This window comes from Burkholderia sp. YHN3-13, from assembly GCF_055810675.1.
This window is the reverse complement of sequence record NZ_JBVVNQ010000016.1, coordinates 56,610-168,545: the sequence shown is the minus strand read 5'-3', so window position 1 is coordinate 168,545 and position 111,936 is coordinate 56,610. Positions and strand designations below refer to the sequence as shown.

General features: G+C 68.4%; 103 protein-coding genes (1 of these 103 cut by a window edge). 52 read left to right on the top strand and 51 right to left on the bottom strand.

Annotated elements, in window-relative coordinates:
* Nucleotides 1-70: 70 nt before the first annotated feature.
* From AC0KUR_RS28955 to purN, 3 genes are read right to left on the bottom strand one after another with little or no spacing between them, the layout of a single operon-like run.
* Nucleotides 71-1,453: a mechanosensitive ion channel family protein gene (locus AC0KUR_RS28955; protein WP_473376732.1), complete on the bottom strand. Its 1,383-nt coding sequence runs from the start codon at nt 1,451-1,453 to the stop codon at nt 71-73.
* Between the two features lie 18 nt (nt 1,454-1,471).
* A complete protein-coding gene (locus tag AC0KUR_RS28950) occupies nt 1,472-2,737 on the bottom strand; it encodes an RsmB/NOP family class I SAM-dependent RNA methyltransferase (protein ID WP_034186314.1) in 1,266 nt (421 codons plus the stop codon).
* Nucleotides 2,734-3,396 (bottom strand): phosphoribosylglycinamide formyltransferase, encoded by a 663-nt coding sequence (purN, locus tag AC0KUR_RS28945; RefSeq protein ID WP_034186315.1) that lies wholly within the window; start codon nt 3,394-3,396, stop codon nt 2,734-2,736. The genes AC0KUR_RS28950 and purN overlap by 4 nt, the downstream gene beginning before the upstream one ends.
* Before the next feature lie 123 nt (nt 3,397-3,519).
* Here purN and AC0KUR_RS28940 point away from each other — a divergent pair, with 123 nt between their 5' ends.
* The 5 genes from AC0KUR_RS28940 (at nt 3,520) to dut (ending at nt 9,736) form a co-directional block, all read left to right on the top strand.
* The gene (locus AC0KUR_RS28940; RefSeq protein ID WP_034186316.1) at nt 3,520-4,512 is read left to right on the top strand and encodes a bifunctional riboflavin kinase/FAD synthetase; all 993 of its coding nucleotides are present in this window, start codon (nt 3,520-3,522) and stop codon (nt 4,510-4,512) included.
* A gap of 102 nt (nt 4,513-4,614) precedes the next feature.
* Nucleotides 4,615-7,452, top strand: coding sequence for an isoleucine--tRNA ligase (gene ileS / locus AC0KUR_RS28935; protein WP_124609502.1), 2,838 nt, complete (start codon nt 4,615-4,617; stop codon nt 7,450-7,452).
* 2 nt (nt 7,453-7,454) lie between these two features.
* Nucleotides 7,455-7,955 (top strand): signal peptidase II, encoded by a 501-nt coding sequence (gene lspA / locus AC0KUR_RS28930; RefSeq protein ID WP_034186318.1) that lies wholly within the window; start codon nt 7,455-7,457, stop codon nt 7,953-7,955.
* Between the two features lie 67 nt (nt 7,956-8,022).
* On the top strand, nt 8,023-9,234 hold the full coding sequence (gene coaBC, locus AC0KUR_RS28925; RefSeq protein WP_473376731.1) for a bifunctional phosphopantothenoylcysteine decarboxylase/phosphopantothenate--cysteine ligase CoaBC: 1,212 nt from the start codon (nt 8,023-8,025) through the stop codon (nt 9,232-9,234).
* A 55-nt stretch (nt 9,235-9,289) separates the two neighbouring features.
* The gene (dut, locus tag AC0KUR_RS28920) at nt 9,290-9,736 is read left to right on the top strand and encodes a dUTP diphosphatase (RefSeq protein WP_034186320.1); all 447 of its coding nucleotides are present in this window, start codon (nt 9,290-9,292) and stop codon (nt 9,734-9,736) included.
* A gap of 54 nt (nt 9,737-9,790) precedes the next feature.
* Here dut and AC0KUR_RS28915 read toward each other — a convergent pair whose 3' ends face one another.
* The 4 genes from AC0KUR_RS28915 to clpS form a co-directional block, all read right to left on the bottom strand.
* Nucleotides 9,791-10,561, bottom strand: a complete 771-nt coding sequence (locus AC0KUR_RS28915) for a COG4705 family protein (RefSeq protein WP_059560311.1) — start codon at nt 10,559-10,561, stop codon at nt 9,791-9,793.
* Between the two features lie 132 nt (nt 10,562-10,693).
* On the bottom strand, nt 10,694-12,073 hold the full coding sequence (locus AC0KUR_RS28910) for an amino acid permease (RefSeq protein ID WP_034186341.1): 1,380 nt from the start codon (nt 12,071-12,073) through the stop codon (nt 10,694-10,696).
* A gap of 103 nt (nt 12,074-12,176) precedes the next feature.
* Nucleotides 12,177-14,477, bottom strand: a complete 2,301-nt coding sequence (clpA, locus tag AC0KUR_RS28905) for an ATP-dependent Clp protease ATP-binding subunit ClpA (RefSeq protein WP_034186321.1) — start codon at nt 14,475-14,477, stop codon at nt 12,177-12,179.
* Nucleotides 14,474-14,788, bottom strand: coding sequence for an ATP-dependent Clp protease adapter ClpS (gene clpS / locus AC0KUR_RS28900; RefSeq protein ID WP_006398529.1), 315 nt, complete (start codon nt 14,786-14,788; stop codon nt 14,474-14,476). The genes clpA and clpS overlap by 4 nt, the downstream gene beginning before the upstream one ends.
* A gap of 290 nt (nt 14,789-15,078) precedes the next feature.
* Here clpS and AC0KUR_RS28895 point away from each other — a divergent pair, with 290 nt between their 5' ends.
* A complete protein-coding gene (locus AC0KUR_RS28895; RefSeq protein WP_154233702.1) occupies nt 15,079-15,246 on the top strand; it encodes a hypothetical protein in 168 nt (55 codons plus the stop codon).
* Between the two features lie 88 nt (nt 15,247-15,334).
* Complete coding sequence (locus tag AC0KUR_RS28890) at nt 15,335-15,538, top strand: cold-shock protein (RefSeq protein ID WP_006488945.1); 204 nt, start codon at nt 15,335-15,337, stop codon at nt 15,536-15,538.
* A 181-nt stretch (nt 15,539-15,719) separates the two neighbouring features.
* Here AC0KUR_RS28890 and AC0KUR_RS28885 read toward each other — a convergent pair whose 3' ends face one another.
* Entirely contained in the window at nt 15,720-17,318 is a 1,599-nt protein-coding gene (locus AC0KUR_RS28885) for a multicopper oxidase family protein (RefSeq protein ID WP_175028257.1), read from the bottom strand.
* Nucleotides 17,319-17,937: 619 nt separating this feature from the next.
* Between AC0KUR_RS28885 and AC0KUR_RS28880 the strand changes: the two genes are divergently transcribed.
* Entirely contained in the window at nt 17,938-18,162 is a 225-nt protein-coding gene (locus AC0KUR_RS28880; protein WP_034186323.1) for a hypothetical protein, read from the top strand.
* 123 nt (nt 18,163-18,285) lie between these two features.
* On the opposite strand, the gene AC0KUR_RS28875 is transcribed toward AC0KUR_RS28880, so the two are convergent.
* Both AC0KUR_RS28875 and icd read right to left on the bottom strand, forming a co-directional pair.
* A complete protein-coding gene (locus AC0KUR_RS28875) occupies nt 18,286-20,514 on the bottom strand; it encodes an NADP-dependent isocitrate dehydrogenase (protein ID WP_473376730.1) in 2,229 nt (742 codons plus the stop codon).
* A 277-nt stretch (nt 20,515-20,791) separates the two neighbouring features.
* Complete coding sequence (gene icd / locus AC0KUR_RS28870) at nt 20,792-22,048, bottom strand: NADP-dependent isocitrate dehydrogenase (protein WP_006478026.1); 1,257 nt, start codon at nt 22,046-22,048, stop codon at nt 20,792-20,794.
* A gap of 278 nt (nt 22,049-22,326) precedes the next feature.
* Between icd and AC0KUR_RS28865 the strand changes: the two genes are divergently transcribed.
* The 6 genes from AC0KUR_RS28865 to AC0KUR_RS28840 all read left to right on the top strand — a co-directional run bounded on the left by AC0KUR_RS28865 (nt 22,327) and on the right by AC0KUR_RS28840 (nt 29,385).
* The gene (locus AC0KUR_RS28865; RefSeq protein WP_034186325.1) at nt 22,327-22,905 is read left to right on the top strand and encodes a pseudouridine synthase; all 579 of its coding nucleotides are present in this window, start codon (nt 22,327-22,329) and stop codon (nt 22,903-22,905) included.
* A gap of 281 nt (nt 22,906-23,186) precedes the next feature.
* Entirely contained in the window at nt 23,187-23,402 is a 216-nt protein-coding gene (locus AC0KUR_RS28860; RefSeq protein ID WP_011352970.1) for a hypothetical protein, read from the top strand.
* Between the two features lie 160 nt (nt 23,403-23,562).
* A complete protein-coding gene (locus tag AC0KUR_RS28855; protein ID WP_034186326.1) occupies nt 23,563-24,063 on the top strand; it encodes a DUF192 domain-containing protein in 501 nt (166 codons plus the stop codon).
* 219 nt (nt 24,064-24,282) lie between these two features.
* Nucleotides 24,283-26,394 carry an elongation factor G gene (fusA, locus tag AC0KUR_RS28850; protein WP_034186327.1) on the top strand — a complete coding sequence of 704 codons (2,112 nt, stop codon included), beginning with the start codon at nt 24,283-24,285 and terminating at the stop codon, nt 26,392-26,394.
* Nucleotides 26,395-26,559: 165 nt separating this feature from the next.
* The gene (locus tag AC0KUR_RS28845; RefSeq protein WP_034186328.1) at nt 26,560-27,570 is read left to right on the top strand and encodes a HoxN/HupN/NixA family nickel/cobalt transporter; all 1,011 of its coding nucleotides are present in this window, start codon (nt 26,560-26,562) and stop codon (nt 27,568-27,570) included.
* 297 nt (nt 27,571-27,867) lie between these two features.
* The gene (locus AC0KUR_RS28840) at nt 27,868-29,385 is read left to right on the top strand and encodes a hypothetical protein (RefSeq protein ID WP_473376729.1); all 1,518 of its coding nucleotides are present in this window, start codon (nt 27,868-27,870) and stop codon (nt 29,383-29,385) included.
* Between the two features lie 27 nt (nt 29,386-29,412).
* Here the strand turns inward: AC0KUR_RS28840 and AC0KUR_RS28835 are convergent, their stop codons facing one another.
* Complete coding sequence (locus AC0KUR_RS28835; RefSeq protein ID WP_473376728.1) at nt 29,413-30,258, bottom strand: aldo/keto reductase; 846 nt, start codon at nt 30,256-30,258, stop codon at nt 29,413-29,415.
* 166 nt (nt 30,259-30,424) lie between these two features.
* On the opposite strand from AC0KUR_RS28835, the gene AC0KUR_RS28830 reads away from it, so the two are divergent.
* Nucleotides 30,425-31,171: a GntR family transcriptional regulator gene (locus tag AC0KUR_RS28830; RefSeq protein ID WP_034191129.1), complete on the top strand. Its 747-nt coding sequence runs from the start codon at nt 30,425-30,427 to the stop codon at nt 31,169-31,171.
* A 21-nt stretch (nt 31,172-31,192) separates the two neighbouring features.
* Here AC0KUR_RS28830 and AC0KUR_RS28825 read toward each other — a convergent pair whose 3' ends face one another.
* Together AC0KUR_RS28825 and AC0KUR_RS28820 are read right to left on the bottom strand one after the other, a co-directional pair.
* Nucleotides 31,193-32,584, bottom strand: a complete 1,392-nt coding sequence (locus AC0KUR_RS28825; protein WP_034191130.1) for a CoA transferase — start codon at nt 32,582-32,584, stop codon at nt 31,193-31,195.
* Between the two features lie 185 nt (nt 32,585-32,769).
* On the bottom strand, nt 32,770-33,093 hold the full coding sequence (locus tag AC0KUR_RS28820; protein ID WP_034191131.1) for a DUF2917 domain-containing protein: 324 nt from the start codon (nt 33,091-33,093) through the stop codon (nt 32,770-32,772).
* A 218-nt stretch (nt 33,094-33,311) separates the two neighbouring features.
* On the opposite strand from AC0KUR_RS28820, the gene mdtD reads away from it, so the two are divergent.
* Nucleotides 33,312-34,748 carry a multidrug transporter subunit MdtD gene (gene mdtD, locus AC0KUR_RS28815; RefSeq protein WP_473376727.1) on the top strand — a complete coding sequence of 479 codons (1,437 nt, stop codon included), beginning with the start codon at nt 33,312-33,314 and terminating at the stop codon, nt 34,746-34,748.
* Nucleotides 34,749-34,941: 193 nt separating this feature from the next.
* Nucleotides 34,942-36,216: an EAL domain-containing protein gene (locus AC0KUR_RS28810; protein WP_034191133.1), complete on the top strand. Its 1,275-nt coding sequence runs from the start codon at nt 34,942-34,944 to the stop codon at nt 36,214-36,216.
* A 19-nt stretch (nt 36,217-36,235) separates the two neighbouring features.
* Here AC0KUR_RS28810 and AC0KUR_RS28805 read toward each other — a convergent pair whose 3' ends face one another.
* From AC0KUR_RS28805 to AC0KUR_RS28795, 3 genes are all read right to left on the bottom strand, one after another.
* Nucleotides 36,236-36,841, bottom strand: coding sequence for a class I SAM-dependent methyltransferase (locus tag AC0KUR_RS28805; RefSeq protein ID WP_059560288.1), 606 nt, complete (start codon nt 36,839-36,841; stop codon nt 36,236-36,238).
* Between the two features lie 84 nt (nt 36,842-36,925).
* The gene (locus AC0KUR_RS28800) at nt 36,926-37,972 is read right to left on the bottom strand and encodes a 2-dehydropantoate 2-reductase (RefSeq protein ID WP_124670940.1); all 1,047 of its coding nucleotides are present in this window, start codon (nt 37,970-37,972) and stop codon (nt 36,926-36,928) included.
* Nucleotides 37,965-38,489 (bottom strand): Mpo1 family 2-hydroxy fatty acid dioxygenase, encoded by a 525-nt coding sequence (locus tag AC0KUR_RS28795; protein WP_124670941.1) that lies wholly within the window; start codon nt 38,487-38,489, stop codon nt 37,965-37,967. The genes AC0KUR_RS28800 and AC0KUR_RS28795 overlap by 8 nt, the downstream gene beginning before the upstream one ends.
* An 81-nt stretch (nt 38,490-38,570) precedes the next feature.
* Here AC0KUR_RS28795 and AC0KUR_RS28790 point away from each other — a divergent pair, with 81 nt between their 5' ends.
* Both AC0KUR_RS28790 and chrA read left to right on the top strand, forming a co-directional pair.
* Nucleotides 38,571-39,278 carry a Crp/Fnr family transcriptional regulator gene (locus tag AC0KUR_RS28790; protein WP_175028262.1) on the top strand — a complete coding sequence of 236 codons (708 nt, stop codon included), beginning with the start codon at nt 38,571-38,573 and terminating at the stop codon, nt 39,276-39,278.
* A gap of 87 nt (nt 39,279-39,365) precedes the next feature.
* Complete coding sequence (chrA, locus tag AC0KUR_RS28785; protein WP_473376726.1) at nt 39,366-40,577, top strand: chromate efflux transporter; 1,212 nt, start codon at nt 39,366-39,368, stop codon at nt 40,575-40,577.
* Between the two features lie 104 nt (nt 40,578-40,681).
* Here chrA and sodB read toward each other — a convergent pair whose 3' ends face one another.
* Nucleotides 40,682-41,260, bottom strand: a complete 579-nt coding sequence (gene sodB, locus AC0KUR_RS28780; protein WP_011352986.1) for a superoxide dismutase [Fe] — start codon at nt 41,258-41,260, stop codon at nt 40,682-40,684.
* A gap of 227 nt (nt 41,261-41,487) precedes the next feature.
* Nucleotides 41,488-42,870 carry an exodeoxyribonuclease VII large subunit gene (xseA, locus tag AC0KUR_RS28775; protein ID WP_473376725.1) on the bottom strand — a complete coding sequence of 461 codons (1,383 nt, stop codon included), beginning with the start codon at nt 42,868-42,870 and terminating at the stop codon, nt 41,488-41,490.
* A gap of 450 nt (nt 42,871-43,320) precedes the next feature.
* On the opposite strand from xseA, the gene lpxK reads away from it, so the two are divergent.
* The 5 genes from lpxK (at nt 43,321) to AC0KUR_RS28750 (ending at nt 47,281) form a co-directional block, all read left to right on the top strand.
* Nucleotides 43,321-44,349 carry a tetraacyldisaccharide 4'-kinase gene (gene lpxK / locus AC0KUR_RS28770; RefSeq protein WP_124609890.1) on the top strand — a complete coding sequence of 343 codons (1,029 nt, stop codon included), beginning with the start codon at nt 43,321-43,323 and terminating at the stop codon, nt 44,347-44,349.
* Entirely contained in the window at nt 44,330-44,524 is a 195-nt protein-coding gene (locus tag AC0KUR_RS28765; protein WP_006482216.1) for a Trm112 family protein, read from the top strand. The genes lpxK and AC0KUR_RS28765 overlap by 20 nt, the downstream gene beginning before the upstream one ends.
* A gap of 93 nt (nt 44,525-44,617) precedes the next feature.
* On the top strand, nt 44,618-45,409 hold the full coding sequence (gene kdsB, locus AC0KUR_RS28760; protein WP_034191140.1) for a 3-deoxy-manno-octulosonate cytidylyltransferase: 792 nt from the start codon (nt 44,618-44,620) through the stop codon (nt 45,407-45,409).
* A gap of 208 nt (nt 45,410-45,617) precedes the next feature.
* Nucleotides 45,618-46,280, top strand: coding sequence for an adenylate kinase (gene adk / locus AC0KUR_RS28755; protein WP_034191141.1), 663 nt, complete (start codon nt 45,618-45,620; stop codon nt 46,278-46,280).
* A gap of 242 nt (nt 46,281-46,522) precedes the next feature.
* On the top strand, nt 46,523-47,281 hold the full coding sequence (locus AC0KUR_RS28750; protein ID WP_059560268.1) for an SDR family NAD(P)-dependent oxidoreductase: 759 nt from the start codon (nt 46,523-46,525) through the stop codon (nt 47,279-47,281).
* A 65-nt stretch (nt 47,282-47,346) separates the two neighbouring features.
* Here the strand turns inward: AC0KUR_RS28750 and AC0KUR_RS28745 are convergent, their stop codons facing one another.
* Nucleotides 47,347-48,189, bottom strand: coding sequence for a SirB1 family protein (locus tag AC0KUR_RS28745; RefSeq protein WP_034190561.1), 843 nt, complete (start codon nt 48,187-48,189; stop codon nt 47,347-47,349).
* An 8-nt stretch (nt 48,190-48,197) separates the two neighbouring features.
* Nucleotides 48,198-49,814: a murein biosynthesis integral membrane protein MurJ gene (gene murJ / locus AC0KUR_RS28740; protein WP_473376734.1), complete on the bottom strand. Its 1,617-nt coding sequence runs from the start codon at nt 49,812-49,814 to the stop codon at nt 48,198-48,200.
* A 238-nt stretch (nt 49,815-50,052) separates the two neighbouring features.
* Here murJ and rpsT point away from each other — a divergent pair, with 238 nt between their 5' ends.
* The gene (gene rpsT, locus AC0KUR_RS28735; protein ID WP_006482211.1) at nt 50,053-50,325 is read left to right on the top strand and encodes a 30S ribosomal protein S20; all 273 of its coding nucleotides are present in this window, start codon (nt 50,053-50,055) and stop codon (nt 50,323-50,325) included.
* A 152-nt stretch (nt 50,326-50,477) separates the two neighbouring features.
* On the opposite strand, the gene AC0KUR_RS28730 is transcribed toward rpsT, so the two are convergent.
* Nucleotides 50,478-50,798, bottom strand: coding sequence for a DUF3579 domain-containing protein (locus AC0KUR_RS28730; protein ID WP_011546046.1), 321 nt, complete (start codon nt 50,796-50,798; stop codon nt 50,478-50,480).
* Between the two features lie 413 nt (nt 50,799-51,211).
* Here AC0KUR_RS28730 and argF point away from each other — a divergent pair, with 413 nt between their 5' ends.
* Nucleotides 51,212-52,141 (top strand): ornithine carbamoyltransferase, encoded by a 930-nt coding sequence (gene argF / locus AC0KUR_RS28725; RefSeq protein ID WP_034190558.1) that lies wholly within the window; start codon nt 51,212-51,214, stop codon nt 52,139-52,141.
* A gap of 93 nt (nt 52,142-52,234) precedes the next feature.
* Here the strand turns inward: argF and murB are convergent, their stop codons facing one another.
* Entirely contained in the window at nt 52,235-53,284 is a 1,050-nt protein-coding gene (gene murB / locus AC0KUR_RS28720; protein ID WP_473376724.1) for a UDP-N-acetylmuramate dehydrogenase, read from the bottom strand.
* A gap of 137 nt (nt 53,285-53,421) precedes the next feature.
* Here murB and AC0KUR_RS28715 point away from each other — a divergent pair, with 137 nt between their 5' ends.
* Nucleotides 53,422-53,907 carry a YajQ family cyclic di-GMP-binding protein gene (locus AC0KUR_RS28715; RefSeq protein ID WP_011885818.1) on the top strand — a complete coding sequence of 162 codons (486 nt, stop codon included), beginning with the start codon at nt 53,422-53,424 and terminating at the stop codon, nt 53,905-53,907.
* Between the two features lie 79 nt (nt 53,908-53,986).
* Here the strand turns inward: AC0KUR_RS28715 and plsY are convergent, their stop codons facing one another.
* Nucleotides 53,987-54,625: a glycerol-3-phosphate 1-O-acyltransferase PlsY gene (plsY, locus tag AC0KUR_RS28710; protein ID WP_034190556.1), complete on the bottom strand. Its 639-nt coding sequence runs from the start codon at nt 54,623-54,625 to the stop codon at nt 53,987-53,989.
* Nucleotides 54,626-54,741: 116 nt separating this feature from the next.
* Nucleotides 54,742-55,233 (bottom strand): Cys-tRNA(Pro) deacylase, encoded by a 492-nt coding sequence (gene ybaK, locus AC0KUR_RS28705; protein ID WP_034190555.1) that lies wholly within the window; start codon nt 55,231-55,233, stop codon nt 54,742-54,744.
* Nucleotides 55,234-55,470: 237 nt separating this feature from the next.
* On the opposite strand from ybaK, the gene AC0KUR_RS28700 reads away from it, so the two are divergent.
* Nucleotides 55,471-57,033: a class I adenylate-forming enzyme family protein gene (locus AC0KUR_RS28700; RefSeq protein WP_473376723.1), complete on the top strand. Its 1,563-nt coding sequence runs from the start codon at nt 55,471-55,473 to the stop codon at nt 57,031-57,033.
* Nucleotides 57,034-57,068: 35 nt separating this feature from the next.
* Here the strand turns inward: AC0KUR_RS28700 and xerD are convergent, their stop codons facing one another.
* The 3 genes from xerD to queG all read right to left on the bottom strand — a co-directional run bounded on the left by xerD (nt 57,069) and on the right by queG (nt 59,786).
* Nucleotides 57,069-58,019 (bottom strand): site-specific tyrosine recombinase XerD, encoded by a 951-nt coding sequence (gene xerD / locus AC0KUR_RS28695; protein ID WP_473376722.1) that lies wholly within the window; start codon nt 58,017-58,019, stop codon nt 57,069-57,071.
* A complete protein-coding gene (locus tag AC0KUR_RS28690) occupies nt 58,019-58,486 on the bottom strand; it encodes a methylated-DNA--[protein]-cysteine S-methyltransferase (RefSeq protein ID WP_034190552.1) in 468 nt (155 codons plus the stop codon). The genes xerD and AC0KUR_RS28690 overlap by 1 nt, the downstream gene beginning before the upstream one ends.
* A gap of 64 nt (nt 58,487-58,550) precedes the next feature.
* Nucleotides 58,551-59,786, bottom strand: coding sequence for a tRNA epoxyqueuosine(34) reductase QueG (queG, locus tag AC0KUR_RS28685; protein WP_034190551.1), 1,236 nt, complete (start codon nt 59,784-59,786; stop codon nt 58,551-58,553).
* Nucleotides 59,787-59,803: 17 nt separating this feature from the next.
* Between queG and tsaE the strand changes: the two genes are divergently transcribed.
* Together tsaE and AC0KUR_RS28675 are read left to right on the top strand one after the other, a co-directional pair.
* Nucleotides 59,804-60,355 (top strand): tRNA (adenosine(37)-N6)-threonylcarbamoyltransferase complex ATPase subunit type 1 TsaE, encoded by a 552-nt coding sequence (gene tsaE / locus AC0KUR_RS28680; protein WP_034190550.1) that lies wholly within the window; start codon nt 59,804-59,806, stop codon nt 60,353-60,355.
* Nucleotides 60,337-61,860 carry an N-acetylmuramoyl-L-alanine amidase gene (locus AC0KUR_RS28675; protein ID WP_034190549.1) on the top strand — a complete coding sequence of 508 codons (1,524 nt, stop codon included), beginning with the start codon at nt 60,337-60,339 and terminating at the stop codon, nt 61,858-61,860. The genes tsaE and AC0KUR_RS28675 overlap by 19 nt, the downstream gene beginning before the upstream one ends.
* A 45-nt stretch (nt 61,861-61,905) precedes the next feature.
* On the opposite strand, the gene AC0KUR_RS28670 is transcribed toward AC0KUR_RS28675, so the two are convergent.
* Complete coding sequence (locus tag AC0KUR_RS28670) at nt 61,906-62,784, bottom strand: EamA family transporter (RefSeq protein ID WP_175028951.1); 879 nt, start codon at nt 62,782-62,784, stop codon at nt 61,906-61,908.
* A gap of 227 nt (nt 62,785-63,011) precedes the next feature.
* Between AC0KUR_RS28670 and AC0KUR_RS28665 the strand changes: the two genes are divergently transcribed.
* Nucleotides 63,012-63,893: a pirin family protein gene (locus tag AC0KUR_RS28665; RefSeq protein ID WP_200089432.1), complete on the top strand. Its 882-nt coding sequence runs from the start codon at nt 63,012-63,014 to the stop codon at nt 63,891-63,893.
* Nucleotides 63,894-63,945: 52 nt separating this feature from the next.
* Nucleotides 63,946-64,794 (top strand): thioredoxin, encoded by an 849-nt coding sequence (trxA, locus tag AC0KUR_RS28660; protein WP_200089434.1) that lies wholly within the window; start codon nt 63,946-63,948, stop codon nt 64,792-64,794.
* Between the two features lie 109 nt (nt 64,795-64,903).
* On the opposite strand, the gene AC0KUR_RS28655 is transcribed toward trxA, so the two are convergent.
* Complete coding sequence (locus tag AC0KUR_RS28655; RefSeq protein ID WP_034190545.1) at nt 64,904-65,761, bottom strand: tRNA threonylcarbamoyladenosine dehydratase; 858 nt, start codon at nt 65,759-65,761, stop codon at nt 64,904-64,906.
* 128 nt (nt 65,762-65,889) lie between these two features.
* Here AC0KUR_RS28655 and pdxH point away from each other — a divergent pair, with 128 nt between their 5' ends.
* The 3 genes from pdxH (at nt 65,890) to AC0KUR_RS28640 (ending at nt 69,201) form a co-directional block, all read left to right on the top strand.
* A complete protein-coding gene (pdxH, locus tag AC0KUR_RS28650) occupies nt 65,890-66,534 on the top strand; it encodes a pyridoxamine 5'-phosphate oxidase (protein ID WP_034190544.1) in 645 nt (214 codons plus the stop codon).
* A gap of 121 nt (nt 66,535-66,655) precedes the next feature.
* Nucleotides 66,656-67,876, top strand: a complete 1,221-nt coding sequence (locus AC0KUR_RS28645; RefSeq protein ID WP_473376721.1) for a class I SAM-dependent methyltransferase — start codon at nt 66,656-66,658, stop codon at nt 67,874-67,876.
* Between the two features lie 23 nt (nt 67,877-67,899).
* Nucleotides 67,900-69,201 carry a DUF72 domain-containing protein gene (locus tag AC0KUR_RS28640; protein ID WP_473376720.1) on the top strand — a complete coding sequence of 434 codons (1,302 nt, stop codon included), beginning with the start codon at nt 67,900-67,902 and terminating at the stop codon, nt 69,199-69,201.
* 38 nt (nt 69,202-69,239) lie between these two features.
* Here AC0KUR_RS28640 and msrA read toward each other — a convergent pair whose 3' ends face one another.
* Nucleotides 69,240-69,800 (bottom strand): peptide-methionine (S)-S-oxide reductase MsrA, encoded by a 561-nt coding sequence (gene msrA, locus AC0KUR_RS28635; protein ID WP_034190541.1) that lies wholly within the window; start codon nt 69,798-69,800, stop codon nt 69,240-69,242.
* A gap of 589 nt (nt 69,801-70,389) precedes the next feature.
* Between msrA and AC0KUR_RS28630 the strand changes: the two genes are divergently transcribed.
* From AC0KUR_RS28630 to AC0KUR_RS28620, 3 genes are all read left to right on the top strand, one after another.
* Nucleotides 70,390-71,796: a selenium-binding protein SBP56-related protein gene (locus AC0KUR_RS28630; protein WP_034190540.1), complete on the top strand. Its 1,407-nt coding sequence runs from the start codon at nt 70,390-70,392 to the stop codon at nt 71,794-71,796.
* Nucleotides 71,793-72,458 (top strand): hypothetical protein, encoded by a 666-nt coding sequence (locus AC0KUR_RS28625; protein ID WP_059560248.1) that lies wholly within the window; start codon nt 71,793-71,795, stop codon nt 72,456-72,458. The genes AC0KUR_RS28630 and AC0KUR_RS28625 overlap by 4 nt, the downstream gene beginning before the upstream one ends.
* Nucleotides 72,459-72,739: 281 nt before the next feature.
* Nucleotides 72,740-73,249, top strand: coding sequence for a flavin reductase family protein (locus AC0KUR_RS28620; protein WP_034190538.1), 510 nt, complete (start codon nt 72,740-72,742; stop codon nt 73,247-73,249).
* Here the strand turns inward: AC0KUR_RS28620 and AC0KUR_RS28615 are convergent.
* Nucleotides 73,236-73,736, bottom strand: a complete 501-nt coding sequence (locus AC0KUR_RS28615; RefSeq protein ID WP_006477992.1) for an Lrp/AsnC family transcriptional regulator — start codon at nt 73,734-73,736, stop codon at nt 73,236-73,238. The two genes, AC0KUR_RS28620 and AC0KUR_RS28615, sit on opposite strands and share 14 nt — an antisense overlap.
* A gap of 130 nt (nt 73,737-73,866) precedes the next feature.
* Between AC0KUR_RS28615 and kynB the strand changes: the two genes are divergently transcribed.
* The 6 genes from kynB (at nt 73,867) to AC0KUR_RS28585 (ending at nt 81,056) form a co-directional block, all read left to right on the top strand.
* Nucleotides 73,867-74,508 (top strand): arylformamidase, encoded by a 642-nt coding sequence (gene kynB / locus AC0KUR_RS28610; protein ID WP_034190537.1) that lies wholly within the window; start codon nt 73,867-73,869, stop codon nt 74,506-74,508.
* Nucleotides 74,509-74,533: 25 nt separating this feature from the next.
* A complete protein-coding gene (kynU, locus tag AC0KUR_RS28605) occupies nt 74,534-75,787 on the top strand; it encodes a kynureninase (protein ID WP_034190536.1) in 1,254 nt (417 codons plus the stop codon).
* A gap of 68 nt (nt 75,788-75,855) precedes the next feature.
* Complete coding sequence (gene kynA / locus AC0KUR_RS28600; RefSeq protein ID WP_034190535.1) at nt 75,856-76,779, top strand: tryptophan 2,3-dioxygenase; 924 nt, start codon at nt 75,856-75,858, stop codon at nt 76,777-76,779.
* Between the two features lie 256 nt (nt 76,780-77,035).
* A complete protein-coding gene (gene dalD / locus AC0KUR_RS28595) occupies nt 77,036-78,430 on the top strand; it encodes a D-arabinitol 4-dehydrogenase (RefSeq protein ID WP_226228143.1) in 1,395 nt (464 codons plus the stop codon).
* Between the two features lie 83 nt (nt 78,431-78,513).
* A complete protein-coding gene (gene xylB / locus AC0KUR_RS28590; protein ID WP_034190533.1) occupies nt 78,514-79,995 on the top strand; it encodes a xylulokinase in 1,482 nt (493 codons plus the stop codon).
* Nucleotides 79,996-80,042: 47 nt separating this feature from the next.
* Nucleotides 80,043-81,056, top strand: coding sequence for a sugar-binding transcriptional regulator (locus AC0KUR_RS28585; protein ID WP_080287921.1), 1,014 nt, complete (start codon nt 80,043-80,045; stop codon nt 81,054-81,056).
* Nucleotides 81,057-81,075: 19 nt separating this feature from the next.
* Here AC0KUR_RS28585 and AC0KUR_RS28580 read toward each other — a convergent pair whose 3' ends face one another.
* Complete coding sequence (locus AC0KUR_RS28580) at nt 81,076-82,287, bottom strand: MFS transporter (protein ID WP_124609880.1); 1,212 nt, start codon at nt 82,285-82,287, stop codon at nt 81,076-81,078.
* Nucleotides 82,288-82,450: 163 nt separating this feature from the next.
* Between AC0KUR_RS28580 and AC0KUR_RS28575 the strand changes: the two genes are divergently transcribed.
* Nucleotides 82,451-83,335, top strand: coding sequence for a LysR family transcriptional regulator (locus AC0KUR_RS28575; protein WP_226228146.1), 885 nt, complete (start codon nt 82,451-82,453; stop codon nt 83,333-83,335).
* A 19-nt stretch (nt 83,336-83,354) separates the two neighbouring features.
* Here AC0KUR_RS28575 and AC0KUR_RS28570 read toward each other — a convergent pair whose 3' ends face one another.
* The 8 genes from AC0KUR_RS28570 to AC0KUR_RS28535 form a co-directional block, all read right to left on the bottom strand.
* Entirely contained in the window at nt 83,355-84,464 is a 1,110-nt protein-coding gene (locus AC0KUR_RS28570) for an ABC transporter ATP-binding protein (RefSeq protein ID WP_034190529.1), read from the bottom strand.
* Nucleotides 84,465-84,519: 55 nt separating this feature from the next.
* Nucleotides 84,520-85,233 carry an HAD family hydrolase gene (locus AC0KUR_RS28565; protein ID WP_226228150.1) on the bottom strand — a complete coding sequence of 238 codons (714 nt, stop codon included), beginning with the start codon at nt 85,231-85,233 and terminating at the stop codon, nt 84,520-84,522.
* Nucleotides 85,230-86,081, bottom strand: coding sequence for a carbohydrate ABC transporter permease (locus AC0KUR_RS28560; protein ID WP_226228153.1), 852 nt, complete (start codon nt 86,079-86,081; stop codon nt 85,230-85,232). The genes AC0KUR_RS28565 and AC0KUR_RS28560 overlap by 4 nt, the downstream gene beginning before the upstream one ends.
* Entirely contained in the window at nt 86,078-87,031 is a 954-nt protein-coding gene (locus AC0KUR_RS28555; RefSeq protein WP_006496497.1) for a carbohydrate ABC transporter permease, read from the bottom strand. Before AC0KUR_RS28555 ends, AC0KUR_RS28560 begins: the two co-directional genes overlap by 4 nt.
* Before the next feature lie 112 nt (nt 87,032-87,143).
* Nucleotides 87,144-88,469, bottom strand: a complete 1,326-nt coding sequence (locus AC0KUR_RS28550) for an ABC transporter substrate-binding protein (protein ID WP_034190525.1) — start codon at nt 88,467-88,469, stop codon at nt 87,144-87,146.
* A gap of 68 nt (nt 88,470-88,537) precedes the next feature.
* Nucleotides 88,538-89,899, bottom strand: coding sequence for a D-tagatose-bisphosphate aldolase, class II, non-catalytic subunit (locus AC0KUR_RS28545; protein WP_175029258.1), 1,362 nt, complete (start codon nt 89,897-89,899; stop codon nt 88,538-88,540).
* Nucleotides 89,887-90,843: a sugar kinase gene (locus tag AC0KUR_RS28540; RefSeq protein WP_226228158.1), complete on the bottom strand. Its 957-nt coding sequence runs from the start codon at nt 90,841-90,843 to the stop codon at nt 89,887-89,889. The genes AC0KUR_RS28545 and AC0KUR_RS28540 overlap by 13 nt, the downstream gene beginning before the upstream one ends.
* 78 nt (nt 90,844-90,921) lie before the next feature.
* The gene (locus AC0KUR_RS28535) at nt 90,922-91,698 is read right to left on the bottom strand and encodes an L-iditol 2-dehydrogenase (RefSeq protein ID WP_034190522.1); all 777 of its coding nucleotides are present in this window, start codon (nt 91,696-91,698) and stop codon (nt 90,922-90,924) included.
* Nucleotides 91,699-92,028: 330 nt separating this feature from the next.
* On the opposite strand from AC0KUR_RS28535, the gene AC0KUR_RS28530 reads away from it, so the two are divergent.
* Genes AC0KUR_RS28530 through AC0KUR_RS28515 form a run of 4 tightly spaced genes read left to right on the top strand, consistent with a single transcriptional unit; the run spans nt 92,029 to nt 95,137 of the window.
* Nucleotides 92,029-92,490 carry a Fur family transcriptional regulator gene (locus AC0KUR_RS28530; RefSeq protein ID WP_473376719.1) on the top strand — a complete coding sequence of 154 codons (462 nt, stop codon included), beginning with the start codon at nt 92,029-92,031 and terminating at the stop codon, nt 92,488-92,490.
* A 46-nt stretch (nt 92,491-92,536) separates the two neighbouring features.
* Nucleotides 92,537-93,463: a metal ABC transporter solute-binding protein gene (locus AC0KUR_RS28525; RefSeq protein WP_473376718.1), complete on the top strand. Its 927-nt coding sequence runs from the start codon at nt 92,537-92,539 to the stop codon at nt 93,461-93,463.
* Nucleotides 93,464-93,477: 14 nt separating this feature from the next.
* Nucleotides 93,478-94,362, top strand: coding sequence for an ABC transporter ATP-binding protein (locus AC0KUR_RS28520; RefSeq protein WP_049033512.1), 885 nt, complete (start codon nt 93,478-93,480; stop codon nt 94,360-94,362).
* Complete coding sequence (locus AC0KUR_RS28515) at nt 94,355-95,137, top strand: metal ABC transporter permease (protein WP_034190519.1); 783 nt, start codon at nt 94,355-94,357, stop codon at nt 95,135-95,137. Before AC0KUR_RS28520 ends, AC0KUR_RS28515 begins: the two co-directional genes overlap by 8 nt.
* A gap of 113 nt (nt 95,138-95,250) precedes the next feature.
* Here AC0KUR_RS28515 and fghA read toward each other — a convergent pair whose 3' ends face one another.
* From fghA to AC0KUR_RS28500, 3 genes are all read right to left on the bottom strand, one after another.
* Nucleotides 95,251-96,099, bottom strand: a complete 849-nt coding sequence (gene fghA / locus AC0KUR_RS28510; protein ID WP_034190518.1) for an S-formylglutathione hydrolase — start codon at nt 96,097-96,099, stop codon at nt 95,251-95,253.
* 16 nt (nt 96,100-96,115) lie between these two features.
* Nucleotides 96,116-97,222: an S-(hydroxymethyl)glutathione dehydrogenase/class III alcohol dehydrogenase gene (locus tag AC0KUR_RS28505; protein WP_473376717.1), complete on the bottom strand. Its 1,107-nt coding sequence runs from the start codon at nt 97,220-97,222 to the stop codon at nt 96,116-96,118.
* Between the two features lie 225 nt (nt 97,223-97,447).
* The gene (locus tag AC0KUR_RS28500) at nt 97,448-98,884 is read right to left on the bottom strand and encodes a xylulokinase (protein ID WP_226228168.1); all 1,437 of its coding nucleotides are present in this window, start codon (nt 98,882-98,884) and stop codon (nt 97,448-97,450) included.
* Between the two features lie 439 nt (nt 98,885-99,323).
* On the opposite strand from AC0KUR_RS28500, the gene AC0KUR_RS28495 reads away from it, so the two are divergent.
* A complete protein-coding gene (locus tag AC0KUR_RS28495; RefSeq protein ID WP_473376716.1) occupies nt 99,324-100,700 on the top strand; it encodes a nucleobase:cation symporter-2 family protein in 1,377 nt (458 codons plus the stop codon).
* Nucleotides 100,701-100,839: 139 nt separating this feature from the next.
* Here AC0KUR_RS28495 and AC0KUR_RS28490 read toward each other — a convergent pair whose 3' ends face one another.
* From AC0KUR_RS28490 to AC0KUR_RS28475, 4 genes are all read right to left on the bottom strand, one after another.
* Nucleotides 100,840-101,403: a chloramphenicol phosphotransferase CPT family protein gene (locus AC0KUR_RS28490; protein WP_226228171.1), complete on the bottom strand. Its 564-nt coding sequence runs from the start codon at nt 101,401-101,403 to the stop codon at nt 100,840-100,842.
* A 187-nt stretch (nt 101,404-101,590) separates the two neighbouring features.
* A complete protein-coding gene (locus AC0KUR_RS28485) occupies nt 101,591-103,114 on the bottom strand; it encodes an efflux transporter outer membrane subunit (RefSeq protein WP_069245695.1) in 1,524 nt (507 codons plus the stop codon).
* Entirely contained in the window at nt 103,114-106,314 is a 3,201-nt protein-coding gene (gene bpeB / locus AC0KUR_RS28480; RefSeq protein WP_034191218.1) for an efflux RND transporter permease BpeB, read from the bottom strand. The genes AC0KUR_RS28485 and bpeB overlap by 1 nt, the downstream gene beginning before the upstream one ends.
* Nucleotides 106,315-106,329: 15 nt before the next feature.
* The gene (locus AC0KUR_RS28475) at nt 106,330-107,604 is read right to left on the bottom strand and encodes an efflux RND transporter periplasmic adaptor subunit (protein WP_069245697.1); all 1,275 of its coding nucleotides are present in this window, start codon (nt 107,602-107,604) and stop codon (nt 106,330-106,332) included.
* Between the two features lie 399 nt (nt 107,605-108,003).
* Here AC0KUR_RS28475 and AC0KUR_RS28470 point away from each other — a divergent pair, with 399 nt between their 5' ends.
* Nucleotides 108,004-108,645, top strand: a complete 642-nt coding sequence (locus AC0KUR_RS28470; RefSeq protein WP_034189098.1) for a TetR family transcriptional regulator — start codon at nt 108,004-108,006, stop codon at nt 108,643-108,645.
* A gap of 37 nt (nt 108,646-108,682) precedes the next feature.
* Here the strand turns inward: AC0KUR_RS28470 and AC0KUR_RS28465 are convergent, their stop codons facing one another.
* Nucleotides 108,683-109,354, bottom strand: a complete 672-nt coding sequence (locus tag AC0KUR_RS28465; protein ID WP_473376715.1) for a cysteine hydrolase family protein — start codon at nt 109,352-109,354, stop codon at nt 108,683-108,685.
* 151 nt (nt 109,355-109,505) lie between these two features.
* Here AC0KUR_RS28465 and AC0KUR_RS28460 point away from each other — a divergent pair, with 151 nt between their 5' ends.
* Nucleotides 109,506-110,495 carry a helix-turn-helix domain-containing protein gene (locus AC0KUR_RS28460; protein ID WP_226228181.1) on the top strand — a complete coding sequence of 330 codons (990 nt, stop codon included), beginning with the start codon at nt 109,506-109,508 and terminating at the stop codon, nt 110,493-110,495.
* A 27-nt stretch (nt 110,496-110,522) separates the two neighbouring features.
* Here the strand turns inward: AC0KUR_RS28460 and AC0KUR_RS28455 are convergent, their stop codons facing one another.
* The 3 genes from AC0KUR_RS28455 to AC0KUR_RS28445 form a co-directional block, all read right to left on the bottom strand.
* Nucleotides 110,523-111,230, bottom strand: a complete 708-nt coding sequence (locus AC0KUR_RS28455; RefSeq protein WP_034189095.1) for a CoxG family protein — start codon at nt 111,228-111,230, stop codon at nt 110,523-110,525.
* A gap of 28 nt (nt 111,231-111,258) precedes the next feature.
* Nucleotides 111,259-111,618, bottom strand: a complete 360-nt coding sequence (locus AC0KUR_RS28450; protein WP_034189094.1) for a DUF427 domain-containing protein — start codon at nt 111,616-111,618, stop codon at nt 111,259-111,261.
* A gap of 136 nt (nt 111,619-111,754) precedes the next feature.
* On the bottom strand, nt 111,755-111,936 hold the 3' end of the coding sequence (locus AC0KUR_RS28445; protein ID WP_034189093.1) for a carboxypeptidase-like regulatory domain-containing protein. It continues 256 nt past the right edge of the window; only the last 182 of its 438 coding nucleotides appear in the window; the start codon falls outside the window, past its right edge; the stop codon is at nt 111,755-111,757.

Sequence of the window (111,936 nt, the reverse complement as noted above, 5' to 3'; positions counted from 1 at the left end):
CGGGCGGACTTGGACGGGCGTGCGATCCGGTTCCGGCCGCGGGGTCAAAGCATTTGACGGCCGGCGCGCGCTATGCAGCCGGTGCGCGCCCGTTCGCCGCGCCGTTCGCGGCCGCCGGATCGGGCCCGGCCGTCGTACCGGCGGCGGGAAAACCGTCCGGCAATCCGACCACGCGCACCTCGCGCTGCGGAAACGGAATCGAGATCCCGTGCTCGCTGAACAACCGCCAGATGTTGCGGTTCACGCTCGAACGCACGCCCGACGTGCCTTTCGCGGAATCCTCGATCCAGAAACCAAGCTCCAGGTCGATCCCGTCCGCACCGAAACTCACCAGATACGGCGTCGGCGCGGGCTCCGCCAGCACGCGCGGCACGTCCTTCGCCGCGTCGGCGAGCAGCGCGAGCGCGTGCTCGACGTCGCTCGTGTACGCGACCTGCACCGCGACCTTCGCATAACCGCGCGTCAGGTAAGACGACTGGTTCTGCACGACGTCGGTGATCAGCTTCTCGTTCGGGATCAGTGTCTCGTTACCGTCGAGGCCGCGCACGACCGTGTAGCGCGTGCGGATCTGCGTGACGACGCCCTGCAGCCCGCCGACGCTGATCGCGTCGACGAGCCGCAGCGAGCGGTCGAGCAGGATGATGAAGCCCGACACGTAGTTGCTCGCGATCTTCTGCAGCCCGAAGCCGAGACCGACGCCCACCGCGCCGCCGAACACGCCGAGCACGGTCACGTCGATGCCGACCAGCGACAGCCCGATCAGGATCGCCGCGAACACGAGCAGCGCGCGGCCGACCCGCGACAGCACGACCTTCAGGTTCGCGTCGAGCGTGCTCGCGCGCGTGAGGCGATCCTCGAGCACCGAGCCGAGCCACATCGCGACCATCAGCGTCACGCACACCCACAGCGCGCCCGAGATCACCGACAGCAGCGTGAGATGCGCATTGGCGACGCGGAACTGCACGCTGTCGAGCCAGCCGAGCACGTCGCGCTGGATCCCGAGCACGGTCAGCACCATCGCGGCCCACACGACGGTCGACACCACCTTCTCGACGATCGACAGCCACGCATGCGTGTGGCCGTCGCGCGCGAACACGCGCCGCGCGAAGAAGAACAGCACGTAGATCAACCCGATGCCGAACAGCGGCACGAGCGCGAGCTGCAGCAGCGACGTCGACATGAACGGGTCGAACGCGAGTTGCGCGGCGCCGACGAAGACGCTGCCGAACAACGGGAACAACGCGCGCTTCAGGCTTTGCGCGCCCGCGCCGGGCGCACGTCCGGCCGCCCGGCGGCGCGCATCGATGCGGCCGTGCACGAAGCGCGCGGTCACCCACGCGAAGCACAACGCGCCGACGAGAATCGCCGCCTGCCAGATCATCACCGGCTGGTGGAAGTCACGAATGACCGATTCCAGCCGGTGCGACAGCAGGCGGCTCTGCAGATTTTCCATCGTCCGTCCGGGCAGTCGTTACTGCGCGGCGCGCCGTTCGAGCACCGCGGCGAAGAAGCCGTCGGTCGCGTGACGATGCGGCCACAGCGACAGGTAGTCGCCCGTCTCCAGCTCGATGCGCTGGTCGGCCAGCACCTTCTGCGCCGGCACCAGCACGAACTCGGGATGATCGGCCAGGAACTGTTCGACGATGCGCTCGTTCTCGGCGTCGAGCACGCTGCAGGTCGCATAGACGAGCCGCCCGCCCTTCTTCACGAGACGCGCGGCGCTCGCGAGGATCGACGCCTGCTTCGGTGTCAGCTCGTCGATCGCCGTGCGCGACTGGCGCCACTTCAGGTCCGGATTGCGGCGCAGCGTGCCGAGGCCGCTGCACGGCGCGTCGACCAGCACGCGGTCGATCTTGCCGGCGAGCCGCTTGATCTTCGCGTCGTGCTCGCTGTCGATCAGCACCGGGTTCACGTTCGACAGCCCGCTGCGCGCGAGGCGCGGCTTCAGCTTCGCGAGGCGCTTCTCCGACACGTCGAACGCATAGAGCCGCCCGGTCGAGCGCATCATCGCGCCCAGCGCGAGCGTCTTGCCGCCAGCACCGGCGCAGAAGTCGACGACCATTTCGCCGCGGCGCGGCGCGACCAGCGAGCACAGCAGCTGGCTGCCTTCGTCCTGCACCTCGATCGCGCCTTCCTCGAACAGCTTCAGGCGCGTCAGCGCCGGCTTGCCGACCACCCGCACGCCGAACGGCGCGAACGGCGTCGCGCCCGCCTCGATGCCGCTCACGCGCAGCGCTTCGATCACCTGGTCGCGCGTCGCCTTCTGCGCGTTGGCACGCAGGTCGAGCGGCGCCGGGTAGTTCAGCGCGGCGGCAAGCTGCGCGAGCTCCTCGCCATCGAAACGGGCCGACAGCGCCTGATGGATCCAGTCGGGCAGGTTCGAGCGAATGCGCACCGGCAGGCTCGCCGGATCGATCTTCGACACGTGCTCGAGCCAGGCGGACTCGGTGTCGGACAGGAACGGCTTCAGCGCATTGCGGCCGACCGTCTGCATCAGGCCGAGCAGCGTCAGGCGCCGCGCCGGCGTACCCGTGCCGCTTTCGGCGAGGTGCGAAAACTCCATTTTCCGGCGCAGCACCGCGAACACGGCCTCGGCGATCACGCCGCGCTCGGCGTGCCCGAGCTTCGGGTGCGCGCGGAAGAACCGGCTCGTCGTCGCATCGGCGGGGCCGGCGAATTTCAGCACCTCGGCCAGCAAAGTCTCGGTCTGGCCAATCAGGAATCCGTGCAGCTTCATACGCCCTCGCTCGTTTCGGTATGCGGTTGATCCGCGAAAATCCAGCGCGCCTCTTCCGGCGCGACCACTGCACGGCCGTTCTCGAGGCGCAGACGCCCCTCGACGAACCAGCGCACCGCGCGCGGATACAGCACATGCTCGACGCTCAGCACGCGCCGCGCGAGCGCGGCCGCGTCGTCGCCGGCGCGCACGGGCACCGCGCCCTGCGCGACGATCGCGCCGCTGTCGAGCTCGGGAATGACGAAATGCACGCTCGCGCCATGCAGCGCGACGCCCGCGTCGAGCGCCTGCTGATGCGTATGGATACCCTTGAAGCTCGGCAGCAGCGACGGATGGATGTTCAGCAGCCGGCCTTCGTATCGTCTGACGAATGCGGGCGTGAGGATGCGCATGAAGCCGGCGAGAACGACGAGATCGGGGGCGAAACGGTCGATCTCGGCGGCGAGCGCCGCGTCGAAGCTGTCGCGGCCGTCGAACGACCGGTGGTCGACCACCGCCGTCGCCACCCCGTGCGACGCGGCAAAAGCCAGGCCGGCCGCATCGGGCCGGTTGGCGATCACGGCGGCAATCTCGGCCGGCCAGCGTTCCTGCGCGCACGCGCGGACGATGGCCTCCATGTTGCTGCCGCGACCGGAAATCAGGATCACGAGTTTTTTCATCCGCGAATTTTACCATTCGCCCCCGCGTTTCCCGCCTTCTCGGCCGCCGGCCCGTCCGAACGTTTATAATCTTCTGCTTTGCGGCATCCCACCGCCCATTCCCCGACCGCTGCATCCGCTATCGTGAAAGTCTTCCGCGGCCTGCCCAACGCCGAGAGCCGTGCCCCGTGCGCGCTGACGATCGGCAACTTCGACGGTGTCCATCGCGGCCACCAGGCCCTGCTCGCGCGCGTGCGCGCGGCAGCGGACGCGCGCGGCCTGCCCGTGTGCGTGATGACGTTCGAGCCGCACCCGCGCGAATTCTTCAATCCGGCCGGCGCGCCGCCGCGCATCGCGATGCTGCGCGACAAGCTCGAGGCGCTGCGCGATCACGGTGTCGACCGCGTCGTCGTCGAGCACTTCAACCATACCTTCGCGAGCCAGTCGCCGCAGGCGTTCGTCGAACGCACGCTGGTGAACGGGCTGCACACGCGCTGGATGATGGTCGGCGACGATTTCTGCTACGGCGCGAAACGCGCGGGCACCTTCGACACGCTGAAGGCGGCCGGCGAGCAGTACGGCTTCGAGGTCGAGCAGATGGGCACGGTGGCCGGCAGCGACGGCACGCGCATTTCCAGCTCGGGCGTGCGCGCCGCGCTCGCGGCCGGCGATCTCGACGCGGCCGCGCAGGCGCTCGGCCACGGCTACGCGATCAGCGGCCACGTCGCGCACGGGCTGAAGCTCGGCCGCGACCTCGGTTTCCCGACGCTGAACCTGCCGATCGCGCACAAGCGGCCGGCGCTCGCGGGCATCTTCGTCGTGCAGGTGCACGGCCTCGGCCCCGACCCGCTGCCGGGCGTCGCGAGCCTGGGCCTGCGCCCGACCGTCGACGATTCCGGCCGCGTGCTGCTCGAAGTGCACCTGCTCGACTGGCATGGCGACGCGTACGGCAAGCTCATCCGCGTCGAATTCCTGAAGAAGCTGCGCGACGAGGCGAAATTCGACGACCTCGAGGCGCTGTCGCGCGCGATCGCCCTGGACGTCGCGAACGCGCGCGCGTACTTCATCGAACGCGACCGGGCGCCGGGCAGCCGCGCCACGGGCTTCTCGACGTCGGCAACCGACCGAATTAGCTGATCCGGACGGCGGCCCCCGGCGCCGCACCCTCGCGCCGCCCACTCGCGCGCATCCCCGATTCACGACGCCCGAGCGTCTCCCGATTTAGATAGCGATCCCATCATGAGCAACAAGAAAGCCGATTCGAAACCGCAGGCCAAGTATCCGGTCAACCTGCTCGACACGCCGTTCCCGATGCGCGGCGACCTGCCCAAGCGCGAGCCGCAGTGGGTCAAGGAATGGGAGGAGCGCGGCCTCTACGAGAAGATCCGCGCGGCCAGCAAGGGCCGCCCGAAGTTCATCCTGCACGACGGCCCGCCGTATGCGAACGGCGACATCCACCTCGGCCACGCGGTCAACAAGATCCTGAAGGACATCGTCGTCAAGTCGCGCAACATGGCCGGCTTCGACGCGCCGTACGTGCCGGGCTGGGATTGCCACGGCATGCCGATCGAAATCCAGATCGAGAAGCAGTTCGGCAAGTCGCTGCCGGCAGCCGAAGTGATGAGCAAGGCGCGTGCGTACGCGACCGAGCAGATCGAGAAGCAGAAGGTCGGCTTCAAGCGCCTCGGCGTGCTCGGCGACTGGGCGAACCCGTACAAGACGATGAACTTCGTGAACGAGGCGGAAGAGATCCGCGCGCTCGGCAAGATCATCGAGAAAGGCTACGTGTACCGCGGGCTGAAGCCGGTGAACTGGTGCTTCGACTGCGGCTCGGCGCTCGCCGAGGCGGAAGTCGAGTACAAGGACCGCACCGATCCGACGATCGACGTGATGTTCGCGTTCGCGGAACCGGAAAAGACCGCGCAGGCGTTCGGCCTGCCGGCACTGCCGCGCGCCGAGGGCGGCATCGTGATCTGGACCACCACGCCGTGGACGATCCCCGCCAACCAGGCGCTGAACCTCCACCCGGAAATCGTCTACGCGCTGGTCGACACCGAGCGCGGGCTGCTGATCATCGCGCAGGAGCGCGTCGAAGCCTGCATGGCCGACTTCAAGCTGACGGGCCGCGTCGTCGCGACCGCGCCGGGCGTGAAGCTCGCCAACCTGCGCTTCCACCACCCGCTCGCATCGGCCCACCCCGGCTACAAGCGTACGGCCCCCGTCTACCTCGGCGACTACGTGACGACCGACACGGGTACCGGCGTCGTGCACTCGTCGCCCGCGTACGGCATCGAGGACTTCATGTCGTGCAAGGCGCACGGGATGACCGATTCGGACTTCATCAACCCGGTGATGGGCGACGGCCGCTACATCGAATCGCTGCCGCTGTTCGGCGGCCTGTCGATCTGGGACGCGAACCCGAAGATCGTCGACGCGCTGAACGCGGCCGGCTCGCTGCTGCGCAGCGAGAAGTACACGCACAGCTACATGCACTGCTGGCGCCACAAGACGCCGATCATCTACCGCGCCACGTCGCAGTGGTTCGCCGGCATGGACGTCACCCCGCGCGACGGCGGCAAGACGCTGCGTGAAACGGCGCTCGAAGGCGTCGACGCAACCGCGTTCTACCCGTCGTGGGGCAAGCAGCGCCTGTTCAGCATGATCGCGAACCGTCCCGACTGGACGCTGTCGCGCCAGCGCCAGTGGGGCGTGCCGATGGCGTTCTTCGTGCACAAGGAAACCGGCGAGCTGCATCCGCGCACGCTGGAGCTGCTCGAGGAAGTCGCGAAGCGCGTCGAGCAGTCGGGCATCGAGGCGTGGCAGTCGCTCGACCCGCGCGAGCTGATCGGCGACGACGCGAACCTGTACGAAAAGAACCGCGACACGCTCGACGTGTGGTTCGACTCGGGCACGACGCACTGGCACGTGCTGCGCGGCTCGCACAAGGATCAGCTGCAATTCCCGGCCGACCTGTACCTCGAAGGCTCGGACCAGCATCGCGGCTGGTTCCACTCGTCGCTGCTGACCGCGTCGATGATCGACGGCCGCGCGCCGTACAAGGGCCTGCTCACGCACGGTTTCACGGTCGACGGCGAAGGCCGCAAGATGAGCAAGTCGCTCGGCAACGGGATCGACCCGCATGAAGTCGCGAACCGCCTCGGCGCGGAAATCATCCGTCTGTGGATCGCGTCGACCGACTACTCGGGCGAACTCGCGATCTCCGAGGAAATCCTGAAGCGCGTGACCGAAGGTTATCGCCGCATCCGCAACACGCTGCGCTTCCTGCTCGCGAACCTGTCGGACTTCGACTTCGCGCAGCACGCGGTGCCGGTCGACGAATGGCTCGAGATCGACCGCTATGCGGTCGCGTTCTCGCAGCAGTTGCAGACGGAGCTGCTCGGCCACTACGAGAAGTACGAATTCCACCCGGTCGTCGCCAAGCTGCAGACGTACTGCTCGGAAGATCTCGGCGGCTTCTACCTCGACGTGCTGAAGGACCGCCTGTACACGAGCGCGGCCGACTCGCGCGCGCGCCGCTCGGCACAAACGGCGCTGTACCACCTGACGCACGGCCTGCTGCGCGTGCTCGCGCCGTTCCTGTCGTTCACGGCGGAAGAAGCGTGGAAGGTGTTCCAGCCGGCCAGCGACACGATCTTCACGGAAACCTACTATGCGTATCCGGACGTCGCCGGCTCGGCCGCGCTGATCGAGAAGTGGGCGCTGCTGCGCGAGGTGCGCGGCAACGTGACGAAGGCACTCGAGGAAGCGCGCACCGCGAACCGCATCGGCTCGTCGCTGCAGGCCGAAGTCGCCGTGCACGCGAGCGGCGCGCGTTACGACGCGCTCACGAGCCTCGGCGACGACCTGAAGTTCGTGCTGATCACGTCGGCCGCGACGGTCGTCAAGGTCGACGACGAAGCGCAGGAAAGCGTCGACGTGGCCGCCTCGAAGTACCAGAAGTGCGAACGCTGCTGGCACTACCGCGAAGATGTCGGCGCGCACGCCGATCATCCGACGCTGTGCGGCCGCTGCTTCTCCAACCTGTTCGAAAACGGCGAAATCCGGAGCGCTGCTTGAATATGGCGAAAACCCTGTCGAAACCGGCCAGCGGCGCGCTTGCGCCCTGGCTCGGCATTTCGCTGATCGTGATCCTGTTCGACCAGCTGTCGAAGATCGCGATCCTGAAAACGTTCGCGTACGGCGCGCAGCACGCGCTGACGTCGTTCTTCAACCTCGTGCTGGTGTACAACCGCGGCGCCGCGTTCGGCTTCCTGTCGACCGCCGGCGGCTGGCAGCGCTGGGCGTTCACCGCGCTCGGCATCGGCGCGACGCTCGTGATCTGCTTCCTGCTGAAGCGCCACGGCCAGCAGCGGCTGTTCAGCCTGTCGCTCGCGCTGATCCTCGGCGGCGCGCTCGGCAACGTGATCGACCGGCTCGTCTACGGCCACGTGATCGACTTCCTCGATTTCCACCTCGGCGCCTGGCACTTCCCGGCGTTCAACCTCGCCGATTCCGCGATCACGGTCGGCGCGGTGCTGCTGATCTACGACGAGCTGCGTCGCGTGCGCGGCTCGCGCTAAACGCGCATACTCGGCGTCGACGGCCGGCTTCGCGCCGGCCGTTCCGTTTGACCCTTGGAGGCCTGAGTTGGCACACGCAGAACTCGCAGGAAAACACCTCGTTCTCGGCCTGACGGGCGGCATCGCCTGCTACAAGATCGCCGAGCTCACGCGGCTGCTCGTGAAGGCCGGCGCGACCGTGCAGGTCGCGATGACCGAAGCGGCCACCCAGTTCATCACGCCCGTCACGATGCAGGCGCTGTCGGGCCGGCCCGTCTACACGAGCCAGTGGGATGCGCGCGTCGACAACAACATGGCGCACATCGACCTGTCGCGCGAGGCCGACGCGATCGTGATCGCGCCAGCATCGACGGACTTCCTCGCGAAGCTCGCGCACGGGTTTGCCGATGACCTCCTGTCGACGCTGTGCGTCGCACGCGACTGTCCGCTGCTCGTCGTGCCCGCGATGAACCGCCAGATGTGGCAGAACCCGGCCACGCAGCGCAACGCCGCGCAACTGCGCGCGGACGGCGTGTCGGTGCTCGGCCCGGATTCGGGTGCGCAGGCATGCGGGGAAGTCGGCGACGGCCGCATGCTCGAGCCCGAGGCGATCTATGAAGCCATCGTCGCGCACTTCGCGCCGAAGGTGCTCGCGCACCGGCGCGTGCTGATCACGGCCGGGCCGACGTTCGAACCGCTCGATCCCGTGCGTGGCCTGACGAACCGCTCGAGCGGCAAGATGGGCTTCGCGCTCGCACGCGCCGCGCAGCAGGCCGGCGCCGACGTGCATCTCGTCGCGGGGCCGGTCGCGCTCGACACGCCGTGGGGCGTGTACCGCCAGGACGTGCAGACCGCGCAGCAGATGTACGACGCGGTGATGCATGCGGTCGCCGATGCCGACATCTTCATCGCGGTGGCCGCGGTGGCCGACTGGCGCGTCGATCAGCCGGCCGAGCACAAGATGAAGAAGACGGCCGACCGCAAGATGCCGGCGCTCGCGTTCGTCGAGAACCCCGACATCCTCGCGTCGGTCGCGGCGCTGCCCGATCCACCGTTCTGCGTCGGTTTCGCGGCCGAAAGCGGCGACCTCGACGTGCACGGCGACGCAAAGCGCAAACGCAAGAACGTGCCGCTGCTCGTCGGCAATCTCGGCCCGCTGACGTTCGGCCGCGACGACAACGAAGTCGTGCTGTTCGAAGCGGCCGGCCTCACGCGCCTGCCGCGCGCCCCGAAGGACGAACTCGCGCATGCGCTCGTCGCGGAAATCGCGAAGCGCCTGCCCGACAACCGCCTGATCTGATCACCCGCGCGGCGGCGCTGGCCGCCGCGCCCTTCCCGACCGATTCGACGACCGCATGAAACTCGACCTGAAGATTCTCGACGCGCGCATGCGCGACTACCTGCCCGCCTACGCGACCACCGGCAGCGCGGGCCTCGACCTGCGCGCGTGCCTCGACGCCCCGGTCACGCTGCGGCCGGGCGAAACGACGCTCGTCCCGACGGGCCTCGCGATCCACCTCGCCGATCCCGGCTATGCGGCGCTGATCCTGCCGCGCTCGGGCCTCGGCCACAAGCACGGGATCGTGCTCGGCAACCTGGTCGGCCTGATCGACTCCGACTACCAGGGCCAGTTGATGGTCTCGACGTGGAACCGCGGCCAGACCGAGTTCGTGCTGAACCCGTTCGAACGGCTCGCGCAGCTCGTGATCGTGCCGGTCGTGCAGGCGCAGTTCAACATCGTCGACGATTTCGCCGAGAGCGATCGCGGCGAAGGCGGCTTCGGCAGCACCGGCCGCCACTGATCGGCATCACACGAAAAAGGGGCCGCGCGGCCCCTTTTTCTTTTCCGTTCATCGTCACTCGCCGGCCGGCTGCGCGATCCGCGCGGGCACCGGTTCGCGCCGCCGCGCCTGCGCGATGCTCGCATAGATCACCATCGCGACCAGCACGCCGAGCAACACGGCCGACGAGCCGACCGTCCCGAGCGCGAGGCCGCCCTTCGCGACCGGCTTCGTCAGCAGGTCGCCGACCGTCGCGCCGAACGGACGCGTGAGCACGAACGCGGCCCAGAACAGCAGCACGCCGGAGATCCGCGTGAAGTAGTGCGCGAGCACGATCACCGCCAGCAGCCCGCCGATCAGCAGCGCGCCGCCGCCGAAGCCGAGCCCCGAGCTGTCCGCGAGGAAATCGCCGAGCGCGGTGCCGAGCGTGTTCGAGAACAGGATCGCGATCCAGTACAGCAGTTCGACCTTGCGCGTGCGGATCAGGTCGACCGACAGCGATTCGCCGCTCAGGCGCCAGACCGCGAAGATCGCCAGCAGGATCGCGACGAGGATCGACGAACCGGCTGCGTAGCCGAGGCCGAGCGTGCGGTCCATGAAGTCGGACATCGTCGTGCCGGCCGTGCTCGTCGCGACGATCACGGCCCAGTAGACCGCCGGGCGATAGCGCGTCGTCCGGAGCTGGGCGCCCAGCGTCACGAGAAAGAAACCGAACAGCAGGATCGAGCTCACCGCGTAGCCGACGTTCAGCGTCATCGACAGCAGGTCGCCGCCGGTTTCGCCGAGCGTCGTCGCGCAGATCTTCATGATCCAGAACGCGAGCGTGATTTCGGGAAGTTTGTTCATTCGAACCCCATTTGCAGGAAGCGGCGAGCCGGCGCGTGCCGGCCCGCCTTGCGGACAGGATCGAATGTAGTCGCCGCCGGCTTAACGGAACCTTAGCGAACGTGAAGCCGGTGCACGAGTACGCCGGCGCCGTCAGCGCGCGTGTTCGTGCCGGTAATGCAGCGCGTACGCGAGCGTCAGCAGCACGGCGAACACGACGCCGACCACCATCGTCATCCGGAATTCGCGCGTGAACGCGGTGGTGAGCAGGATCGCCGCGACGAGCGCCGCGCCGAGCAGGCTGCCGAACGGGTGGCCCCACATCCGGAACGCGAGCACGGGGCCGCGATACCGCGCACGGAAGCGCAGGTGCGTGATGAAGATCATCAGCCACGTGAACAGCGCGCCGAACATCGCGATCGCCATCATCACCGTGAACGCGGTGTCGGGCGCGAGCGCGACCAGCACGGCCGCGACCGCGACGCCGCTGGTCGAGATCCACAGCGCCGCGCGCGGCACGCCGTTCGCGCCGAGCCGGCCGAACACCGCGGGCGCGAGCCGTGCGCGCGACAGGCTGAACATCATCCGCGTCGTCACGTAGAGCTGGCTGTTCATCGCCGACAGCGCCGCGACCAGCAGCACGAAGTTGATCACGCCGGCCGCGTACGGCACATGCGTCGCGGCCATCACCTTCACGAACGGGCTCTCGTCGGTACCGGCCGCCGTCCACGGCACGATCGCGAGCATCAGCGACAGCGTCAGCAGGTAGAACAGCACGAGCCGGAACACCGTCGAGCGGAACGCGCGCGTGACCGCGTGCTGCGGATCGCGCGCCTCGCCGGCTGCGATCGCGACGGCTTCGATGCTCATGTAGCTGAAGATCGCGACGATCACCGCGACCCAGGTGCCCCACGGCCCCTTCGGCATGAAGCCGCCGTGCGCGGTGTAGTTGGCGAAACCGATGCCCGATGCGGCCGGCGCCGACCAGACCAGATACGCGCCGAGCACGATGAACACGACGATCGCCGCGATCTTCAGCAGCGAGAACGCGTATTCGACCGTGCCGTACAGCGTGACGCTGGCGAGATTCACGGCGATCAGCAGCGCGGAGAAGCCGATCACCCAGTACCAGCCGGGTACGGCGGGGAACCAGTACTTCATGAACACGGCGATCGCGCTGATTTCGGTACCGATCGCGAATACGACCGCGAACCAGTACGCATAGCGCACCAGAAAGCCCGCGAGCGGGCCGACGTAGTGCTCGGCATACGCGCCGAACGAGCCGGCCGTCGGGTGCGCGACCGTCATTTCCGCGAGCGCGCCCATCAGCAGCAGCGCGATCAGCGCGCCGATCGCATAGGACACGAGCACGCTCGGGCCCGCGAGCCCGATCGCGAATCCGCTGCCGAGGAACAGCCCCGTGCCGATCGCGCCGCCGATCGCGATCATCGCCATCTGCCCCGACGTCAGCGCGTGGCGCAACCCTTGTTCGCGCGCGACGATATCGTCGAACGACCGTTGTTGTTGTGTCACTGCGTTACCACTCCCCTGCACCACCATCGCGCCGCCGGCGCCGGATAAAACGAAACGGCGCGGAGAACTTCCCGCGCCGTTCGCATGAACAACGAATTATCGCTTACTCGACTTCGACCGTCTCTTCGTTCGGCTTGTGCGGCGGATTCGCCAGCTTGTCGAACGACAACTGCACCTTGTCGTTTTCGTCGACGTCGACCGTCACGTGACCCCCGTTGAGGAGCTTGCCGAACAGCAGCTCGTCGGCCAGCGCGCGCCGGATCGTGTCCTGGATCAGCCGTTGCATCGGCCGCGCGCCCATCAGCGGGTCGAAGCCGTGCTTCGCGAGATGCTTGCGCAACGCGTCGGTGAAGAGCGCGTCGACCTTCTTCTCGTGCAGCTGTTCCTCGAGCTGGATCAGGAACTTGTCGACCACGCGCATGATGATTTCCTCATCGAGCGAGCGGAAACTGATGATCGAATCCAGGCGGTTGCGGAACTCCGGCGTGAACAGGCGCTTGATGTCGGTCATCTCGTCGCCCGTTTCGCGGCGCGTCGTGAAGCCGATCGTCGCCTTCTGCATCGACTCGGCGCCCGCGTTCGTCGTCATGATGATGATGACGTTGCGGAAATCCGCCTTGCGGCCGTTGTTGTCCGTCAGCGTGCCGTGGTCCATCACCTGCAGCAGCACGTTGAAGATGTCCGGATGCGCCTTCTCGATTTCGTCGAGCAGCAGCACGCAATGCGGCTTCTTCGTGACGGCTTCGGTCAACAGGCCACCCTGGTCGAACCCGACGTAACCCGGCGGCGCGCCGATCAGGCGGCTCACCGCGTGACGCTCCATGTATTCCGACATGTCGAAACGGATCAGCTCGATGCCGAGCGTGAACGCGAGCTGGCGCGCCACTTCGGTCTTGCCGACGCCCGTCGGGCCGGAGAACAGGAACGCGCCGATCGGCTTGTCCATCTTGCCGAGCCCCGCGCGCGCCATCTTGATCGAGGCCGCGAGCGCGTCGATCGCCGGATCCTGGCCGAACACGACGCTCTTCAGGTCGCGGTCGAGCGTCTGCAGCTTGCTGCGATCGTCCTGCGACACGCTTTGCGCCGGCACGCGTGCGATCTTCGAGATGATTTCCTCGATCTCGCTCTTGCCGATCGTCTTCTTCTGCTTCGACTTCGGCAGGATGCGCTGCGCGGCGCCGGCCTCGTCGATCACGTCGATCGCCTTGTCCGGCAGGTGACGATCGGTGATGAAGCGCGCCGACAGTTCGGCCGCGGCCGACAAGGCACCCGACGAATACTTGACGCCGTGATGCTCCTCGAAGCGCGATTTCAGCCCGCGCAGGATCGCGACCGTCTGCTCGACGCTCGGCTCCGTCACGTCGACCTTCTGGAAGCGCCGCGACAGCGCCGCATCCTTCTCGAAGATGCCGCGATACTCGGTGAACGTCGTCGCGCCGATGCACTTGAGCGTGCCCGACGACAACGCCGGCTTCAGCAGGTTCGACGCATCGAGCGTGCCGCCCGACGCGGCGCCCGCGCCGATCAGCGTATGGATTTCGTCGATGAACAGGATCGCGTGCGGGCGCTCCTTCAGTTCCTTCAGCACCGTCTTCAGACGCTGCTCGAAATCGCCGCGGTACTTGGTGCCCGCGAGCAGCGCGCCCATGTCGAGCGAGTACACCTGCGCGTTCGCGAGGATGTCCGGCACTTCGCCGCGCGTGATGCGATACGCGAGCCCTTCGGCGATCGCGGTCTTGCCCACGCCGGCTTCGCCGACGAGCAGCGGATTGTTCTTGCGGCGACGGCACAGCACCTGCACGACGCGCTCGACTTCGGGCTCGCGCCCGATCAGCGGATCGATGCGGCCGTCCTTCGCCATCTGGTTCAGGTTCTGCGTGAACTGCGCGAGCGGCGTTTCCTTCTGCGCGTTCGCGTCTTCGCTTTCCGCGTTCGCGTCGGTCGACTTCGCGGCTTCGCCGTTGTTCGTCTTCGCGATGCCGTGCGAAATGAAGTTCACCACGTCGAGGCGCGTGACGCCCTGCTGCTGCAGGTAGTACACGGCGTGCGAATCCTTCTCGCCGAAGATCGCGACCAGCACGTTCGCGCCGGTGACTTCCTTCTTGCCGTTCGACGTCGACTGGACGTGCATGATCGCGCGCTGGATCACCCGCTGGAAACCGAGCGTCGGCTGGGTATCGACATCGTCGGTACCCGGGACGGTCGGTGTGTTGTCGTGGATGAAATTGCGCAGGTTCTGACGCAAGTCCTCGATGTTTGCCGCGCACGCGCGCAACACCTCGGCTGCCGTCGGATTATCCAGCAGGGCCAGCAGCAGGTGCTCGACCGTGATGAACTCATGGCGCGCCTGGCGTGCTTCCATGAACGCCATGTGCAGGCTGACTTCCAATTCCTGGGCAATCATGCTTCCTCCATCACGCACTGCAGCGGATGCCCGGCCTGCCGCGCATGGGTAACGACTTGCTCAACCTTGGTCGACGCGATGTCCCGCGTATAGACCCCACATACCCCTCGCCCTTCGCGATGGACCTTCAGCATGATCTGCGTGGCCGTCTCGCGATCCTTCTTGAAATACTCCTGGACCACCATCACGACGAATTCCATCGGCGTGAAGTCGTCGTTCAGCAGCACCACCTTGTACATCGAAGGCGGCTTGAGCTTCTGCTGCTTGCGTTCCAGGACGGTACTGTCCTGCTTGTCCGGGATAATCGCCATACACCCATTCTAAACAACTCGGACAGGCCCGCAATCCTGCCATAACCCGACCGACCGGCCGGCGCCCTCCCCGGTATCCCGGAACACGCTATCGTCTTCGTGCCATACGAAAGCCGGCTGCGGTGCCGGCTTTCACGCGTGGCGCGGAACACGAACCGTCAGGGGGCAACTGCACCGGAGCGTCGTGTCCGCATCCAGTATCCCACAAGCCGGGACGACTCGAACGCGTGTCACTCGAGCCTGGTATATGAGCCGATTATGCGGCTTTTCAAGCCCCGGCGCTCGGCGGCATGCTGCAAAGCAAAGCCGGAAAAACCCTGAAAATGGGTTCTTTACAACGACCCTCTAAACGTCTAAAAATTCCTCTTGACACTCCAATAAAGAGCGCCAACAATCAAGCTGGCACTTTTTTCAATTCGCCGGTTGGCGAAATGAATGAGGCCGAGGTGAGCTTGTGAGGGGGGAACGGCTGCATTTTCCGGTCGTTTAGCTTTTCGAGCGTGCTCGTGGTAAGTAGCAGCGACTGTGTGACAGGGGAAGTAGGAAATGGCAACTGGTATCGTTAAATGGTTCAACGACGCGAAGGGCTTCGGTTTCATCACTCCCGACGAGGGCGGTGAGGATCTGTTTGCGCACTTCTCGGCTATCACCATGAATGGCTTCAAGACGCTGAAGGAAGGCCAGAAGGTGAGCTTTGACGTCGTCCAAGGGCCGAAGGGCAAGCAAGCGTCGAACATCCAGGCCGTATAAGGCATCGGATATCTGACGAAGAAACCCGGCGCATTGCGCCGGGTTTCTTTTTTTGGAGGCCGGCCATTCGATAATCGATTGGCCGGCCTTTTCGTTCAATCCCGATAATTGAACACACATTGTCTTGTCACACATGCAGATCGGATATCGATCCCGCACGTGAAACATATTCACGACTTCGTTACACGACCTTCAGCGTGCCCATCATGCCGAGATCCTCGTGTTCGAGAATGTGGCAATGAAACATGCGCTCTCCGGGCATGTCTTGCGTGACGAGAATCGACACGGTTTCACCGCTGCGCACGTTCACGGTATCGCGCCATGCGCGCAACGGTTCGGTCGTGCGCGCGCCGCCCGACGCGCGCTCGATCACCTGGAACTGCGTGCCGTGCAGGTGGAACGGGTGATCCATGTCGGTGCCGTTGCGGATCTCCCAGCGCTCGACGTCGCCGCGGCGGCTCGTCAGCGTTGCACGGTGCGCCGCATAGGTTTCGCCGTTGATCATGAAGCGCATGCCGGCCGGCCGGCCGTGCGCCGCGCCCTTCATCATCGCGTCCATGTCCATTTCCTCGCCGAACTCGACCGTCTTGCGCGCAACCGGTTCGCCCAGCGGCGGTACCGTGCGCAGCGTGGCCGGCAACGCGCGCGCGGCGGCGGGCGCGAACGCGACATCGGCCAGTGCCAGCGCCGGATCGGGCGGCAGGCTGCCGTGGCCGTCGTCGTGCGACATCGCCATCTTGCGGCGGTCGTATTCGGCCGCCTGCAGCACCGCGCGCGATGCGCGGTCGCCCGCGCGCACGAGCAGCTCCGCACGCTCGCCCGGCGCGATCAGCAACGACGTCACGCGGCGCGGCGCATCGAACAGCCCGCCGTCGGTACCCACGTGCTCGAACGCACGGCCGTCGTCGAACGCGACGCGCAGGTAGCGCGCGCTGCACGCGTTCCACACGCGCCAGCGCTCGTCGCCCGCGATGTCGATGCGCGGCCGGCGCGCGCCGTTAACCAGGACGAACTGACCTTCGCGGCCGTTCATCCAGTCCATCATGTCGTTCGGCGCAATCGTGCCGTCGCGCGCAAGCTTCAGGTCCGACACGAACAGGTTGCGCTCGGGCCAGCCGGCGAGCGGATCGTCCGCGGCGCGCACGATGAACGGGCCGGCCAGCCCGCGAAATACCTGCTCGGCCGTCATCATGTGCGGATGCGGGTGGTACCAGTAAGTGCCGGCGCTGCCCTTCGGTAGCGTGAAACGGTACACGCGCGACGCGCCGGGTGCGACGGGATCGGACGGATTGCCGTCCTGGTCGGGCGGCACGGGCAGGCCGTGCCAGTGGATCGTCGACGGCTGCGGCAGCCGGTTCACGAATTTGATTTCGACCGTGTCGCCCTCGCGCACGTCGATCAGCGGGCCGACGACGGGGCCTTGCGCGCCCGCGCCGAACTGCCAGAACGTGGTCGGCCGCGTGCCGCGCAGCATCGGGCGCGCGACGGGTTGCGCGACCAGCGTCGCCCGGAACGTACCGGGCTCGCGGCTTTCGTTCGCGAGCGTGCGCAACGTCGCGAGCGGCGCGCCGGCCGGCAGCGCGTCGGCGGCCGCGAGCGCGGCCGGCGCGGGCTTGCCGTGCCCCGCATGGTCCGCCATCCCCGACATGCCCGGCATGTCGTCCATCGAATCCATGCCGGCCATGCCCGCATGACCGGCATGCTGCGCCCACGCGGTGCGCGCGAACAGCGACGCGGCTGCGACGCCGATGGCGCGCGACAGGAAGGTTCTCCGTCTCATCAATCGATCCTCGTTATCCATGCAGCGTCGCACGACCGCCGCGACGCACGCGCCGGCCGGCCGGACCGCCGGTGCGCGACGCGAAACCTGATGCCCGTCATCATAACCGCTGGCTCCGCTCGAACGGCGCCGCCCCGGCCGGGCGGCGATACGCCACAGCGCTGCTGCTTACGGCCCTTCGGCAGCGATCGCCCCAGCCCTGAACCATGCCCGCCGCCGCATCCAGCCGCCCGTTTCGCCCCTACCGTCGGCCACCCAGTCGGCGCGTGTCGCGCCACCCCTCCACGAAACCGCCAATTTTTCACGATGCGGAACAAGTCCCTGCGTTGTAAAAATTCGTGGTGCAGGGCACAAATTTCCCGTTTCGCGATGGCAAAAAACGTTCCGCAATATGGAACATGGAAAATAATCCGTTGTTTTTAAACATGAATTTTTGTTTCGAGAAGCCGTTCTAGTTGCACCATCCAACCGGGTCGCGGACGTAGACTTTGTTCCATGCACTGACGCTTCGCCACGACGTTCGATACGGAACCCGGCGCAAGCAGCCAGTCGGGCCACAGCCGGCCGAGCCGGCAGGCGGCACACCAGAATCGCTTGTGATCAGAAAGGGAGAACGGAAATGAAGGGATTTCGCTTTGGTTCAGCGCTCGGGTCGTTCTACATCCTGCCGGGTAACGGCGGCTGGGAAGCGACGTTCGGCAACGCCCTGCTCGGCGCATTCTCGTGCCCCGAAGTCGCGGCCGACCACATCTCCCGCGGCGACTGCGAACACCTGTCCGAACTGGACACGGCCACGCTCGAGGTGCCGCACGAAATCGCCGAATGGGAAATCGTTCACGTCTGAATGGCAAGCCTGCAACGAAAAACGCCCCGGGCGACCGGGGCGTTTTCATTGGATGTCGGACGGCGAACGGCTAACCGCGCCGCGTAGACATACGCATCGGCTCGCGCGATCGCGCGGCCCGCGTCAGACGACTGCGTCGACGATGCCGTTCAGCGTCGCGCTCGGGCGCATCGCCTGGCTCGTCAGGTCGACGTTCGGACGGTAGTAGCCGCCGATCGCCTGCGCCTTGCCTTGCGCGGCCGCCAGCTCTTCCAGGATGCGCGCTTCGTTGTCGGACAACGACTTCGCCACGCCTTCGAACTGCGCCTTCAGCGCGGCGTCCTCGGTCTGCTCGGCCAGCGCCTGCGCCCAGTACAGGCACAGGTAGAAGTGGCTCCCGCGGTTGTCGAGGCCGCCGACCTTGCGCGCCGGCGACTTGTTCTCGTCCAGGAACTTGCCGGTCGCCTGGTCGAGCGTCTTCGCGAGCACGACCGCCTTCGGGTTCTGGTATGCGTTGCCGAGGTGTTCGAGCGACGCGGCCAGCGCGAGGAATTCGCCGAGCGAATCCCAGCGCAGGAAGCCTTCCTCGACGAACTGCTGCACGTGCTTCGGTGCCGAACCGCCGGCGCCCGTTTCGAACATCCCGCCGCCGGCCATCAGCGGCACGATCGACAGCATCTTCGCGCTGGTGCCGAGCTCCATGATCGGGAACAGGTCGGTCAGGTAGTCGCGCAGCACGTTGCCGGTGACCGAGATCGTGTCCTTGCCCGCACGGATGCGCTCGAGCGAGAAACGCGTCGCGTCGACCGGCGTCATGATGCGGATGTCGAGACCGTTCGTGTCGTGATCCTTCAGGTAGCGTTCGACCTTCGCGATGATCTGCGCATCGTGCGCGCGCGCCGGATCGAGCCAGAACACGGCCGGTGCGCCGGTCGCACGCGCGCGGTTCACCGCGAGCTTGACCCAGTCCTGCACCGGTGCGTCCTTGGTCTGGCACATGCGCCAGATGTCGCCCGACTCGACCGCGTGCTCGAGCAGCACGTTGCCGGCTTCGTCGGTGACGCGCACGACGCCGTCCGCCGGGATCAGGAACGTCTTGTCGTGCGAACCGTATTCTTCGGCCGCCTGCGCCATCAGGCCGACGTTCGGCACGCTGCCCATCGTGACCGGATCGAATGCGCCGTGCTGCTTGCAGTCCTCGATCACGGCCTGGTAGACGCCTGCGTAGCAGCGGTCCGGAATCACGGCCTTCGCGTCGTACAGCGCGCCGTCCGGGCCCCACATGCCGCCCGAATCGCGGATCATCGCCGGCATCGACGCGTCGACGATCACGTCGCTCGGCACGTGCAGGTTCGTGATGCCCTTGTCCGAGTTGACCATCGCGAGGCGCGGGCGCACCGCGTATTCGGCCTTCACGTCGGCTTCGATCGCTTCGCGCGTGTCGGCCGGCAGGTCCTTCAGGCGCGCGTACAGGTCTCCGATCCCGTTGTTCGGGTTGAAGCCGACCTGCGCCAGCACGTCCGCGTGCTTCGCGAGCGCGTCGCGATAGAACACCGACACGAAGTGACCGAACAGGATCGGGTCCGAGACCTTCATCATGGTCGCCTTCAGGTGCACGGAGAACAGCACGTCCTGCGCCTTCGCGTCGGCGATCTGCGCGTCGATGAAGCTGCGCAGCGCGTTGCGGCTCATCACCGATGCGTCGATCACTTCACCGGCCTTCACGGCCGTCTTTTCCTTCAGCACCTTCTTCGCGCCGTCGGTCGTCGTGAGCTCGATCTTCACGCTGCCGGCCTCGGCGATCAGCGCCGACTTCTCGCTGCCGTAGAAGTCGCCTTCGCTCATGTGCGCGACGTGGGCCTTCGACGTCGCCTTCCATGCGCCCATCTTGTGCGGATGCTTGCGTGCGTAGTTCTTGACCGACAGCGGCGCGCGGCGGTCGGAGTTGCCTTCGCGCAGCACCGGGTTCACCGCGCTGCCCTTGATCTTGTCGTAGCGCGCCTTGACCGCCTTCTCTTCGTCCGTCGACGGGTCTTCCGGGTAGGCCGGCAGCTTGTAGCCCTGCGCCTGCAGTTCGGCGATCGCGGCCTTCAGCTGCGGCACCGATGCGCTGATGTTCGGCAGCTTGATGATGTTCGCTTCCGGCTTCAGCGTGAGCTGGCCCAGCTCGGCCAGATCGTCGGAACCCTTCTGCTCGGGCGGCAGGATGTCTGCGAAGGCCGCGATGATGCGGCCGGCGAGCGAGATGTCGCGCGTTTCGACGGCGACGCCGGACGAGCGCGTGAAGGCCTTGACGATCGGCAGCAGCGAATAGGTCGCGAGCGCGGGCGCTTCGTCGGTGAGGGTGTAGATGATCTTGGGCGAAGTGGACATGGTCGATGCGTTGCTACGTGAAATGGGACTGAGGAGCGCCGGCGGGTAACCGGCGGGGAGCGACCAGGTCGGTCGCGAAAGGGGCGCCGGGTTCAGCCGGGCGATGGTGTTGCGAGGGCCGTCATGTTCTACCTTGCAGGGCCTCCGGGCCGCTTCGCGGCGCCGCGGCCCGCATGCCGGACCGCCCTGCCAACAAACCTGCCATCCACGAAACGCTCCGGCGCCGGCAGTCAGCACCGGAGCGGCCGGCATGCGCCGGCCCACCCCGGAAGGGGTCTTACATGTTCTCGATCAGCACTTCGCCGAAGCCGGAGCACGACACCTGCGTCGCCCCTTCCATCAGGCGCGCGAAGTCGTACGTGACGCGCTTCTGCAGGATCGACTTCTCCATCGCGGCGATGATCGTGTCGGCCGCTTCCGTCCAGCCGAGGTGGCGCAGCATCATTTCCGCCGACAGGATCTCGGAACCGGGGTTCACGTAATCCTTGCCCGCGTACTTCGGCGCCGTGCCGTGCGTCGCCTCGAACATCGCGACCGAATCCGACAGGTTCGCGCCCGGCGCGATCCCGATGCCGCCGACCTGCGCGGCCAGTGCGTCGGAGATGTAGTCGCCGTTCAGGTTCAGCGTCGCGATCACGTCGTATTCGGCCGGGCGCAGCAGGATCTGCTGCAGGAACGCGTCGGCGATCGAATCCTTGATCACGATCTCGTTGCCCGTCTTCGGGTTCTTCACGCGCATCCACGGGCCGCCGTCGATCAGCTCGCCGCCGAATTCCTTCTGGGCCAGCGCGTAACCGGCGTCACGGAACAGGCCTTCCGTGAACTTCATGATGTTGCCCTTGTGCACCAGCGTGACCGACTTGCGATCGTTGTCGATCGCGTACTGGATCGCCTTGCGCACGAGACGCTCGGTGCCTTCCGTCGACACGGGCTTGACGCCGATCCCCGAGGTTTCCGGGAAGCGGATCTTCTTCACGCCCATTTCGTCCTGCAGGAACTTGATGACCTTCTTCGCCTGCTCGGAACCCGCGGCCCATTCGATGCCCGCGTAGATGTCTTCCGAGTTCTCGCGGAAGATCACCATGTCGATCTTCTGCGGCTCGCGCACCGGCGACGGCACGCCCTTGAAGTACTGGACCGGGCGCAGGCACACGTACAGGTCGAGTTCCTGGCGCAGCGCGACGTTCAGCGAACGAATGCCGCCGCCGACCGGGGTCGTGAGCGGCCCCTTGATCGACACCACGTATTCCTTCAGCACCTGCAGCGTCTCGTCCGGCAGCCACACGTCCGGACCGTACACCTTCGTCGCCTTCTCGCCCGCGAAGATCTCCATCCAGTGGATCTTGCGCTTGCCCTTGTAGGCATGCGCGACCGCCGCGTCGACGACCTTGATCATGACCGGCGTGATATCGAAGCCCGTACCGTCGCCTTCGATATAGGGAATGATCGGCTGATCGGAAACGTTGAGCGAGAAGTCCTTGTTGACGGTGATCTTGTCACCGCCTTCCGGAACCTTGATGTGCTGATACGGCATGATCGACTCCAGTGACGTGGCTGAGCAGGTGATGCTGGTCGAAGCTGCGCGCGCGGCGGGGGCGCGGCATGGCCACCCCGTGACGGGCAACAGCGAGCCGCTATTCTAGCGCCCCAACCGGGCACTTCGGCATGAACCGCGGCACTGCGTATCAAGACCTCACTTATGTCTTATATAAGACAGAGGACTTGCCGTTCCGTATTATGCATTAAGATTCCGCCATTTGCCATAGACCGCCCGCCTCCGCGTCCCGCGGCGCGCCGGGCGGGCGCCCCGCCATGAACCTAATCGCCCTCAACAAGCCGTTCGGCACGATTTGCCAGTTTTCCGCGCACGAGACGCGCCCGTCGCTCGGCGACTGGGTAAAAACGCCCGGCGTGTATGCGGCCGGCCGGCTGGACGCGGACAGCGAAGGCTTGCTGCTGCTCACCGACGACGGCGCGCTGCAGGCGCGCATCGCGGAGCCGCGCCACAAGCTCGTGAAACGCTACTGGGCGCAGGTCGAGGGCGCGCCCGGCCCGGCCGACCTGAAGGCGCTCGCGCGCGGCGTCGACCTCGGCGACTACGTGACGCGGCCGTGCCGCGCCGAATTCATCGAGCCGCCCGACACGCTGTGGCCGCGCACGCCGCCGATCCGCTATCGCGCAGCGATCCCGACCACGTGGATCGAACTCGCGATCACCGAGGGCAAGAACCGGCAGGTGCGCCGGATGACCGCGGCCGTCGGCTTCCCGACGTTGCGCCTGGTGCGTGTCGGCATCGGCGCGCTGGACATATTTGCGCTCGGCATTGCGCCGGGCGAAACAATCGCACTGCCGCCGCGCGCGCCATGGGACGGTTTCGCGCCCGCCGGATGACGAATTCGGGAGGCACGCATTTTTCGTCATCTTTTTCGTCAACCGCCCGCGAAGATCGCGCGTTAAACCACGCAGATGCCAACCTTAGCTATCCGGCATTGGCAGCCGAACCCGTGTTTGCGTCACGAAAGCGACGTTTTTCTCGAATACGATTCGGCGCCCGCAGCGCAATGAGAAATTTCTCGAAGCGTCTGTCAACCGAAAGGTGGATGGCACCGTTAGACGACATGACTCCTATTGCCGGGTCATTTGGTTAATTAACTAAAGCTGAGGAACACAACATGAACAAACTGATCGCCGCTCTGGTCGCTGGCCTCTTCGCAACGGCTGCTTTCGCACAAGCTTCGGCTCCGGAAGCTGCTCCGGCAGCAGCAGAAGCTGCTTCGGCACCGGCTAAGCACGCTGCCAAGAAGCACCACGCTGCCAAGAAGCACCACAAGGCATCGAAGAAGGCTGCAGCAAGCGACGCAGCAGCACCGGCAGCTGCTTCGAACTAAGTAAGCAAGCTGTAATAACGCAGTCAAGAACACGCAGTCTTGCCGTTCTTACGGCGTTGAAAGGCAGATCACCGCAAGGCGATCTGCCTTTTTCTTTTTTGTGCCCGCCGGCGCGCATCGCGTACCATGCGGGTCTCGTTTTCCAGACAGGAGCCATGCTGTGCAATTCTCCCTGCGCTCGTCGCTCGGCCGCCTAGCGCGCGCCGCCGTCTTTCCCGCCGCGCTCGCCGTCCTCGCGCTCGGCATGCAGGCCGCCGCCGCGCAGGTGCCGCCCGGCGCCAAGCAGCCGAGCGAGTTCCCGCGCGTGAAGCTGCGCGCCGGCATGTACGTGATCGACGCGGCCGTCGCCGCGAACGACGCCGACCGCGAACAGGGGCTGATGTACCGTTCGCAGCTCGCGCCCAACGAAGGCATGCTGTTCGTCTTCAACGAGAACGCCGTGCACTGCTTCTGGATGAAGAACACGCTGATCCCGCTGTCGATCGCGTTCATCCGCGCGGACGGCACGATCACCGACATCGACGAGATGCGGGCGGAGACGACCGACAACCACTGCCCGCGCAACAACGGCGTCTACGCGCTCGAAATGGGCAAGGGCTGGTTCGCGGCCAAGGGCATCAAGCCCGGCATGAAGCTCGACGGCCTGCCGAAGGCCCAGTAACGGTCTTTTCCGCGGCGGCGCGCCGCGCACCGACCGAAGCCGGCCGCCCGCTGCGCGCCGGTTTTTTTTCGCCTGCCGGCGGCAACGCCCCGCTTGATTCCGCCGCTGCTGGCCGCATCTGCAAAAGCCACGCGCAAGCGCTATGCTTGAAGTCTCGCTTGTTCCAGCCCGGGCCGGCCCAGTCGGCCCGCTTAAGATCCGAACCACCAGGAGGTTCACGTGCCCCGCAAAACCCCCATCGAGCGCTATCGCAATATCGGGATCAGCGCTCACATCGATGCCGGCAAGACCACGACGACCGAGCGCATCCTGTTTTACACCGGCGTGAGCCACAAGATCGGTGAAGTGCACGACGGCGCGGCCACGATGGACTGGATGGAGCAGGAGCAGGAACGCGGCATCACGATCACGTCGGCGGCGACCACGGCCTTCTGGAAGGGCATGGCCGGCAACTATCCGGAACACCGCATCAACATCATCGACACGCCCGGGCACGTCGACTTCACGATCGAAGTCGAGCGCTCGATGCGCGTGCTCGACGGCGCGTGCATGGTCTACGACTCGGTCGGCGGCGTGCAGCCGCAGTCCGAAACCGTATGGCGCCAGGCAAACAAGTACAAGGTGCCGCGCATCGCGTTCGTCAACAAGATGGACCGCATCGGCGCCGACTTCTTCCGCGTGCAGAAGCAGATCGGCGAGCGCCTGAAGGGTGTCGCCGTGCCGATCCAGATTCCGATCGGCGCCGAAGATCATTTCCAGGGCGTCGTCGATCTCGTGAAGATGAAGGCGATCGTGTGGGACGACGAAAGCCAGGGCGTGAAGTTCTCGTACGAGGAGATCCCCGCGAACCTCGTCGAGCTCGCGCACGAATGGCGCGAGAAGATGGTCGAGGCGGCGGCCGAAGCGAGCGAGGAATTGCTCGAGAAGTACCTGCACGACCACGAGTCGCTGACCGAGGACGAGATCAAGGCCGCGTTGCGCAAGCGCACGATCGCGAACGAGATCGTGCCGATGCTGTGCGGCAGCGCGTTCAAGAACAAGGGCGTGCAGGCCATGCTCGACGCGGTGATCGACTACCTGCCGTCGCCGGTCGACGTGCCCGCGATTCTCGGCCACGACTTCGCCGACCCGGAAAAACCGGCGGAACGTCATCCGAGCGATGACGAGCCGTTCTCGTCGCTCGCGTTCAAGATCATGACCGACCCGTTCGTCGGCCAGCTGATCTTCTTCCGCGTGTATTCGGGCGTCGTCGAGTCGGGCGACACGGTGCTCAACGCGACGAAGGACAAGAAGGAACGGCTCGGCCGGATCCTGCAGATGCACGCGAACGAGCGCAAGGAAATCAAGGAAGTGCGCGCGGGCGACATCGCGGCGGCCGTCGGGCTGAAGGAAGCGACGACGGGCGACACGCTGTGCGATCCGGCCAAGCCGATCATCCTCGAGAAGATGGAATTCCCCGAGCCGGTGATCTCGCAGGCCGTCGAGCCGAAGACGAAGGCCGACCAGGAAAAGATGGGCCTCGCGCTGAACCGTCTCGCGCAGGAAGATCCTTCGTTCCGCGTGCAGACCGACGAAGAGTCCGGCCAGACGATCATCTCGGGGATGGGCGAGCTCCACCTCGAAATCCTGGTCGACCGGATGAAGCGCGAATTCGGCGTCGAAGCGACGGTCGGCAAGCCGCAGGTCGCGTATCGCGAGACGGTGCGCACGACGGCCGCCGACGTCGAGGGCAAGTTCGTCAAGCAGTCGGGCGGCCGCGGCCAGTACGGCCATGCGGTGATCACGCTGGAGCCGAACCCGGGCAAGGGCTACGAGTTCCTCGACGAGATCAAGGGCGGCGTGATTCCGCGCGAGTTCATCCCGGCCGTCGACAAGGGCATCACCGAAACGCTGAAGAGCGGCGTGCTCGCGGGCTACCCGGTCGTCGACGTGAAGGTGCACCTGACGTTCGGCTCGTACCACGACGTCGACTCGAACGAAAACGCGTTCCGGATGGCCGGCTCGATGGCGTTCAAGGAAGCGATGCGCAAGGCGAAGCCCGTGCTGCTCGAGCCGATGATGGCCGTCGAAGTCGAGACGCCCGAGGAATTCATGGGCAACGTGATGGGCGACCTGTCGAGCCGTCGCGGCATCGTGCAGGGGATGGAAGACATCGCGGGCGGCGGCGGCAAGCTCGTGCGCGCCGAAGTGCCGCTCGCGGAGATGTTCGGCTATTCGACGTCGCTGCGTTCGGCCACGCAGGGCCGCGCGACCTACACGATGGAGTTCAAGCAGTACGCGGAAACGCCGGCCAACGTGTCGGAAGGCGTGATCAGCGCGAAAACGAAGTAAGCGCCGGGCGCGCGCGCCCCGTCGCATGCACGCAAGGCCCGTCCGGTTCCGGACGGGCTTTTTTTTCATCCGGCGCGCGCGGGGTTCGCGGCTTTTTGATCGGCACGCCAGGCATTTTTTTCGCGTGCCACAATGGATGGCGAATTGTCAGATGGAACCCGCCCGATGCCGCCCACCCCTGCCCTGCGCCGCCTGCTGATCCTTTATGCCGGCCTGATCACCGCGAACGTCGCGGTCTGGCTGTGGGCGCTCGCGGTGCTGCGCGACCATCCGCTGCTGCTCGGCACCGCGGCAATCGCGTACGGGCTCGGGCTGCGTCACGCGGTCGACGCCGATCACATCGCCGCGATCGACGTCGCGACGCGCAAGCTGATGCAGGATGGCCAGCGTCCGGTGAGCGTCGGTTTGTTCTTCTCGCTCGGCCATTCGACCATCGTGATCGCCGCGACGCTCGGCATCGCGCTGACCGCGTTCGCGCTGCGCGACCGGTTCGATGCGTTCCGTGAAATCGGCGGCACGATCGGCACGGCCGTATCGGCCACCTTCCTGCTCGTGCTCGCGTGCGTGAACCTGCTGATCCTGCGCGACGTCTGGCGACGCTATCGCGGCGCATCCGGTCACGCGCACGACGATGCGCATGTACACCGCCCTGCCGGGCTCGTCTCGCGACTGCTGCGCCCGCTGTTCCGGTTCGTGTCGAAGAGCTGGCACATGTATCCGGTCGGCGTGCTGTTCGGGCTCGGTTTCGATACTGCAACCGAAATCGGCCTGCTCGCGATCGCCGCCGCGCAGGCGAGCCAGGGGCTGCCGGTCTACACGGTCATGCTGTTTCCCGCGCTGTTCACCGCCGGCATGACGCTGATCGACTCGACCGACAATGTGCTGATGATTCAGGCATACGGCTGGGCGATGGACGATCCGCAGCGCAAGCTGCTCTACAACGCGAGCATCACGTTCGTGTCGGCGGCCGTTGCACTGGCGATCGGCGGGATCGAGGCGGCCGGACTCCTGGCCGACAAGCTGTCGCTGACGGGCCCCGTGCGCGATACGCTCGATGCGCTCGGCGATCGCTTCGGCTCGATCGGCTACGGCATCATCGCGCTGTTCCTCGTCTGCTGGATCGCGTCGATCCTGTTCCATCGCTGGCAGCGCGCAGCCGACGCGCCCGCACGCTGAGCCGCCCGCGAACGCTCAGACGTTTCAATCCGGAAACAAAACACCCCCACGACGTTGCATGCGCCCGTCGCGTGCTCACGTGCGCGTTGCGCGACGGGCACAAGCGGCCGATGGCACGAATCTCGCAGAGAGGGATTCGCACGGCGGGCCCGCGTGCCGATCCGCGTTCGCGGCTGGCGTCAAGCGTCGGCCCGAACGCAATCGGCCGCCGACCGGACAACGAATCCTTGCTGGCCCCCTGCACCACACGTAGATAGTCGCGCGGCAACGAGGCATCGCGCGCATGGGGAGGCCATGATGCATAAGACGAAACAACCGTCCCGCCCGGCGGGACGGCGCCCTCGTGCAACCTTGCTGGCCGCAGCCGCGTTGGCGTGCTGCTGCTCGTATGCCGTCGCACAAACCACCACGCCCGACTCCGGGCCCGACGCGAGCGCCAGCGCGGACACCATCATGACGCTGGTCGCGGACGCTTCGTCATGCGCCGCCAATCCGGCCGCGTGTGCGGGGCAGGTTCATGCCGGTCATGGGATCGGCGGCGGTAAAGGTGCCGGCCCGAGTGGCAGCGGCGGCGGCAGTCCCGGGCCGGGTAACGGCAATGGCAGCGGCAGCGGCAGCGGTGCAAATAACGGGAACGGCGCCGTCGGGCCTGCCGGTGTCGGTGGAGCGACAGGCGGCACATCCGGCGGTACGAGCGGCACGGGTCGCGGAGGCAACGCGTCCGGTAACGGTGGTTCAGGTGGCGGTACTTCGGGCAGCGGTACTTCGGGCGGCGGTACTTCGGGCGGCGGCACTTCGGGTGGCGGCACTTCGGGTGGCGGCACTTCGGGTGGCAGCACTTCGGGTGGCGGTACTTCGGGCGGCGGCACCTCGGGCGGCGGTACTTCGGGTGGCGGTACTTCGGGCGGCGGTACTTCGGGTGGCGGCACCTCGGGCGGCGGTACTTCGGGTGGCGGTACTTCGGGTGGCGGCACTTCGGGTGGCGGCACTTCGGGTGGCGGCACTTCGGGTGGCGGCACTTCGGGCGGCGGTACTTCGGGTGGCGGTACTTCGGGTGGCGGTACTTCGGGCGGCGGTACTTCGGGTGGCGGCACTTCTGGAAGCGGAGGCCATGGCGGACACGGAGGTGGAGGCGACGGAGACGGTGGTGGTCACGGCAATGGTGGCGGCCATGGTGACGGCGGCGGCCACGGCGACGGTGGCGGCCACGGTGACGGCGGTGGTCACGGTGACGGCGGTGGCCACGGTAATGGTGGCGGCCACGGCGATGGCGGTGGTCACGGCGATGGTGGCGGCCACGGCAACGGTGACGGTGGTGGTCACGGCAATGGCAACGGCAGTGGCGGCTCAGGCAACGGCAATGGTGCCGGCGGCAATGGCGGCCATGGCAGTGGTAGCGGTAATGGCGGTTCGGGCAACGGCAACGGTGGTCACGGTAACGGCGGCGGCAACGGCAATGGCGCTGGCGGTAACGGCGGCCATGGCAGTGGCAGCGGCAATGGCGGTTCGGGCAACGGCAACGGTGGCCACGGTAACGGCGCCGGCAACGGCAATGGCGCTGGCGCTGGCGGTAACGGCGGCCATGGCAGCGGCGGCGGTTCGGGCAACGGCGGCGGCAACGGCAATGGGGCCGGCAGCAACGGTGGCCAAGGCAACGGCAATGGTGGCCACGGTAACGGCGGCGGCAATGGCAACGGTAACGGCAGTGGTGGGGCCGGCAATGGCGGCGCCAACGGTGTCGGCAATGGCCACGGTACCGGCAACGGCAATGGCGGCGGTCACGGCAACGGCGGATCGTCCGGCGGCAACCACTGACCGGAAGCGTTACCCGGCCGGGTGCCGTCAGAGCATCTCGAGCGCGCGCTTGCTGCGAGGCGGACGGAAGTACGCGTCAAGCTGCGCGCGCTCGTCCTCGCTCAATTCGAGATCGAGCGCGGCGCGATTGTCGCGCACGTGCTCGATCCTCGACGCCTTCGGGATCGCGAATACGCCCGGCTGCGCGAGCACCCAAGCCAGCGCGACGCGCATCACCGATACGCCGCGCAGCCGCGCGATCTCGTCGAGCGGCGAACGCTTCGGCAACCGTCCGTGGTCGACCGGGCTGTATGCCATCGCCGGGATCCGGTGGTCGGCGAGCCACGGCAGCAGGTCGAATTCCGGGCCGCGCCGCGCGATGTTGTAGAGGATCTGGTTGGTCGCGCAGGCGCCGCCGCCCGCCCCGCCGACGAGTTCCTCCATGTCGGCCGTATCGAAGTTGCTCACGCCCCAGTGACGAATCTTGCCCGCGCGCCGCAGCATCTCGAAACCCTCGACCGTCTCCTCGAGCGGCACCGAGCCGCGCCAGTGCAGCAGGTACAAGTCGAGGCGATCGGTGCGCAATCGCTTGAGGCTCGCGTCGCACGCGGCGACGACGCCGCGCCGGCTCGCATGATGCGGATAGACCTTGCTGACGAGAAAGACGTCATCGCGCAGGCCCGCGAGCGCCTCGCCGACGAGTGCCTCGGTCGCGCCGTCGCCGTACATCTCGGCCGTATCGACCAGCGTCATCCCGAGTTCGACACCTTCACGCAGCGCGGCGATCTCGTCCGCCCGGCGGGCCGGCCGCTCGCCCATTTCCCAGGTGCCCTGGCCGAGCTTCGGAATCGTCTCGCCGTCCGGCAGGACGACCGTGGCGATCGTGTCTGTCATGCGTTCCTCGTTGCGGATTCGTGGCCGCGCACCGCGGCCGAAGCATGGAATACGACGTGTCAGTGTAGTCAATCGGCGCGGCGTCGGCCTATTGCACGGCAAAAACCGGCTATAACGGTGCCGCATGATGACTTAGAATGGCCGCAACCTGATCGATACCCATTCCATGAAGGCACCCACGGACGACCGGTGGCAAGACCTGCGCCCCGACCCCGACAACGACACGCCGCTGTACCTGCAGCTCGCCCGCAAGCTCGGCGATGCGATCCACGACAACCGCTGGACGGCCGGCGAGGCCCTGCCTTCGGAGCGCGTGCTGTCCGATGCGCTCGGCGTATCGCGCATCACCGCGCGCAAGGCGATCGCGCTGCTCGTCGAGCAGGGCTTGATCCGCCGCACGCAGGGCGCGGGCAACTTCATCCAGCCGCGCTACGAGGATCCGCTGTCGCGACTGTCGAGCTTCAGCGAAATGCTCGAGCGCCGCGGCTTCAAGCCGAGCTCGCAATGGCTCGCGCGCGAAATCCAGCCGGCGAACCGCGACGAAGTGATCCAGCTCGGACTGTCGCCGGCCGCATCGGTGACACGCCTGAAACGCCTGCGTCTCGCCGACGGCATCGTGATGGCCGTCGAGAACTCGACGTTCCCCGCCACGCTGATTCCCGATCCGCAGGCGATCGCCGGCTCGCTGTACAGCTATCTCGAAGCGCGCGGCACGCCGATCGTGCGCGCGCTGCAGCATTTCCGCGCGGTCAACGCGACCGACGAGATCGCCGAACAGATGGGCATCGCGCCGCACGACGCGCTGCTGCTGATCACGCGGATCGGCTATACGTCGGACCAGCGCGCCATCGAACTGACCGATACCTACTGCCGCAACGACTACTACGACTTCGTCGTCGAACTGCGCAAGTAACGCCGGCCGCGCAGCCGGCATCTACAGCCAGCGCGCATCGTCGGTGCCGGGCGGCACGGGCGGCCGCGCGAACGCCGGCGGCGTGGCCGACAACCGCTCGGCCGGGCGCACGGTGTCGAGCATGCCGAACGGCGACGCGACGCGATCGATCCGGTCGCGCACGTCGGCAGCCGCGAGATCGGGCGCATGCAGGCCGTCCTGCACATTGCCGAACGACTGCAGCCAGCGCCCCGTCTGCGCGAGCGACATCCGCACGTGCCAGCTTCCGCCTTCGCACGATCGCCGCGCGAGCGCGATCATCGCGCCGAACGCCGCGAGATAGCCGGTCGCATGATCGAGCGCCTGGCAAGGCAGAGGGCGCGGCGCATCCGCATGGGCGGCCTGCTGCTCCCGCCATGCGATCCCGCTCGCCGACTGCACGAGACTGTCGAAGCCGCGCCGTCCCGCCCACGGCCCCGCATGCCCGTATGCCGAGATCGACACGCACACGATGCCGGGCCGCCGCTGCGCCAGCGCCTGCGGCGCGAAACCGCGGGCGGCGAGCGAGCCGGGCCGGTACGACTGCAGGAACACGTCCGCGTCGCGCACGAGCGCGTGCAGCGTCTCGACACCCGCCGTATCGCGCAGGTCGATCCATGTCGAACGTTTGCCGCGCCCGTTGTCGATCACGAGCGGCGCGATGTTCGGCAGGTGCGGCCCGTTGACGAGCAGCGTCTGCGCGCCGTGCGACGCGAGCGTGCGGCCCGCGACCGGGCCCGCGATGATGCGCGTGAGATCGAGCACGCGCACGCCCGCGAGCGGCGGCCCGGCTTCGCCGCGGCCGATCGGTTCGAGCGGCGCATCGCCGATCCGCTCGATGTCGAACAACGGCAGCGACGCGATCGCGCGCGCCTGCTCGTGCGCCGCCCATTCGTCAGGGGTTCTGATCAATGCCGCGCACAGGCCGGCCTCGGCCAGCGCGGTGTCGAGCGCCGCGCCGTCCCATCTGCGGATCGCCGCGGCGACGTCGGCGCGCTGCGCGCCGCAACCGAGTACGGCGAGGATCCCGCGCAGGTGATGCGGGAAGTTCGCATGCAGCTGGATCCAGCGCCCGTCGCCCGTCTCGAAGAAGCCCGTCACCGGATGACGCAACTCCGGCGGCGGGCCGTCGTCCACACGCAGGTAGCGTTCGCTGCGGAACGCGACCAGCGCATCGCGCACCGACACGTCGACGGATTGCGCGACGCCCGTGCGAAGCCGGTGACATTCGGCCGCCGCGAGCCCGGTTGCCGCGATCGTCGCTGCCGCGAGCGTGCCGACATGAAACGTCGACGGCAACGTCGGGTCCCGCCCCGTCACGGTCACGCGGGCGAGCGCGTCGCGATCGCCGTGTGCGCTTTGCCACAGATGCGTCAATGCGAGTTCCGGCGTCATGGTGAAGGGGCGATGGAGGACACGGAATCGAGTCTAGAATTCGCGCCCGGCGCAATCAATCCCGATCGCGCGAATCGATGCGCGGGCGCGCTTCAGGAGGCCGGCAAGCGCGATCGGCGCCAGATCCGTCCGCGGCGCCGGGTACCTCCGCCATCCGCCGCGTTCGCGCAAGCGCCCCGCGCACGCTACATCGGCAGCGACGCGGCCGCGTGGCGCCGGCCGTCCCGCCACGCGACGAGCGGCCGCCACCACGCATGCACAACACGCGCGGCCGGTGCCGCGTGCGGCCCGAACGCGAACGTCGCGCCGCGTGGCCCCGCGCTGACCCATACGCGCACGCCGGGCTCGAACGTCAGCGAATCGCCGGCGCGCAGCCAGTGGTCGTCGAGCCGGCCCTCGACGGTCACCCACACGTCGCCGTCCGCCACCTGCAGTGCGGTGCGATCGACGATCCGCCACCGTGCGGCCGGCTCGTCGCCGTCGATCACGTAAAGTCGCAGTTCGCGCATGGCAGCCTCCTGGTCGCACGGTTTCGATGGCACCAGTATTTCGGACAGTGACAGCACGCGGACAGATACGGCTGCAGACACTTTTAGCTGAACTGTACTGGTCGAGCGACGAGGACGGCATCCGACCGCCGGATTTCGCGTCACGCCGGGTGCCGAACCTGCACGGCCCATCGGGTTTCCCTACAATGTCGGCTGTCCCGCGCCACCGCCCCGCTCCCATGTTCCAGCGCCCGCCTGCCGCCGCCCCCGGCGAAAAAAATCTCACCGTGATGCTCTGGCTCGTTGCGACGGGCTTCTTCATGCAGACCCTCGATTCGACGATCGTCAACACGGCGCTGCCGTCGATGGCCGCGAGCCTCGGGGAATCGCCGCTGCGGATGCAGTCGGTCGTGATCGCGTACTCGCTGACGATGGCGGTGATGATCCCCGTGTCAGGCTGGCTCGCCGATACCTTCGGCACGCGACGCGTGTTCTTCAGCGCGATCCTGGTGTTCTCGCTCGGTTCGCTGCTGTGCGCGAATGCGCATACGCTCTCGCAGCTCGTCGCGTTCCGCGTCGTGCAGGGAGTCGGCGGCGCGATGCTGTTGCCGGTCGGGCGGCTCGCGGTGCTGCGCACCTTTCCGGCCGAGCGTTATCTGCCCGCGCTGTCGTTCGTCGCGATCCCGGGCCTGATCGGCCCGCTGATCGGACCGACCCTCGGCGGCTGGCTCGTGAAGATCGCGTCGTGGCACTGGATCTTCCTGATCAACGTGCCGGTCGGCATCGCGGGCTGCATCGCGACCTTCTACTCGATGCCCGATTCACGCAACCCGGCCGTCGGCCGCTTCGACCTGAAGGGCTATCTGCTGCTGACGATCGGCATGGTCGCGATCTCGCTGTCGCTCGACGGGCTCGCCGATCTCGGCATGCAGCACGCCGCCGTGCTGGTGCTGCTGATCCTGAGCCTCGCGTGCTTCGTCGCGTACGGGCTGTACGCGGTGCGTGCGCCGCAACCGATCTTCTCGCTCGACCTGTTCCGGATCCACACGTTCAGCGTCGGGCTGCTCGGCAACCTGTTCGCGCGGATCGGCAGCGGCGCGATGCCGTACCTGATCCCGCTGCTGCTGCAGGTGAGCCTCGGCTACTCGGCGTTCGAGGCGGGGCTGATGATGCTGCCGGTCGCGGCGGCCGGGATGTTCTCCAAGCGGATCATCACGCGGCTGATCACGCAGCACGGCTACCGCAAGGTGCTGCTCGCGAACACGATCATGGTCGGCGTGATGATGGCAAGCTTCGCGCTGATGCGCGACTCGGTGCCGGTGTGGGTGAAGGTCGTGCATCTCGCGCTGTTCGGCGGCTTCAACTCGATGCAGTTCACCGCGATGAACACGCTGACGCTGAAGGATCTCGGCACGGGCGGCGCGAGCAGCGGCAACAGCCTGTTCTCGCTCGTGCAGATGCTGTCGATGAGCCTCGGCGTGACGGTCGCCGGCGCGCTGCTCGCGACGTTCACGGGCATGCTGCGCACCGTGACGCCGAGCAATACGCTGCCGGCGTTCCACGCGACCTTCATCTGCGTCGGGATCATCACGGCCGCGTCGGCGTGGATCTTCGCGCAGCTCGCCCCCGAGATCCGCAGCACCGCGCGCAAGACCGACCCGTCCGAGCGCGCGTGACGCGCGGCGCGCGCCGTTTCGGGGGCCGCGCCGCCGCCGCGCGCACCAGGACGGTGCAGACCGCCCCCGGCAACGCACGCGCCGATGCGCCCCGTCCCGGCCGCGACGGGCGGCCGCACGCGGCGCGATGCCGTGCATGCTTCTTGCTGGCCTATTCTCTAGGTAAACTGGCAGTCCTCCATCGGCCGACATCATGAGCATGATCGAAATCGATCCCCCCGGCTTTCAGCCGCCCCGCCCCGTCGCCGGCGACGACGGGAACCGGCGCACCGTGCTGTACGGCGGATACACCGTGTTCAGCGTGTTCCAGCCCGTTTTCTCGGTGTCGCACCGCCGCGCGATCGGCTATCACGCGTCGCTGCGTGCGCACGACGAGGAAAGCCGCCAGGTGGCGTCGCACGAGGTTTTCACGCAGGCGGCGCGGCGCGGCGACCTGCTCGAACTCGGCCGGCTCGCCGAATCGTTGCATCTCGGTAACTTCCACGCGTTCGACAGTCACGACGAATGGCTCTTCCTGAGCCTGCATCCGGCCGCGCTGATGGACACCGTCTACGGCGACGCGCTGCTCGCGAACCTGAAGGCGCTCGGGCTGCCGCCGCACCGCGTGGTGCTCGAGGTACCCGAGCAGGCCGGCGGCGAAACGCCGCGCTATGCGGCGATCGTCGACGGGCTGCGCAAGGCCGGCTTCCTGATCGCGCTGGGCGGGTTCGGCGCGAAGCATTCGAACATCGACCGCGTGTGGCACCTGCATCCCGACATCGTCACGCTCGACCGCGGCATCCTCGCGCAGGCGAGCGAGCACTCGCACCTCGAACGCGTGCTGCCGGGGCTCGTGTCGCTGCTGCACGAATCCGGCCAGCTCGTGCTGATGGGCGGCCTGTCGACCGAACGCGACGCGCTGATCGCACTCGAATGCGACGTCGATTTCGTGCAGGGCCAGTATTTCGCGGGGCCGAGCGTCGACCCCGTGCAGCCGCAGGCCGCCGCGGGCTGCATGGATACGCTGTCGGCCGCACTGCGGCTGCGCGTCGCGCAACGCGAACGCACGCAGGCGGAACGGCTCGCGCCGTACGTCGCCGCGCTCGAGGAAGCGAGTCAGAAGCTCGGCGCGGACGCGCCGCTCACCGACGCGGCCGCCGCCGTGCTCGGGCTGCCGGAAACCGCGCGCTGCTTCCTGCTCGATGCATCGGGGCGCCAGATCGGCGACAACGTGCTCGCGCGCGGCAGCGTGTCGCAACGCGCGAAGCGCTTCCGTCCGCTGCTGCATTCCGAAGGGGCCAGCTGGGAGCGCCGCCCGTACTTCATCGACGCGATGCGGGCGCCGGGCCGCGTGCACCTGACGGCGCCCTACCTGTCGATCAACGAGGCGCACCTGTGCGTGACCGCGTCGATCGCCGCGCCCGCGGCGACCGGCATGCAGGTGCTCTGCGTCGACATCAACTGGGAAGCGGCGCTCAACCGCGAATAAGCGCGACGGCGCGCCGCCGTCACGCGGCGCCGCCCGCCTTGCGCACGATCAGCCGGTGTACGCGCTTGCCGGACGACGCGCCGACGACCTCGTGCTCGTCGATCACCTGCACGTCGGCGCCGAGTGCCGCATGCATCCGCGCCGAATCCAGTGCCGTATAGAGTCGGCCGCGCTCGTCGCGCGACGTGCCGTGTCCCGCCACCCGCCAGCTCAGGTACAACGTGCCGCCCGGCATCAGCAGATCGGCCAGCCGCGCGGCCGCCGCTGCCGCATCGGCCTGTTCGAGGTGCATGACGACCGTCTCGCACAGTACGTTGCGAAACGCGCCGGACGGCACACCGGCCAGCGCCGGCAGCGCGGCGAGCTCGAAGCGCAGGTCCGGATGGTGCCGGCGCGCCTCGTCGAGCAGCGCGGCGCTCGCGTCGTAGCCGCGGACGTCGAAACCGCACGACGCGAGCCAGGCCGTGTCGCGGCCGGCGCCGCAGCCGACGTCCGCGGTCGGCCCCGGCGAGAAATATTGCTCGAGCAGCGCGTACATGTCGTCGGGCGCGGCCTGGTCGAGCCAGTCCTGCGCATATCGCGCGGCATGGGCGTCGTACGCGTCGAGCGTCGGGCGATCCACCATGGTGAGTGCTCCGCAAGGGCGTCGTATGACGCACCCCGCATCTTAGCCGTTGCGCGTGGCCTGCGGCGCCGCGCGCGACCCGGCCTACGCGGCCCGCACGTCGCCCGCGCGTGGCGCCCGCGCGATCAGTTCGGCCCACAGCGCGTCGCCGCGCCACGCCGGGCGCACGACCGCGCCTTCCGCGTCGTGGACCAGCGCGCACAGGCGCGCATTGACGGGCGCCTGCGCGCCGAAGCGCGCGGCCAGCCGCACGATCTCGCCGTTGATCCACTCGACCTCCGTCGCACGGCGCGCCGCAAGATCGTCGGACATCGACGAGCGCGCAAGCGGGTCGATCGCCAGCATCCGGCCGCCGAGCACACGGAAAGCCGCGTCGGGCAGATCGAGCATGGCAGGGACCCAGCCGGCCGGCAGCGGCGTGAGCCGCGCCGGCCGGATCGCGGCGCGTGCCAGCCAGTGCAGCGCCTCGCGCTGGGCCAGCGCGACGCAGCGACGGTACGCGCGTTGCGCAAGCTCGTCGCGCAGCGACAGGTTCGCGAGCGCATTGACCGCATTGTTCAGGTTGAGCAGCAGCTTCGCCCACTGCACGGCCCGCATGTCGCGATGCAGCGAGAGTGGCAGCCCGGCACGCGCGAATGCGCCGACGAACGGCTGCAGCGCGGACGACGCGTCGGCCGCGAGCGCGCCGGCCGAACCCTGGTGAAACGCACCGGGCCCGCGCTCGATCACATTGAACGGCACCATGCCGGCCAGCACGGTCGCTTGCGGCAGCGCGTCGCGCAACGTGTCGGCATGGTGCAGGCCGTTCTGGAAGCTGATCACGACCGTGCCGGGCCGCAGCACGCCGGCCAGTTGCCCGGCTGCCTCCCGCGTGGCGGCCGACTTCACCGCGACCAGCACGAGCCGTGCGTCGGCCGCGGCGGCCGGATCGGTCGCGAACGCGACATCGGCCGCCGCGAGCGTCGCGCGATAGCCCCGCCGGTCGGTCAGCGTGAGCCCGTGCCGGTGAATCGCATCGCCGATCCGCGCGCGGCCGACTAGCGTCACGTGCGCGCCGCCCGCCGCGAGCCGGCCGCCGAGATAACAGCCGACGGCACCTGCGCCGAACACGCAGACCGGCGCATCAGACATGCGAGTGCGCGCCGCCGTGCACGGGGCCCGCGCGCCGCTCGACTTCGCGGCGCACCTCGGCGCGCAGCCCCGCGAAGAACGCGACTTCGGCGACGACGAACAGCGGCCCGACCATCAGGCCGACGAGGTCGTCGACGAACGCGGGCTTGCGCCCTTCGAACCAGTGCCCGACGAATTGCACGATCCAGCCGACGACGAACGCGCCGATGCCGATCGCGAGCCATTGCGCGGTCGGCAGCAACGCGAGCGACTGCGCGGCCCACAGGCCGAGCGCGAACAGCGCGGTCATCATGATCCCGAACCGCAGGTCGAGGCGCAGGTAGAACACGACGAACGCGACCGCGAGCAGCAGCGCCGGCGACAGCGCGACGCCGGCCAGCATCCCGACCGCCGGCCGCGACAGCAGCACCTCGACCGCGAACACGATCATCGGGATGCCGACCAGATGCGTCGCGATGTTGCGCGCGTCGCGATGGTAGGCCGCATACTGCGAAAGATGGTCTTCGAGCGTCTTCATCGCGTCTCCTGGTCGGTTATTGAGCGCTATGATGCGCGTCACGCCCGACAACCTCTGTCAGCTACCCGACATCGCGTGCCCATGCCAGCTCTGCTCGCCCCATACCTGCCGCAGATCGAAGCGAACCCGTGGTTCGCCGCGCTGCCGCCCGCGTTGCGCGCGGACCTGCTCGCCGGCGCGGCGCTGCGCCGCCTGCCGGCCGGCCACGCGCTGTTCCGGCGCGGCGACCCGCCGTGCGGGCTGTACGCGGTCCTGGCCGGTTCACTCACGATAGGTGCGGTCGACCCGCAGGGCAAGGAAGCGCTGCTGACGGTGGCCGAGCCCGTCACGTGGTTCGGCGAAATCGCACTGTTCGACGGCCAGCCGCGCACGCACGACGCCATCGCGCTCGACGACGCGCTGCTGCTGCACGTCCCGCAGGCCGCGCTGCTCGCGATCCTCGATGCGACGCCGCAATACTGGCGGCAGTTCGCGCTGCTGATGGCGCAGAAACTGCGCCTGAGCTTCCTGACCGTCGAGGCGATGAGCGTGATGCCGGCCGCGCAGCGGCTCGCCGCGCGCCTGCTGATGATCGCCGAAGGCTACGGCGGCATCAGCGCCGGGCGCACGCGCGTGCGGCTGTCGCAGGAAACGCTCGCGTCGATGCTGTCGCTGACGCGGCAGACCACCAACCAGTTGCTGAAGGCGCTGCAGGCCGACGGCGTCGTGCGGCTGCATGTCGGCGAGATCGAGCTGGTCGACATCGACGCGCTGCGCCGCGCGAGCGGGCTGGGCGACGGCACGCGCTGAGCAGCGCGTGCCGCGCTGTCGCACGCCGCCCCGCCGCCGCCGCGTTGCGCTATCGTGTCGGCTCGTCCGATCTCCCCGCGCCCCATCTTGAATCCATCGACCGCCGCCGCCCCGCCCCGTCATCCGTGGCCCGTCTTCGTCGCGTTCCTGCGGCTCGGCCTCACGTCGTTCGGCGGCCCGGTCGCGCATCTCGGCTACTTCCGCGCCGAATTCGTCACGCGGCGCGGCTGGCTCAGCGAACGCACATATGCGGATCTCGTCGGGCTGTGCCAGTTCCTGCCGGGGCCCGCGAGCAGCCAGGTCGGGATGGCGATCGGCCTCGCGCGCGCCGGCTATGCGGGCATGTTCGCCGCGTGGCTCGGCTTCACGTTGCCGTCGGCGCTGCTGATGATGCTGTTCGCGCTCGGCGTTCACGCGACGGGCGCACCGATCGAAGCCGGCGCGCTGCACGGGCTGCGCATCGTGTCGGTCGCGGTGATCGCGCAAGCCGTCTGGGGGATGGCGCGCACGCTGTGCCCCGATGCGCGCCGCGTCACGCTGATGGCCGCGGCCGCGTGCGTCGCACTGCTCGCGCCGGCCGCGTGGACGCAAATCGCGGTGATCGCCGCGGCCGGTGCCGCCGGCCTCGCACTGTTGCCGCAACCGGCACGCGACGCGCACGAACCGTTGCCGCTTCACGTGTCGCACCGCGCGGGCATGCTGTGGCTCGCGCTGTTCGCGGCGCTGCTCGTCGCGCTGCCGTTCGCGGCCCGCGCGCTCCACTCCGATACGCTCGCCGTCGTCGATGCGTTCTTCCGCACCGGCGCCCTCGTGTTCGGCGGCGGGCACGTGGTGTTGCCGCTGCTGCAGGCGGCCGTGGTCGCGCCCGGCTGGGTCGGCGATTCGACGTTCCTTGCCGGGTACGGCGTCGCGCAGGCCGCGCCGGGACCGCTGTTCACGTTCTCGGCGTTCCTCGGCGCCTCGCTGCGCGACGCGCCGAACGGCTGGCTCGGCGGCACGCTCGCGCTGGTCTCGATCTTCGCGCCGTCGTTCCTGCTGATTGCCGGCACCGCACCGTTCTGGGAGCGCCTGCGCCGCAGCACGCGCATGCAGGCCGCGCTCGCGGGCGTGAACGCGGCCGTCGTCGGGCTGCTGCTCGCCGCGCTCTATCACCCGGTCTGGACCGACACGATCGTCGCACCGCGCGACCTGGCCGCCGCGCTCGTCGCCTACGTCGCGCTGGTGTTCTGGCGCGTGCCGCCATGGGCCGTCGTGCTTGCGAGCACGGCACTCGGCTGGGCGCTCGGGCCGGCCGCCTGATCCGGCACGCGCGCCGCCTGCCCGCGCGACAAAAAACAAAAAAGCCCTCGAAACGAGGGCTTTTTCGGGGTGCTGCGCGCCGTGGCGGCACGCCGGCGCCGGACTTACGCGAAGTTCTTCGCCGCGAAGTCCCAGTTCACGATGTTCCAGAACGCTTCGACGAACTTCGGACGTGCGTTGCGGTAGTCGATGTAGTACGCGTGTTCCCACACGTCGATCGTCAGCAGTGCCTTGTCGGCGGTCGTCAGCGGCGTCGCCGCGTTGCTCGTCGACACGATGTCGAGCGAACCGTCAGCCTTCTTCACGAGCCATGCCCAGCCCGAACCGAACGTGCCGACTGCGGCCTTCGTGAACGCTTCCTTGAAGGCGTCGTACGAACCCCACTTCGCGTTGATCGCGTCGCCCAGCGCGCCCGTCGGTGCGCCGCCGCCGTTCGGCGACAGGCTGTTCCAGAAGAACGTGTGGTTCCAGATTTGCGCGGCGTTGTTGAAGATGCCGCCCGACGACTTCTTCACGATCTCTTCCAGCGACAGGTTTTCGAATTCCGTGCCCGGGATCAGATTGTTCAGGTTCGTCACATAAGCCTGATGGTGCTTGCCGTAGTGGTACTGGATCGTCTCGAGCGAGATGGTCGGCGCGAGTGCGTCTTCAGCGTACGGGAGCGGCGGGAGCGTATGAGCCATGGCGATTCCTTCGTTGAGTATGTAGGGAGGGCGTGTTGGATGCTGCCGAGCGTCCGATTGTAGGCGAGACCGAATAACCCCGCAAACTCGCGGGCCATTTATCCGCGGTATGCGGAAAAGCGATGTTCGCGCGGCGTCCGGCAGGACGAACCCGACGATGCGCAGCATCCGTTCCCGCGCACGATGCGTCCGTTGCGGCGGCCTTCGCCCGCCTTACGGCGATTACGTCAGATCGTATCGGTCAGCCGCGGCTGCACGTCGGCGAGCGACACGTCGGCCGAGCCGTCGGCGAGATGCACGGTCAGGCGCCGCTGCGGCTTCAGCGCGTTCGGCGCGCGCACCGCGCGGCCCGTCTGCGCATCGATCAGCGCCGCATAGCCGCGCTCGAGCGTGCGCTGCGGGCTCAGCACCTCGAGCCGCGCCGCACAGGCCGACACGCGCGCCGTGTCGCGTTCGTGACGGCGCTGCCACGCAACCGCGAGCCGTTGCGACAGCCCCGCGAGCGCCTGGCGCGCCTGCGACGGATCGGGCCGCGCGCGCTGCCAGCGCAGCTGCACGAGCGCGAAACGCGCACGCGCATCGCGCACCGGCCGCGACGCCGCCGACGCGAGCCGCACCGCGAGTTGCTCGACGTGCGTACGCTGCCGCTGCAGCCGCTCGGCCGGGCTCACGAGCCGGCGCGAGAGCCAGTCGAGCTGCTGCGCGCGCTGCTCGAGCCGGCGCGCCATGCCGCGCGCGAGCGCACGCCGGCGGTCGTCGACCTCGCGTAGCAGCAGCGCGCGCTGCGGGCTCGCGAGCTCGGCCGCGCCGGTGGGCGTCGGCGCGCGCACGTCGGCCGCGAAATCCGCGATCGTGAAATCGGTTTCGTGCCCGACGCCGCTCACGACCGGCAATTCGCTCGCCGCGATCGCGCGCGCCAGCGCTTCGTCGTTGAACGACCACAGATCCTCGATCGAGCCGCCGCCGCGGCAGACCAGCAGCACGTCGACCTCCTGGCGCGCATTCGCGGCCTCGACGGCCGCGACGAGCTTCTCGGCGGACCCGGCGCCCTGCACGGGCGCCGGATAGACGATCACCGGAATGTGCGGCGCGCGGCGGGCGAGCGTGGTCAGCACGTCGCGCAGCGCGGCGGCCTGCAGCGACGTGACGATGCCGATCGCACGCGGATGCGCCGGCAGCGGCCGCTTGCGCTCGGGCGCGAACAGGCCCTCGCCTTCGAGCTGCGCCTTCAGCCGCAGGAACGCCTCGTACAGGCGCCCCTGCCCGGTGCGCCGCACGGCCTCGACATTGAGCTGCACTTCGCCGCGCGGCTCGTACATCGTGACGACCGCGCGCACCTCGATCCGGTCGCCTTCGCGCGGCGTGAATTCCGCATACTGCGCCCGGCCGCGGAACATCACGCAGCGCATCTGCGCCTGCTGGTCCTTGATCGAGAAATACCAGTGGCCGCTCGCGGCGCGCGTGAAATTCGACACTTCGCCCGAAATCCACAACAGCGGAAACGAACGCTCGAGCATCGTCGAAATCGCGCGATTGAGCGCCGAAACGGGAATCACGTCGTCGCCGCCGCGCGTCGCGCCGGGTGCGGAAAAAGGGGTGTCGGAAAGCATGGGCGGTCGGATGAATGCTGGCGGCGACACGATAGTCCGACACGCGCGCGGCGTCCAGCGCCGGCCGCATTCGCCGCGGCACGCGGAAGGTGTCCACACTCTGGCAATCTTCCGCGTAAAACGCATTAAAACCGCTGGAAAACCCAGACGATTGACGATAACGCATTGATTTTTATATATTTTTAAATCTTTCGAAATGATTCTCATCCGATTCGATGCCCGCCCGGCGGGCGTTTGAGGTGCTCGGGCGGGGAGTTTTTCACAGAGTTATCCACAGCCCGTCCCGATCCGGCCCCGCGAGCCGCGTCGGCCGGCCGCGCTTGCCGCGGCCGCCCGCGGCGCGCTAGAGTGCCGCCTTCCGCAGACCCCGCGGCACGCGCCGCCCAACGGAGAATCCGCCTTGACGAATCCGTCCCACGCCGCGGCGCACGATGCGCCGCGCCCGGCCCGATGAGCGCGCCCGGCGGCCCGCTCGCGCGGCTCGAAGCGCACCTGACACGCGAATGGCAGCGGCGCGGCGCGCTCGCCTGGGCGCTCACGCCGTTCGCCTGCGTGTTCGGCCTGTGCGCGGCGCTGCGACGCACCGCTTACACGCAGGGCTGGAAAAAGCCGGTCGACGTCGGCGTGCCCGTGGTCGTGGTCGGCAACGTGACCGTCGGCGGCACCGGCAAGACACCGACCGTGATCGCACTCGTCGACGCGTTGCGCGCGGCCGGCTTCACGCCCGGCGTCGTGTCGCGCGGCTACGGCGCGAACGTGACGGCGCCGACCGCCGTCACGCCGGCGTCGCGCGCGAGCGCGGCCGGCGACGAACCGCTGCTGATCGCCCGCCGCACCGGTGCGCCCGTATGGGTGTGCCCCGACCGCGTCGCGGCCGCGCGGGCGCTGCGCGCCGCGCACCCGGACGTCGACGTGATCGTCAGCGACGACGGCCTGCAGCACTACCGCCTCGCGCGCACGGTCGAGCTCGTCGTGTTCGACCACCGGCTCGGCGGCAACGGCTTCCTGCTGCCGGCCGGGCCGCTGCGCGAGCCGCTGTCGCGGCACCGCGACGCGACGCTCGTCAACGACCCGTACAGCGGCACGCTGCCGCCGTGGCCCGACACCTACGCGCTCGCGCTGACGCCGGGCGCCGCCTGGCACCTCGACCAGCCAGCGCTGCGCCGTCCGCTGTCGCAGTTCGCCAACGAGCGCGTGCTCGCCGCGGCCGGCATCGGCGCGCCGGAACGCTTTTTCGCGACGCTGCGCGCGGCCGGTCTCGCGCCGGCGACGCGCGCGCTGCCCGACCACTACGCGTTCGCCGACAATCCGTTCATCGACGACGCGGTCGATGCAATCCTGATCACCGAGAAGGATGCAGTAAAATTGGGCGCTTCCTGGCGCGATGCCCGACTGTGGGTCGTCCCCGTCGAAGCCGCGCTCGACCCTCGCCTCATTGCCCTCGTTGTGGAGAAACTCCGTGGACGCTCGCCTGCTTGAAATCATTGTGTGCCCTATCTGCAAAGGCCCGCTCCACTACGACCGCGCCGCGCAGGAGCTGATCTGCAATGCGGACAAGCTCGCCTACCCGATCCGCGACGGCATCCCCGTGATGCTCGTCGACGAAGCGCGCCAGACCGTCGAAGGCACGCCGGTCGATCCGGCCGGCCGCTAAGCCGCCCGCGGCGCCCCGGCCGGGGTGCCGAACCCTGCCGGCCGCCCGGTTCCGGACGCGCCGCCTGCCCCGTTCTTCTCACCGCTCACCCCGATGACTCACCCGCAACCCTTCATCGCCGTCATTCCCGCCCGGCTCGCGTCGACGCGCCTGCCGAACAAGCCGCTCGCCGATCTCGGCGGCAAGCCGATGGTCGTGCGTGTCGCCGAGCGCGCGCGCGAGGCGGGCGCACGGCAGGTGCTCGTCGCCTCCGACGCGCAGAGCGTGCTCGACGCGGCGCGCGACCACGGCTTCGAAGCGGTGCTCACGCGTGCCGACCATCCGTCCGGCACCGACCGGCTCGCGGAAGTCGCGGCGGCCTTCGGGTGGAGCGACGACACAGTCGTCGTCAACGTGCAGGGCGACGAGCCGCTGATCGACCCCGTGCTGGTGCGCGACGTAGCGTCGCACCTGGCCGCGCATCCGGCCTGCGCGATCGCGACCGCCGCCCACCCGATCCACGACGCGGCCGACGTGTTCAACCCGAACGTCGTGAAGGTCGCGCTCGACGCGCAAAGCGTCGCGCTGTACTTCTCGCGCGCGCCGATTCCGTGGAGCCGCGACGCGTACCAGCCGCACTGGCCGGACGTCGCGGCCATGCCTGCGCCGGCTTTCCCGGTCTATCGGCACATCGGCCTCTATGCCTATCGCGCACGTTTCCTGCGCACTTATCCGTCGCTCGCGCAGGCGCCGATCGAACAGGCCGAGCAGCTCGAACAGCTGCGCGCGCTGTGGCACGGCGAGCGCATCGCGGTGCGGATCACCGAGTCCGCGCCCGAAGCCGGGATCGATACGCCGGCCGATCTCGCGCGCGTGCAGGCCCTTTTTCGGCCGGGTTCAAAATAACCCGTGGCATAATCAGGCGATTGTGCGAGCCGTCCGCGACCAGCGCGTTCTCGCTTGACCCCGCCCGCGGCCTTGCCGGCAGCCGCGCGTCGCCCAAGTCGACGCGCCGCATCAGACCGGCCCGCCGCGCGCCAGGCAAGCCCCGCGCCCGCCGTCGCCGACACCTTTGAGGCTCGCCACACGAATCTACATACTTGGAGATATCACCATGCGTTTGATCCTGTTGGGCGCGCCCGGCGCGGGAAAGGGCACCCAGGCAAACTTCATCAAGGAAAAGTTCGGCATCCCGCAAATCTCGACGGGCGACATGCTGCGCGCGGCCGTGAAGGCCGGCACGCCGCTCGGCGTCGAAGCGAAGGGCTACATGGACGCCGGCAAGCTCGTGCCGGACGCGCTGATCATCGGCCTCGTCAAGGAGCGCCTGAAGGAATCCGACTGCGCGAACGGCTATCTGTTCGACGGTTTCCCGCGCACGATCGCGCAGGCTGACGCAATGAAGGAAGCCGGCGTCGCGATCGACTACGTGCTCGAGATCGACGTCCCGTTCTCGGAAATCATCGAGCGCATGAGCGGCCGCCGCACGCACCCGGCATCGGGCCGCACGTACCACGTCAAGTTCAACCCGCCGAAGGTCGAGGGCCACGACGACGTGACGGGCGAACCGCTGATCCAGCGCGACGACGACAAGGAAGAAACCGTCAAGAAGCGTCTCGAAGTGTACGAAGCGCAAACCAAGCCGCTGATCACGTATTACGGCGACTGGGCACGGCGCGGCGAGGAAAACGGCCTGAAGGCACCGCAGTATCGCAAGATCTCGGGTCTCGGCGCCGTCGAGGAAATCCGCGAGCGCGCGTTTGACGCGCTGAAGTAAGCCACGCGTCGCGCATCCGCAGAAGCCGCCCTTTCCGGGCGGCTTTTTTTTCGCCTGGCCGGGATTCGAAGGACCATGCTTGTATCGCCTCCGCGCGACGACGCCCCGTACAATCGGCATCGGACGGAATAACCGCTTTGCATGGGACCTCCCTAGGCGCTAAAGCGCCAAGGGCGGTCGACGCTTTGCATGGGACCTCCCTAGGCGCTGAAGCGCCAAGGGCGGTCGACACGGAGACAGTCATGGAAATTCGCGGCAACGTGTTTCTGATCACGGGCGGTGCATCGGGCCTCGGCGCCGGCACCGCGCGAATGCTCGCGCAGGCCGGCGGCACGGTCGTGCTCGCCGACCTGAACGAAGCGGCCGGCACCGCGCTCGCGACCGAACTGGGCGGCATATTCGTACGCTGCGACGTGTCGAGCGAGGCCGACGCACAGGCCGCCGTCGACGCGGCGACACGCGCGGGCACGCTGCGCGGCCTCGTGAACTGCGCGGGCATCGCGCCGGCCGCGAAAACCGTCGGCAAGGACGGCGCTCATCCGCTCGACGTGTTCGCGAAGACGATCAACGTGAACCTCGTCGGCACGTTCAACATGATCCGGCTCGCGGCCGCCGCGATGGCCGCGACCGCGCCGACCGCGGAAGGCGAGCGCGGCGTGATCGTCAGCACCGCGTCGGTCGCCGCCTTCGACGGACAAATCGGCCAGGCCGCGTACGCGGCATCCAAGGCCGGTGTCGCCGGCATGACGCTGCCGATCGCGCGCGACCTGTCGCGCAGCGGCATTCGCGTGATGACGATCGCGCCCGGCCTGTTCGAGACGCCGATGCTGCTCGGCATGCCGCAGGACGTGCAGGACGCGCTCGGCGCAATGGTGCCGTTCCCGCCGCGGCTCGGCAAACCGGCCGAATACGCGATGCTGGTCCGCCAGATCGTCGAGAATCCGATGCTCAACGGCGAAGTGATCCGCCTCGACGGCGCGATCCGGATGCAGCCGAAGTAAGCGCACAAGAAAAACGCCCGCGATGCGGGCGTTCTTGCTCGTTCCTGCAACGGTGCGACGGCGGCTCAGTCCTCGCCGTCGCGTTGCATCCGCTGCCGCAATTCGGTGACCTGCGATTCGACGACGGTCGCGTCGTCCGCCTCGGGCCGCTCGCCCAGATACTGCTCGAGATCCTCGAGCGCGGGGCGCAGGTAGTCGAGCCGCGCATACGCGAAGCCGCGGTCGCGCACCTCGTCGAGCTGCTCGGGCAACAGGATCACGAGCCGCTGCTGCACCGCGAGCAGCCGCTGCCAGCGTTCCGTCTGCAGATAGATCGTTTTCAGGTTGCGCAGCATCCGCGCGATGATCTCGCGGCTCGTCGCCGGTTGCAGCAGCGCGCGCAACGCGCTGTCGACCGCGCCGGCCGCGCGCGCGACGTACGGCTCGAGCATCTCGACCATCTCGGCCTCGGACAGCGAATGGCCGTTGGTCGGATCGATGATCAGGTCGCCGTCCGGCAGCGTGACGCGCAGCAGGAAATGGCCGGGGAACGACACGCCGCGCGCCGGCACGCCGATCTGCTCGGCGAGCTCCAGGTACAGCACCGACAGCGAGATCGGAATCCCGCGCCGCCGCTTCAGCACGGCGTTCAGGTGGCTGTTATCGGGGTCGTAGTAATCGTTGTGATTGCAGGCGAAGCCGAGTTCGCGGAAGAAGAAATCGTTCAGCGCGGCGACGCGGCCCTTCAGGTCCGCATCGTCGGCGAGCCGCCGGCGCAATCGCGCCGCCAGCATGTCGAGTTCGGCCAGCGTGCCCTGCAGGTCGAGGTCGGGATACGCGTCCTGCGCCAGCGACAGCGCGGTTTCCGTGACGGGCAGACTGTCGTCGTCCGCCACGAGCGTGCTGAAGTAGTCGAGGACGCGGGTCATTGCGGTCGTCACTTTGCGCGCCTTCTGAAGTAAGCGTATTTGAAGCCCATCACCCACAACATACCGAAATATAGTGCAGCGAACAGCACGAGGCACGCCGCCATCAGCGCAATGCGCTCGAGCGGCTGCGTGCGCATCCCGGTCCAGTCGAAGCTGATCGCGCACCAGTGCATCAGGCCCGCGAGCACGAGCGCCGCGCCGACGAGCTGCATGAAGAAGCGCAGCCAGCCCGGCGAAGGCTGGTAGATGCCGCGCTTGCGCAGCCCGAAGAACAGCAGCAGCGAGTTCAGGCACGCGCCGACGCCGATGCTCAGCGTGAGGCCCGCGTGGCCGATCAGCGGCACGAACACGTAGTTCGAGAGCTGCGTGACGATCAGCACGCCGATCGCGATCTTCACGGGCGTCTTGATGTCCTGCTTCGCATAGAAGCCCGGCGCGAGGATCTTGATCAGGATGATGCCGACAAGGCCGATCCCGTAGGTCGCGAGCGCGCGCGAGACCATCGTGACGGTATGCGCGTCGAACTTGCCGTAGTTGAACAGCGTCGCGGTAAGCGGCGTCGCGAAGAAGAACAGCGCGAGTGCGCTCGGCGCCGCGAGCAGGAACGTGACGCGCAGCCCCCAGTCGAGCAGCGCGGAATATTCGTGCGAATCGGCATCGACGTGCGCCTTCGACAGGCTCGGCAGCAGGATCGTGCCGAGCGCGACACCCAGCAGCGCCGTCGGGAATTCCATCAGGCGGTCGGCGTAGTTGATCCACGACACGGCGCCCTGCCCGAGCCGCGACGCGATATTGGTGTTGATGATCAGCGACAGTTGCGCGACCGACACCGCGAACGTCGCGGGCACCATTTTCGCGAGCACGCGCTTCACGCCCGGGTGACGCAGCGCGCGCAGCGGGTTCAGGCCGATCAGCGGCACCATGTCGATCTTCTTCAGCCCCGGCAGCTGCACGAGGAACTGCAGCACGCCGCCGACGATGACGGCCCACGCGAGCGCGTAGACCGGCACCTTCAGGTGCGGCGCGACGAACACGGCCGCGGCAATGAACGCGACGTTGAGCAGCACCGGCGCGAACGCGGGCAGCGAGAAGCTCTTGTACGTGTTGAGCACGCCGGACGCGAGCGTCGTCAGCGAGATGAACACGATGTACGGGAACATGATCTGCGTCATCGTGACCGCGAGCGGAAACGCCTGGCCGTCGGTGTGCAGGCCGGACGCGACCGCGAACACGACCCACGACGCGCCGGCGATCCCGACGACCGACAGCACGGCAAGCGTCCACGCGAGCACGGTGGACATCGCGTCGACGAGCGCCTTCGTCGCATCGTGCCCCTGCTGGTTCTTGAACTCGGCGAGGATCGGCACGAACGCCTGCGAGAACGCGCCTTCGGCGGACAGGCGGCGCAGCAGGTTCGGAATGCGGAAGGCGACGTAGAACGCGTCGGTGTATTGACTGGCGCCGAACGCACGGGCGATCAGCGTCTCGCGGGCCAGTCCGGTCACGCGCGACAGCAGCGTGAAGCCGCTGACCGTCAGCAGGGCTCGGAATAGATTCATGGGGCGCTTATTATACGGACGTTGCGCGACCCGGCCAGCGGCCGACGCCGAAAAGCGCAGCGACAGCCGGCGCCTCGTCCCGCGGGTATCACTTCGAACTTGCCACTCGCTTGATTTTGTTGCTATAATCGCCGGTTTCTGGGCTCGTACATGCGCGGCAACTGCCGTTTTCATGTCCCTGCCTCGGTTAAAATCACCGTTTTTTTATGCGCCCCTGGGCAATCGTTCTCAGGGGACGGATCGAAAAGCAGCGCTTGGCCGTCAGGCTCCAAGCTCTGGAAACAGGACAGGATAAGGAACCGTCATGGCTAACTCCGCACAAGCACGCAAGCGCGCCCGCCAGGCCGCGAAGGCAAACTCGCACAACTCGGCGCTGCGCTCGAAATTCCGTACCGCGATCAAGTCGGTTCGCAAGGCTGTTGAAGCCGGCGACCAAGCAAAGGCTGCCGAGCTGTTCAAGGCTGCCGTGAAGACGATCGACACGATCGCCGACAAGAAGATCGTTCACAAGAACAAGGCCGCTCGCAGCAAGAGCCGCCTCGCCGCAGCCGTCAAGGGTCTGCAGGCAGCAGCGTAAATCCGGTGCGCCCGCTCGCGCGGGCGTTCCTGTTTCCTGCGATCGCAAAAAAGCCCGCCTAGGCGGGCTTTTTTGTTGCCTGTCGCCCGCGCATCACGCGGGGCGGCGGGTCTTGCCGCGGCGGGCGCAGCCTGCGCCCTCGCCTGCCGGCATCACTTCTTCGTATTGTAGTCCGGCAGCTCGCACGCCTCGGTGACGACGAGGTTGTTGTCCTTCGCGAAATTCAGCACGAAATCGAAAGCCATCGGTTCGATGTCGCGCAACCGCGAATCGAGAATCACGCACTTCAGGTCGCCGAGCATCGTCGGGCGCACGTACAGCGAATACTTGAGACGCGCATTCGGCCCACTCGCCCCCGGCCCGAAGCAGGCCATCACACCGGCCAGACGTTCCGACCAGTCGCTCGGGCGAAACTTTTTCCCGTCTTTCGTGATGCCCTGGATGAAGAATTCGGTCGGAGGGGTTTCAGCCATGTGGTTACCCAAGTGACGGCCCGGCGATGTCCAGGCAACAGCGCCTGGATACGCGAACACAAAGCTGGAACGGACGGCGGCACAAGCGTTCCGATATCCCGAAAACGGGACGCCGGTGCGCGCCGCCGGCGGACTGCACCGGATTTGTGCAGCGCACGGCTTGTGTCCGGCAGAGCGCGAAAAGCCTTGCCTGCCGGGCTGGAGAAAACTTTCGGATTATACCGCAGCGCGCCATCGCGCGTCGTCCCGACCGCCCCCTTCCCGCGCTGTCCGCCGCCCGCCTCGATCGTGCCCCGCTTCGCTCCGCGGCTCGTCAAAGCACAGAAAATCCTTTATGCTGCTTTGAGTTATCCACACCCGACGGCGGCGCCGTCCGGCCTCGCTGCCGGGTGAAACCCGCCGTATTTCGCTTCATGACCGCCAAAACCATTCGTCACTACCTGCAGTTCAAGGATTTCTCGCTGGAAGATTACGAGTACGTGCTCGAGCGCACGGGTATCCTGAAGCGCAAGTTCAAGAACTACGAGACCTACCACCCGCTGCACGACCGCACGCTCGCGATGATCTTCGAGAAGAGCTCGACGCGCACGCGCCTGTCGTTCGAGGCCGGGATCTTCCAGCTCGGCGGCCACGCCGTCTTCATGAGCACGCGCGACACGCAGCTCGGCCGCGGCGAACCGGTCGAGGATTCCGCGCAGGTCATCTCGCGGATGGTCGACATCATCATGATCCGCACGTTCGAGCAGGAGGTCATCAAGCGCTTCGCGGACAACTCCCGCGTGCCGGTGATCAACGGCCTGACGAACGAGTACCACCCGTGCCAGGTGCTCGCCGACATCTTCACGTACTACGAGCACCGTGGTCCGATCGCCGGCAAGACCGTCGCGTGGGTCGGCGACGCGAACAACATGCTCTACACGTGGATCGAGGCCGCGCAGATCCTCGGCTTCAAGCTGCGCCTGTCCACGCCGCCCGGCTATGCGCTCGACATGAAGCTCGTGTCGCCCGACAGCGCGCCGTTCTACGAGGTGTTCGACGATCCGAACGAAGCGTGCAAGGGCGCCGACCTCGTCACCACCGACGTGTGGACGAGCATGGGCTTCGAGGCCGAGAACGAGGCCCGCAAGCAGGCGTTCGCCGACTGGTGCGTCGACGAGGAAATGATGGGCCATGCGAACCCGGACGCCCTCTTCATGCACTGCCTGCCCGCGCACCGCGGCGAGGAAGTGACGGCCGGCGTGATCGACGGCCCGCAGAGCGTCGTGTGGGACGAGGCGGAAAACCGGCTGCACGTGCAGAAGGCGCTGATGGAGTTCCTGCTGCTCGGCCGCCTCAAGCACTGATACCGATCCGCCGGAACGCACCCGCATGAAAAAGCGCCGATCGTCGATCGGCGCTTTTTGTTTGGGCGTGCGGGAAACGGCGCGAAGCCCGCGTTACAGGCAGACCGGCTCGGCCTCCAGCTCGACACCGAATTGCGCACGCACGTCGGCCTGGATCGCCTGCGCCAGCGCGAGCACGTCCGCGCCCGTCGCACCGCCGCGATTGACGAGCACGAGCGCCTGGCGGTCGTGCACGGCCGCCGCACCGAGCGCGCGGCCCTTCCAGCCGCAGCGGTCGATCAGCCAGCCGGCCGCGAGCTTCACGTGCCCGTCCGGCTGCGGATACGACACGACCTCGGGTGCGCGGGCGCGCAGCGCCTCGAACTGCGCGGCGCCGATCACCGGATTCTTGAAGAAACTGCCCGCATTGCCGAGCACGAGCGGATCGGGCAGCTTCGCGCGGCGGATCGCGACGACCGCGTCGAACACGTCGCGCGGCGTCGCCGCATCGGGCGCGATGCCGCGTGCGTCGAGCTCGCGCGTGACGTCCGCGTAGCCGAGCCGCGGCGCCCATTGCTTCGGCAGCCGGAACGTCACGGACACGATCGCGAACCGGCCGCGCCCGTCCCGCTTGAAGAAGCTGTCGCGGTAGCCGAACGCGCAGCGCGCGGCGTCGAAGCGCTCGCGGCGCCCCGTCGCCAGCTCGACCGCGACCAGCGAGTCGAAATACGCCTTCATTTCGAGGCCGTACGCGCCGATGTTCTGGATCGGCGCGGCGCCGACGGTGCCGGGAATCAGCGCGAGGTTCTCGAGACCCGGCATCCCGTGCTCGAGCGTCCACGCGACGAACCCGTGCCAGCTCTCGCCGCCGCCGGCCTCGACGTACCACACGTCGTCGTCCTCGCGCACGACACGGCGGCCGGCGATCTCGTCGAGCAGCACGATGCCGTCGAAATCGCGCGTGAACACGACGTTGCTACCGCCGCCGAGCACAAGCCGCGGCAGGTGCGCGACGCGCGCGTCGCGGTGCAGCGCCTCGAACTGCGCCGCATGCGTGATGCGTGCGGCGAAGCGCGCGTTCGCGGCGATGCCGAACGTGTTGTGGGCAGCGAGCGGATGGTCGGGGAGCAGCGACAGGGCGGAATCGTCAGGAGGCATCGGCATTCGCGGTCACGTCGCCCCGGGCCGGCAGACGGCCGGCCTTGGGCAAACGGAGGGGCATCGGTAAAATGGCAAACAGTCCGCAATTATAGCGAGTGCCCGCGCGCCAGCCGGGTGCCCGCACCTCAAGGGAGAATGCCATGCCATCGTTCGACGTCGTTTCCGAAGCGAACATGATCGAAGTGAAGAACGCCATCGAGCAGTCGAACAAGGAAATTTCGACGCGCTTCGACTTCAAGGGCTCCGACGCGCGCGTCGAGCAGAAGGAACGCGAGCTCACGCTGTTCGCCGACGACGATTTCAAGCTCGGCCAGGTCAAGGACGTGCTGATCGGCAAGCTGGCCAAGCGCAACGTCGACGTGCGCTTCCTCGACTACGGCAAGGTCGAGAAGATCGGCGGCGACAAGGTCAAGCAGATCGTCACCGTGAAGAAAGGTGTGACCGGCGATCTCGCGAAGAAGATCGTGCGCCTCGTGAAGGACAGCAAGATCAAGGTGCAGGCAAGCATCCAGGGCGACGCGGTGCGCGTGGCCGGCACGAAGCGCGACGACCTGCAGAGCGTGATCGCGATGCTGCGCAAGGACGTGACCGACACGCCGCTCGACTTCAACAACTTCCGCGACTGATCGCCGGCCGATCCGTCACGTCATCCTGCCGGGCCCCGCGCACGCGGCGCGCCCGGCACGCGGCAGCCGCCGCGCTTTCTCAGGCTTGCCCGCCGTCCTGCGCGCCGCCGTCCGCGGCCGCCTTCTTCTTGTCGCCGATCCGGCTCTCCTGCCCCGCGAGCAGCTTCGCAATGTTGCCGCGGTGACGCCACACAAGCAGCACGCTCATCGCGAGCACGGCCCATGCGACCGGGTTGTGACCCGTGCCGAACAGGAACACGTCGAACACCGGCGCGAACACGGCCGCCACCAGCGCCGCGAGCGACGAATAGCGGAAGAAGAACGCGACGATCAGCCAGGTCAGCGCGGTCGCGAGCCCGAGCACCGGGTGCACGGCGAGCAGCACGCCCGCCGCGGTCGCGACGCCCTTGCCGCCCTGGAAGCGGAAGAACACCGGATACAGATGGCCGAGGAACACGGCGATCGCGACCCATGCGATCGCGACATCGGGCAGGCCCAGGCGCCGCGCGAGCCAGACGGCAATCCAGCCCTTGAACGCGTCGCCGACGAGCGTCAGGATCGCGGCCTTCTTGTTGCCGCTGCGCAGCACGTTGGTCGCGCCGGGATTCTTCGACCCGTACGAGCGCGGGTCGGCCAGGCCCATCGCGGCGCTGACGACGACGGCGAACGACACCGAACCGATCAGGTAGGCAACGAGGGCGGCGAGCAGGATCTGCATGCGGAGGACTCTTCTTTCAACGTATCGGTAAAGGGACGGCCGTGCGCGGCAAGCCGGCGAGCCGAAACGGCGCCCATTCTACCGAACGGGCGCGGGGTGCCACGAAGGTGAAACCCTCAGTCGACGCTCGCGCACTGCACGGGCCGTGCGCCGAGCAGCGACACGAGCACCGCCGGCGCAAGGCTGACGAGGTAGCCGCGGCGGCCGCCGTTCAGGTAGATCGTCGGCAACTCGAGGATCGACGCCTCGACATAGACGGGCATCGTCTTGCGCGTGCCGAACGGCGACGTACCGCCGACGAGATAACCCGAATGGCGGTTCGCGACCTCCGGCTTGCACGGCTCGACGCGCTTCGCGCCGATCTGCCGCGCGAGGTTCTTCGTCGACACGGTGCGGTCGCCGTGCATCAGCACGATCAGCGGCTTCGCGTGCTCGTCTTCCATCACGAGCGTCTTCACGACGCAGTGCTCGTCCGCGCCGAGCTGGCGCGCCGATTCGCCGGTGCCGCCATGCTCGACGTAGTCGTACGGATGCTCGCCGAACGCAACGCCATGACGGCGCAACAGCTGGGTCGCCGGGGTTTCGGACACGTGTCTGGATTTGCTCATGGCGGCATTTTAATGGCGAACGACCAGCAGGCGGGCGGCGATGTGCGCGGCCGACGGTATACTCGCCGCCCGTTTTCCGCCGGGCGGCCGCCTGCGCCGCCGCCATTGCGCCCGTCATCATTGCGGACATCGCGAAGGGCTATTGCCCGATTGGCCGATTGTGGCGCGCGCGCCGTCATGGCACGATCGTTCGCAAACATCGTCAAGCCGCCGCCCGGCCCCTTTTCTGGAGACGCCATGCCCTCGCCCATCCGTTCATCCGAGTCGCTCGACGTCGACGCCCTGCTCGCCGCGCTGCCGCGCCGCATCGCCGACGTGCCCGCGCGCTGGGCCGCGCAGGCGCCCGCGCACCCGGCGCTGATCGAGGATGCGCGCCGACTGTCGTACGGCGAGCTGGCGCAGGCCGTCGATGCGGCGGCCGCGCGACTCGCGAGCCTCGGCGTGCAAGGCGGCGACCGCGTGATGATCGTCGCGGAAAACTGCATCGCGCAGATCGTGCTGCTGTTCGCGGTCGCCCGCCTCGACGCATGGGCGCTCGTGTCGAACGCGCGGCTGTCGGCCGGCGAACTCGACGCGATCGCCGCGCATGCGCGCCCGAAGCTGGTCGCGTTCACGACCGACGCATCGCCCGACGCGCGCGCGCATGCCGCGCGGCTCGGCGCGACGCCCGCCGGCGCGCTGCCGGTCGACATCGGCGCGTGGTCGTATCGCGTCGACGCAGGCGCGCCCGCCGAACCGGTCGCCGCCGACAGCGCCGCGCAATGCGCGGCGCTGATCTATACGACCGGCACGACCGGCACGCCGAAGGGCGTGATGCTGTCGCACCGCAACCTGCTGTTCATCGCGGCTACGTCGAGTGCGCTGCGCCGCGTGTCGCCCGACGACGTCGTCTACACGGTGCTGCCCGTGTCGCACGTGTACGGGCTCGCGTCGGTCTGCCTCGGCAGCCTTTACGCCGGCGCGACGCTGCGGCTCGCGCCGCGCTTCTCGCCGGAGGCCGTGCGCGTCGCGCTCGCCGACGAAGGCGTCACGATCTTCCAGGGCGTGCCCGCGATGCACGCGAAGCTTCTCGAACACCTGCACACGCACGGCCACGCGTGGCACGCGCCGCGCCTGCGCTTCGCGTATTCGGGCGGCTCGCCGCTCGACGCGAACCTGAAGGCGCGCGTCGAGCGCCAGTACGGCGTACCGCTCCACAACGGCTACGGGATGACCGAAAGCAGCCCGACGATCACGCAGACGCCGCTCGACGCGCCGCGCGCCGACGGTTCGGTCGGCGTGCCGATTCCGGGCGTCGAGTTGCGGATCGTCGCGCCGGGCGGCACCGACGTGCCGCCGGGCGAAGTCGGCGAGATTCGCGTGCGCGGGCCGAACGTGATGCTCGGCTACTACCGCAACGCGGACGCGACGCGGGCGGCCGTGTCGCCGGACGGCTGGCTGAGCACCGGCGATCTCGCGCGGCAGGGGGCCGACGGCGCGGTGACGATCGCGGGCCGCAGCAAGGAGCTGATCATCCGGTCGGGTTTCAACGTGTATCCGGTCGAGGTCGAGCAGGTGCTGAACGCCCATCCGGACGTCGTGCAGGCGGCCGTGATCGGCCGCGCGGTCGAAGGCAACGAGGAAGTGCTGGCGTTCGTCGAGCTGGTGCCGGGCGCGAGTGCGGACGAAGCGGTGCTGCACGCGTGGTGCGTGGAGCGGCTCACGCCTTACAAGCGCCCGGCCCGCATCCGCGTGCTCGACGCGCTGCCGGCCGCGTCGACCGGCAAGGTGCTGAAACACAAGCTGCGCGACCTGGCCTGACGCCGGCCGGCGCGCCTGGCGGCACGCACCGCGCGCTAGCCGCGCGGGTGGTGCTGCGCGTGCAGCGTCTTCAGCCGCTCTCGCGCGACGTGCGTGTAGATCTGCGTGGTCGAGATGTCGCTGTGGCCGAGCAGCATCTGCACGACGCGCAGGTCGGCGCCGTGGTTCAGCAGGTGCGTCGCGAACGCGTGCCGCAGCGTGTGCGGCGACAGGTGCGCGCGCACGTCGGCCTGCCGCGCGTGACGCTTGATGATGTTCCAGAACTGCTGGCGCGTCATCCCGTCGCCGCGCGCGGTCACGAACAGCGCATCGGCCGCGCGCGCGCCGAGCAGCGCCGGCCGCGCGTCGCGCAGGTAACGCTCGATCCAGCCGTGCGCCACTTCGCCGAACGGCACGAGCCGCTCCTTCGAACCCTTGCCCATCACGCGCACGACGCCTTCGTTCAGGCCGACCTCGACGGTCTTCAGCGTCACGAGCTCGCTCACGCGCAGCCCGCTCGCGTACATCAGTTCCAGCATCGTGCGATCGCGCAGGCCGAGCGGCGTACCGGTGTCGGGGGCGCCGAGCAGCGCCTCGACCTGCGCCTCGGACAACGTCGACGGAAACCGCGCCGCCTGTTTCGCGGACGTGATCCGCAGCGTCGGGTCGGCGCTCGCGCGATGCTCGCGCACGGCCCACCCGTAATAGCGACGGAACACCGACAGCCGCCGGTTCGACGACGTCGCCTTGCCGTCGCTGCGCGCGGCGATGTAGCCCGTCACCATCGCCTCGTCGGCCATGTCGAGCGGTGCGTCGTGCGTCTCGGCCAGCCATTGTGAAAACAGCACCAGATCGCGCCGGTAGGCGTCGAGCGTATTGCGCGCCAGCCCGTGCTCGAGCCACAGCGCATCGCAGAACACGTCGATCGACGCGCGGCTCGCGAGCAGCGCGAGCGAGGCCGCGGCGACCTCGCCGTCGGCGTCGGAAGTCATCAGGGGTTCGCTCATCAGTACGGCACGCCTTCGTGCGCCAGCAGCCAGCGCTTCACTTTCTGGTAATAACCGTTGTCGTCGTGGTTCGCGAAGCCGCCGAGGCCGCCCGCCGCGACGACGCGATGGCACGGGATCACGAGCGGGAAGTAGTTCGCGCCGCACGCCTGGCCGACCGCGCGCGGCGCACTGCCGATCCGCTTCGCGACCTGGCCGTAGGTCAGCACCGTGCCGGGCGGGATATCGCTGATCACGTCCCACACGCGGTGCTGGAACGCGCTGCCGACTTCGGCGAGCGGCAGGTCGAAGCGCGCCGATGCACGCTCGAAATAACGTTCGATCTGCTTGACCGCACGCTTCGCGAGCGGCGAGTCCGGATCGACCGACTTCACCGATTCGGGCAGATAGACGATCTCGCGCACCACCGCGGCGTCCGTGCGGATGCCGACCTTGCCGAACGGCGCGTCGATGACTGCGTTGAACATTGCCCTCTCCTGGCCGATGAATGCGCGCGTCGCTGCCGCGCGCCGACGACACTTTACGCTGCCTTCACGCGGCACGCAGCGCCCATTCGACATGCTCGCGCACGACCGGCGACGGATCGTCGGCCCGCGCGCGCAACGCGGCGACGATCGCGTCGCGCGCCGGCGGCGCGAGCCGGTCCGCGCCTGCGCGCAGCGCATTGCCGAGCCCGACCGCGAGATTGCGCAGCCAGCTTTCATAACCGATGCGCCGGATCGCACTGCCCTGCATCCGCGTATCGAACGTGTCCGCATCCCACGCGAACAGCTCGACGAGCGTCGCGCGGTCGAGACCGTGCCGCACGTCGAAATCGGCGACGGGCGCGGCCTGCGCGAACTTGTTCCACGGGCAGACGAGCTGGCAGTCGTCGCAGCCGTACACGCGATTGCCGATCATCGGCCGCAGCGCTTCCGGGATGCTGCCTTTCAGTTCGATCGTCAGGTACGAGATGCAGCGGCGCGCATCGACGCGATACGGCTCGACGATCGCGCCGGTCGGGCATGCGTCGATGCAGCGCGTGCAGCTGCCGCAGTGCGCGCCGGGCGTCTCGGGCGCGGCGTCGGGCGCCGTGTGCGCGTCGGTCGGCAGCGGCAGGTCGACGTAGATCTCGCCGAGGAAGAACAGCGAACCGGCATCGCGCTGCAGCAGCAACGTGTGCTTGCCGCGCCAGCCGACGCCGGCCTTCTGCGCGAGTTCGACCTCGAGCACCGGCGCCGAATCGGTGAACACGCGGTAGCCGAACGCGCCGATCTCGTGCTCGATGCGCTCCGCGAGCGTCTGCAGCCGGTTGCGCAGCACCTTGTGATAATCGCGGCCGCGTGCATAGATCGACACGACGGCCGCCTGCGGATCGTCGAGCCGGGCGCGCTCGCGGGCGCGCCAGTCGTGCGGCACGAGCGCGCCGGGCGCGCCGCCGCGCGCATCGCCGGCGAGCGTTTCGGCCGGCAAATAGGCGAGCCGCACGGAAATCACGCGTCGCGTACCGGCCACAAGTTCGGCCGGGCGCGCGCGTTTCATCCCATGTTTCGCCATATAATCCATTTCGCCGTGGTATCCGGCTTCCAGCCAGGCGGCGAGGCCTGCTTCGGCATCCGAGAGATCGGTATCGCTGATGCCGATCGCCCCGAAACCCAATTCGCGCCCCCACGCCCTGATGCGCGCGGCGAGCGCAGTCAACGCCGCATCGTCGAGCGCGCACGGCGCCGCGCCTTCGGCACGAGTCGAAGGCCTGTCGGATGCGGCGAGTTCCGGTAATCGGTTCATCGCACTATTTTACGAGAATGCCAGCCACGTCCCATACGCCTCACGCCACCACGCTGCCCGCCCCGCTCGCGGAGCGCGTGATCGCACTCGCCGACGAAGCGGCGACCGAGGCATTCGGCACCCGCTTCGCGCACGCGCTCGACGCGGCGCGCATCGCGCTCGATCGCGCGCATGCGTTCGACGGGCTCCAGATCCAGCTGGTCGGCGATCTCGGCGCGGGCAAGACGACCCTCGTGCGCGCGATCCTGCGCGGCCTCGGCCATCAGGGCCGCGTGCGCAGCCCGACCTACACGCTCGTCGAGCCGTACGCGCTCGAACGCAGCGATGGGGAACTCGAGGTCTATCACTTCGATCTGTATCGATTCAACGATCCGGCCGAATGGTCCGACGCAGGCTTTCGCGAATATTTCAATTCGAGCGCGATCTGCCTGGTCGAATGGCCGCAACAGGCGGGCGCCCTGCTCGGCGTGCCCGATCTGGTTTTCTCGCTCGACGTGGATGGCGACGGCCGCGCCCTCACCGTCCGGGCGTACAGCGCTTCAGGAAAGGCATGTCTCGAAAGATGTTGATCAAACCGTTCCGCTCGATCGAATCGGCGGCCACCGCGACGCACAACTGGCGGCGCCGCCAGATCCTGCGCGCGGGTGCGTCGACGCTGGTGCTCGGTCTCGTCGCGCCGCGGCTCGCGCACGCGTCGTCGGTGCTCGGCGTGCGCGTGTGGCCCGCGCGCGATTACACGCGCGTCACGATCGAATCCGACCAGCCGCTGCAGAATAGCCAACAGCTGCTGCAGGGTCCCGACCGTCTCGTCGTCGACCTGACCGGCCTCGATCTCGACCAGGCGCTGCGCGACCTCGTGTCGAAGATCGCGCCGAACGACCCGCAGATCCAGTCGGTGCGGGTCGGCCAGTATCAGCCGCACGTCGTGCGGATGGTGTTCGACCTGAAGGGCTCGGTGAAGCCGCAGGTGTTCACGCTGCCGCCCGTCGGCACCTACAAGTACCGGCTCGTGTTCGACCTGTATCCGGCCGTCGCGCCCGATCCGCTGTCCGACCTGATCGCGCAGACGGAACGCAAGGAGCAGGCGCTCAACGACACGACGCGCGCGCAGCAGATGCAACCGCCGACCACGCTGTCCGGCCCCGGCACGCCGCCCTCCACGGGCGACAACAGCGACGCGTTCTTCCAGCGTTTCGCGCAGAACACGCCGGCCGCGCCGCACACGCCGCCGGCCGCCGGCACGCCTTCGGCACCGCCGAAGCCGGCCGTCAAGCCGCCGCCCGTCATCGCGCGCCGCGACGACAGCGACGACGACGGCGACACCTACAAGTTCACCGCGCCGAAATCCGGCAAGGGCGGCACGGTGCGCCTGCTGACGGTCGCGATCGATCCGGGCCACGGCGGCGAGGATCCGGGCGCGATCGGCGGCGCCGGCACGTACGAGAAGCACATCGCGCTCGATATCGCGAAGAAGCTGCGCGCGAAGATCGACGGCGCGCCGAACATGCGCGCGATGATGACGCGCGACGCCGACTTCTTCGTACCGCTGAACGTGCGCGTGCAGAAGGCGCGCCGCGTCGGCGCCGACCTGTTCGTGTCGATTCACGCGGACGCGTTCACGACGCCGTCCGCGCGCGGCTCGTCGGTGTTCGCGCTGTCCGACCACGGCGCGACGAGCGCCGCGGCGCGCTGGATGGCGAACAAGGAGAACTCGTCGGACCTGATCGGCGGCATCAACATCAAGACGGCGGACGCGGCCGTGAACCGCGCGCTGTTCGACATGTCGACGACCGCGCAAATCCGCGACTCGCTGCGCTACGGCAACTACGTGCTGAAGGAAGTCGGCGGCATCAACAAGCTGCACAAGGGCTCGGTCGAGCAGGCCGGGTTCGCGGTGCTGAAGGCGCCCGACATTCCGTCGATCCTCGTCGAGACCGCGTTCATCAGCAACCCCGACGAAGAGCGCAGGCTCAACGACGACAGCTATCGCGACGAGATGGCCGACGCGATCTTCCGCGGTATCAAGCGTTACTTCGCCGCGAATCCGCCGCTCGCGAAGAACCGGATGGCCTGACGGCCGCCCCTTCCCTGCCGCCGGCACGCGTGGCGTGCCGGCGCGTCACGACGCCGCGAAGCGGCGCAGCACTTTCCCGCCGAACACGTTCACGGCGAGCCCGCCCATCACGAGCACGGTGCCGATCAGCTGCGTGCGCGTCAGATGTTCGTCGAGCAGCAGCGCCGACGACGCGAGCCCGACGACCGGCACCAGCAGCGAGAACTGCGCGACCTGCGCGGCCGGGTAACGCGACAGCAAGCGGCTCCACAGCCCGTAGCCGAGCAGCGTCGCGACGAACGCGAGATAGACGACCGCGAAGATCGATGCGCGGTCGAGCCCGGCGAGCGCGGTCGCGATGCGCTGCGGCCCCTCGAACCACAGCGACAGCAGGAAGAACGGCACGGGCGGCACGAGGCTCGCCCACACGACGAGCGACACGAGGTTCGCCTTCCCGACCTTCTTCGTGACGATATTGCCGAACGCCCACATCGCGGCCGAGCAGATCGTCAGCAGGAAGCCCGCGAGCGTCATCGCGCGGCCGCCCTGTGCGGCGATCACGACGAGCCCGCCGGCGGCGATCGCGAGCCCGACCAGGTTCTGCACACGGAGCCGCTCGCCGAGAAACAGCATCGCGAACACGAGCGTGAAGAACGCCTGCGACTGCAGCACGAGCGATGCGAGGCCGGCCGGCATGCCGACGTACATGCCGGTGAACAGGAACACGAACTGGCCGAGCTGGATCGTCGCGCCGTACAACACCAGCAGGCGCCACGGAATCCGCGGCCGGCGCACGAAGAACACCGCGGGCACGGCCGCGAGCGTGAAGCGCAGCGCGCCGAGCAGCATCGGCGGCATCCCGTGCAGGCCGACCTTGATCACGACGAAGTTCACACCCCACGCAAGGATCACGACCAGCGCGAGCAGCAAGTCCTTCGGGGCCATCATCGGCGTCTCCTCGATTCGAATCGTTGTGCAAAGCCCCCGTCCTGTCGCTTCGCGCCAGCCCCCGAGGGGGTCGGGAAAACCTGGGGCGGCCCGGCGTTTTCCGGAGAAGCGCGTCAGTCTACCGGGTTTCGCCGCGCGGCCCGATACCCGCGCGGCGCGCATGGAATCGACGGCGGGCGCCCAGTACAATGACCGGCATCCCCCGCCGCCCCACTGGAGCCGCCATGACCGACTCGATCAAAGCCCTGCTGAAGCCGCACGTGCGCGACATCGGCAACCTGCAGGTGCGCCGCACGCTGCCCGCACTCGCCGCGCGTCTCGTCGGCCCGTTCATCTTCTTCGATCACATGGGGCCGGCCACGCTGCCGGCCGGCACGGGGCTCGACGTGCGCCCGCATCCGCACATCGGGCTCGCGACCGTCACCTACCTGTTCGACGGCGCGATCCTGCACCGCGACAGCCTCGGCTCGCTGCAGGAAATCGTGCCGGGCGACGTGAACTGGATGACGGCCGGCCGAGGGATCGTCCACTCCGAACGCACGCCCGATGCGCAGCGCGCCAGCGGCCATACGGTGCACGGCATCCAGACCTGGGTCGCGCTGCCGCAGGCGCACGAGACGACCGAGCCGTCGTTCGAGCACCATGCGGCCGACACGCTGCCCAAGCGCAACGAAGACGGCGTGGCGCTGACGGTGATCGCCGGCGACGCATTCGGGCTGCGCTCGCCCGTCACGACGTTCTCGCGCACGCTGTACGTCGCGGCCGAATTCGCGGCCGGCGGCCGGCTCGAACTCGATGCGTCGCACGAGGAGCGCGCGGTCTATGTGGTCGACGGCGAACTCGCGATCGACGGCACGCCGGTGCCGGCCGAACAGATGGCCGTGCTCGCGCCGGGCGCCACGGTCACGCTGACGAGCGGCAGCGGCGCGCGCGCGATGCTGCTCGGCGGCGACAAGATCGACGGCGAACGCTTCATCGAGTGGAATTTCGTCGCCAGCAGCCGCGACGCGATCGAGCGCGCGAAAGCAGCGTGGACGCGCCAGGAACTGGGCAAGGTGCCGGGCGAGACCGAGTGGATTCCGCTGCCCGAGTCGAAGCCGCGTTGAAAAAGGGGCGCGCCGCCCCCATCCTGACGATATTCGAACCGAAGAGAACGACATGGACACCACGCTTGCCACTTTCGAGAAAGACGTCATCGAGGCGTCGCTGGACACGCCCGTGCTGGTCGACTTCTGGGCGCCGTGGTGCGGCCCCTGCAAGACGCTCGGCCCGCTGCTGGAAAAGCTCGAAGCCGACTACGAAGGCCGCTGGAAGCTCGTGAAGGTCAACGTCGACGAGAACCAGGAACTGGCCGCGCACTTCCAGACGCGCAGCATCCCGCACGTGATCGCGTTCGCCGACGGCCGCCCGGTCGATCAATTCGTCGGCATCCTGCCCGAAGGCCAGTTGCGCGCGTTCCTCGACCGGCTGCTGCCGGCGCCCGAGGAAGCCGAGCGCCGCGCCGCGCAATACGCGATCGCCGAGCAGCGCTACGACGATGCGCTCACGCACCTCGAAGCGGCGCTCGCGCTGAACCCCGGCTTCGACGACGCGCGCCTCGACCTGATCGAACTGCTACTCGCGCACAACCAGGTCGACGCCGCGCGCGCCGAGACCGAGCGCCTGTCGCCGCAAACGGTGCAGAACGGCGATCCGCGCTACCAGGCGATCAAGACCCGGTTCGACGCGCTCGACGCCACGGCCGACCTGCCGCCGACCGACGCGCTCGAAGCCCGCATCGCGGCGAACCCGGCCGACCTCGACGCGCGCTTCGACCTCGCGCAGAGCCTGATCGCGCGGCGCGCGTACGAAGGCGCGGTGGAGCAGTTGCTGGAAATCGTCAAGCGCGACCGCGCATACGGCGACGATCTCGGCCGCCGCACGTTGATCTCGGTGTTCGAGCTGGCCGGCGATCGCCCCGATCTCGTCGCCGGGTGGCGACGCAAGCTGAGCATGGCGCTCAACTGACCCGATACGGCGATTCAGCCGGGCCGCCACGGCCCGGCCGGACGCCGGATCGCTTGCGGCGCACGACTCGCGCCGCACCCTCAATCGTCGATGCGCGCGCGTCGCGCGCTCAGCCGGCGGCCCGCGCCGCGATCGCGCGCAGCGCATGCGCGGCGGCCGCGAACCCGAAGCTCGCGGTCACGCACACGCTCGAGCCGAATCCCGCGCAGTTGAGCCCCGCGACATGCGCAGCCGCGGACGGCTCGGCACCGTCCTCGAGGTCGCACGCGGCCGCTTCCGGATAGATCAGCGGCTCGTCCGAATACACGGCGCTGACCTTGAAACGCGCCTTCGGCCCGCGCGGAAAACCGTGCTGCTTGCGCAACTGCGCACGCACCTTCGACAGCAGCGGATCCTGGATCGTCAGCGCGAGATCGTCGATGCGGATGCGCGTCGGGTCGAGCTGGCCGCCCGCGCCGCCCACGACGATCAGCGGCTGCCGCTTCGCGACGCACCATGCGATCAGCGCGACCTTCGTGCGCACGCTGTCGATCGCATCGATCACGTAGTCGAAGCCGCCGCCGAGCAGCGCGTCGAAGTTGTCGGGCTCGACGAAATCCTCGATCCGGTTCACACGGCACGCGGGATCGATCAACGCGATCCGCTCGGCCATCGCGTCGACCTTCGGCTTGCCGTAATTGCCGTCGAGCGCGTGGATCTGCCGGTTCGTATTGCTTTCCGCGACGTTGTCGAGATCGATCAGCGTCAGCGTGCCGACCGCGTTGCGCGCGAGCGCCTCGGCCACCCACGACCCGACGCCGCCGATGCCGATCACCGCGACGTGCGCGCGCTCGAACGCGGCGGCCGCCGGCGCGCCGTACAGGCGCGCGACGCCGCCGAAGCGCCGCGCGCGATCCACGTCAAGCTGGATTTGCGGGGTCGGGGTAAGATCAGAAGAACTGGGCGGGGCAGCGTCGGCAGCGGACATGGCAGCAAGGAAAACGTAAGTCGTGCAGCCCTCTATTTTGCCTGAACTCCCCGCTCGCACGCGCCACTGTGCACGCACGATTCCCGCGCGTTCGCTATACTGGCCCCAGATTGAAGCGTTTGCATAACATGACGACTCTCGCCGATCTCCGCATCAACTATTCACGCGCTTCGCTCGACGAAGCCGATGCCGCCCCCAGCCCTTTCGCCCAGTTCGATCGCTGGTTCAAGGAGGCGCTCGCCGCCAAGCTGCCCGAGCCGAACACGATGACGCTCGCGACCGTCGGCGCCGACGGCCGGCCGTCGGCGCGGATCGTGCTCATCAAGGGCGTCGACGAGCGCGGGTTCGTCTTTTTCACCAATTACGAAAGCCGCAAGGGGCACGATCTCGCCGTGCATCCGCAAGCCGCGCTGCTGTTCTACTGGATCGAGCTCGAACGCCAGGTGCGCATCGAAGGCCGGATCGAGAAAACCAGTGCGGAAGAAAGCGACCGCTATTTCGCGTCGCGCCCGCTCGGCTCGCGCATCGGCGCATGGGCGTCCGACCAGAGCACCGTGATCGACAGCCGCGCGACGCTCGAAGCGCGCGAACAGGCCGTCAGCGAACGCTACGGCGACAACCCGCCGCGCCCGCCGCACTGGGGCGGCTACCGCCTCGTGCCCGACTCGATCGAGTTCTGGCAAGGGCGCCCGTCGCGGCTGCACGACCGCCTGCTCTATACGCGCGACGCCTCGACGGCGGCGGGCTGGGCGATCTCGCGCCTGTCGCCGTAAGCGCGGCGCCGGCGCACGCCGGTCGTGTCTCGTGTTGCATCCGGGCGCCCGCTTCGCAAGCGGCGGGCGCCGGTCAAGATACTTGGCTGTATTCGATTCAACGAACAAACGGAGAATCCAAATGTTCTGGGAAAAGAAGCTGGCACAGTGGGCGGACGAAGTACGGGCGAAAGCGAACATACCGGCGCGCCTCGTGCTGTGGAACGGCGAGCAACTCGATTTCGGCACCTTCAGCGCACCGCAGGTCACGCTGAAGGTAAACAGCGCGTCGGCGTTGCCGCTGCTGCTCGAACCGAGCCTCGACAATCTCGGCGAGGCGTACGTGAAGGGCAAGATCGACATCGAAGGCAAGCTGTCGGACATCATCAACATCGGCTACTCGCTCGCCCGCAGCACCGTGACGAGCGCGAGCAAGCTCGCGCGCGTGAAACGCTACTTCAATCATTCGAAGAGCACCGACAAGAAGGCGATCCAGTACCACTACGACGTCTCGAACGCGTTCTACCAGTTGTGGCTCGACGAGAACATGGTGTACTCGTGCGCGTACTTCGAGAACGGCGACGAGGATCTCGCCACCGCGCAAATCAAGAAGATCGACCACATCCTGACGAAGATCCAGCTCGAGCCCGGCCAGCGCCTGCTCGACATCGGCTGCGGCTGGGGTGCGCTCGTGCTGCGCGCCGCGCAGAAGTTCGGCGCGACGTGTCTCGGCGTGACGCTGTCGCAAAACCAGTTCGACCTGGCGACCGCGCGTGTAAAGGCCGCGGGGCTGGAAGACAGGATCGAGATTCGTCTGCAGGATTACCGCGAGATCGAAGGCCAGTTCGACCGCATCACGAGCGTCGGGATGTTCGAGCACGTCGGCCGCAAGAACCTGCCGCTCTACTTCTCGCGCATCCATGACCTGCTCGCCGACGACGGCATCGCGATGAACCACGGGATCACGTCGACCGACGCGGAAAGCGGCGAGACGGCGCTCGGCGGCGGCGAATTCATCGACCGCTACGTGTTCCCGGACGGCGAGCTGCCGCACATCAGCCTCGCGCTCGAATCGGCGCAGCGCGGCGGGCTCGAAGCGGTTGACGTCGAAAGCCTGCGCCGGCACTATGCGCGCACGCTCGACATCTGGACGGAAAACTTCGAGGCGAAGGCCGACCAGGCGAAAGCCCTCGTCGACGACGAAAAATTCCGCATCTGGCGCGTGTATCTTGCCGGCTGCGCGTATGCATTCGAGCACGACGACGTGTCGATCTTCCAGATCGTGTGCCGCAAGGCCGGACGCAGCGCGAAAACGCTGCCGTGGTCGCGGCGCTATATGTACGAACACGCGCTGCCGCGCTAGGCGGCGCTTCACGCTGGGCATGCATGGGTGACGGCAGGACGCGGCGCAAGACGCCGCCGGAACGACAGCAGCGCGACGACACGGACGGGTCGCACGCCGACGGGCAATTCGACCTGTTCGGCGTGCCGGCGGACGCGGCACGCGCGTCGCAGTCACCCACTGACGACCCCCGCCCCGCCCGCACCGATGAACCCGTGACGCCGCAGGCGCAGGACGAAGCGCCGCCGGCACCGCGTGCCCGGGCCCCCTCCCGCGCGGCCGACGACGAACCGGCACCGTCCTCGGGGCTGCTGTGGGACGAACCGTCGCCGCCCGCCGCGCCGCCGAAGAAGGGTCGGCGCAAGCGCGGCGTGCTGCCCGCGCCGATCTCGGCGGACGTTGCCGACGCCGCGGCCGGCCTGCCGCCGAACGTCCGGCTCGGCACGTCGTCGTGGTATTTCCCCGGCTGGAACGGCATCGTCTACGACGGCGATTTCGCGCAGACGAAGCTGTCGCGCGAAGGGCTCGAAGCGTACGGCGCGCATCCGCTCCTCAGGAGCGTGAGCCTCGACCGGTCGTTCTACGGCCCGCTGTCGGTGGCCGACTACCTGCGCTACGCGCAGCAGGTGCCCGACGACTTCCGCTTCGTCGTGAAGGCGCCGGCCTCGGTGACCGACGCGGTGATCCGCGGCCGCCGCGGCGAACCGTCGGGACCGAACCCGACCTTCCTCGACGCCGCGCTCGCGACCCGCGAATTCGTGCAGCCATGCCTCGAAGGGCTCGGCCGGAAAGCCGGCGTGCTCGTGTTCCAGTTCTCGCCGCTGCCCGACCCGTTGCTTGCCGAACCGGCCGCGCTGATCGACCGGCTGACCGCGTTCTTCGCGGCGCTCCCGCCGCTCGCGCCGGCAGCCGACGGCCCGCGATACGCGATCGAGATCCGTGACGCGAGCCTGCTCACGCCGCGCTTCATCCGCGCGCTCGCGTCGCTCGGCGTGCGCTACTGCGTCGGGCTGCACGCGCGAATGCCCGACCCGCTGCGCCAGGCCGCCGCGCTCGCGCTGCTCGACGGCGACGCACCGGGCCCGCTGATCGTGCGCTGGAGCCTGCACGGCGGCTTCAAGTACGAACAGGCGAAAGCGAAATACGAGCCGTTCGACAAACTCGTCGACGAGGATCCGGCCACGCGCTCGGCGCTCGCCGAACTGGCCGCGCGCTACGCGCTGGCCGGGCAGCCGGTGATCATCACGATCAACAACAAGGCGGAAGGCTCCGCGCCGCTGTCGTGCATCGCGCTCGCGCGCGAAATCGCCGCCGCGTGCGCGCAGTGGCGCAACGAGGCGGCGTAACGGAGGGGGCGTAACGCCCGGCCCGGCCGGCTACCCGCTTACGCGCCGCGCAGCGACTTCAGCCGGTGCGAGAACTTCTGCCGGAATTTCGCGAGCTTCGGCCCGATCACGACCGAGCAGTAGCCCTGCCCCGGGTTGCGCGCGTAATAGTTCTGGTGATAGTCCTCGGCCGGCCAGTAGTTGCCGTCGAGCGGCACGACCTGCGTGACGATCGGCTGGCCGAACACCTGCTCGCGCTCGAGCTCGCGGATCACGTCGAGCGCCGTGTCGCGCTGCGCATCCGAATGCGTGAACACGACCGACCGGTACTGCGTGCCGACGTCGTTGCCCTGCCGGTTCAGCTGGGTCGGATCGTGCGTCGCGAAGAAGATCTCGAGGATCTCGCGATACGCGATGCGCGCCGGATCGAACGTCACGTTGACGACTTCCGCGTGGCCCGTGTCGCCTTCGCAGATGTCGCGGTAGCCCGGATTGCGCGTATGGCCGCCCGCATAACCCGACTGGACGGCCGTCACGCCGTCGACGTCGAGAAACACGGCCTCCGTGCACCAGAAACACCCGCCTCCCAAAGTCGCGGTTTCAAGCATCTCGTTCCCCATGAATTCAGACCCTCGTTGATGACGGCCGCGGCACGCCCGTGCCGGCTGCCGCCGTTCCATCCCGCCGCCGCGCGGCCCGCGATGCGGGGCACGGCGACACTCCGGCAAGTATCTCACTCGCGCGCGAACCTGGCAGATTGCACAGGTGCCGCGCGCGACTCGCCGCACGTTTCTCGTCTACACTGAGGCACGCGCGAGCGGCGGCAAACCCGTCGCCGCGCACGCAGCGCCCGATGCATGCCCGACCCTGATGCAAACATCATCTGCCGGAACATCGATATGCACGCCTTAACAGAATTCGCCTGCGTCGCCCGCCTGGCCGGCGTCGCGCCGCGGGCCGCCGCTTCAACCGTACCAACGCCAGGCCACGCGTCCGTCCCGCCCCCGGCGCGGCGCTCCCGCGTATTGCCTTTACCGGCTTTCCCCGCTTTCACGATCTGATGCATGGCAACGCGCGTGGCACCGACACGTGCGTCCGCCTGCCGATCGCATCCGCCGGCACGATGCGCGCCGCGCGGCCATCCCGACCCGCACGCCCGCAACGAACGGCCGTGCGTTCACGATCCGAACCCATCGAGAGGGCATCACCATGAGCATGCGGCCTGACCCGACGTTTCATGCTTCACCCGAGCTTGCGATGCAGGCGCCGGCGGAGGAATTTGCCTATACGTTGTTGCTGAGCCCCGATTTTTCCAGACCCGACGCGCTCGCCGTGATCGACGTGAAGCCCGGATCGCCGACCTACGGAAAAATCGTGCATACGGTGACGATGCCGAACACCGGCGACGAGTTTCACCACTTCGGCTGGAATGCGTGCTCGTCGTCGCTGTCGCCGCTGACCGGCCATGCGTTCCTCGAGCGCCGCTTCCTGATCATCCCGGGCCTGCGCTCGTCGCGCATCTACGTGATCGATACGAAACCGCACCCGACGCAGGCGCGCATCCACAAGATCATCGAGCCCGACGAGATCTTCGCGAAGACCGGCTACTCGCGCCCGCACACCGTGCATTGCGGCCCCGAAGGCATCTACGTGAGCACGCTCGGCGGCGCGGGCAAGGACGGCACCGACGGCGCGCCCGGCATCTTCATCATGGATTGCGAGACGTTCGACGTGCTCGGCCGCTGGGAGATCGACCGCGGCTCGCAGGACAAGCACTACGACTTCTGGTGGAACCTGCCGCGCGACTACATGGTGTCGAGCGAATGGGCGCTGCCGCCGCAGTTCGAGAACGGCATCGTCCCCGAGGACCTGCTCGCGAACAAGTACGGGCACCGGCTGCATTTCTGGGACCTGCGCGCGCGGCGCAACGTGCAGACGATCGATCTCGGCGCGCAGCACCAGATGGCGCTGGAGGTACGGCCCGCGCACGACCCGGCGCGCGAATACGGGTTCGTCGGCGTCGTGGTCGACACGACCAACCTCGAAGGCTCGATCTGGACCTGGTGGCGTGAGGACGGCAAGTTCCATGTGAAGAAGACCGCGACGATTCCCGCCGAGCCGGCCACGGCCGATGAGCTGCCGCCGCTGCTGCAGGGATTCGGCGCGGTGCCGCCGCTCGTGACCGACATCGACCTGTCGCTCGACGACCGCTTCCTGTACGTGTCGTGCTGGGGCACCGGCGAGATGCGCCAGTACGACGTGTCGGATCCGCACAATCCGGTGCTCGCGGGGTCGGTACGCATCGGCGGCATCGCGCGCCGTGCGCCGCACACGAACGGCCGCCGGTTCGCAGGCGGCCCGCAGATGGTCGAGATCAGCCGCGACGGCCGGCGCGTGTACTGGACCAATTCGCTGTATTCGACGTGGGACGACCAGTTCTATCCGGACGGCGTGCCGGGCGCGCAGGTGCTCGCGCATGCGGGGCCGGACGGCGGGCTGACGCTCGCCGACGACTACTGGGTCGAATTCCCCGACGGCTATCGCGCGCACCAGATCCGGCTCGAAGGCGGCGACTGCTCGACCGACTCGTTCTGCTATCCGTCGGTCAGGCGTTGAACGCCGGCCTGCACGCGCAGGTCGCCCTGTGGGCGGCCGTGCTCGCGAGCGGCGTCTATCACGGGCTCAATCCCGCGATGGGCTGGCCGCTCGCGGTATCGAACGCGCTGATGACGCGCCGCGGCACCGCGCTCGTCGCGGCGCTCGGCTATCTCGCGCTCGGCCATGCGCTCGCGGTCTTCGCGGTGATGCTGCCGTTCGGGCTGCTCGCCGCGCTGCTCGCGTGGCAGTCGGCGATCCGGATCGGCGCGAGCGCGCTCGTGATCGGCTTCGGCGCCGTGCTGCTGATCCGGCGCCGGCACCCGCGCGCGCTCGCGCGAATCCCGCCGGCGCGACTCGGCCTGTGGTCGTTCGCGGTCGCGATCGCGCACGGCGCGGGGCTGATGCTGGTGCCGGTCTACCTCGGGCTGTGCGGCTTCGACCGCGATGCGGGCCACCGCGCCGCGACCGTGCTCGTCGATGCGCATCTCGGGATGGCACTCGTCGTCGCGGCCGTGCACGCGGCCGCGATGATCGCCGCGGGCGGCGGGCTCGCATGGCTCGTGTACCGCTATCTCGGGCTGAAGTTCGTGTCGCGGAGCTGGTTCAATCTCGATGCCGTGTGGGCATCGAGCCTGATCGTGACGGGTGCGCTGTCGCTCGGACTGGCGGCGGCGCGATAGCGCGGGAGCGACGGCCGGCGGGATGCGCCGGCGCGGCACCCGAACGGGCACGACGGCCAGGCCGCCCGCCCGCGGCAGCGCATCCCGCCGCGCGACGCAGTGTTCGCTATGCCACCCTGCCCCCGCGATGCGCCGTCCGGCCGGGCCCGCCAGCCCCGATTCCGCTAAAATCGGGCCATGCGCACCCCTTCCCAATCGACCGCCTTGTCGCTTTTCGTCCGCCGTGCCCGCGCCACCCGCGTCGCGCCGCGCCTGCCTGTCTCGTTCCGGATGGTGGCCCGATGAGCCGCGCCAACCCGCCGGATTTCGACGCGACCGCCTTCCGGCAGGCACTCGGCCAGTTCGCGACGGGCGTGACGGTGATCACGACGCGCGCACCGTCCGGGCAGCTGATCGGCATCACCGCGAGCTCGTTCAACTCGGTTTCGCTCGATCCGCCGCTGGTGCTGTGGAGTCTCGCGCACAAATCGGCGTCGACGCCCGTGTTCCGCGGCAACAGTCATTACGTGGTGAACGTGCTCGCGGCGTCGCAGCTCGACCTGTGCAAGCGCTTCTCGACCTACAAGGGCGACCGCTTCGAAGGGATCGCGCATGCGGCCGGCAACTCGGGGATGCCGGTGCTCGACGGCGCGCTCGCGTGGTTCGAATGTCACAACCGCAGCCGTTACGACGAAGGCGATCACGTGATCTTCGTCGGCGAAGTCGAACGCTGCGGCGTGCGTGCGGTATCGGACGCGACCCCGCCGCTGGTGTTCCACGGCGGCGGCTTCCACGGCCTCACACCGCTTTGATCGCCCCCGTGCGCGCCAGCCCGACCGGCGCGCCGGCTTCATCCTTCAGCGTCTGCAGCACGATGTTCGAACGGATGTCCATCACGCCCGGCGCCTTGTAGAGCCGGTTCAGCACGAAATCCGAATAGTGCTTGAGGTTGTGCGCGAGCACGCGCAGCAGATAGTGGCTCTCGCCGGTCACGACGAACGCGCCGACCACCTCCGGCCATTCGCGCAGCGCTTCCGCGAAGCGCTCGTGCCATTGATTCTCTTCGTTGCGCATCGACACCTGTACGAACGCCTCGAGCTCGAAGCCGAGCTTCTCGCGGCTCAGGCACGCGCGATAGTGCTCGATCACGCCCTGCTCCTCGAGCAGGCGCATGCGGCGCAGGCAGGCGGACGGCGAAAGCGAAATGCGTTCCGCCAGGTCGAGATTGCTGATTCTGCCCTCCTCCTGCAGTACCGCCAGAATCCGGCAGTCGGTGGCATCGAGCGTGATCGCGTGCATTTTTGGTCCCCGTTTTCCCTCTCAGTCGAATTATCTGCCAATCCGGCGGATTGTCCATGTTTATTTCGCAAGCACTTTCTGCGAGCGTCCACCTATCATTCGAAGCATCGACTCACCGATTCGTCATGCCATGGACACCCTCTGGGACATCTCGCCGCCTGTCAGCCCCGCCACGCCCGTGTGGCCGGGCGATACGCCGGTTTCCGTCGAACGCGTATGGCGGATGGAAGCCGGCTCGCCGGTCAACGTCGCGCGCGTGACGCTGTCGCCGCACACCGGCGCGCACTGCGATGCGCCGCTGCATTACGACGCCGACGGCGCGCCGATCGGCGCCGTGCCGCTCGACACCTATCTCGGCCCGTGCCGCGTGATCCATTGCATCGGCGCATCGCCGGTCGTGCAACCGGCCGACATCGCGGCCGCGCTCGACGGCGTGCCGCCGCGCGTGCTGCTGCGCACCTGTGCGCGCGCCAGCGTCGAGCAGTGGGACAGCGATTTCTGCGCGGTCGCGCCCGCGGCCGTCGACCTGCTCGCCGCCCGCGGCGTGAAGCTGATCGGCATCGATACGCCGTCGCTCGACCCGCAGGAATCGAAGACGATGGACGCGCATCACCGCGTGCGCGCGCACCGGATGGCGATCCTCGAAGGCATCGTGCTCGACGACGTGCCGCCCGGCGACTACGAACTGATCGCGCTGCCGCTGAAATTCGCGACGCTCGACGCGAGCCCCGTGCGCGCGGTGCTGCGCGCGCTGCCCGCGCATGCTTCCTGATTACCCCGACCCACGACCCCACATCATGATCAAGACCCGTGAAGACGCGCTCGCGCTCGACCGCGACGACCCGCTTGCCCCGCTGCGCGACCAGTTCTCGCTGCCCGACGGCGTGATCTACCTCGACGGCAACTCGCTCGGCGCGCAGCCCCGCGCGTCGGCCGCGCGTGCGCAGCAGGTGATCGGCGCCGAATGGGGCGAAGGCCTGATCCGCAGCTGGAACACGGCCGGCTGGTTCGCGCTGCCGCGCCGTCTCGGCGACAAGCTCGCGACGCTGATCGGCGGCGCGCCCGGCGAAACGGTCGTCACCGATACCATCTCGATCAACCTGTTCAAGCTGCTGTCGGCGATGCTGCGCCACCAGGCCGGGCGCGCGCCCGAACGCCGCGTGATCGTGTCGGAGCGCTCGAACTTCCCGACCGACCTGTATATCGCGCAGGGGCTGATCGAACAGCTCGGCGGCGCTTACGAGCTGCGCCTGATCGACGATCCGGCCGACCTGCCCGCCGCGCTCGGCGCGGACACGGCCGTCGCGATGATCACGCACGTGAACTACCGCACCGGCTACATGCACGACATGCCGGCCGTCACGCAGCTCGTGCACGACGCGGGCGCGCTGATGCTGTGGGATCTCGCGCACTCGGCCGGCGCGGTGCCGGTCGACCTGAACGGCGCGCGCGCGGACGGCGCGGTCGGCTGCACGTACAAGTACCTGAACGGCGGCCCGGGCTCGCCCGCGTTCGTGTGGGTGCCGCAGCGCCATCACGCGCATTTCTCGCAGCCGCTGTCCGGCTGGTGGGGCCACCGCGCGCCGTTCGCGATGCAGCCGGGCTTCGCGCCCGATCCGGGCATCGCGCGCTTCCTGTGCGGCACGCAGCCGATCGTGTCGATGTCGATGGTCGAATGCGGGCTCGACGTGTTCCTGCAGACCGACATGCAGGCGATCCGCCGCAAGTCGCTCGCGCTGACCGATGCGTTCATCGCGCTCGTCGAAGCACGCTGCGCGGGCTTGTCGCTGAAGCTCGTCACGCCGCGCGCGCATCACCAGCGCGGCTCGCAGGCGAGCTTCGAACATCCGCACGGCTACGAAGTGATGCAGGCGCTGATCGCGCGCGGCGTGATCGGCGACTACCGCGAGCCGTACGTGCTGCGCTTCGGCTTCACGCCGCTCTATACGCGCTTCGCCGACGTGTGGGACGCCGTCGAAACGCTGCGCGACATCCTCGCCACCGACGCGTGGAAGGCGCCCGAGTTCGCCGAACGCGGCGCGGTGACCTGACCGTCATTACCCGGCGCGCGCCGCGCGTTCGTCATTCAAATCTGGAGAGAGTCGTGAATTCTGGTCATATGCAGCCACCCGGCGGCGACGCGCCGGCGGGTTGCCCGTTCTCGGGCGCACGCGCCCCCCAACCGGCACCGGCCGCGCACGAAGCGCCGCACGTGCCCGGCGATGCCGGCTGGCACAACGCGCAACTCGATTTCTCGAAGTCGATGAGCTATGGCGACTACCTGTCGCTGAATTCGATCCTCGATGCGCAACATCCGCTGTCGCCCGATCACAACGAGATGCTGTTCATCATCCAGCATCAGACGAGCGAGCTGTGGATGAAGCTCGCGCTGTTCGAGCTGCGCGGCGCGCTCGACGCGGTGCGCACCGACGCGCTGCCGCCCGCGTTCAAGATGCTCGCGCGCGTGTCGCGCATCCTCGAGCAACTGGTGCAGGCGTGGAACGTGCTGTCGACGATGACGCCATCCGAATACTCGGCGATGCGCCCGTACCTGGGCCAGTCGTCGGGCTTCCAGTCGTACCAGTATCGCCAGCTCGAATTTCTGCTCGGCAACAAGAACGCGCAGATGCTGCAGCCGCATGCGCACCGGCCCGACCTCCTCGAACAAGTGCGCGCGACGCTCGAAGCGCCGTCGTTCTACGACGAAGTCGTGCGCCTGCTCGCGCGGCGCGGGTTCCCGATCGCGGCGCAACGGCTCGATCGCGACTGGACGCAGCCGACACGGCACGACGAGACGGTCGAAGCCGCATGGCTCGAGGTGTATCGCCACCCGCAGCAGCACTGGGAGCTGTACGAGATGGCGGAGGAACTCGTCGATCTCGAGGATGCGTTCCGCCAGTGGCGCTTCCGTCACGTGACGACGGTCGAGCGCATCATCGGCTTCAAGCAGGGCACGGGCGGCACGAGCGGCGCGCCGTACCTGCGCAAGATGCTCGACGTCGTGCTGTTCCCCGAACTCTGGCACGTGCGCACCACGCTGTAACGCCCGTCATGCGCCCGCCGTCACGACGACGTGCGGGCCGCCCCCTGCCTTCATGCGGCCGCACGCCGCCGACACCGTTTTCCCATCCGGCCCTTTGCGCGCGCGGCTCCCGCGCCGTGCCCGCGCCGCCGCAGTGCACCATCGAAATGCCGTTTCCCCGCCTTGACTTTCGCTCGCCCGAATACGATCATTCGCTCACATAAAGAGCAAATGATCGTATTCGACTGAGAAGACTGGCACGAACAGGAGACAACGGATGAGCGAATCGCCCTCCGCCCGCGCGCCCGTGCTGCTGCACATCGGCGCTGGCTCGTTTCACCGCGCGCACCAGGCGTGGTATCTGCATCGCGTGAACGCGGCCGTCCCGGCCGACGAACGCTGGTCGCTGACCGTCGGCAACATCCGCGACGACATGCGCGCGACGATGGACGCGCTCGCCGCACAGCACGGCGCCTACACGCTCGAAACCGTCACGCCGCAAGGCGAGCGTGCGTACGAGACGATCCGCGCGATCACGCGCGTGCTGCCGTGGTCGATCGACCTCGCCGCGCTGGTCGACGCCGGCGCCGATCCGGCCTGCCGGATCGTGTCGTTCACCGTCACCGAAGGCGGCTACTACCTCGACGAACACAACCGGCTCGACGTCGCGAACGCCGATCTGGCGGCCGACCTGCAGGGCGCGCGCACGACGCTGTACGGCGCGCTCGCGGCGCTGCTCGCCGAACGCGTGAAGCGCGGCGCGGGCCCGCTCACGCTGCAGAGCTGCGACAACCTGCGCAACAACGGCGCGCGCTTTCGCGCGGGGATGCGCGAATTTCTCGAACGGCGCGGCGAAACGGCCCTTCTCGCGTGGTTCGACGCGCACGTCGCGACGCCGAGCGCGATGGTCGACCGCATCACGCCGCGCCCGACCGCCGACGTGCGCGAACGCGTGCGCGCGGCCACCGGTATCGACGATGCGTGCCCGGTGATGGGCGAATCGTTCATCCAGTGGGTGATCGAGGACCGCTTCGCGGCCGGCCGGCCGCGCTGGGAACTGGCCGGCGCCGAGCTCGTCGACGACGTGCACCCGTACGAGGAAGCGAAGATCCGCATCCTCAACGCGACGCACAGCTGCATCGCGTGGGCCGGCACGCTCGCGGGCTACACCTACATTCACGAAGGCACGCGCGACGCGGCGATCCGCCGCTTCGCGCACGACTACGTGACGCAGGACGTGATCCCGTGCCTGAGCCCGAGCCCGCTCGATCTCGCGCGCTACCGCGACGTCGTGCTCGAACGCTTCGGCAACCCGTACGTGCTCGACACCAACCAGCGCGTCGCGGCCGACGGCTTCTCGAAGATCCCCGGCTTCATCGCGCCGACGCTCGTCGAATCGTTCGCACGCGGCGCGGCGCCGGTGGCCACCGCCGTGCTGCCCGCGTTGTTCCTGCGCTTTCTCGAACGCTGGGCGCGCGGCCTGCTGCCGTATGCGTACCAGGACGGCGTAATGGACGACGACGCCGCGCGGGCGATCGCCGAAGCCGACGACCCGATCGTCGCGCTGGGCGCGAGCCGCGCGCTGTGGGGCTCGCTCGCCGGCAACGCGGCGCTGTTCGAGGCGCTGCGCGGCGCGCTCGCGCGGGTCGACGCATGGCTGGCGCAGCGCTGACGCGCATCCGGGCGAACCTGCCTTGGCACGTGCGCTGCCGCGCGGCTAAAGTAGCGACTCCCCACTGACGGAACGGATCGCTCATGTATCTCGGCATCGACCTCGGCACCTCGGAAGTGAAGGTATTGCTGCTGGCCCCCGACGGCACGGTCGTCGGCACGGCCGGCACGCCGTTCACCGTGTCGCGGCCGCATCCGCGCTGGGCGGAACAGCATCCGGACGACTGGTGGCAAGGCACGCTCGCCGCGCTCGCCACGTTGCGCGAGCGGCACCCGCACGCGTTCGCGCAGGTGCGCGGCATCGGCCTGTCGGGGCAGATGCACGGCGCCGTGCTGCTCGGCCGCGACGATCGCGTGCTGCGCCCGGCGATCCTGTGGAACGACATGCGCAGCGCCGACGAATGCGCGCTGCTCACCGAGCGTGCGCCCGATCTCCATGCACTGGCCGGCAATCTCGCGATGCCGGGCTTCACCGCACCGAAACTGCTGTGGGTCGCGAAGCACGAACCCGACGTGTTCGCCGCCACCGCGTGCGTGCTGATGCCGAAGGACTACCTGCGGTTCCGGATGACCGGCGCGAAAGTGTCCGACCCGTCGGACGCGGCCGGCACGCTGTGGCTCGACGTCGCGCGCCGCGACTGGTCCGACGCGTTGCTGGCCGCCTGCGACATGACGCGCGACCAGATGCCGCGCATCGTCGAGGGCAACGCGCCGTCCGGCACGCTGCGCGCGGACGTCGCACGCGCGCTCGGGCTGTCGGAGGCCGTCGTGGTCGCGGGCGGCGGCGGCGACAACGCGACGAGCGCGCTCGGCATCGGCGCGATCCACGCGGGCGACGGCTTCGTGTCGCTCGGCACGTCGGGCGTACTGAGCGTGGTCGGCGACCGTTTCATGCCGAACCCCGCGTCCGCCGTTCATGCGTTCTGCCACGCGATTCCCGATCGCTGGCAATTGATGAGCGTCGTGCTGTCGGCCGCGAGCTGCCTGCGCTGGGTCTGCAAGCTGACGGGCACCGACGAGCCCGCGCTGCTCGCCGAAGTCGAAGCGCTCGACGCCGACGCGCTCGCGACGGCGCCGCTGTTCCTGCCCTACCTGTCCGGCGAACGCACGCCGCACAACGACCCGTATGCGCAGGGCGTGTTCTTCGGCATGACGCATGCGACCGAGCGCGCGCATCTCGGCTACGCGGTGCTCGAAGGCGTGACGCTCGGCCTCGCCGACGGCCTCGACGCATTGCATGCGGCCGGCGTCGAAACCGACCAGCTGTCGCTGATCGGCGGCGGCGCGCGCAGCGCGTTCTGGGCGCAATTGCTCGCCGACGCGTTGAACGTGCGCACGCGCCAGATCGGCGGCGGCGAAACGGGCGCGGCGCTCGGTGCGGCGCGGCTCGGCTGGCTGGCCGTCGGCGGCGATCCGCACACGGTGCTGACCAAGCCGCCGGTGCGTGCCGAATACGCGCCGGACGCCGCCCGCCATGCACGGCTGCGCGAACGCCTCGATGCATTCCGCTCGCTGTACCGCCACGTGCAACCGCTGTACGAACCGTCGCGCGCGCGGCTCGCGTAGGCGCGACCGCGGGGCAGCGCACGACATGCGTTACAGTGGACGCCGTCGTGCGGCCTGCCGGCCGGCCCGCGGGGCGGCCCCCTGATCCAAACCGAATCGCTATCGTGTCCAAGTCCTCAGAAAAACTCGATCTCGCCACCCGTGCCGCGTGGCTCTACTACGTCGCGGGCGACACGCAGAACGAAATCGCCGAGAAGCTGCAGGTCTCGCGCCCGGTCGCGCAGCGCCTCGTCGCGTTCGCGGTCGAGAAGAACCTGATCCGCGTGCGCGTCGATCACCGGCTCGCCGACTGCCTCGATCTCGGCGCGCAGCTGTCGAAACGCTACGGCCTCGCGATGTGCGAAGTCGTGCCCGTCGATGCCGATGCGCCCGACGCGATCGACCGCAAGCTCGCGGTCGCCGGCGCGCAGGTAATGGAGCGCTACCTGAACGAAACGCGGCCGATGGTGATCGCGGTCAGCAGCGGCCGCACGCTGAAGGCCGCGGTCGCGCAGATCGCGCAGATCGACCGCCCGCAGCACCGGCTCGTGTCGATGGTCGGCGCGATCGCGGCCGACGGTTCGTCGAACCGCTACGACGTCGCGCAGTACATCTCCGAGAAAACCGGCAGCAAGCATTTCCTGCTGCCCGCGCCGCTGTTCGCCGACAGCGACGCCGAGCGCGCGCAGTGGTGCAATCACCGGCTGTACCGGATCGTCGAGGCGCTGTCGGGCCAGGCCGACGTCGCGTTCGTCGGGATCGGCAACATCGGGCCGCACTGCCCGCTCTACGAAGACGGCTTCATCACCGAACAGGAACGCGACGAGATGACCGCGCTCGGCGCGGTGGCCGAGCTGCTCGGCGTGCCGATCGACGCGCAGGGTACGCAGATCACGGTGTCGACCAGCGCGCGCGTGACGAGCGTCGCGCTCGCGACGCCGCCGAAGCTGCCGACGATCGCGTTCGCCGGCGGCCCGAAGAAACATGACGCGGTGATCGCCGCGCTGCGCGGCGGCTGGCTGTCGGGGCTCGTCACCGACGAAACCTGCGCGCGCGCCGCGCTCGCCGCGAAGGCGGCCTGACGCCGCCGGTGCCGCCCGCTCAGGCCGCGCGCGGCGCCGGGAACGCGTGCCGGCGCGCGCGCCACGCGCCGATCCACGCGGCCGCCAGCAGCGCGACGAGCACCCACGGAATCGCGCCGGCGCCCGTCGCGCCGAGCAGCATCCCGCCCGCGATGCCGCCGCCGGCGATCGCGAGGTTCCACACCGTCACGAGCATCGACTGCGCGACGTCGGCCGATTCCCCCGCCGCGTTCGCGGCGGCCGTCTGGAACAGCGTCGGCGCGCCGCCGAACGCGAGCCCCCACAGCGCGACGCCCGCATAGACGATCGCCATCCCGGACCCGGCGCCGAGCATCAGCGCCGCAAGCGCGAACAGCGCGATGCTGGCGAGCGTCAGCCGTCGTTGCGCGGCGCCGATCCATGCGCCCGTCAGCGCGATGCCCGCCAGCGACGCGAGGCCGAACACGAACAGCACCACATCGACCTGCGTGCCCATCCGCACCCCTGCCAGGAACGGCGCGACATACGTGTACAGCATGTTGTGCGCGAGCACGTACGCGAACATCACGGTCAGCACCGGCCGCACGCCGGGCAGCATCATCACGCCAAGCACGGGCTCGCGCGCGCCGGCGGGCTGCCCCGCGTAATCGGGCACGCGCAGGCGGATCCAGCCGATCAACGCGAGCGCCGCCAGCGTGATCAGCGCGAACGCGACGCGCCAGCCGAGCGCCGCGCCCAGCGCGGTACCGGCCGGAATGCCAACCGACATCGCGACCGGCGCGCCGAGCATCGCCACCGCGATCGCACGGCCGCGCAGCGACGCATCGACCATCCGGCTCGCGTAGCCGGCCAGCAGCGCCCACAGCAGCCCCGCCGCCATGCCGGCGACGAAGCGCGCCACGAGCGTGAGCGCGTAGTACGGCGACACGGCCGTCAGCGCGTTCGACACGACGAAGCCGGCGAGCGCCGCGAGCAGCAGGCGGCGCCGGCGCATCGCGCGCGTCGCGGCGACAAGCGGGATCGCCGCGACGATCGAGCCGAGCGCATACACGGTCACGAGCTGGCCGATCAGCGCCTCGGGCACGCGCAGGTCGGCGCTCATCAACGGCAGCAGGCCGGCCGGCAGCGCTTCGGTGAGGATCGTGATGAAGGCGGCGGTGGCGAGCGCCAGCAGGTTCGCGACCGGCAGGCGCTCGGCCGCCTGTGCCGGCAGGCCGGCAACGCGGCTGTCCATCGACGGGCAATCGCTCATGACGCGCTCCCGGTTTCGACGCGACGGGCGGTGACAGGCAGGAATGACATGGCGTGACCTCGAACGGTGAAGGAACGCCCATCGTAGGGAGCCGGCGCGGGAAGAAAAACCGGGGTAGAGTTCCGGACAATCCGGACATCGATGTCCGCAATCGGGAACCGGCATGGAAAATCTGGGCGGCTTCGTCGTGTTCGTTCAGGTCGCGGAAACGCGCAGCTTCGTCGCGGCCGGCCGCGCGCTCGGGCTGTCGGCATCGGCGATCGGCAAGCGCATCGCGCGGCTCGAGGCGCGCCTGAACGTGCGGCTCTTTCACCGCAGCACGCGCAGCATCACGCTGACGGCCGAAGGCGCGCGTTTTCTCGAACGGTGCCGGCGCGTGATCGCCGAGCTCGACGCGGCCGAACAGGAACTGACGCACAGTGCCGAAGCGCCGCGCGGGCGGCTGCGCGTGAGCCTGCCGACGATCGGCACGCTGCTGCTGCCGGTGCTCGCCGATTTCATGGCCGCGTATCCGGAGATCGAGCTCGACATCGATTTCAGCGACCGGCTCGTCGACGTCGTCGACGAAGGATTCGACGCGGTGCTGCGCACCGGCCAGCCGTCGGACTCGCGGCTGTCGTCGCGGCTGCTCGGCCAGTTCCGCCAGCACCTCGTCGCGTCGCCCGCCTATCTCGACCGGCACGGCACGCCGCGCACGCCGGCCGATCTCGCGCGTCACCGCTGCCTGCACTACCGCTTCCCGAGCAGCGGCCGGCTCCAGACCTGGCCGCTGCGCGTGCCGCGTCACGGCCCGCCGCCCGAGGTGCCGGTCACGATGGTCAGCAACAGCGCGGAAGCGCGCCTGTGCTTCGTGCTGCGCGGGCGCGGCATCGCGTGCCTGCCGGAGTTCTTCGTGCACGACGCGCTGGCCGACGGCACGCTGCGCACGGTGCTCGACGAGCACGTCGCGAGCCGCACGCCGTTCCATGTGCTGTGGCCGTCGGGCCGGCACCCGACGCCGAAGCTGCGCGCGTTCGTCGACTACCTGGCCGACCACCTGCGCATCTGAGCGGCGCGGCCGCCGGTCGTCACGCGGCCTTCGCGTGCGCGCTCAGCCGGCGGAACGCGTGGCCTTGCTCGTCGAACAGGTGGCAGTGCTCGGCCTGCGCATGCACGCGCAGCGCCTCGCCGGTGCGGTACGTGTCGAGCGGCGGAATCCGCGCGATCAGCCCGTCCGGCGCGGCGGCCGACTCCGCATACAGATAGGCGGCATCGCCGAGCGACTCGACCGCCATCGTCCGCGCGGCCACCCCGTCCGCGGCGGCGTCGACCAGCAGGTGCTCGGGCCGCACGCCGACGGTCACCGCGGCGCCGCGCTGCAGCGCGCTCGCGTCCACCGCCACGCGCTGCGTCTCGCCGCTGTCGAAGCGCACGAGCACGCCGCCCGCGTCGGCCGATTCGACCGTGCCCTTCAGGAAGTTCATCTTCGGCGAGCCGATGAAGCCCGCGACGAACTGGTTCGCCGGCGCGTGATACAACGTGTTCGGCGTGCCGACCTGCTGCACCGCGCCGCCCGACAGCACGACGATCTTGTCCGCGAGCGTCATCGCCTCGACCTGATCGTGCGTCACGTAGATCATCGTCGTCTTCAGCTCGTCGTGCAGCCGCGCGAATTCCAGCCGCATCTTCACGCGCAAGGCGGCGTCGAGGTTCGACAGCGGTTCGTCGAACAGGAACACCTTGGGCTTGCGCGTGATCGCGCGGCCGATCGCGACGCGCTGCCGCTGGCCGCCCGACAGCTGCTTCGGCTTGCGGTCGAGCAGGTGATCGATGTGCAGGATCTTCGCGGCCTGCTTCACGGCCTGGTCGATCTCGGGCTTCTTCGCGCCCGCGAGCTTCAGGCCGAACGCCATGTTGTCGTACAGCGTCATGTGCGGGTACAGCGCATACGACTGGAACACCATCGCGATGCCGCGCTTCGCGCTCGGCACGTCGTTGACCTTCGCGCCGTCGATCAGCAGGTCGCCGTTCGAAATATCCTCGAGGCCCGCGATCATCCGCATCAGCGTGGATTTGCCGCAGCCGCTCGGCCCGACGAACACGACGAATTCGCCGTCGGCGATGTCGAGGTTGACGTTGCGCAGCACTTCGGTGTCGTCGTAGCGCTTCGCGATGTTGCGCAGGAGCACGCTTGCCATGATCTGTCTCCGTTCGTTCGTGATGCGCCGCCTCGCCGGCGGCGCGCAATCGTTGCTAGTTCGGCAGCACCGCGCCCGTCGCCTGCCAGCGCGCGACGTAGCCGGGCAACTCGTGCATGTCGTCGAATACGTGACGCGCGCCGATCCCGCGCAGCGCGTCGATCTGGGCCGCCGACGCGTGCCCGCCGCCGACGAAGCCGAGCACGGTCATGCCGGCCGCGGCCGCCGCGGTGATGCCCGTCACGCTGTCCTCGACCACGAGGCAGTGCGCGGGCGCCGCGCCGAGCGAGTGCGCGGCCGCGAGGTACACGTCGGGCGCGGGCTTGGGCCGCGCGACGGCATCCGCGCAGAACAGCCGGTCGCCGAAGAAGCGCGCGAGGCCCGTGCGCGCGAGCGCCGCCTCGACGTATGCGCGGTAGCTGTTGCTCGCGCAGGCCGTCGTCAACGGGATCGCGGCCAGCGCGGTGTCGATGCCGTCGACCATCGGCGCATTGACGGCCGCCGCTTCGACCGCGCGGCGGATCGCGTCGATGTCGGCGGCCGACAGCGTGCGGCCGACGGCCTCGCCGGCACCGGCCAGCACGCGCTCGATGCGCAGCCCGAGCAGCGGCATCACGGCCGGCCGCGCGTCGACGCCCGGCCAGCGCGCATCGAGTTCGCGCACGATCACGTCGGCGGCCACGGCCTCGCTGTCGATCAGCACGCCGTCGCAATCGCAGATCAGGACGTTCGCGCCGTGGCCGGCAGCCCCCTCGCCGGCCGCGCTCATTTGACCGCCCCGAACGTGAGCCCGCGCACGAGCTGCTTCTGCGACAGCCAGCCGACGATCAGGATCGGCGCGACCGCGAGCAGGGAAGCGGCGGACAGCTTCGCCCAGAACAACCCTTCGGGGCTCGAGTACGACGCGATGAACACCGTCAGCGGCGCGGCGTTCGAACTCGACAGGTTGATGCTCCAGAACGCCTCGTTCCACGACAGGATCACGAGCAGCAGCGCGGTGGACGCGAGCCCCGGCAGCGCCATCGGCATCAGCAGGTAGACGATCTCCTGCCACGTCGACGCGCCGTCGATGCGCCCGGCCTCCAGGATGTCCTTCGGGATTTCGTTGAAGTACGTGAAGGTCATCCACACCGCGATCGGCAGGTTGATCAGCGTGTAGACGATCACGAGCCCCGATACCGTATCGAGCAGCCCCGCGTTCTTCCACAGCAGATAGATCGGCACGAGCACGCCGACCGACGGCATCATCTTCGTCGACAGCATCCACAGCAGCACCTTCTGCGTGCGATGGTTCGGAAAGAACGCCATCGCGTAGGCGGCCGGCACCGCGAACAGCAGCGAGATCACCGTGACGCCGGCCGAGATCAGCACCGAATTCCACGCGAACGCGAAGTAGTTGCTGCGCGCTAACACCTCGCGGAAGCTGTCGAGCGTCGGCATGAAGAACAGCGTCGACGCGTAGGCCTGCTGCTCGGTCTTGAACGCGGTGATCGCCATCCAGAAGATCGGGAAGAACAGCAGCAGCGCGATCAGCCACGCGAGCGTGCCGGGCAACGCGCGCCGCACGAGGTCGAACACGGCCGGCCCGCGCCGGCCTTCGAAGGTCAGGTCGCTCATTTCTCGTACTCTCCCTTCAGGTTGCGCGCGAGCATCCGCACGAGGAAGAACGACACGACGTTCGCGACCACCACGGCGATGATGCCGCCCGCGGACGCGAGGCCGACGTCGAACTGCTGCAGGCCCAGCGCGTAGATCAGGTAGGACAGGTTGGTCGTCGCGTCGCCCGGGCCGCCGCCCGTCGTCGTATAGATTTCCGCGAAGATCGACAGCAGGAAGATCGTCTCCATCATCACGACCACGGCGATCGCACGCTTCAGGTGCGGCAGCGTGATGTAGAAGAACATCGCGATCGGGCCCGCGCCGTCGATGCGCGCGGCTTCCTTCTGCTCCTGGTCGAGCGACTGGATCGCGGTGAACAGGATCAGGAACGCGAACGGCAGCCACTGCCACGCGACGATGATGATCACCGCGGTGAGCGGGTAGTCGGCGAACCAGTCGATCGGCGTCATCCCGAGCGCGCGCATCGCGTTCGCGACGAGCCCGTACACCGGGTGCAGGATCATGTTCTTCCAGATCAGCGCGGAGACCGTCGGCATCACGAAGAACGGCGCGATCGCGAGCAACCGCGCGACGCCCTGCCCGTAGAACTTGCGGTCGAACAGCACGGCCATCAGCACGCCGCCGACCACCGTGATCGCGAGCACCGCGCCGATCAGCACGAGCGTGTGCCAGATCGCGGGCAGGAACGACGGATCGGTCGCGAGGAAGCGGTAGTTGTCGAACCCGGCAAAACCTTTCACGTCCGGGTTCAGCAGGTTGTAGCGCGAGAACGAATACCAGATCGTCATCGCGAGCGGAATCGACATCCACAGCAGCAGCACCGCGACGGACGGCGACACGAGCCAGCTCGCGCCGCCGCGCGCACGGCGCGGCGCGCCCGGCGGCGACGACGCGTCGCCGACCGACGGCGCGTGGGCGTGACTCAGGGGAAGACGCAGGTGACGCATGATCGGAGTCCCTCCGGTTGATGCGCGGGCGCGAACGGCCTGCCCGCCTTTCGGCTTCGCCGGCCCGCGGTGTGCAACGGCGCACGCCGCGGGCCGCGTGACTGCCGGCGCGTTACTTCTTGTAGCCGGCCTGCCGCACCGCGCGGTCGGCGGCGGCCTGCCCGGCGGCGAGCGCCTGGTCGACCGTCATCTGGCCCGCGACCGCGCCCGCGATCGACTGGCCGACCACCGTGCCGAACGACTGGAATTCAGGAATCCCGACGTACTGCACGCCCGTGTACGGCACCTTCTTCAGCGACGGATCGTTCGGGTCGGCCGTCTCGATCGCCTTCAGCACGAAGTCGGAGAACGGCGCGGCGGCCTTGTACTCGGGGCGCTGGTACGTCGACGCGCGCGTGCCCGGCGGCACCGATGCCCAGCCTTCGTCCTTGCCGACCATCTCGATGTACTGCTTCGACGTCGCCCACGCGATGAACTTGCGCGCGGCGTCCTGCTGCTTCGACGTCTTCGGCACGGCCAGCGCCCATGCCCACAGCCAGTGCGAACCCTTCGGCGTGGCGGCCACCGGCGCGGCCGCGAAACCGATCTTGTCGGCCACCTGCGACTGCTGCTTGTTGTAGAGCATGCCGGCCGCGACCGTCGCGTCGATCCACATCGCGCACTTGCCCGAGGCGGTCAGCGTCAGGTTCTCGTTGAAGCCGTTCGAGCTCGCTCCCGGCGGGCCGTCCTTCTTCAGCAGGTTCACGTAGAACGAGATCGCCTTCTTCCATTCGGGCGACGTGAGCTGCGCGTTCCAGTTCTCGTCGAACCAGCGCCCGCCGAACGTGTTCACCACCGTCGACACGTACGCCATGTTCTCGCCCCAGCCGGCCTTGCCGCGCAGGCAGATCCCGTAGGTGCCCTTCGCCTTGTCGGTGAGCTTGTCCGCGAATTCGGCGATCTGGTCGTAGGTCGGCTGGTCGGGCATCTTCAGCCCCTTCGCCGCGAACAGGTCCTTGCGGTAGAACGTCATCGAGCTTTCGACGTAGAACGGCAGCGCGTAGAGCTGGCCGTTGTACGACAGGCTGTCGCGCGCGGTCTTCACGATGTCGTTCAGGTCGTAGTCGGCGGGCAGCCCGGTGATCGGCGCGAGCCAGCCGCGCTTGCCCCACTGCGGCGTCTCGTAGGTGCCGATCGCCATCACGTCGAACTGGCCGCTGCCGGTCGTGATGTCGGTCGTCGCGCGCTGGCGCAGCACGTTCTCCTCGAGGATCACCCAGTTCAGCTTGATGTCGGGGTTCGCCTTCTCGAACGCCGGCGACAGCTTCTTCAGCTCGATCATGTCGGGGTTGTTCAGCGTCGCGATCGTCAGCGTGCCGGCGGACGCGGCGCAGGCCGCCGTCGCGAGCGCGGCTCCGGCAAGGCAGCGTGCGGCGGCGTCGAGCATCTTTCGTTGCATGGCATGTCTCCTGTGTTTGTTCGAAGTGTCGTCGGTGTTGCGTGTTGCGTCGTTTCCTTCCCGGCCCGTCATGCCGGCCGCTGCATCCCGCACGCGCGCGCATAGTGCGCGATCACGTCGCGTATCCGGTGGCGCACCCAGGCGCGCGGCTCCTGCGCGAGGCCGCCCGCGCGGCACGCCGCGTAGACGTCCGGCAGCCACTGCGCGACGAGCGTCTCCGGCACCGGCTGCCGCGCGAGGTTGCCGAACAGCTGCTCGACCGCGGCCGCGACGGCCGGCTGCAGCCAGTAGTAGCGGATCCGGTCGCTGTAGCTGAACTGGCGCGCGAGCCGCTGCTCGGCCTCGTCGCCGCGGTAGTACGGCGCCCAGTGCTCGGGCTGCGCGCGCATCGCGGCGTCGACGACCTCCCGCAGCCGCGAGCGCTGCGCGACGTCGTCGATCAGCGCCTCCTCGATGAACGTCAGCGCGAACAGCGCCTCGCGCAGCGCGAACGTCAGCGCCGGGCCGACCTTCAGCACCGCGAAGTGGTCGCGCACGAGCGCGGCGAGCGCGCCTTCGGTCTGGTAATCGGTCGAGTGCGCCTCGAACACGAGGCGCGGTGTCTGCAGGATACTCGCGCCGAGCGACGCCGCCTTCGCGCTGTCGTAGTCGAGCACGTGGCGATCGTCGAAGTCGACGCCCGGCTGCGCGACGACCGCGACCACGCGTGTCCATGCGTCGTCGAGGCCGGCCGCCGCGAACGCGCGGCGGTGCGCGTCGAGCGTCGCCGCGACGCTGTCGCTGCGCGTGACCGAGATCCGCGCGATCGCCGCATCGTCCGCTTCGTTCGCGCCGCCGCTCACTTCGCCGCCCGGCGTCGGCACCTCGGTGCCGATCACGTAGACGGGCGCGAGACCGGCACGCGCCGCCGCGTCTTCCGCCGCGCGGCACAGCTCGGCCGCGCGCGCGGCGATCGTGCGATCGTCGAGCCGCACCGGATCGTCCGCGCACGCCATGCTCGCATCGAGGTGGATCTTCTCGAAGCCGGCTTCGACATACGCGGCGACCATCGCGACCGCCTCGCGCATCGCGTCGGCCGCGCGGCGGTGCCGCCACGGGTTCGGGCCGAGATGGTCGCCGCCGAGCACGAGCGCCGACGGCGCAAGCCCGCAACGCGCGGCGATCGCATCGACGTCGCGGCGAAAATCGGCGGGCGTCATGCCCGTATAGCCGCCGAGATGGTTCACCTGGTTGCAGGTCGCCTCGATCAGGAGCGGCGAGCCGTCCGCGCGCGCGGCTTCGCACGCGGCCTCCAGCACGAGCCGGTGCGCGCTGCAGATCGAATAGATGCCGCGCTGCGCGTCGGCGCGGTTCGCGTCGAAGATCATCCGCAGCACCGCGTCCGCGTGCGCGGTGCGCGGACGGTCGGCAAGGGTCGTCAGGCCGGACATGCGATACCTCGTTCGGTCAGGAAACGGTCGATCTCGGCCGCATCGCTGTTGCCCTCCATCGGGCCGCGCCGCGTCACCGCGATCGCGCCGGCCGCGTTCGCGCGGCGCAACGCGGCATCGATCGGCACGCCCGCGACGAGGCTCGCGACGAGCGTGCCGCCGAAGCAGTCACCGGCACCGGTCGGGTCGACTTCGTCGACCGGAAAGGCCGGCGCGTCGACGCGGTTCGCGCGATCGAACGCGACGCTGCCTTGCGCGCCGCGCTTCAGCACGACGCGCTCGAGCAACGGGTGCGTCGCGAGCAGGCCCGCGATCGCGCGCTCGGCCGGTTGCGGCCCGCAGAAGAACGGCAGGTCGGCCTCGCTCGGCAGGAACAGGTGGCACGCGGCGAGCATCTCGTCGAGCGCCGCGCGCATCGGGCGAAAGCTCAGCATCTCGGGGCGCACGTTCGGATCGAACGACACCTTCGCGCCGGCGCGCGCGGCCTCGATCACGCCGCGCTGCACGGCCGCGATCGCCGATTCGCTCGTCAGCGACGAGCCCATCACGTGGAAGTAACGGCAGCCGTCGAACATCGCGGCATCGACGTCGGACGCATCGACGCACGCGGCCGCGCTGGTGGACAGCGTGAAGACGAAGCTGCGCGAGCCGTCGTCGCGGTACGCGACGAACGCGGTGCCGGTCGGGCGCGCGACGCGGCGGATGCGCGCGACCTCGACGCCGTCGCGTTCGAGCCGCGCGACGACCGCGTCGCCGAACGCGTCGCGGCCGACGCAGCCCGCATACGCGACGCGCGCGCCGAGCCGCGCGGCCTGGTCGGCGAAGATCGCCGGCGCGCCGCTCGGGAACGGCCCCGCGAACAGGCCCGGCGTATCGAAGCCCTGGCCGCGCTCGGCGGCGACGAATTCGGCGAGCAGTTCGCCGGCCACGACGATCTCGGCCATCAGGCGTGCCCTCCTCGTCCGACCGCGGCCGCGTCGTCGCGGGCCGGCCGGCAGGTTGCGCGTGCGAGCGACATCACGTCAGCTCATCCAGTTGCCGCCGTCGACGTTCAGCGTCTGGGCGGTGACGTAATCGGCGTCGGCCGATGCGAGGAACAGCGCGGCGCCCGTCAGGTCGCCCGGCACGCCCATGCGGCCGAGCGGCACGGCTTCGCCGACGAGCCGCTTCTTCTCGCCGAGCGGCCGGTTCTCGTAGCGCGCGAACAGCGCATCGACCTGCTCCCACATCGGCGTGTCCACCACGCCCGGCGCAATCCCGTTCACGTTGATCCGGTGCGGCGCGAGCGCGAGCGCGGCCGACTGCGTATAGCTGATCACCGCGGCCTTGGTCGCGCAGTAGTGCGAAACGAGTGCCTCGCCGCGACGGCCGGCCTGCGACGACATGTTGACGATCTTGCCGCCGCGGCCCTGCTCGACCATTCGCTGCGCGACGGCCTGCATCAGGAAGAACAGCCCCTTCACGTTGACCGAGAACAACCGGTCGAACACGTCCCACGATTCGTCGAGGAGCGGCCGCATGTCGAACAGCGCCGCATTGTTGAACAGGATGTCGACGCCGCCGAAGCGCTCGACCGCCGTGGCGACGATCCGCTCGATGTCGTCGCGGCGCGTGACGTCCGCGGTGACGGCCACCGCGCGGCCGGGGTTCGCCTCGATCAACCGCGCGAGCGAGCCGCCGGCGGGCTTCAGATCGACCAGCACGCAGCGCGCGCCCTCGTCCAGATAGCGTTGCGCGACCGCCTCGCCGATGCCGCTTGCGGCGCCCGTCAGGATCGCGACCTTGTCTTCCAGTCTCACTGGCTGTCTCCGGTTTGTTCTGCTGTACGACGGTCGCGAGGTGAGCGAACGCTCGCAAACCGATCAATTGCTCTGTTTGTGATCGAATGATCGGATACGCGATTCACGCTGTCAAGGCGACGCGACGGCTTTCTATGACGCGCTGCGGCACAACCGCGCACGACGGCGGCCCGTCGCGCACGCCCGGCAAGGCGCCGCGCACGCGGTGCGGCGCAGTGGGATCGACGGTGAAGGGGACGGAGCGAGGCAGGAAACGGGGAATTCACGCTGCACGGCGCGACGATACGTTATATCATCGCGATACTGTGTTTCATCGCCCTGCTTTACGCCATGGCTACCTCATCGTCCATTGACGCCCGGCTGTCCCGGGCCGACGCATTCGCCGCCGAGCACGGGCTCGCGTGGACGCCGCTGCGCCGCCAGGTCTACGAGCACGTGCTGGCCGCGCAGCGCCCGATCGGCGCGTACGACCTGCTCGCCGAACTCGAACCGCAACGCGGCCGCGTGCCTCCGACGACCGTCTATCGCGCGCTGGATTTCCTCGTCGAGCACAGCTTCATCCACCGGATCGAATCGAAGAACGCGTTCTTCGCATGCTGCGAGATCGGCGTGCCGCACGAAGGCCAGTTCCTGATCTGCGATTCGTGCGGCGACACCGTCGAGATTCCCGGCGGCGACCTCGCGAAGCAGTTGTCCGCGAGCGAACCCGCGCACGGTTTCGAAGTTCACCACCAGGTCGTCGAGCTGAGCGGCCTGTGCGGACACTGCAAGCGCAAGCCCGCGCAGCGCTGACGCCGAATCGCGCGGCGCACGCGCCGCCCTTCCAACGAGGAGTTCCATGTCCATTGCCCTGAAGCGCCGCACGCCGCGGCGTGCCCTGTCGCCTGTTCGCCGCGTCGCCGCCGCGTTCGCCACGTTCGCCGCGCTGTCGCTCGCGGCGCCCGCGTTCGCGCAGGCCGCGACCGTCAACGTCGTCGCCGCCGAGAATTTCTACGGCGACGTCGCGACGCAGATCGGCGGCAGCCGCGTCGCGGTCACGAGCATCCTCAGCAATCCCGACCAGGATCCGCACCTGTTCGAAGCGAGCCCGAAGACGGCTCGCGCGCTGCAGCACGCGCAGGTCGTGATCTACAACGGCGCCGACTACGACCCGTGGATGGCCAAGCTGCTCGGTGCGTCGAAACAGACGAAGCGCGCGACGATCGTCGTCGCCGACCTCGTCGGCAAGAAGGCCGGCGACAACCCGCACCTGTGGTACGACCCGGCGACGATGCCCGCCGCCGCGCGCGCGATCGCCGCCGAGCTCGGCCGTGCCGATCCGGCGCACAAGGCCGAATACGATGCGAACCTGCAGAAGTTCGTCGCGTCGCTGAAGCCCGTCGACGACCAGGTCGCCGCGCTGCGCGCGAAGTACAAGGGCGTGCCCGTGACGGCCACCGAGCCGGTATTCGGCTACATGTCCGACGCGATCGGTCTCGACATGCGCAACCAGCGGTTCCAGCTCGCGACGATGAACGACACCGAGGCCAGCGCGCAGGACGTCGCCGCGTTCGAGAACGACCTGCGCAAGAAGCAGGTGCGCGTGCTGATCTACAACAGCCAGGCCGAAGAACCGATGACCAAACGCATGCTGAAGATCGCGCGCGACGGCGGCGTGCCGACCGTCAGCGTCACCGAGACGCAGCCGGCCGGCAAGACCTTCCAGCAATGGATGGCCGGGCAGCTCGACGCGCTCGGCGCCGCGCTTTCCGCCGGCAAGCCATAAACGACCGTATCGACATGACCGCCACTCCCCATGCACTCGCCGTCGATCGCGTCACGCTCGAACTGGGCGGACGCACGATCCTGCGCGACGTCAGCTTCTCGATCGAGCCCGGCGAATTCGTCGGCGTGCTCGGGCCGAACGGCGCGGGCAAGACGACGCTGATGCGCGCGGTGCTCGGGCTCGTGCCCGTGTCGGCCGGCACGCTGTCCGTCGGCGGCGTGCCGGTCGTGCGCGGCAACCCGTCGATCGGCTACATGCCGCAGATCAGGAGCGGCCTCGCGAACCGCCGGATGCGCGGCTACGACTTCGTCGCGATGGCCGCCGACGGCCACCGCTGGGGGCTGCCGCACACGAACGCGGCCACGCGTCGCGACGTCGACCGCGTGCTCGATCTCGTCGGCGGCCCGACGCTCGCGCGCCGGCCGCTGTCCGAGCTGTCGGGCGGCGAACGGCAGCGCCTGCTGCTCGCGCAATGCCTGCTCGGCAATCCGAAGCTGCTGCTGCTCGACGAGCCGCTGATCAGCCTCGACCCGAACCACCAGCGCGGCGTCGTCGAGCTCGTGCGCACCGTGCAGCGCGAGCTCGGCATCACCGTGCTGTTCTCCGCGCACGAACTGAATCCGCTGCTGAACGCGCTCGATCGCGTGCTGTATCTCGGCAACGGCGTCGCGGCGCTCGGCACCGTCGACGAGGTGATCACGAAGCCCGTGCTGTCGCGGCTCTACGGGTCGCCGATCGACGTGATGCGCGTGAACGGCAAGATCTTCGTGATGTCGGGCGACGTCGAGATCGAGAAGCACGACCACGAACACGAGGACGACGACGGCCACTCGCACGGCGGCGGCCACGGCCATCACCACCACGGACACGCCCATCCCGGGCATTCGCACGATGTTTGACTACGACTTCATGATCAACGCCTTCGCGGCGTCGGGGATCGTCGCGGTGCTCGCGGGCATCGTCGGCTACTTCCTGGTGCTGCGCGGGCAGACCTTCGCCGGCCACGCGCTGTCGCACGTCGGCTTCACCGGCGCGACCGGCGCGGTGCTGCTCGGCATCTCGCCGATCTGGGGAATGGTCGGCTTCACGCTCGCGGCCGGGATCGGGATGGGCGCGCTCGGCGAAAAGCTCGCGGGCCGCGACGTCGCGATCGGCGTGATCCTGTCGGGCGCGCTCGGCTTCGGCCTGCTGTTCCTGCATTTCTATACGTCGTTCGCGACGCAGGTCACCGCGCTGCTGTTCGGCAACGTGCTCGCGGTCAGCCACGACACGCTCGCGGTGCTCGCGGGCATCGGCGCGGTGAGCCTCGCCGCGCTCGCGCTGATCGCGCGCCCGCTGCTGTTCGCGTCGCTGCAGCCCGAGCTGGCCGAAGCGAAGGGCGTGTCGCTGCGCACGGTGTCGATGCTGTTCCTCGCGGTGTGCGCGCTCGCGGTGGCCGCGGCGACGCAGATCGTCGGCGTGCTGCTCGTGTTCACGCTGCTGGTCGGGCCCGCCGCGGCCGCGCAGAACGTGTCGACGCGCTTGTCGACGGGCGTGCTGCTCGCCGCGCTGTTCGCACTGTTCGAGGCGTGGGCCGGCATCGTGCTCGCGTATCACACCGACTGGCCGACGAGCTTCTGGATCACCGCGCTGTCGGCGCTCGTGTACGGCGCGAGCCTGTTGCGGCGCAACTGACCGCCGCCCGACGCGAAGTCAAAACGCCGGCGTGCCCGAAGGCAGCGCCGGCGTTTTTTATTGCCCGCGAATTCGTGCGGCGCGCCCCGTGCGCGACCGGCTTCCCTCTCCGCTCACCCAACCAGCACACGCGCATGATGCGCAATGTGATCGGCGATGAACGTCGAGATGAAGTAGTAGCCGTGGTCGTAGCCCGGATGACGGCGCAGCGTCAGCGGCTGGCCGGCCTTCGCGCAGGCGGCCTCGAACACGTCGGGATTCAGCTGGTTCGCGAGGAATTGATCGGCCAGCCCCTGGTCGACGAGGATGCCTTCCGCGAACTTCGGCGCATCGGCGCGCGCGACGAGCTCGCTCGCATCGTGCGCCTTCCAGGCGTCGCGATCGTCGCCGAGGTAGCCCGAGAACGCCTTTTCGCCCCACGGGCAGCGCGTCGGCGCGGCGATCGGCGCGAACGCCGACACCGACCGGTACAGGCCCGGATGGCGCAATGCGAGCGTCAGCGCGCCGTGCCCGCCCATCGAGTGGCCGAAGATCCCGAGCCGCGCGCCGTCGATCGGCAGCTCGGCCGCGACGAGCGCGCGCAGCTCGCCCGTCACGTACGACTCCATCCGGTAATGCGCGGACCACGGCGCCTCGGTCGCATCGACGTAGAAGCCCGCGCCGACGCCGAAATCCCACGCATCGGTCTCGCCCGGCACGCCCGCGCCGCGCGGGCTCGTATCGGGCATCACGAGCGCGATGCCGTGCTGCGCCGCGTACTGCTGCGCGCCGCCCTTGATCGCGAACGTCTCGTCGGTACACGTGAGGCCCGCGAGGTAGAACAGCGCCGGCACGCGGCCGTGCGCCGCCTGCGGCGGCAGGTACACCGAGAACTTCATCGGCAGGCCGATGGCCGCCGAATCGTGACGGTAGAAGCGCTGCTCGCCGCCGTGGCACGCATGCGAGGAAACGAGTTCGAGCATGACGGTGCGCTCCCGCTCAGTACAGCACGACCGAACGGATCGACTCGCCGGCCTTCATCAGGTTGAAACCTTCGTTGATCCGCTCGAGCGGCAGCGTATGCGTGATCAGGTCGTCGATGTTGATCTTGCCTTCCATGTACCAGTCGACGATCTTCGGCACGTCGGTGCGGCCGCGCGCGCCGCCGAACGCCGAGCCCTTCCACTCGCGGCCCGTCACCAGCTGGAACGGACGCGTGCTGATTTCCTCGCCCGCCGCGGCCACGCCGATGATGAACGACTGGCCCCAGCCCTTGTGCGTGCACTCGAGCGCCTGGCGCATCAGCTTCACGTTGCCCACGCATTCGAACGAGTAGTCGGCGCCGCCGTCGGTCAACTGCACGATGTGGTCGACGACGTTCTCGACTTCGTTCGGGTTGATGAAGTGCGTCATCCCGAACTTCTTCGCGAGCTCCACGCGCTTCGGGTTGATGTCGACGCCGATGATCTTGTCCGCGCCGACCATCTTCGCGCCCTGGATCACGTTCAGGCCGATCCCGCCGAGACCGAACACGACGACGTTCGCCCCCGCCTCGACCTTCGCCGAGTACACGACCGCGCCGACGCCCGTCGTCACGCCGCAGCCGATGTAGCAGATCTTGTCGAACGGCGCGTCCTCGCGCACCTTCGCCACCGCGATTTCCGGCACGACGATGTAGTTCGAGAACGTCGACGTCCCCATGTAGTGGAACAGCGGCTTGCCGTCGAGCGAGAAGCGCGACGTCGCGTCGGGCATCAGGCCCTTGCCCTGCGTCGCGCGGATCTTCTGGCACAGGTTGGTCTTGCGCGACAGGCAGAACTTGCACTCGCGGCATTCGGGCGTATAGAGCGGAATCACGTGATCGCCCTTGCGCACGGTGCCGACGCCGGGGCCGACGTCGACCACCACGCCCGCGCCTTCATGGCCGAGGATCGCGGGGAAGATCCCTTCCGGATCGGCGCCCGACAGCGTGTAGTAGTCGGTGTGGCAGATGCCGGTGGCCTTCACCTCGATCAGCACTTCGCCGGCGCGCGGCCCTTCGAGATCGACTTCCTCGATCGTCAGCGGCGCACCCGCCTTCCATGCAATCGCGGCTTTCGTTTTCATCGTGTCACTCCTGTCTGTCTGTGAGGTCGGCCCGGGTGCGCGCTGCGGCGCCCGCCGGGTTCCATGCAAAGCTGTCGAAGCCGTGCCGCGCGGCATCGTGCGCGGCACCGCAACGGAATCCCGTGCTCGCCATGATCGCCGCTCCCGGCACGCACCGCGTGCGGGAAACGGTCGTCGGCTTGCCACGATGCGTCATGGCTGACGCAAAAGAACAAGTGTTCGAGTTTAAACGCCCGTCGTGAACCATGCATCCGTGCGCGCGTACAGATCGATGAAGCGCGCGTGACGCGCGGCCAGCGAGCGGTCCTCGCGCGGCGCGGCGACGGGCGACGCGGCGGGCGCCAGCGCGCGCAACGCGTCTTCCCGCCAGTGCCCGATCGCGACGCCCGCGAGCAGCGCCGCACCGCGCGTCGCGGCATTCGGGCAGTCGATCGCGTGCAGCGACGCGCCGAGCGCGTCGGCGAGCAGCTGGCGCCAGCGCGGATCGACCGAGCCGCCGCCCGCGAGACGCAGCGTCGTCACCGGGTCGCGGTGGTCGGCATCGCGGATCGCATCGAGCCCCGCACGCAACGCGAACGCGACGCCTTCGAACGCCGCGCGCATCATCGCACCGCGCGTGTCGCCGAGCCCGAGGCCGAGCCAGCCGCCGCGCGCGTCGGGGTTCATCCACGGCGAACGCTCGCCCGTCAGGTACGGCAGGAAGCACAGCCGTTCGGACGCCGGCCGCGCGAACGCATCGTCATACGCGTCGGCCCATCCCGCATAACCCAGCCAGCCGCGAACGGCTTCGAGCGCGAGCCCGACGTTCTGCATCGCGGCCATCGTGTAGTAGCCGCCGCCGGCCGCGGTGCGATAGCGGTGCAGCCCGCGCCGCGCGGGCGGCAGCGTATCCGCGAGCACGACGATCTGGCCGCCGCTGCCGGTCGTCAGCAGCGCGTCGCCCGCGGCAACCAATCCGCTGCCGAGCGCCGCGCACGCCGTGTCGGCCGCGCCCGTCGCCAGCGGCACGCCGGCGGGCAGGCCGAGCGCCGCGGCGGCCTGCCCGCCGAGCGTGCCGCCGCGCGCGGTCGACGCGCGCACCGGCGCGAAGCAGTCGGCCGGCAAGCCGAGCGCCTCGATCAATGCCCGATCCCACGCGCCATCGGGCGTCGCGAGCGCGGTCGCGCACGCGTCGCTCGGGTCGGCCGCGACGTCGCCGCCCAGCGCGATGCGCAGCCAGTCCTTCGGCTGCACGGCCCGACGGGCGGCGCGCAGCGCATCGGGTTCGTGCGCGGCCAGCCAGCGCAGCAGCGGGCCGGCCATGCCGGGCGCGACGGGGTTCGGAGCGACGGGCCAGCCGGCCGCGTCCGCTTCGCGCGCCGCGCGCGTGTCGGGCCACAGCAGCGCGGGCCGCACCGGTTGTCCGGCCGCGTCGATCAGCACGACGCCGTGCATCTGGCCCGAGAAGCCGATCGCCGCGACCTGCGCGCGCTCGCCGGCCGGCAGCCGCGCGGCCGCGCGCACGAGCGCCTGCCACCACGTATCGGGCGCGATCTCGGCCCAGCCGGGCTGCGGCGACGACAGCGCATAAGGTTCGCTCGCGACTGCCCGCTCGACGCCATCTGCATCGAGCGTGACGAGTTTGATGGAGCCGGTGCCGAGGTCGATTCCGAGCAGGCGCATGACGGGTAGGCGAATTCGAATGAACGGATGTCGATGATAACGGGATCGCGATATGCGCCCCGGCTTTTGCCGCCACGCCGGCGCGCCGGACATGCGGCCGGCCGACCGGTTTCACCGGGCCGCAACCCGCACGCAAAAGCGGGCGTTCGCGGGTTAACCCGGCACGAATTTGCATCGGTCCTTTTTGCCACTATGCGGCCCGCCCGATACAGACCATAAAGCAGCCCATATTTGGCACGGGGGTCAGCGCTATTTTGAAGGGCTATAAAACCGGGGAACCTCACTCCTGCGGCAGTTTCCCGATGATCGACACCCTGCTCCATGCCGAAACGGCATATCGAACCAGCAAAGAACGGAATAGTACCCAGCGCTCTTGTTGCGTGGATTCATTCCGCATAACTTCGTATCACCCCGAAAACAAGATCATGGAGTGAGACAGATGCAATCGAACACGGTCCATCCGTGCGATGAGGTGCTGCCGACCGGCAAGCTGGTAACGCTTGGCCTGCAGCACGTCCTCGTCATGTACGCCGGCGCCGTTGCCGTGCCGCTTATCGTTGGCGCCGCACTCAAGCTGCCGAAAGACCAGATCGCGTTCCTGATCAGCGCCGACCTGTTTTCGTGCGGTATCGCCACGCTGATCCAGACGCTGGGCCTGTGGATCTTCGGGATCCGCCTGCCCGTCATCATGGGCTGCACGTTCGCGGCGGTCGGCCCGATGATCGCGATCGGCACGAATCCCGGCCTCGGCATTCTCGACATCTTCGGTTCGACGATCGCGGCCGGCATCATCGGCATCGTGCTCGCGCCGATGATCGGCAAGCTGTTGCGGTTCTTCCCGCCGGTGGTCGTCGGCACCGTGATCGCGGTGATCGGGTTGTCGCTGATGGAAGTCGGCATCAACTGGGCGGCCGGCGGCGTCGGCAACCCGGAGTACGGCAGCCCGGTCTATCTCGGCCTGTCGCTGCTCGTGTTGACGCTGATCCTGCTGATCAACAAGTACGGCCGCGGCTTCGTCGCGAACATCTCGGTGCTGCTCGGCATCGTCGCCGGCTTCGCGATCGCGTTCGCGATCGGCCGCGTGAATACCGACGGCGTCGCACACGCGCCGTGGGTCGGCTTCGTGATGCCGTTCCACTTCGGCCTGCCGCACTTCGACCCGCTGTCGATCGTGACGATGGTCACGGTGATGTTCGTCACGTTCATCGAATCGACCGGCATGTTCCTCGCGGTCGGCGACATGGTCGATCGCCCGGTCAACCAGGAGCGCCTGGTGCGCGGCCTGCGCGTCGACGGCCTCGGTACGCTGATCGGCGGCATCTTCAACTCGTTCCCGCATACGTCGTTCTCGCAGAACGTCGGCCTGATCGGCGTGACGGGCGTGAAGAGCCGGTTCGTGTGTGCGACGGGCGGCGTGATCCTCGTGCTGCTCGGCCTGTTCCCGAAGATGGCGCAGGTCGTCGCGTCGGTGCCGTCGTTCGTGCTCGGCGGCGCGGGCATCGTGATGTTCGGGATGGTGGCCGCGAACGGCATCAAGGTACTGTCCAAGGTCGACTTCGTGAACAACGCGCACAACCTGTTCATCGTCGCCGTGAGCGTCGGCATGGGCCTCGTGCCGGTCGTGTCGCCGCACTTCTTCTCGAAGCTGCCGCCCGCGCTCGCGCCGATCCTGCACAGCGGCATCCTGCTGGCGTCGGCATCGGCCGTGATCCTGAACATCGTGTTCAACGGCGTGAAAGGCGAGAAGGATGCGCGCTGCGAGATCCGCCGCGCCGGACACGACTTCGACGGACGTCCCGCCGACGTGCACCACTGATCGCCCCGCGCCGGACGACGGCGCGACGCGATAACGCAAGACGCCACGGCATGCCGTGGCGTTTTGCTTGTTCCCGGCTGGGCCCACGCGGCCGTGGCGCCGTGGACGCCACGTACGCGCCCCCGCGAGGCGCCGCGCGTCAGCCTCCGTGCAACGCCAGCGCCCGCATGATGTTTCGCGCGCAGGCCTCCGGCGTGGCCGTGCTGGTATCGACGCTCACATCGTAGGTCATGCCCGCATGCACCCTGTCGTACTGCCAGCGCGCGAGCCCCGCGAGACGATCGCCCCGTCGCCGCTCCCGTTCCTCGAGCACCTCCAGCGGACAGTGGACGCCGACCAGGCTGACCGTAAACGGCGCCAGCAAACGGGCGTACTCGGCCTTCTCGTCGCCCAGCAGCACCTCGTCGACGATCAGGTTGTTGCCCTGCTCCGCCAGCGCGACGATCGCGTGGCGCATCCCCTGCATCGCTCGCCGGGCAACCGGCCCGCTGCTGATCGACACCACGTTCCTGCCGTCCTCGACGAACGACGAAAACGTGAATCCGGCCGCGTCGTTCAGATAGCGCGCGGGCAGCATGTCGAGAAACGCATCCATCCGGACGTGCAGGTACGGGCTGGCCAGCAGCGCCTGGAGCGCATGCGCGAGCGACGTCTTGCCTGAACTGCCCGCGCCGTTGAGCAGGATGATCCGGGTCGTTTTCATGCAGCGAGTGTACCTGCGCGTGTTGAACGACGCCGGACGGGTGGGCGGAACGCCGACGCGATTGCCGGCACGTCGGCGCGGACACAAAAAAGAAAACGCCACGGATTGTGGCCCGTGGCGTTCTCGTTTCCGCATACAGCCGGTTCCAGGGACAGGCGCGGCTGGCCGCCCCTGCCCTTCGTTGTACTTACCCGTTCGTCGCGGCCGCCGACGCAGCGACCGGAGCAGCCGCCTTGTCGTAGTCGACCGGCGCATCCGGCGCGCGCGGCGTTTCGCCGGCCCGCTGGATCCACCCGCCGCCCAACGCGCGGTACAGGTCGACCAGGTTCGTCCAGCGCGCCAGACGTGCGCTGATCAGCGTCTGCTGGGCCGAGTACAGGTCCGTCTGCGCCGTCAGCACCGACAGGTAGCTGTCGACGCCGTTCTTGTAACGCAGGTCCGACAGGTCGAAACGACGCTGCTGCGCATGCTCGTTGCGCTCCAGCGCCGCGATCTGCTGGTCGTACGTGCCGCGTGCGGCGAGACCATCCGCCACTTCGCGGAACGCCGACTGGATCGCCTTCTCGTAGTTCGCGATCTCGATGCGCTTCTGCACGTTCGCCAGGTTCAGGTTCGCGATGTTCTGCCCGCCTTCGAAGATCGGCATCGTGATCTGCGGCGCGAACGACCACGCCGCCGTGCCGGCCTTGAACAGGCCGCCGAGCGTCGGGCTGCCGGTGCCGAATGCGCCCGTCAGCGAGATGCGCGGGAAGAACGCCGCACGTGCCGCGCCGATGTTCGCGTTCGCGGCCAGCAGCGTCTGCTCGGCCTGCATCACGTCCGGACGACGCGTCAGCAGATCCGACGGCAGCCCGGCCGGCACGTCCGTCAGCAGGTTCTGCGCGTCCAGCGGCATGCCCGCCGGCAGGTCGTCCGGCAGCGGTTCGCCGATCAGCAGCACCAGTGCGTTCAGCGCCTGCGCACGCGCACGCGCCTGCGCCTGCTGGTTCGCGAGCGCCGTCTCGACCACCGTCTGCGCCTGACGCAGCTCGAGCTCCGAGCCCGTGCCGTTGTCGAACTGCAGCTTCGTCAGGTCGTACTGCGCCTGGGCGGACTTCAGCGTGTTCTCCGTGACCTTCAGCAGGTCGTCGGTCGACAGCAGCGTCAGGTACTGGTCGGCCACGGAAGACACCAGCGAGATTTCCGAAGCCTGCCGCGCGTACGACGTCGACAGGTACTGCGCGAGCGCCTGGTCCTTCAGGCTCTGCACGCGGCCGAACAGGTCGAGCTCCCACGACGCCGACAGCCCGACGTTGTAGGCACGCGAGATATACGGCGCACCGGTCGTCGACAAGCCCTGCGGCACGCGCTGGACGTTGCCCGTGCCCGTACCGTCGAGCGTCGGGAACAGGCCCGCGCGCGTGATCTGGTACTGCGCGCGCGCCGCCTCGATGTTCAGCACCGACACGCGCAGGTCGCGGTTGTTCTTCAGCGCGATCTCGATCAGCCGCTGCAGGCGCGGATCGACGAAGAATTCGCGCCAGCCGATGGCCGTCGCCGCCTGGCCGTTCGCGCTGCGCGCGCCGGCCGCACCCGGCTGCGTCGCGTAGACGCCGCCGGCCGGGTACGCCTGCGCGACGGGCGCATCGGGCCGCTTGTAATGCGGCGCCATCGTGCAGCCCGTGGCAAGGAGCGCGACCGCGATTGCAGTCAAAGCGTGTTTTTGCATCATCACTGTCCCTTGTTGCCTTCGTCGCCGTTGCCCGGCTTCTCTTCGTGGTGCGAGTGCTCCTGAGCCAGGCGCAGCGCCTCGTCGACGTCTTCCTTCTCGCCGCTGAAGATCGCGCGGATCTTCACGAAGAACATCGGGATCATGAAGATCGCGAGGAACGTCGCCGTGATCATCCCGCCGATCACGCCCGTACCGATCGCATGCTGGCTGGCCGAACCCGCGCCGTTGCTGATCGCGAGCGGCATCACGCCGAGAATGAACGCGAGCGACGTCATCAGGATCGGGCGCAGCCGCAGGCGCGCCGCTTCCAGCGCGGCCTCGATCGGCCCCATCTTCTCCGTCATCTGCAACTCGCGCGCGAATTCCACGATCAGGATCGCGTTCTTCGCGGACAAGCCCACGGTCGTCAGCAGGCCGACCTGGAAGAACACGTCGTTTTCCAGACCGCGCATCGTCGCCGCAAGCAGTGCGCCGATCACGCCGAGCGGCACCACCATGATCACCGAGAACGGGATCGACCAGCTTTCATACAGCGCCGCGAGACACAGGAACACGACGAGGATCGAGATCGCGTACAGGATCGGCGCCTGCGAACCGGACTGGATTTCCTGGAACGACAGGCCGGTCCACGAATAGCCGATCCCGACCGGCAGCTTCTTCGCGAGCCCTTCCATCGCGGCCATCGCCTGGCCGGTCGACTTGCCCGGTGCGGCCTGACCCTGGATTTCCATCGCCGACACGCCGTTGTAGCGCTCGAGCTTCGGCGAACCGTACGTCCAATGACCGGTCGCGAACGAACTGAACGGCACCATCCCGCCCGACCCGTTGCGCACGTACCAGACGTTCATGTCTTCCGGCGTCATCCGGAACGGCGCGTCTGCCTGCACGTACACCTTCTTGATCCGGCCGTCGGTGTCGAGGAAGTTGTTCACGTACTTCGACGCCCATGCGATCGAGAACGTCTGGTCGATCGCATCCGCCGTCACGCCCAGCGCATTCGCCTTCTCGCGGTCGATGTCGACCTTGTACTGCGGCGTGTCGTTCAGGCCGTTCGGGCGCACGCCCTGCAGCGTCGGATCCTTCGAAGCCATCCCGAGCAACTGGTTACGCGCGGCCATCAGCGCATCGTGGCCGAGACCGGCGTTGTCCGTCAGCTCGAAGTCGAAGCCGGCCGCCGTGCCGAGTTCGGGAATCGACGGCGGGTTGAACGGGATCACGATCGCGTCCTTGTAGCCCGCGTAGCGCCCGAACATCCGGCCGATCAGCGCCTGCACCTTCTGGTTCGCGTGCTGACGCTGCGAGTAATCCTTCAGGCGCACGAACACGAGACCGGAGTTCTGGCCGCGGCCCGCGAAGCTGAAGCCGTTGACCGTGAACGCCGACTCGACGATTTCCTTCTCGTCCTTCAGCAGGTAGTCGGAAATGTTCGCCAGCGTCTTCGCGGTCGTCTCCTGCGTCGAACCCGACGGCGTCTGCACGATCACGAACATCAGGCCCTGGTCTTCATCGGGCAGGAACGACTTCGGCAGGCGCACGAACAGCAGCCCGACCGCGACGATCACGACCAGATAGATGATGAGCCAGCGGCCCGAGCGCTTGATCACGTGGTGCACGCCGACGTGGTACTTGTCGCGGCTGTTGTTGAACGTGCGGTTGAACCAGCCGAAGAAGCCCTTCTTCTCTTCGTGATGCCCTTGCGGGATCGGCTTGAGGATCGTCGCGCACAGTGCCGGCGTCAGAATCAACGCGACGAGCACCGACAGCACCATCGCCGACACGATCGTCAGCGAGAACTGACGATAGATCGCGCCGACCGAGCCGCCCGAGAACGCCACCGGCACGAACACCGCCGACAGCACGAGCGCCACGCCGACCAGTGCGCCGGTGATCTGGCCCATCGCCTTGCGGGTCGCCTCCTTCGGCGACAAGCCTTCTTCCGCCATCACGCGCTCGACGTTCTCCACCACCACGATCGCATCGTCGACCAGCAGGCCGATCGCGAGCACGAGGCCGAACATCGACAGCGTGTTGATCGAGAAGCCCACCATCGACATGATCGCGAACGTGCCGAGCAGCACGACCGGCACCGCGATCGTCGGGATGATCGTCGCCCGCAGGTTCTGCAGGAACAGGTACATCACCAGGAACACGAGCACGATACCTTCGAGCAGCGTCTTGACCACTTCCTCGATCGACAGCTTCACGAACGGCGTCGTGTCGTACGGATACTTCACGACGAGGCCGTGCGGGAAGAACGGCGAGAGCTCGTCGATCTTCGCGCGCACGGCCTTCGCGGTCGCGAGCGCGTTCGCGTTGGTCGCGAGCTGGATACCGAGTGCCGCGGTCGGCTGACCGTTGTACTTCGTGTCGAAGTTGTAGTTTTCGCCGCCGAGGCCGATCTGCGCGACGTCCTTCAGGCGCACCTGCGAGCCGTCCTGGTTGACCTTCAGCAGGATGTTGCCGAACTGCTCGGGCGTCTGCAGCAGCGTCGATTCGGTGATCGTCGCCTGCAGCACGGTGCCCGGCTTCGCCGGCGTACCGCCGAGCTGACCGCCCGCGATCTGCACGTTCTGCGCGGTGATCGCCGAGCTGACGTCGACCGGCGTGAGGCCGTAGTTGGTCAGGCGGGTCGGGTCGAGCCAGATCCGCATCGCGTACTGCGAGCCGAACAGCGTGACGGTACCGACGCCATTCAACCGGCTGATCGGATCCTTCACGTGCGACGCCACGAAGTTCGCGAGGTCGTACTTGTTCATGCTGCCGTCTTCGGAGTTGAAGGCGAGCACCAGCAGGAAGCTGCTGCTCGACTTCGTCACCGACAGGCCGAGCTGCTGCACGACCTGCGGCAGAACCGGCGTCGCGAGCGACAGCTTGTTCTGCACCTGCACCTGCGCGATGTCGGCGTTGGTACCCGGCGCGAAGGTCAGCGTGATCGTCGCGTTACCCGAGTCGTCGCTTGTCGACGACATGTACAGGAAGTTGTCGAGACCGCTCATCTGCTGCTCGATCACCTGCGTCACCGTGTCTTCCACCGTCTTCGCGGAAGCGCCCGGATAGTTCGCGGTGATCTGGATCGATGGCGGCGCGATCGTCGGATACTGCGAGATCGGTAGCGTGAAGATCGCCGCAACCCCGGCCAGCATCAGGATGATGGCGATCACCCACGCGAAGATCGGGCGATCGATAAAAAACTTTGCCATGAAACAGGCTCCCTGTTATTGCGCGCTCGAAGCAGCGGCAGCACTCGCCGGCGCGGCGCCCGATGCAGCGGCACCGGATGCGGCAGCGGTGCCGGAACCGGCGGCAGCCGGCGCGGCGGAGGCAGCGGCACCCGACGCGGCATCGGCCGCCGGTGCGAGCTGCGCGGGGACCGACTTCACGGTCGCACCCGGGCGCACCTTTTCGCCGCCCTGCACGATCACGTGATCGCCCGCCTGCAGACCGCCTTCGACGATCCAGTTCTGACCCTGCATGCCGGTCGTCTTCAGCGGACGCGGCTCGACCTTGTTGCTGGCGTTCACCACCAGCGCGATCGCCTGCCCCTTCTGGTCGTGCGTGACGCCGATCTGCGGCACCAGGAACGCGTTCTCGTTCACGCCTTCCTCGATCCGCGCGCGCACGAACATCCCCGGCAGCAGCACGCGGCCCGGGTTCGGAAACACCGCGCGGATCGTCACCGAGCCGGTGGTCTGGTCGACCGTCACGTCCGAGAACTGCAGCTTGCCCGCTTCCGAATAGGTCTTGCCGTCTTCCAGGATCAGCGACACCTTCGCCGCGCCCGGGCCGCTCGTCTTCAGGCGCCCGCTCTGCACGTCCTGGCGCAGCTTCAGCCCTTCGAGGCTCGACTGCGTGAGGTCCACGTACACCGGATCGAGCTGCTGCACGGTCGACATCAGCGTCGCCTGGCTCGCCTGCACGTACGCGCCCGGCGTCACTTGCGAGATGCCGACGCGGCCCGTGATCGGCGACACGACATCCGTATAGCCGAGGTTGATCTGCGCGGTATCGACCGCCGCCTTGCCGGCCGCGACGTCCGCCGCGGCCTGGCCCTGCGTGGCCACCGCGTTGTCGTAGTCCTGCTTGCTGACCGCGTTCGCGGCCACCAGCACCTTGTAGCGCGCGACCAGCGCGTTCTGCGTGACGAGGTTCGCCTGCGCCTTCGCGAGCGTCGCCTTCGCGCTGTTCAGCGCGGCGACGTACGGCGCCGGGTCGATCTTGTACAGACGCTGACCGGCCTTGACGTCGCTGCCTTCGGTGAATTCACGGCGCAGCACGATGCCGTCGACCCGCGCGCGCACCTGCGCGACGAGGAACGCGCTGGTGCGGCCCGGCAGGTCGGTGAAGACCGGTACGGCCTGCGGCTGGACGGTGACGACGCCGACTTCAGGTGTTTGCGGCGGCGGTGCCGATTCTTTTTTTCCGCAGGCAGCCAGGAAAACCGCGGCTGCCGCGACAGTGATCAAGCGGTATGGAACCCGTTCGACGCGCATGGAGCGACCTCTGTGTGTAACCAATGGAATAAGTGCAGCACCCGGCGGGAGCGCAACACGGATGCGCCTCGCGGCGCAGATCGAACACCTGAATTACTGGACTGCTGGATACAGCACGTCGGCACGAAACCTCCATGCCGACGGGATGCCGCGAACTGCGGACTGGTACTTTGGCGGGAATCAGCAGAGTGGGATATTAACTGATTGCCACTTGGGTCATTCGATCGTAGGGTGGTATTGTATATACATTCATGGATGTATGTAAAAAGCCCGTTTGTACTCCGCCGACTATCCAGTCTTACAGATTGTTACCCGTCGCAAGCATAGCCCGTCTCAATGATGGCCGCGAGGGGTTGCGGACCCTAAATTCACCTACGATCGATCCAATCAGGCCTGCACATGGTCAGACGTACCAAGGAGGAGGCGCTCGAGACGCGCAACCGCATTCTCGACGCCGCCGAGCACGTGTTCTTCGAGAAGGGCGTGTCGCACACGTCGCTCGCGGACATCGCCCAGCACGCCGGCGTGACGCGCGGCGCGATCTACTGGCACTTCGCGAATAAAAGCGAGCTGTTCGACGCGATGTTCGACCGCGTGTTCCTGCCGATCGACGAACTGAAGCGGATGCCGCTCGACGCACCGGGCGGCGATCCGCTCGAGAAGGTGCGCAAGATCCTGATCTGGTGCGTGCTCGGCGTGCAGCGCGATGCGCAGCTGCGGCGCGTGTTCAGCATCCTCTTCATGAAGTGCGAGTACGTCGCGGACATGGGGCCGCTGCTGCAGCGCAATCGCGCCGGGATGAGCGAGGCGCTGCACGCGATCGACGCCGATCTCGCGATGGCCGTGCGGCTCAAGCTGCTGCCCGAGCGGCTCGATACGTGGCGCGCGACGCTGATGCTGCACACCCTCGTCAGCGGCTTCGTGCGCGACATGCTGATGCTGCCCGACGAGATCGACGCCGAGCAGCATGCGGAAAAGCTCGTCGACGGCTGTTTCGACATGCTGCGCTACAGCCCCGCGATGCTGAAGGACGGCGGCTGACGCGCAGCGGTCGCCGCACCGCCCCGCTGCTGCCGCGTCAGGCCGCCTTCGCGCGTTGCGCGCGGGCTCGCCGGTTCGACGCGGCCACCGAATCGCGCGCCGGCATCGCCGCGCCAGACAGTCCCGCGATCCACGCGTCGGTCGACATCACCGCCGCGAAATTCGACTGGAACACCACCGTGTACGCGCGGTGAATCTCCTCGGCGCTCGCCGTGCCCGCTTCGTTCTCGTAAGGCAGCGCGCCCGTCGCGTCGTTCAGGTACTCGATCTTCAGCCCCGCATGCGCAGCGTGATAGACGGTCGACGCATTGCAGTTGTGCGTCATGTAGCCGGCCACCGCGAGCGTGTCGATCCCGTGCGCGTCGAGCCACGTGCCAAGATCGGTCCCGGCGAACGAGCTCGCCTGCGTCTTCTCGACCAGATGCGCGTACGGCCGGCCGGCGACCACCGCGTGCAGCGCGACGCCGTCGGAGCCGGGCGCGAAGATCGGCGCGCCGGCCGGCGCGACGTGCTGGACCACGATCACGGGCACGCCGGCCGCGTGCGCGGCGTCGATCGCGCGGCCGATGTTCGCGAGCGACACGTCGAGCGGCGGATACTCGATCGGCAGGTTGCCCGTCACGTATTCGTTCTGGACGTCGATGACGATCAGGGCGCGGCGGGCAGCGGGATGAGCAGCGGAAGACGGGACGGCGTTCGAATTCGACATGGCGGGCTCCTGGTCCGGGAGCGCTACCCCGCCCGGAAGGGGGCGGCCGGCAGCGCGATGGGATGCATTGTCGGGCCACGGCGTTTGCCCGGACAGTGGCCCGATAGCCATTCTTCGATAAAATCGGGCCATCCCCATTCCGGAGCCCGTCATGGCCGCTGCCGCGTTGCCCGCCCCGCCTGCGCCGACCGTCGTCGCCGTGATCGCATACGACGGCATCAGCCCGTTCCACCTGTCGGTACCGTCCGTCGTGTTCGGCAAGGAACGCGACGCGGCCGCGTCGCCCGCGTTCGAGTTTCGCGTCTGCTCGGCCGAGCGCGGCGCGCTCGCGACGACGGGCGGCTTCACGATCGCGGCGCCGTACGGGCTCGATGCGCTCGACGACGCGGACATCGTCGTCGTGCCCTCCTGGCGCGATCCGGACGAAGTGCCGCCCGATGAACTGCTCGACGCCGTCCGCGCGGTCGCCGCCCGCGGCGCGCAGCTCGTCGGCCTGTGCCTCGGCGCGTACGTGCTCGCCGCGGCCGGCCTGCTCGACGGCCGTCCGGCCACCACGCACTGGGCATGGGCCGACGATTTCGCCCGGCGCTTTCCGCGCGTGAAGCTCGATCCCGACGTGCTGTACGTCGACGACGGCAATCTGACGACGTCGGCCGGCACGGCCGCGGGGCTCGACTGCTGCCTGCACGTGGTGCGGCGGCGCTTCGGCTCGGATGCCGCGAACCGGATCGCGCGCCGCCTCGTGATTCCACCGCACCGCCAGGGCGGGCAGGCCCAGTACGTGCCGCAGCTGGTCGCCGCGCACCCGCGCGATGCGCGGCTCGCGGGCCTGCTCGACTGGGTGCGCGCGCATCTCGACGCCGCGCATGGCGTCGATTCGCTCGCCGAACGCGTGCTGATGAGCCGGCGCACGTTCACGCGCCACTTCCGCCAGGCGACGGGTACGACCGTCACCGCATGGCTGCAGGCCGAGCGGCTCGCACGCGCGCAGCACCTGCTGGAAACCACCGGACAATCGATCGACGCGATCGCGCAGGCTGCCGGCTACGGGTCGAGCGTGTCGCTGCGCCAGCATTTCGCGGGCGCGCTCGGCACGTCGCCGTCCGCCTATCGAAGGGAATTTCGCGGCGCCGGCGCCTGAACCGGCGCCGACGCGCGGTAAGGCCGCTCAGCCGCCGTTGATCCAGCGTGCCGCGTAGAGCAGCAGCGCGACGAACACGATCATCGCCGCCCAGGCCCAAACCGGCACCGTGCCGGAGCCGCGATGCGGGAGCGCGCTGGCCGCGCGCCCGGTCAGCGCGCCGCCCAGGTGCGGCGGCAGCGCACGCTTCGTCGCGGCCATCAGCGACGCGGGCCGCAGGAACACATGCTGGCGGCGCGGCGCGGCCGAGCGCGCGCGATTCGGCGCGAGGCCGTGCTTCGCCTGCACGACCGCGCAGAACTCTTGGAAGAAATCATCGGTCCACTCGCGCAATGCGTTGTCGATCTGCCGCCCCGGCAGCTCGGCAAGCGGCCCGCTCGCCGTCGCCCAGACCACGTACTCGATGCGCGTCGCGTTCGCGTCGTCATCCGGCATCAGCACGAGTTCGACCTGGCCGCGCAGCGCGCCGAGGCCGTCGGCGCGCGCCTTGAAACTCAGCACACGGCGCGGCCGCCCTTGCGCGTCGCCCTGCTCGGCGGCCGCGTGTGCGCGCACGTCGTAGCGCGCGCGCAGCGGGCCGAGCGGCACCGTGATCGTCAGCGCGAACTCGCCGTGCGCGAGCTTCACGAACGATTCGCAATGGTCGAAGCTCGCCCGCAGCAACGCGAGATCCTCGAACGCCTCCCGCACGACAGGCGGCGCGAGCGCAACGCGTAACGTGTCGTTCAGTTCCATGACGCCTCCCCGATGAACCCGCGCCGCATCAGGACGTCTCGACGAGACTGTCGATCCGCGCGACATCGAAGGCGACGTAGTGCGCAAGCACGGACGCCGCCTCCGTCGGTTCCTCGTAACTCCATGCGGCGTTCTCGATCACGCCGTCTTCCGTCTGCAAGTCGAAATGCACGGCCGGCCCCCTGAACGGGCACGCGGTCGTGAAACCCGACTTCACGAGCCGGCGCATGTTGACGTCGCCGCGCGGCAGGTAATGGATGTCCGGCAGTCCCGTTTCGCGGACGGTCAGCGCGCGATGCGAATCGGCATACGTGATGCCGCGATGGATCACGCGAACGCGATGGCGGTTCGGCACGATTTCGAGTCGAGGGTCGGCTGCATCGGACATCGTTTCTCCTTCGGGCGCCCCGGCAGGCAAACCGGGCGCAGGAAACGAAAAAAAGCCACGGCACGCGTGCCGTGGCTTTCATTATGGGCGAAACTTCGTCCGATTGCGCGACCTGGGCGCGGCCGCGCGCGGCGGGCTACTGCGCGCTCCACTGGAACGCGGTTTTCGCGCCGCCCTTCGCGCCGACCGTGACGGCGCGCGATTCCTCGTTGCCCTGGTACGACGCATGCACCGTATAGCGTCCCGGCGGCACCTTCACGAGCATGTACGGCCCGCGCGCGTCGGTCTTCAGCACTTCCGTGCCCTTGCCGTCGACGA

What these genes read in the sequence shown, in the direction of transcription:
- kynB (WP_034190537.1), top strand. Translation starts at nt 73,867, where the DNA reads ATGGACACCCTCTGGGACATCTCGCCGCCTGTCAGCCCCGCCACGCCC.
- AC0KUR_RS28665 (WP_200089432.1), top strand. Translation starts at nt 63,012, where the DNA reads ATGACCGACTCGATCAAAGCCCTGCTGAAGCCGCACGTGCGCGACATC.
- AC0KUR_RS28670 (WP_175028951.1), bottom strand. Translation starts at nt 62,784, where the DNA reads ATGGCCCCGAAGGACTTGCTGCTCGCGCTGGTCGTGATCCTTGCGTGG.
- AC0KUR_RS28640 (WP_473376720.1), top strand. Translation starts at nt 67,900, where the DNA reads ATGGGTGACGGCAGGACGCGGCGCAAGACGCCGCCGGAACGACAGCAG.
- AC0KUR_RS28840 (WP_473376729.1), top strand. Translation starts at nt 27,868, where the DNA reads ATGCATAAGACGAAACAACCGTCCCGCCCGGCGGGACGGCGCCCTCGT.
- AC0KUR_RS28490 (WP_226228171.1), bottom strand. Translation starts at nt 101,403, where the DNA reads ATGAAAACGACCCGGATCATCCTGCTCAACGGCGCGGGCAGTTCAGGC.
- AC0KUR_RS28485 (WP_069245695.1), bottom strand. Translation starts at nt 103,114, where the DNA reads ATGATGCAAAAACACGCTTTGACTGCAATCGCGGTCGCGCTCCTTGCC.
- AC0KUR_RS28810 (WP_034191133.1), top strand. Translation starts at nt 34,942, where the DNA reads ATGAGCATGATCGAAATCGATCCCCCCGGCTTTCAGCCGCCCCGCCCC.
- AC0KUR_RS28865 (WP_034186325.1), top strand. Translation starts at nt 22,327, where the DNA reads ATGAACCTAATCGCCCTCAACAAGCCGTTCGGCACGATTTGCCAGTTT.
- AC0KUR_RS28555 (WP_006496497.1), bottom strand. Translation starts at nt 87,031, where the DNA reads ATGCGTCACCTGCGTCTTCCCCTGAGTCACGCCCACGCGCCGTCGGTC.
- AC0KUR_RS28495 (WP_473376716.1), top strand. Translation starts at nt 99,324, where the DNA reads ATGCAATCGAACACGGTCCATCCGTGCGATGAGGTGCTGCCGACCGGC.
- clpS (WP_006398529.1), bottom strand. Translation starts at nt 14,788, where the DNA reads ATGGCGATTATCCCGGACAAGCAGGACAGTACCGTCCTGGAACGCAAG.
- clpA (WP_034186321.1), bottom strand. Translation starts at nt 14,477, where the DNA reads ATGATTGCCCAGGAATTGGAAGTCAGCCTGCACATGGCGTTCATGGAA.
- AC0KUR_RS28860 (WP_011352970.1), top strand. Translation starts at nt 23,187, where the DNA reads ATGAACAAACTGATCGCCGCTCTGGTCGCTGGCCTCTTCGCAACGGCT.
- sodB (WP_011352986.1), bottom strand. Translation starts at nt 41,260, where the DNA reads ATGGCTCATACGCTCCCGCCGCTCCCGTACGCTGAAGACGCACTCGCG.
- AC0KUR_RS28455 (WP_034189095.1), bottom strand. Translation starts at nt 111,230, where the DNA reads ATGGAACTGAACGACACGTTACGCGTTGCGCTCGCGCCGCCTGTCGTG.
- AC0KUR_RS28915 (WP_059560311.1), bottom strand. Translation starts at nt 10,561, where the DNA reads ATGAACAAACTTCCCGAAATCACGCTCGCGTTCTGGATCATGAAGATC.
- AC0KUR_RS28805 (WP_059560288.1), bottom strand. Translation starts at nt 36,841, where the DNA reads ATGGTGGATCGCCCGACGCTCGACGCGTACGACGCCCATGCCGCGCGA.
- AC0KUR_RS28550 (WP_034190525.1), bottom strand. Translation starts at nt 88,469, where the DNA reads ATGCAACGAAAGATGCTCGACGCCGCCGCACGCTGCCTTGCCGGAGCC.
- AC0KUR_RS28835 (WP_473376728.1), bottom strand. Translation starts at nt 30,258, where the DNA reads ATGACAGACACGATCGCCACGGTCGTCCTGCCGGACGGCGAGACGATT.
- AC0KUR_RS28875 (WP_473376730.1), bottom strand. Translation starts at nt 20,514, where the DNA reads ATGTCCACTTCGCCCAAGATCATCTACACCCTCACCGACGAAGCGCCC.
- AC0KUR_RS28615 (WP_006477992.1), bottom strand. Translation starts at nt 73,736, where the DNA reads ATGCACGCGATCACGCTCGATGCCACCGACTGCCGGATTCTGGCGGTA.
- AC0KUR_RS28790 (WP_175028262.1), top strand. Translation starts at nt 38,571, where the DNA reads ATGCCAGCTCTGCTCGCCCCATACCTGCCGCAGATCGAAGCGAACCCG.
- dalD (WP_226228143.1), top strand. Translation starts at nt 77,036, where the DNA reads ATGAGCGAATCGCCCTCCGCCCGCGCGCCCGTGCTGCTGCACATCGGC.
- purN (WP_034186315.1), bottom strand. Translation starts at nt 3,396, where the DNA reads ATGAAAAAACTCGTGATCCTGATTTCCGGTCGCGGCAGCAACATGGAG.
- murB (WP_473376724.1), bottom strand. Translation starts at nt 53,284, where the DNA reads ATGCCGATGCCTCCTGACGATTCCGCCCTGTCGCTGCTCCCCGACCAT.
- AC0KUR_RS28845 (WP_034186328.1), top strand. Translation starts at nt 26,560, where the DNA reads ATGCCGCCCACCCCTGCCCTGCGCCGCCTGCTGATCCTTTATGCCGGC.
- ileS (WP_124609502.1), top strand. Translation starts at nt 4,615, where the DNA reads ATGAGCAACAAGAAAGCCGATTCGAAACCGCAGGCCAAGTATCCGGTC.
- AC0KUR_RS28950 (WP_034186314.1), bottom strand. Translation starts at nt 2,737, where the DNA reads ATGAAGCTGCACGGATTCCTGATTGGCCAGACCGAGACTTTGCTGGCC.
- AC0KUR_RS28565 (WP_226228150.1), bottom strand. Translation starts at nt 85,233, where the DNA reads ATGAGCGCGGCCGGCGAGGGGGCTGCCGGCCACGGCGCGAACGTCCTG.
- AC0KUR_RS28575 (WP_226228146.1), top strand. Translation starts at nt 82,451, where the DNA reads ATGGAAAATCTGGGCGGCTTCGTCGTGTTCGTTCAGGTCGCGGAAACG.
- xseA (WP_473376725.1), bottom strand. Translation starts at nt 42,870, where the DNA reads ATGCTTTCCGACACCCCTTTTTCCGCACCCGGCGCGACGCGCGGCGGC.
- lpxK (WP_124609890.1), top strand. Translation starts at nt 43,321, where the DNA reads ATGAGCGCGCCCGGCGGCCCGCTCGCGCGGCTCGAAGCGCACCTGACA.
- AC0KUR_RS28560 (WP_226228153.1), bottom strand. Translation starts at nt 86,081, where the DNA reads ATGAGCGACCTGACCTTCGAAGGCCGGCGCGGGCCGGCCGTGTTCGAC.
- trxA (WP_200089434.1), top strand. Translation starts at nt 63,946, where the DNA reads ATGGACACCACGCTTGCCACTTTCGAGAAAGACGTCATCGAGGCGTCG.
- icd (WP_006478026.1), bottom strand. Translation starts at nt 22,048, where the DNA reads ATGCCGTATCAGCACATCAAGGTTCCGGAAGGCGGTGACAAGATCACC.
- AC0KUR_RS28820 (WP_034191131.1), bottom strand. Translation starts at nt 33,093, where the DNA reads ATGCGCGAACTGCGACTTTACGTGATCGACGGCGACGAGCCGGCCGCA.
- AC0KUR_RS28795 (WP_124670941.1), bottom strand. Translation starts at nt 38,489, where the DNA reads ATGAAGACGCTCGAAGACCATCTTTCGCAGTATGCGGCCTACCATCGC.
- AC0KUR_RS28540 (WP_226228158.1), bottom strand. Translation starts at nt 90,843, where the DNA reads ATGGCCGAGATCGTCGTGGCCGGCGAACTGCTCGCCGAATTCGTCGCC.
- AC0KUR_RS28630 (WP_034190540.1), top strand. Translation starts at nt 70,390, where the DNA reads ATGAGCATGCGGCCTGACCCGACGTTTCATGCTTCACCCGAGCTTGCG.
- AC0KUR_RS28505 (WP_473376717.1), bottom strand. Translation starts at nt 97,222, where the DNA reads ATGAAAACGAAAGCCGCGATTGCATGGAAGGCGGGTGCGCCGCTGACG.
- AC0KUR_RS28675 (WP_034190549.1), top strand. Translation starts at nt 60,337, where the DNA reads ATGTCTCGAAAGATGTTGATCAAACCGTTCCGCTCGATCGAATCGGCG.
- queG (WP_034190551.1), bottom strand. Translation starts at nt 59,786, where the DNA reads ATGAACCGATTACCGGAACTCGCCGCATCCGACAGGCCTTCGACTCGT.
- AC0KUR_RS28645 (WP_473376721.1), top strand. Translation starts at nt 66,656, where the DNA reads ATGTTCTGGGAAAAGAAGCTGGCACAGTGGGCGGACGAAGTACGGGCG.
- AC0KUR_RS28655 (WP_034190545.1), bottom strand. Translation starts at nt 65,761, where the DNA reads ATGTCCGCTGCCGACGCTGCCCCGCCCAGTTCTTCTGATCTTACCCCG.
- argF (WP_034190558.1), top strand. Translation starts at nt 51,212, where the DNA reads ATGACCGCCAAAACCATTCGTCACTACCTGCAGTTCAAGGATTTCTCG.
- AC0KUR_RS28730 (WP_011546046.1), bottom strand. Translation starts at nt 50,798, where the DNA reads ATGGCTGAAACCCCTCCGACCGAATTCTTCATCCAGGGCATCACGAAA.
- AC0KUR_RS28570 (WP_034190529.1), bottom strand. Translation starts at nt 84,464, where the DNA reads ATGGCAAGCGTGCTCCTGCGCAACATCGCGAAGCGCTACGACGACACC.
- rpsT (WP_006482211.1), top strand. Translation starts at nt 50,053, where the DNA reads ATGGCTAACTCCGCACAAGCACGCAAGCGCGCCCGCCAGGCCGCGAAG.
- AC0KUR_RS28470 (WP_034189098.1), top strand. Translation starts at nt 108,004, where the DNA reads ATGGTCAGACGTACCAAGGAGGAGGCGCTCGAGACGCGCAACCGCATT.
- AC0KUR_RS28750 (WP_059560268.1), top strand. Translation starts at nt 46,523, where the DNA reads ATGGAAATTCGCGGCAACGTGTTTCTGATCACGGGCGGTGCATCGGGC.
- AC0KUR_RS28890 (WP_006488945.1), top strand. Translation starts at nt 15,335, where the DNA reads ATGGCAACTGGTATCGTTAAATGGTTCAACGACGCGAAGGGCTTCGGT.
- AC0KUR_RS28580 (WP_124609880.1), bottom strand. Translation starts at nt 82,287, where the DNA reads ATGAGCGATTGCCCGTCGATGGACAGCCGCGTTGCCGGCCTGCCGGCA.
- AC0KUR_RS28465 (WP_473376715.1), bottom strand. Translation starts at nt 109,354, where the DNA reads ATGTCGAATTCGAACGCCGTCCCGTCTTCCGCTGCTCATCCCGCTGCC.
- ybaK (WP_034190555.1), bottom strand. Translation starts at nt 55,233, where the DNA reads ATGAGCAAATCCAGACACGTGTCCGAAACCCCGGCGACCCAGCTGTTG.
- AC0KUR_RS28715 (WP_011885818.1), top strand. Translation starts at nt 53,422, where the DNA reads ATGCCATCGTTCGACGTCGTTTCCGAAGCGAACATGATCGAAGTGAAG.
- AC0KUR_RS28955 (WP_473376732.1), bottom strand. Translation starts at nt 1,453, where the DNA reads ATGGAAAATCTGCAGAGCCGCCTGCTGTCGCACCGGCTGGAATCGGTC.
- AC0KUR_RS28545 (WP_175029258.1), bottom strand. Translation starts at nt 89,899, where the DNA reads ATGTCCGGCCTGACGACCCTTGCCGACCGTCCGCGCACCGCGCACGCG.
- kynA (WP_034190535.1), top strand. Translation starts at nt 75,856, where the DNA reads ATGCAGCCACCCGGCGGCGACGCGCCGGCGGGTTGCCCGTTCTCGGGC.
- AC0KUR_RS28690 (WP_034190552.1), bottom strand. Translation starts at nt 58,486, where the DNA reads ATGTTCAACGCAGTCATCGACGCGCCGTTCGGCAAGGTCGGCATCCGC.
- kynU (WP_034190536.1), top strand. Translation starts at nt 74,534, where the DNA reads ATGATCAAGACCCGTGAAGACGCGCTCGCGCTCGACCGCGACGACCCG.
- fghA (WP_034190518.1), bottom strand. Translation starts at nt 96,099, where the DNA reads ATGCTCGAACTCGTTTCCTCGCATGCGTGCCACGGCGGCGAGCAGCGC.
- AC0KUR_RS28460 (WP_226228181.1), top strand. Translation starts at nt 109,506, where the DNA reads ATGGCCGCTGCCGCGTTGCCCGCCCCGCCTGCGCCGACCGTCGTCGCC.
- AC0KUR_RS28800 (WP_124670940.1), bottom strand. Translation starts at nt 37,972, where the DNA reads ATGTCTGATGCGCCGGTCTGCGTGTTCGGCGCAGGTGCCGTCGGCTGT.
- xylB (WP_034190533.1), top strand. Translation starts at nt 78,514, where the DNA reads ATGTATCTCGGCATCGACCTCGGCACCTCGGAAGTGAAGGTATTGCTG.
- lspA (WP_034186318.1), top strand. Translation starts at nt 7,455, where the DNA reads ATGGCGAAAACCCTGTCGAAACCGGCCAGCGGCGCGCTTGCGCCCTGG.
- AC0KUR_RS28520 (WP_049033512.1), top strand. Translation starts at nt 93,478, where the DNA reads ATGACCGCCACTCCCCATGCACTCGCCGTCGATCGCGTCACGCTCGAA.
- tsaE (WP_034190550.1), top strand. Translation starts at nt 59,804, where the DNA reads ATGCCAGCCACGTCCCATACGCCTCACGCCACCACGCTGCCCGCCCCG.
- AC0KUR_RS28525 (WP_473376718.1), top strand. Translation starts at nt 92,537, where the DNA reads ATGTCCATTGCCCTGAAGCGCCGCACGCCGCGGCGTGCCCTGTCGCCT.
- plsY (WP_034190556.1), bottom strand. Translation starts at nt 54,625, where the DNA reads ATGCAGATCCTGCTCGCCGCCCTCGTTGCCTACCTGATCGGTTCGGTG.
- AC0KUR_RS28895 (WP_154233702.1), top strand. Translation starts at nt 15,079, where the DNA reads ATGCTGCAAAGCAAAGCCGGAAAAACCCTGAAAATGGGTTCTTTACAA.
- kdsB (WP_034191140.1), top strand. Translation starts at nt 44,618, where the DNA reads ATGACTCACCCGCAACCCTTCATCGCCGTCATTCCCGCCCGGCTCGCG.
- AC0KUR_RS28475 (WP_069245697.1), bottom strand. Translation starts at nt 107,604, where the DNA reads ATGCGCGTCGAACGGGTTCCATACCGCTTGATCACTGTCGCGGCAGCC.
- msrA (WP_034190541.1), bottom strand. Translation starts at nt 69,800, where the DNA reads ATGGGGAACGAGATGCTTGAAACCGCGACTTTGGGAGGCGGGTGTTTC.
- AC0KUR_RS28700 (WP_473376723.1), top strand. Translation starts at nt 55,471, where the DNA reads ATGCCCTCGCCCATCCGTTCATCCGAGTCGCTCGACGTCGACGCCCTG.
- AC0KUR_RS28515 (WP_034190519.1), top strand. Translation starts at nt 94,355, where the DNA reads ATGTTTGACTACGACTTCATGATCAACGCCTTCGCGGCGTCGGGGATC.
- AC0KUR_RS28825 (WP_034191130.1), bottom strand. Translation starts at nt 32,584, where the DNA reads ATGACGCCGGAACTCGCATTGACGCATCTGTGGCAAAGCGCACACGGC.
- AC0KUR_RS28885 (WP_175028257.1), bottom strand. Translation starts at nt 17,318, where the DNA reads ATGAGACGGAGAACCTTCCTGTCGCGCGCCATCGGCGTCGCAGCCGCG.
- AC0KUR_RS28880 (WP_034186323.1), top strand. Translation starts at nt 17,938, where the DNA reads ATGAAGGGATTTCGCTTTGGTTCAGCGCTCGGGTCGTTCTACATCCTG.
- pdxH (WP_034190544.1), top strand. Translation starts at nt 65,890, where the DNA reads ATGACGACTCTCGCCGATCTCCGCATCAACTATTCACGCGCTTCGCTC.
- AC0KUR_RS28620 (WP_034190538.1), top strand. Translation starts at nt 72,740, where the DNA reads ATGAGCCGCGCCAACCCGCCGGATTTCGACGCGACCGCCTTCCGGCAG.
- dut (WP_034186320.1), top strand. Translation starts at nt 9,290, where the DNA reads ATGAAACTCGACCTGAAGATTCTCGACGCGCGCATGCGCGACTACCTG.
- AC0KUR_RS28500 (WP_226228168.1), bottom strand. Translation starts at nt 98,884, where the DNA reads ATGCGCCTGCTCGGAATCGACCTCGGCACCGGCTCCATCAAACTCGTC.
- AC0KUR_RS28745 (WP_034190561.1), bottom strand. Translation starts at nt 48,189, where the DNA reads ATGACCCGCGTCCTCGACTACTTCAGCACGCTCGTGGCGGACGACGAC.
- xerD (WP_473376722.1), bottom strand. Translation starts at nt 58,019, where the DNA reads ATGAGCGAACCCCTGATGACTTCCGACGCCGACGGCGAGGTCGCCGCG.
- AC0KUR_RS28830 (WP_034191129.1), top strand. Translation starts at nt 30,425, where the DNA reads ATGAAGGCACCCACGGACGACCGGTGGCAAGACCTGCGCCCCGACCCC.
- AC0KUR_RS28530 (WP_473376719.1), top strand. Translation starts at nt 92,029, where the DNA reads ATGGCTACCTCATCGTCCATTGACGCCCGGCTGTCCCGGGCCGACGCA.
- AC0KUR_RS28450 (WP_034189094.1), bottom strand. Translation starts at nt 111,618, where the DNA reads ATGTCCGATGCAGCCGACCCTCGACTCGAAATCGTGCCGAACCGCCAT.
- mdtD (WP_473376727.1), top strand. Translation starts at nt 33,312, where the DNA reads ATGTTCCAGCGCCCGCCTGCCGCCGCCCCCGGCGAAAAAAATCTCACC.
- adk (WP_034191141.1), top strand. Translation starts at nt 45,618, where the DNA reads ATGCGTTTGATCCTGTTGGGCGCGCCCGGCGCGGGAAAGGGCACCCAG.
- bpeB (WP_034191218.1), bottom strand. Translation starts at nt 106,314, where the DNA reads ATGGCAAAGTTTTTTATCGATCGCCCGATCTTCGCGTGGGTGATCGCC.